This window comes from Streptomyces sp. NPDC006294 (assembly GCF_042870895.1).
GTDB lineage: Bacteria > Actinomycetota > Actinomycetes > Streptomycetales > Streptomycetaceae > Streptomyces.
The window spans coordinates 1-112,255 of the sequence record NZ_JBIAHV010000013.1 but is presented as its reverse complement, the minus strand read 5'-3'; the positions used below and the strand labels follow the sequence as shown (position 1 = coordinate 112,255).

Here is a 112,255-nt window from a genome sequence, read left to right as displayed (position 1 = left end):
CCGCGCGCGCTGCGCCGGACGGTGTCCGGGCCGTGGACGCTGCGGGTCCTGCTGATCCTCGGCGGAGTGCTGACGCTGGGTCTTCTCTTCGGCGCTCCCGCGTCCGCGGCCGAGACCGGGTCCGGCGCCGCCGCTCCGGCCCGGGCCGATGTCCGGCCGGAGGCCACCGCCGCCGCGTGGCGGAGTCCCGGCCGGCCGGAACGCAGGCACAGGCGCAGGCCCCGGTGTCCGCGGAGGCCGGGGTCTCCGGCTCCGCGGAGCCCGAGTCCGCCGGACCGGCCGCACGGCTCGGCACCGACGGGCCGACGGCCGCCGGGCACGCGGATGAACCGAGGCGCGTGGCCGACCGGTCCGCACCCGGCGCCGGCGCCGGCACCGCGACTGCAGCGACTGCAGCGACTGCCGCGGGCGTCGAGCCGACCGTGGAAGCGGTCCGCGCGCCGACGGCGCCTCGGCCGGTGTCCAGGTCGCCGACCAGGGCGTCGTCAGTGCCGAAGCGCGGCACGGTCTGCCCTCGACCGGCCTCGAGGGCCTGACGGCCGACGTCCAGGACCAGGCCCGCCAGTACGTCGAGGGCACCGTCCCCTCGTACGAGACCCCGTCCCTGCCGGACGCGCAGCTGCCCGACGCCCAGCTCCCGTCCGTCGGCACCCCGTCGGTCGAAGCTCCCTCCGTGGACGTCCCGTCCGTCGACCTCCCCTCCGTCGAGGCCCCGTCCGTCCCGGCCGCCCCCGCGGTCGACGCCGACATCGACTACCTCTTCGGTCCCCTCTCCGCCTTCGTGCAGGAGCTCGAGCAGGCCCCGGCCGGTGCCGGGGCCCGTACCCAGGGCGCGGTGGAGGCGTCCGCCCCGATCGTCGACGAGACCTCCGCTGCCGTGCTGCCGCCCATCCTCGCGACCGCCCTCGCCGGCGCCCAGCCGGTCGCCGCCCAGGCCGCCGGAGACGCGGGCTCCTTCGCCCAGGGCGTCGCCGCCGACGCGCAGCCGTTCGCGGAGGGTGTCGCCGGCCACGCCCAGCCGTTCGCCGGCGGGGTGGTCTCCCAGGTGCAGCCGTTCGCGACGGGAGTCGCCGACGAGGCGCAGCCCTTCGCGGCCCGTGTGGTCTCCGAGGTGCAGCCGCTCGTCGACACCGTGGCCGGCCACGTCACGCCGCTCGCCGAGGGGGTTGCCGGCAGCGCCACCGGGCTGGCCTACGGCACGACCGGCCAGGTGGACCCGTTCGCCGCCGGTGTGGTGTCCGAGGTCGAGCCGTTCACGCACGACTTTGCGACGAACGTCACGGGCGACGCCGCGCCGCTCGCCGGGAACGCGGTCCGCGGGGTGCGGGGCGTCGTGTCCGACGTGACCCCGAGCTACCTGCCGTACGGCATCTGAGCAACGACCCGGTCAGGCACCCGCCAGGTGCCTGACCAGCGGGCCGGCACACGGCCGGGACGTCCCCGAGGTTTCCGGGGGCGTCCCGGCCTTCTGTCGTCGCGGAGGCGCGCCGGACGCGGTACGGGCGCCACGCCGGGGCGGCCGTTGTGACCGTAATCACCGCTCAGGTGTGATCTGCGATTTAGGGGCGCGCGTCCGGCGGGGATAACCTGCCAGGCGGACATGCCGCGCCCACGGACACCGTGTGTGCCTCCCTTGTGACAAGAGCAGTCACGTTGCCCTTCGCGGCACGCCCACGCAGAAAACGAACCGCGATCATCAGAAAAGGGACGGACTGCGCGTGGACCTGTTCGAGTATCAGGCGAGGGATCTCTTCGCCAAGCACGGTGTACCGGTGCTGGCCGGTGAAGTCATCGACACGCCTGAGGCGGCGCGCGAGGCCACCCAGCGACTGGGCGGCAAGTCGGTCGTCAAGGCGCAGGTGAAGGTCGGCGGCCGCGGCAAGGCCGGCGGCGTCAAGCTGGCGGCCACCCCGGACGAGGCCGTCGCCCGTGCGACGGACATCCTCGGGATGGACATCAAGGGCCACACGGTCCACAAGGTGATGATCGCGGAGACCGCTCCGGAGATCGCCGAGGAGTACTACGTCTCGTACCTCCTGGACCGGACCAACCGCACCTTCCTGGCCATGGCCTCCGTCGCCGGCGGCATGGACATCGAGGAGGTCGCCGCGACGACCCCCGAGAAGCTGGCGAAGGTCCCGGTCGACGCCAACGAGGGTGTCTCCATCGAGAAGGCCCGGGAGATCGTCGCCCAGGCCCAGTTCCCGGCCGAGGTCGCCGAGAAGGTCGCCGAGGTCATGGTGACCTTGTGGAAGACCTTCATCGCCGAGGACGCGCTCCTCGTCGAGGTCAACCCGCTGGCCAAGGTCGTGAGCGGCGAGGTCCTCGCCCTCGACGGCAAGGTCTCGCTCGACGAGAACGCCGACTTCCGCCAGCCGGAGCACGAGGCCCTCGAGGACAAGGCCGCAGCCAACCCGCTCGAGGCTGCCGCCAAGGCCAAGAACCTCAACTACGTCAAGCTCGACGGCGAGGTCGGCATCATCGGCAACGGCGCGGGCCTGGTCATGTCGACCCTCGACGTCGTCGCCTACGCCGGTGAGGCCCACGGCAACGTGAAGCCCGCCAACTTCCTCGACATCGGCGGCGGCGCCTCCGCCGAGGTCATGGCGAACGGCCTCGAGATCATCCTCGGCGACCCCGACGTCAAGTCCGTGTTCGTCAACGTCTTCGGTGGCATCACCGCCTGCGACGAGGTCGCCAACGGCATCGTCCAGGCGCTGCAGCTGCTCGCCTCGAAGGGCGAAGAGGTCACCAAGCCGCTCGTCGTGCGCCTCGACGGCAACAACGCGGAGCTGGGTCGCAAGATCCTCTCCGACGCCAACCACCCGCTGGTGCAGCGCGTGGACACCATGGACGGAGCGGCCGACAAGGCCGCCGAGCTCGCCGCTGCGGCCAAGTAAGGGAAGAGGGACTGTAGAACCATGGCTATCTTCCTGACCAAGGACAGCAAGGTCATCGTCCAGGGCATGACCGGTGCCACGGGCATGAAGCACACCAAGCTCATGCTGGGTGACGGCACCAACATCGTCGGCGGCGTGAACCCGCGCAAGGCCGGCACGTCCGTCGACTTCGACGGCACCGAGGTACCGGTCTTCGGCTCCGTAGCCGAGGCGATGGAGAAGACGGGCGCCGACGTCTCCGTCCTCTTCGTGCCGCCGGCCTTCGCCAAGGCCGCCGTGGTCGAGGCCATCGACGCCGAGATCCCGCTCGCGGTCGTCATCACCGAGGGCATCGCGGTGCACGACTCCGCCGCCTTCTGGGCGTACGCGAAGTCCAAGGGCAACAAGACCCGCATCATCGGCCCGAACTGCCCCGGTCTCATCACCCCGGGCCAGTCGAACGCCGGCATCATCCCGGGCGACATCACCAAGCCCGGCCGCATCGGTCTGGTGTCGAAGTCCGGCACGCTGACCTACCAGATGATGTACGAGCTCCGGGACATCGGCTTCTCGTCCGCCGTCGGCATCGGTGGCGACCCGGTCATCGGCACGACGCACATCGACGCCCTCGCGGCGTTCGAGGCCGACCCCGACACCGACCTGATCGTCATGATCGGTGAGATCGGCGGCGACGCCGAGGAGCGTGCGGCCGACTACATCAAGGCCAACGTCACCAAGCCGGTCGTCGGCTACGTCGCGGGCTTCACCGCCCCCGAGGGCAAGACCATGGGCCACGCCGGCGCCATCGTCTCCGGCTCCTCCGGCACCGCGGCGGCCAAGAAGGAGGCCCTCGAGGCCGCGGGCGTCAAGGTCGGCAAGACGCCGACCGAGACGGCCAAGCTGGCGCGCGCGATTCTCGCCGGCTGACCTTTCGCAGCACATGTGCGGGCCCGCACCCGGATGACCGGGGGCGGGCCCGCACGCGTATCTCCGGGGCGGCCGCGCGTACCGGTGCCTGCGCTCAGCGCGCTCAGTCGGCCATCGGCGCCAGGCGCTCCGGTCCGGAGCCCGGCCCCTCGCGCAGCTTGTCGCGCAGCGACTTCTCCTCCGCCGTCAGTGTGTGCGGACCGTGCTGCGGTCCGGGCACGCCGTCGATCTGCCGGGTCGCCGACGCCGGCGGTTCGTACTGGCGCGGCGCGGTGGCCACGGTGAAGACGGTCGCCGCCGCCATCAGCGCGGTCGCCGTGGCGACGGTCCGCGTCCAGGCCCGGGCCCGGCGTTCGCAGCCGCCGCGCACTGCGGGCGCGGGGGCCGTGAGCGGCTCGGCCCCGGCATCGGCCAGGGCCGTCAACCGGTCCCGCAGCACGCTCGGGTCGGCCGGCTCGGGGAGCCGTTCGGCCAGGGCCTCGCGCGCGTGCAGCAGGCGGTTCGCGGTGGCCCGGGTGCTGGCCTCCGTCTCGGCCGCGGTCTCCGGCAGGCCGAGCCCCAGGCCGTCGTGGAGCAGCAGGACGCGGCGGTACGCCGGCGGCAGCTCCTGCAGTGCCTCGAACAGCGCGCCCAGGGGATGGCCCTGGGGCGGTTCGTCGGGGTACCGGTGGACGGCCCGCAGCCGGTTCCACGGGGACATGGCGTACTCGTGGGCGACGGCCCGCACCCAGCCCGCCGGATCCCGGTCCACGGCCACCTCCGGCCAGCGCTGCCAGGCGAGGTGGAACGCGTGCTCGACCGACTCGAGGGCGAGCCGGCGCCGGCCGCCGAGCAGATACGTCTGGCGTACGAGTCCCGGGGCGGCCGCCTCGTACAGCGCGTCGAACGCCTCCTCCGGTGCGGGCGCGGACCGCGGCGGGACGACGGGGACGGGGACGGGGACGGCGACCGCTTCGGGCGCGGATTCGGGCTCCGGCGCCGGGTCCGACGGCGGTGCCGGGTCGACCGGCGGCGCCGGCTCCGAGTCCGCGGGCGCGGGCGCCGGCTCCGGGCTCGCGGACGCCGGCTCGTGCTGCGCGGCGAACGACGCCAGCAGCCTGGCGTACGCCTGGCGCTTGCGTCCCCTGGGATTCGTCCGCCCGGTCTCCCAGGAGCGGACCGTCGCCCGGGTGACGCCGGCGGCCGCCGCGACGGCGGCCTCCGAGAGGGACGCCGCCTCCCGCAGCCTGCGCCGTTCCTTCGGAGGCGGCAGGGGGCTGCCGGAGGCGGAGCGGGTGGTGCTCTTGGTCATGAAGGGCCCCCAGCGGCACAGCACTCGACGAAAAAGCACATAAACGTATCTTGGGCGACACATCGGTCATTGGCCCGTTACATGGATAAAGCGCGTGTCGTTGGCAGCATGGCCGCGTGACCCACGTGACCGAACAGAGCCCCTCGATGCCGCACGCCCCGGTCGCCGTCCAGGGCGGCACATCGGTCGCCCTCGTCGCGTCGCTGGTGCGCGGCGCGACGGCCGCCGGACTGGGGCTCGGTCTGCTCACCGTGTTCGTGATGGTGATGTGGATCAGCTCGCCCTTCCCGGACAGCGACCCGGGCGACGCCCTGCACGTCGCGGCCGCGCTGTGGCTGCTCGCCCACGGCACCGAACTCGTCCGGGCGGACACCCTCACCGGAGCCCCCGCGCCGATGGGGGTCGTACCGCTGCTCCTCGTCGCCCTGCCGGTCTGGCTGGCGCACCGCGCGGCACGTGACGCGCTGGAACCGGACCCGGGCCGTCCGAGGCCGTCCGCGTGGAGCGCGCCGACGATGGTCGCCAGCGGGTACGTGCTGGTCGGAGCGCCGGTCGTGCTGTACGTCGCGGGCGGCTCGTTCGCCGCGGACCCGCTGAGCGCGCTGGTTCATCTGCCGCTCGTGGCGCTCCTGGCGGCGGCCTCCGGGGCCTGGAGCGCGAGCGGGCGTCCACTCGGCCCGCTGCCGTCACGGGTGCCGCAGCGGCTGCGGGTCGCCCTGGCCCGCAGCCGGGTGTCCGCCGCGCTGCGGGCCGCCCTCGCCGGGGTGCTCGCGCTGCTCTCCGGCGGCGCGGTCCTGGTCGTGATCTCGGCGGTCTGGCACGGGCGGGCGGCGCACGAGTCGTTCATGGCGCTGTCGGGGGAGTGGTCGGGCCGGGCGGCGATCGCGCTGCTGGCCCTGGCGCTGCTGCCCAACGCGGCGGTCTGGGGCGCGGCCTACGGCCTGGGGCCGGGCTTCGCCCTCGGCACGGGGGCGACGGCCACACCGCTCGCCGTGACCGGCACGCCCGCCCTCCCCGACTTCCCGCTGCTCGCGGCGGTGCCGGGCCAGGGTCCTGGGACCCCGCTGCACTGGGCGGCCGCAGCGGTGCCGGTCGTCGGGGCGGCGGTCGTCGCCTGGTTCACGGTGGGCGCGGCCGCCCCTCGGTACGGGGCGCGCGAAACGGCCTGGCGGCCGGGCGGGACGGCGCTCACGGCGCTGCTCGGCGCGGTCGGCTGCGCCGGGCTCACGGCCCTGCTCGCCGCGTCGTCCGGCGGCCCGCTTGGCACCGGCCGGCTCGCCGCGTTCGGGCCCGTGTGGTGGGCGGCGGGCCTCGCGGCGCTGGTGTGGACGGGCGCTCTGGGCGTCCCGCTGGCGCTGGCGCTGCGGGCCTGGCGGCTGCGGACGCCGTCGCCGGGGAGGTGGCGGGCGCTGTCGCGCCGCCGGCCCGCGGAGGCCGCCGTCGAGCCCCCGGCAACGGCACCGGAGCATGACCCCGGAACCGAGCACGATGAGACCGGCGGGGCCGGTGGGGCTGACAGGGCTGACGGGACGGATGAGAGTGACGACGATCTGTACGACTTCCTGCCGACGGAGACATGGGCCGAGCGCGCGCCCCGCCAGGACCGCTGGGCGGCACTGAAGGAGTCCTCCGGCGGCCTGATGCCGGACTTCCCGCCCGCCCCCGCCCCGCTGCCCGAGTCAGAGCCATCGCGGGAGTCCGAGCCGTCGCCCGAGTCAGAGCCGTCGCGGGAGTCCGCGGAGGACGACGGCGCTCGGTGACACGCCGCGACGGCTCGGGGGCAGAGCACACCCGGGCCGTCGCGAAAGGATTGTCACGCCTTGGAAGCTTGCTACTCCTTGACGCCCAGGATGTCCCGCAGCGGCTCCGGGAGTTCCTCGTTGCAGGCGAGCTGGCCCGACTTGGTCAGCGCGTCGTTCAGGCAGGTGTAGTAGTCGCGGTAGACGAGCTGCGCCGTGAACGACGCGGCCACGATCAGCAGCGCGAGGCTCGCCATCACCAGGCCGCTCACCGCCGACGTGATCTGCGGCCGGTTCGAGGCGGCGGGCGCGGTCCCGGGAGCCTGCGACGGCGGGGGCGGGGCGTTCGGCGGCGTGCCGCCGGTGGTCAGGGCGTCGGCGCTCGTCCGGCTCGCGGGCTTGGCGCGCAGGGAGCTGATGCTCCAGTACAGGGCGAGCGCGCCGAGCAGCAGGGCGATCTCGGGGAAGTCGAACAGCGCGAAGAAGAACGCCCACATACCCGACAGCAGGGCGTACCGGGCGCGGCGCTGAGCGGGGTCCGTCGGGTCCCAGCGCAGGCCGCCGGAGCCGCCCGGACCGCCCTTTTCGCCCGGGCCGTTCTGTCCGGAGCCCGGCCGGCTGCCGAAGCCGCCCGAGGAGCGGCCGGGCTGACGGCTGCTCCACCGGCCGCCCCGGCCCGGCCGGGAGCCGCGGTCGGAGTCGTCGGAGTCGGAACCGGACCCGGATCCGTCGGAGGACGACGAGTCGTCGTTCGACGCGGGCAGGCGCGGCTGCCACGGCTGTTCCGGGCTGCCCTCGGGCGGTGGCGCGAAGGGGTTGTTGTCGTCCGTGGACTGGCGCTCCCGCGGCAACAGGAGGTCCGTACGGCGGCGTCGGTCCGGCATCTGGTGAACGTCTTCCCCTCGTCATGCCCGTGATCGGGTCCGTCTGGGCGCGGTCCCGCCCCCAGACGCTACCTTCCGGCCGCGGCCCCGTCCCGTGGGGGCCGTTCTGTGTGCCGGTATCGTTGCTGACGGTCGAGCTCTTCGTAGAGTTCCCCGTATCAGGGGATGCGACTCGTTTGTACGACCGCACAAAGTCGCACCGTAAGCCGCACCGTAACGCGAAAAGAGTTCCTCCCGTGGCTCCCGCCCGCCTCGTCGTCCTGGTCTCCGGATCGGGGACGAATCTCCAGGCCCTGCTCGACGCGATCGCCGCCGATCCCGAAGGCTTCGGCGCGGAAGTCGTCGCCGTCGGCGCGGACCGCGGCCGGATCGCCGGTCTCGAACGCGCCGAACGCGCCGGGCTGCCGACCTTCGTCTGCCGGGTGAAGGACTTCGCCACCCGCGAGGAGTGGGACGCCGCCCTCACCGAGGCCACCGCCGCGTACGAGCCCGACCTCGTCGTCTCGGCCGGCTTCATGAAGATCGTGGGGAAGGAATTCCTCGCACGGTTCGGCGGACGCATCGTCAACACGCACCCCGCGCTGCTGCCCAGTTTCCCCGGTGCCCACGGAGTGCGGGACGCGCTCGCGTACGGCGCGAAGGTCACCGGATGCACCGTCCACTTCGTCGACGACGGGGTCGACACCGGACCGATCATCGCCCAGGGCGTGGTCGACGTACGGGACACGGACGACGAAGACGCTCTCCACGAGCGCATCAAGGAAGTCGAGCGCACGCTGCTCGTCGAGGTCGTGGGGCGTCTCGCCCGGCACGGCTACCGCATTGAGGGACGAAAGGTTCATGTCGGTGAATAAGTCGGGTACCAAGCCCATCCGTCGCGCACTGGTCAGCGTCTACGACAAGACGGGTCTTGAGGAGCTTGCCCGCGGGCTGCACGAGGCGGGGGTCGAGCTCGTGTCCACCGGTTCGACCGCCTCGAAGATCGCCGCCGCCGGGGTCCCCGTGACCAAGGTCGAGGAGCTGACCGGCTTCCCCGAGTGCCTGGACGGCCGCGTCAAGACGCTGCACCCCCGTGTGCACGCCGGCATCCTCGCCGATCTGCGGCTGGACGCCCACCGCGAGCAGCTCGCCGAACTGGGCGTGGAGCCGTTCGACCTGGTCGTGGTGAACCTGTACCCGTTCAAGGAGACCGTCGCCTCCGGCGCGAGCCCCGACGAGTGCGTCGAGCAGATCGACATCGGCGGTCCGTCCATGGTCCGCGCCGCCGCCAAGAACCACCCGTCCGTGGCCGTCGTCACCGACCCCGGCGCGTACGCCGCGGTCCTCCAGGCGGTCAAGGAGGGCGGCTTCACGCTCGAGCTGCGCAAGCGGTTCGCCGCCCAGGCGTTCCGGCACACCGCCGCGTACGACGTGGCCGTCGCCTCCTGGTTCGCGTCCTCGTACGCGCCCGCCGACGAAAGCGACTTCCCCGACTTCCTGGGCGCCACCTGGGAGCGCGAGAACGTGCTGCGCTACGGCGAGAACCCGCACCAGCCCGCCGCGCTCTACACCTCCGGGAGCGGCGGCCTCGCGCAGGCCGAGCAGCTGCACGGCAAGGAGATGTCCTACAACAACTACACGGACACCGACGCCGCGCGCCGGGCCGCGTACGACCACTCCGAGCCCTGCGTCGCGATCATCAAGCACGCCAACCCGTGCGGCATCGCGATCGGCGCGGACGTCGCGGAGGCCCACCGCAAGGCGCACGCCTGCGACCCGCTGTCCGCGTTCGGCGGCGTCATCGCCGTCAACCGCCCGGTGTCCGTGGCGATGGCCGAGCAGGTCGCCGAGATCTTCACCGAGGTCATCGTCGCGCCCGGTTACGAGGACGGCGCGGTCGAGGTGCTGGCCAAGAAGAAGAACATCCGCGTGCTGCGTGCCGAGGGCGCCCCGGCGAACCCGGTCGAGCTCAAGCCCATCGACGGCGGCGCGCTCCTCCAGGTCACCGACCGCCTCCAGGCCGAGGGCGACGACCCGGCCGGCTGGACGCTCGCGACCGGCGACGCGCTGTCCGCCGACGAGCTGGCCGAGCTGGCGTTCGCCTGGAAGGCGTGCCGCGCGGTCAAGTCCAACGCGATCCTGCTCGCCAAGGACGGCGCCTCCGTCGGCGTCGGCATGGGCCAGGTCAACCGGGTCGACTCCGCCAAGCTCGCGGTCGAGCGGGCCGGTGAGGAGCGGGCGCGGGGTGCGTACGCGGCGTCCGACGCGTTCTTCCCGTTCCCCGACGGTCTGGAGATCCTGACCGGGGCCGGCGTCAAGGCCGTGGTCCAGCCGGGCGGTTCGGTCCGTGACGAGCTGGTCGTCGAGGCGGCGAAGAAGGCCGGCGTGACGATGTACTTCACGGGGACGCGGCACTTCTTCCACTGACGCGCCCCGTCGGCCCGGCGCCTCGAGCGGCGGGCCGCTCCCGGTGGCCCGGCCCGTACCTGGGCCGGGCCACCGGCGCGTACGGGCCCGGGCGCCGCCTGCCGGCACTCGCGGGTCAGGTCCTCTTGCGCAGCGCGCCCCAGGTGTCGGGGCCGACCTCGCCGTCGACGAGGAGTCCCTTGTCGCTCTGGAAGCGCTTGACCGCGGCGGCGGTGTCCTCGCCGAACTCGCCGTCCACGCCCGCGCGGCCGACGCTGTAGCCCCGCTCGGAGAGCATGCACTGCACCTGCACGACGCGCTGCCCCTTGTCGCCGTAGCGCGTGATCGCGGTGCCGGAGTAGTAGGTGCACTGCGAGAGCCACGCCGGGGTGGCCGGCTCGGCCGTGGTCCTGGCCGGGCTCGGGGCCGGCGGCGCGCTGCTCGGGACGGTGCCGCCGCCGCTGTCGGGCGTGGTGGCCGCCGACGGAGCGGGCGCGTCCTCGGCGCCGCCCCGGTCGGTCCCCGCGGAGTCGTCCGGCTTGTCCCGCGCGTCCTCGTCCTTGTCCTTCTTGTCCTTGTCCTTCTCGTCGTCCCGGTCCTCGCCGGCCGACGGGGAGGCGTCGGTGACACCGGGCCTCGGTACGGCCGGGTCGCCGCCGGGGCCGGAGCTGTCCACGGCGGTCGGTGACAGGGCGGCGGAGTCGGTGCCGGCCGGGCGGGTGAGCAGGAAGACGCCCAGGGCGACGGCGCACACGGCGAGGCCCGAGCCGACCGCCAGATACAGCTTCCTGCCGCGGCGGCGGGCGGCCGGAACCACGCCGGGCACGGGCACGGGCGTACAGGGCGCAGATCTATAGGGCACAGGCGTGGGCGGGCCGTACGCGCCGGGCGGGGTCGGCGCGCCGAAGGCGGGACCGGCCGCGGGGGCGGCCACCTGCTGCGTGGGCGCGCGGAAGTGGCCGGTCTGCCGGGCGGGAGCGTGCTCCAGCACTGCGCAGCCCTGCTGCCGGGCGAGCAGCCGGGAGGCCAGCGGCTCCTCCCACGCCGGTGCGCAGGGGTGCCCGGCGGCCGCTTCGACCAGCTGCGGCGGGGTGGGCCGGCCGGCGGGGTCCTTCGAGAGGCAGGCCGTCAGCAGGGCGGCCAGCGCGGGGTCCGCGGCCCCGAGCGCGCCCATGACCTCCGCCCTGGGCTCCTCGAACGCGACCCGGTGCATGACGTCCACACCGGTGCCGTCCCCGAACGGGGCGTGCCCCGTGGCCGCGTAGACGATCGTGCCCGCCAGCGAGAAGACGTCGGACGCGGCGTCGCAGCGGCCGTCCCTGAGGTACTCGGGCGCCATGAAGGCGGGCGTGCCGACCCGGCTGCCCGTGGTGGTGATGGCGCTGCTGTCGGCGGCCTGCGAGATGCCGAAGTCGATCACGTGCGCGCCGCGCAGCGACAGGATCACGTTCGACGGCTTGAGGTCCCGGTGCACGACCCCGACGGCGGCCAGGGCCTCCAGCGCCCGCCCCAGCTCCGCGATCAGCCGCCAGACCGCGGCCGGTGTGAGGGCACCGCAGTCGCGGACCGCGTCGGCGAGATTGAGACCCGGCAGGTACTGCGTGCCCATCCACAGCAGCGTGTCCTGGAACGCGGTGCCCAGCAGGGCGGGCGCGTGCGGGGCGCCGACCCGGGCGTGCACGGCGGCCTCACGCTCGAACCGCCGCCGGAACTCGGCGTCCTCCGCGTACTCCGGCCGGATGACCTTGACCGCGGCGAGCCCGGGGCTGTCGTCGGCGGGGCGCGCGAGATAGACCCGGCCCATTCCGCCGCTGCCGAGCAGCCCCAGTGGTACGTACGGCCCGATGATCGCCGGGTCGGCGGGCCCGAGCGGGGTCGCGCCCGCCTGAGCCAGTGCGGCGTCGCCGGACGCCGGTGAGTACGGCGGCGCAGGCCGCTGGTCCGACATGAATCCCCCGTTGTACTGCTCTGCGTGGCGTACGCACCGCGACGCCTGCCGGCGAGGTTACCGAGCGGCGCCGGGCGCGTGGCCCGGCGGCGTCGGGAACGAGCCAGGGCCGCCGTACTGATGCGGGGCGGCCGGGGCGAGGGCCTGGAGCGCCGACGGGCGGCGGGCGGCGCCGATGGAGACGGCCGCCGCGCCGGTCATCAGCCCGACGCCGGCGAGGGCCGACACCATCACCTCGTCGGTGCCGCGCTGGGAGAACATCGCTCCCCGGTCCTCACAGGTCTCTTTCGGCCGCGGCCGCTCCTGGGTCCCCGTGTTCGTCGTGGTGCACTCGTAGCGGAAGTCGACCACGCTCCGCCAGGTGTTGTCGGGGGCGGCGACGAAGGCGGCGGCGAACATGCCGATCCCGCCGAGCAGGAACAGGATCTGGAAGACGCGGGCGACGGGATGCACGAGTGTGGACTCCACTGCTGGCAAGGCTTAGGCCCTGGGACGTTCGGTGGGCGCCGGGGCGAGCAGAGCCGGAACGGCGCCGGGAGAACCGGCCGCGGTGGCGTCACGCGCCACCGCGGCCGGACACGCGAGGCGTCCGAGCACGAGGCGCGGCCCCGTCGCGGCGATTCCCTCCGGTCGTGCCGACCCCCGTGGCGGCACGCAGACGACTGTGCCGCAGCGTGGCCGGAAGCGGTACCTGAAAAGTTTCAGGGTCCGCGGGCGTCCGGGCCGCCGGCCACCGGCTGTACGAACGACTCGGGTCCGAAGCGTCCCCACGCCATGAAACCGGCCAGGACGAGATGGACCAGGTCCGCCACCATGTACTTGGTCTCGTGACGCAGCAGGCGGGGATCAGCGCCGCGGCTCGGATAGCCTGCGGGACATCGCGCCCGAGCCCCTCGAACCGGAGGGCGGGCCGACGGAGCGGCCGGCAGGCGTGGTGCGCGAGGTGGAGAGGGCTCTGTGCCGGGATCGACGGGTGGGACGGACGCGGCCGGCTACCGGCCCCTGCTGTTCTCCGTCGCCTACGGGATGACCGGCTCCGTGGGCGACGGCGGCGGCGAGGTGCGGGTCTTCGGAACGCCGCTGGCCGGGCGGCCGCGCGTGGTGCGGCTGCTCCTCGGCGTCTTCCGCCGGGCCGGGAACCTGGGCGTCTCCCACCGGATGGCCCGCGTCAACGGCCGGCCGGGCGCCGTCAGGTACGACGCAGAGGGCCGCGTGGTCAGCGTGGTCGAGCTCGGCATCGCCGAGGGCGTGGTCCACACGATCCGCTCGGTGGCCGACCCCGACAAGCTCGGCCATCTCGGACCGCTGTCCGACGTGGCACGACGGCCGGAGGAGTGACCCGCCCCCACCGCACCGGCGCCGGTCACCAGATCGACGACAGGAACGCCCACAGCGTGGACCTGGACGAGCAGCTGTCGACCAGCCGGTGCGAGAGCGGCGCGTAGGTGCCCGCCAGGTTGCCCATGCTGTTCACGGTGCTGCACCCGGTGCGCTGGGCCATCCGACGGCGGTCGTTGCCCGCGGGGGTGAAGTCCGCGCCCCGGAAGTACTCCACGTCGCGGAGCCTGCGCCCGTCCGTGATGTTGTTGAACGCCGACCGCACCGGCCGGTCGGCGGCCCAGGCGCAGGTCTCCTCGCCCGCCAGCCAGTCGTCGTCGTCCTCCCGCCAACTGCACATCTCCCCGTTCCCGTTGTGCTCGCTGAAGAAGCACACGGAGCCCTCGGGGCAGCGGTGGTACCCGTAGACCACCTGACCGTCGGGCCCGGTCGGGAACGCCGCCTTCTTGTCCAGGGCCGCGTACACCGGCGACCCGTCGTCGTGCGTGACGTACGCGTACGTGGCGCCCGTCAGCCCCAGCGCCGCCAGGACCACGGTGGCGGCGATCGACGCCAGTACGGGGTGCCGGCGCCAGAAGCGGGGCCGCAGCCTCGGCAGCCGGGTCGAGGCGGTGACGCCCGCCGCCTTTTCGACGCGGCGCAGGAGCGCGGCCGTGTCGTGGGCGGCCCGCTCCTTGTGCGTGCGCCCCAGGCAGTCGGTGATGATCTCCCGCCATGCCGCAGGCAGTTCGGGGGAGAGCCGCAGTTCCTCCGTGCCCCGGGCGTAGCGGACGGCCGCGTCGCAGCGGGCGTCCGGCGAACCGCCGGGCAGCGGATGGCTGCCGGTGAGGGTGAGATGGGCGAGGACGCCGAAGGCCCAGATGTCGGCCGTGGGGCGCACCCGCGTGCCGCGCTCGTCGACCTCGGACCAGAGGAGTTCGGGCGGCGTGTGGTCGGGGGTGGCGAACGCGGGCGCGTAGGCGTGGGTGCCGTGCAGTTCGGCCGCCATGTTGAAGTCGGCGAGGCGGACCGAACCGTCCTTCATCAGCAGGATGTTGGCGGGCTTCAGATCGCCGTGCACCCAGCCGGCGTGGTGCAGCTGGTGCAGTCCCTCGCAGACGTGGGCCAGCAGCGCCGGATCGGGCCGGGGCGCGGACGAATCGGCCAGCACCTCTTCCAGGGAGGCGGCGGCCTGTTCCAGTACGAGCACGGTGGCGCCGTCGAGGTCGGGGCGCTCGGCGTCGTCGACGGTCAGCACCTCGTACATCCGGATCAGCCGGGGGGAGCTCATCCGGCTGAGCAACCCGATCTCGCGCTGCGCCAGTTCGCGCAGGTGCCGCAGCTGGCGGGGGGTCCGGGTGCCGGTGCAGAGGAACTTCAGCGCGGCGGACGCGGGCGGCCCGCCGTCCTTCTTCTCCGCCCCGTCTCCGGAGACGTTGCGGGCCGCGTAGACGGTGGAGAAGGCGCCGGACGCGATGGGCTCGCGCACCTCCCAGGCCCCGACACGGTAGCCGGCCGGGACGGGGACCACCGGGGTCTGCTCCGTCATCGCGTCACCTGGTGGCCGGCCGCGGTGAGCACGATCAGGTCGTCCTCGCGCACGAGGTCGAAACGCAGGGCGAGGGAGACCAGCGACTCCTTCTTGCCGTTGGCGCGCTGTCCCGCCTCCGCGCTCTCCGGGCCGGGGCGCAGCCGGAGTTTGACCGCGAGGTAGTCGATGTTCCAGTACACGGACGAGCGGTTGGCCGCCGGCCAGGTCGGCCGGAGCCGCTCCACCACCTGGTCGATGGTGGGGAGCGGGGCGTGCGGCGCGCCGCGCAGCCGGGGTTCGCACAGGGCGGCCAGTACGGCGAAGTAGCGCTTGGTGGGGTCGAGCGAGAACGCCGGGGCGGTGACGGCGGAGCCGGGGCCGCTCCCGTGGGCCGGCGGCTCGCCGTAGCGGTGGCGCGGCGCCCACACGTCGAAGCTCAGCAGATCGCCGGCGGCGGGCAGCACCACCCGCGAGAACTCGAAGGGGACGGGTGCGTCCAGCCGGCCCGGCGCGACCTTGAGGTGCTCTCCGGCGCCCTCCGGGTTCTCCACGACGTACGTCTGCCGCGCGCTGTGGTTGCTGAGGATCCAGAACGCGCCCTGCGCGGTGATCTCCCCGGCGTTCCGGGACACGCCGTCGTGGCTCAGTACGAGGCCGGAGGCGGGCGCCTCCCGGCCGAAGGCGATCCGCTCACCGGGTGCGATCCTGAGGTGTTCGCCCGGTCCTCCGCACTCCGGCGGCACGATGATGACGCTGTACATGACAGTCCCTCCCCCGGTCCGCGTGTCAGCGTATGCGGTACGGCCGACGGCGCCGAACCTTTGGGGAGCCGTGCGTGCCGTCTCGGCGCGGCGGGCGGCCCACCGGTCGTGAGGACCGGTGGGCCGCCCGGGCGTCCGGATCAGGTGAGGTACCTGGAGCAGCCGCCGCTCACCCACTTGTGGGAGCTGATCCAGTTGTTCGCCGTCGAGCCGTCGCTGAGCGTGTTGTCGCCCAGCTGGTCGGCGTACTTCTCGCCACGGGTCAGGCAGCCGTGGCCACCGCCGTACCCGGCGTGCCGGTAGAACTTGACGATGTCGTACGTGTCCGCCACGCCGGTGTTCATCACCGACGTCGCCCGGTCGTTGTCGCTGCTCCGGAAGCTCCCCGAACCGTCGGACCAGTTGCTGTCGTTGCCCTGGCTGTAGCCGAGCAGGCCGCTGCAGTAGGCACCGTCCCAGGCCCACATGTTGCCGTCGTTGACGTGGCTGTTGTACCAGGTGTCGCAGGCGCTCGCCCGAGTGCCCGCTTCTCCGGTGGACGCGGCCGACGCGGCCGTGCCGGTCATCATGGTGCCGATGGCGGCCAGGCCGACAGCGGCCGCTGCGATGCCCATTTTGCGCATGGTGATTTCTCCCCTTGTCGTCAGCTTTGTTCCTCCGCCCCGTACGGATGTGGGGGCGGGTTCTCCCGTCCGCGGCCGGTGCCGCGGAGGTCAGGGCCGTGAACCGGTGATCTGCCGGGCGCGTGCCAGTGCGGCACGTTCGATGCGGCTGTGGGCGTCGAGTTCCTCGCCGTACCGGTCACGGAGCTTGTCGCGGTACTCGTTCTCCAGGGCGCGGGCCGTCGTCCCGAACCGGGTGTCGTGGGCGCAGGTGGCGTCGGTGGTCGCGAGCCGTACCTCGACGCCGAACGCCTTCTTCTCCGGCAGTCCTTCGGTGAGCCGGGGCAGGGCCTCGCGGGCGGCCGGCGGATCGGGGTAGGGATGCCCGGCCCGGCTCATGCAGCGGGACCACTTCGAGAGCGCGCCGGCGAAGCGCTTGTCGCGCAGCAGGTCGGCCGCGTACAGCGGCGTGAGGTTGGAAACGGTCTTGTCGACGCGGAACCAGGTCTCGCGGTCGCCGTACAGCCGCTCCTTGGCCCCCGCCTCACAACCGCCGACGCTGCTGGTGATCGTGCCGCCGCCCGGGACGCGGACCGAGAGCTCGGGTGTGTCGGGGCCTCCGACGAGTGCGGCCAGATACCGGCTGCGCCGGTCCTCGGAAAGCTTCTCGCGATGCACGAGATTGGGGTCGGTCTTCCGTGCCGCCATGGCCTTCGCCTCCAGGCGGCTGCCGTAACCGTGCTCGGCGGCCCAGCCGGGATCGTCCAGCACATAGCCGACGCTGCGGCTCTCCTCGGCGGTCGGCGGCGCCGCGACCCAGTAGCGGAAGCCCTTGCGCTCCATGCACTCCTGGACGAGCAGTTGCTCGGCGTGCCGGATCACGATCCGGTCGGCGTCGGTGATGTCGCCGGCCGCTTCCTCCTGGCGGGCCGGCGCGGCGGCGGCCGTCGGCCCCGGCCCGGCGGTGTCCCGTGTGCACCCGGCCGCGGCGGCCGACAAGGCCGCCACTGCCGTCGCCACCGCACACGCGGCGATGAACCTGCGCTTCATGCCACTGCCCCCCGTTGCCGCGCCACCCCTCGGTGGCGCAGTAACACCATCCCGTCGGAGCCGGGCGGCGGGTACCTCGTATGTCATAGGGAGGTCAGGGTGAGCAGGTCTTGGCCCAGGTGTGGGACAGCACGTCCGACGTCAGGGCCAGGTCGTGACGCTGTCCCTTCTCGACGCAGCCGACGCGCTCCTGCAGTCCGGGCTCCGCGAAGTACGTGACGTGGACGTAGCCGTTGGGGTCCGGCATCCCGTTGTTGAAGATCGAGCGGGGGCGCTCGCCGCCCGCCCAGGAGCAGCCGACCGGGCCGCCGGTCCAGTCGGTGTCGTCACCGGTCCAGGCGCACATCCTGCCGCCGCCGTCCGCCTCCGAGAAGAAACACACGGCTCCCGGCATACAGCGGTCGTAGCCCGTGTCGGTCTGCGCCGGGCCGGTGCTTCCGCCCGGGCCCGGGCCGGTGCTCGCGCCCGCGGTGGACCGGGCGTTCGCCGTGGTGCCGGGCTTCGCGGCCGGGTCGTCGTCCAGCGCCGTCCACGCCCCGAGGCCCGCCACCGCCAGAGCCAGCACGCCGGCCGCCGCCGCGAGCACGGGGCGGCGCACGCGCCTGCGGCGCGGCAGCCGGCCCGCCGCCGCCTGAGACGTCCGCCGCAGCAGCGACGCCGCGTCGTGCGGGGCCCGCTCCTCATGCGTACGGGCGAGGCAGTCCCGCACGATCTCCCGCCAGGGCGTGGGAAGTTCGGGCGAGAGCCGCAGTTCCTCCTCCCCGCGGGCGTAGCGCACCATCGCGTCCCGCCGGGCCGTCGGAGTGCCGCCCGGCAGCGGGAACGAGCCGGTCAGGACCAGGTGCGCCAGCACCCCGAACGCCCAGATGTCCGCGGTCTGCCGGATCCGCATGCCCCGCTCGCCGATCTCGGACCACAGCAGCTCGGGCGGGGTGTAGTCGGCGGTCGCGAACGCGGGGGAGTACGCGTGCGTGCCCTCCATCTCGGCCGCCATGTTGAAGTCGCCCAGCCGCGCCGTGCCGTCCGCCATCAGCAGCACGTTGCCCGGCTTGAGGTCGCCGTGCACCCAGCCCGCGCCGTGCAGCTGGTGCAGGCCCTCGCAGATCTGCACGAGCAGGGCCGGCCCCTGCCGCGGCGGCGGGCCGCCGGTCAGCAGCGTGTCGAGGGAGCCCCGCGCCTCCTCCAGTACGAGGACGGTGGCCCCGTCGAGCTCCGGATGGGCGGGGTCGTCGACGGTCAGCGCGTCGTGCATCCGGATCAGCCGCGGCGAACGGAGCCGGCTCAGCAGCGCCACCTCCCGCTCGGCCAGCTCCCGGAGATGGCGGAGCTGGCGCGGGGTGTGCGTGCCGGGCCGCGTACACATTCCCGAACGCCCCCGCGCCCAGCGGCCCCTCGACGATCCACGGGCCGACGCGGTAGCCGCGCGGCACGGTGGCGACGGCGTACGGCTGCTCCCCGGTCACCGGACCGCGCCGCTCGCGCGGCGGCCGGCCGGGCCGCTCGCCGGGCGGCTCGCGGAGGGGGCCAGCACCGCGAGGTCGTCCTCGCGGACCAGGTCGAAGCGGAGCGCGAGGGAGACGAGCGTCTCCTTCTTGCCGTTCAGGCGCGGGCCGGGATCGCAGGATTCCGGGCCGGGCTTGAGCCGCAGCTTCACCGCCAGGTAGTCGATGTTCCACTGCACGGCGGCCCGGTTGGCGGCCGGCCACCGCGGGCGCAGCCGCTCGGCGATCTGCTCGACGGTGGGCAGCGGCGCGTACGGCTCGCCGCGCAGCCGTGGCTCGCACAGCGCCGCCAGGACCATGAAGTACCGCTTGGACCGGTCGAGCGGAAAGGCGAGCGCGGTCGACGCCCCGCCGCGGTGCTCCGCGTGCCCGTCCGGGCCGGCCCCGTCGGCCGGATCGGCGTAGTCGTGCCGCGGTGCCCATACGTCGAAACTGAGCAGCTCCGTGCCCGCGGGCAGCACGACCCTGGAGAACTCGAACGGCACGGGGGCGCCGAGCCGCCGTGGCGCGACCTTGATGTGCTCGCCGGCGCCTTCCGGGTTCTCGACCGCGTACGTCGCCGTGCGGCTGAAGTTGCTCAGCGACCAGTACGTGTCCGTCGCGGTGATCTGGCCCGCGGAACGGGACACGCCGTCGTGCGCGATGGCCAGCAGGGATCGTGTTCCGGTCGATGCGTCAGCGGACGTACGCGCGGGTGCTCCTCGGCCGAAGCGGAGGGTCTCGCCCGGCGCCAGTCGGAGTTTTTCGCACGGGGCCATACCCGGCCCCGGCACCACGATGATCGTGTACATGAGTCGTCCCCTTCCCCCAGGGTTCCGCCGTGAGGGTAGGGAACGCCGATAAACGTTCGCATGACGCGCAGACCGGGACGGAAAAGGCCGAAGGCCGTGAACCCCGCAGGTGCGGGGGCCACGGCCTTCGAAGCGGCAGCGGTGCGGGACTTACGCGCGCTGACGGTTGAACCAGGCCGCACCGTCGGCCTTGCCGACGAAGACGGCGATGAGGATCGCCAGCACGGTGTGCACCAGGCCGATGAGGATGAACGGGTAGACGCCGAGCACCGCGGTGATGATGCCGAACACCAGGGCGGTGACGCGGATGCCGTTGCCGCCGCTGCCGAACTTGGCGCCGAGGACGATGGCGAGCACGCCCCAGCCCAGGATGAGCAGCGTGATGAACCACACCGCGCCGACGGACATGTCGGCGATCTGCTGGAACTGGAGGTCGTCCTTGAGGGCCGGGTCGTTCTTGGCCTCGTTGAGGCCGATGGCGCCCATCGCGGCGAAGATCGCGCCGATCACCTGGAAGCCGCCGATGATGAACAGCATCACGCGGGCCGCCTTGACGCCGCCCGGCATCTCCTGCGGACCGGCCGGGTAGCCGCCGCCGGCGTAGGGCTGGACGGGCGGGGCCTGCGGGTAGCCGTAGCCGGGCTGACCACCCTGGGGCTGGCCGTAACCGGGCTGCTGGGGCTGGCCCTGCGGCTGGCCGTAGGGGTTGTTCTGGTCGCCGAAGCTCATGGCGGGTTTCCTCCGTTGAAATGCGGGGACGACGCGGCCCGAGCGGAGGAACTGCATGGTTTTTGCTGGTTTGCCCCCCGGCACTGCCCGCGGCACTGCGCGCCTCATCGTCGTCTGCGTACTGACTTCTTGTCCAGCCGGTATCCCCAGGTGTTGTGCAAGTGCAACCTGTCGGCCATCCGGCAGTCGAGACGCGGACCGGCCGGATTGGAACCGCGACGGGTGCATCCGTGAAGATGGGGGTATGACTGCCCAGATTCTCGATGGCAAGGCCACCGCAGCCGCGATCAAGTCCGATCTGACCGTCCGCGTGGCGGCCCTCAAGGAGCGGGGTGTCACACCTGGCCTCGGGACCCTCCTCGTCGGGGACGACCCGGGGAGCCGCTGGTACGTCAACGGCAAGCACCGCGACTGCGCGCAGGTCGGCATCTCGTCGATCCAGCGCGAACTGCCCGACACCGCCACCCAGGAGGAGATCGAGGCGGTCGTACGGGAGCTCAACGAGAACCCGGAGTGCACCGGCTACATCGTCCAACTGCCCCTGCCCAAGGGCATCGACGCCAACCGGGTGCTGGAGCTGATGGACCCGGCCAAGGACGCGGACGGGCTGCACCCGATGAGCCTCGGCCGGCTGGTGCTGGGCATCGAGGGGCCGCTGCCGTGCACCCCGTACGGCATCATCCAGCTGCTGCGCCACCACGGCGTGGAGATCAAGGGCGCGAACGTCGTCGTGGTCGGGCGCGGCATCACCATCGGGCGGCCGATGCCGCTGGTGCTGACCCGTAAGTCCGAGAACGCGACGGTGACGCAGTGCCACACCGGTACGCGTGACCTCTCCGCCCATCTGCGCCAGGCCGACATCATCGTCGCGGCCGCCGGTGTGCCGCACCTGATCCGGCCCGAGGACGTCAAGCCGGGCGCGGCCGTGCTCGACGTCGGCGTGAGCCGCGACGAGAACGGCAAGATCGTCGGCGACGTCCACCCGGACGTCGCGGAGGTGGCCGGCTGGGTCGCTCCGAACCCGGGCGGTGTCGGCCCGATGACGCGGGCGCAGCTGCTGGTGAACGTGGTGGAGGCGGCCGAGCGCGCGGCGTCGGCCGGGTCTGCGGTCTGACGGGTGGCTGATCCCATGGAGGCACGTGCGGACGACGGGGGCCGGGCCGGGGACGCCGACCCCGACAAGACGGCTGCCGGCGCGACCGGTGCCGACTCGGCCGGTGACCCGGCCGGGGACGAACCGCGTGAGGCGGACGGCGACTCTGCCGCCCGCCCCGCCGGGTCGCGGCGGCCGCCCGCCGTCACGCGTGACACCGCGCGCCCCGAGGGCGGCGGGCGCGCCGCGTCCGGGGACGCTCCCGCTCCCGCCCGCCAGTGGCCGCTGCTGAGCGTGCTGTCGCTGGTCGGAGTCGGTCTGGTGTCCATCGGCACCGACGCGTTCGCCGACGCGGTCCGGATCGGCACGATCCTGATCGGCGCCGGTCTGCTCCTCGGGGCCGTGCTGCGCCGTGTCACCCCGTCCGTGGGCATGCTCGCCGTACGCTCCCGGTTCACGGACATGATCACGTACGGCCTCCTCGGCACGGTGATCGTTCTGCTCGCGCTGGTGGCGCAGCCGAAGCCGTGGATCGATGTGCCGTTCCTGGAGAACGCGGTTCATTTCACGGTGCGTTAGCACCCCGGGCCATCGAGGGTCCCGTACGACGCCGACGGCGCCCGTCCTCTCCCCCGAGGGAGGACGGGCGCCGCCGTGGATTCAAGAGTCATGCACCCGCCAAGACGGTTCAAGGTGCGACTGTGGCCTGTGGCACGGAAGTGACCATTCCGCCACGGTGTGATCGTCGTGCTACGGATGCGAGACTGAGCCCCGCACCCCGCGGCCATCGGGTGCGCGGGGGTACATAAAGCTCATTCGGGGGACAAGGGGGAAGTACCGATGCCTCGTTGGAAGGACCTGCCCGAAGGGCTCGACCCGGAGGTGCGCGAGTTCATGGGCCAGCTGCGCGGGCTCGTGGACCGCAGCGGGCTGAGCATCTCGGCCGTCTCGGACCGCACCGGGTACAGCAAGACGTCCTGGGAGCGTTATCTCAACGGGCGGCTGCTCGCACCCAAGGGCGCGGTCGTCGCGCTCGCCGAGGTGACCGGCACGAACACCGTCCACGTGACGACCATGTGGGAGCTCGCGGAGCGCGCCTGGGGCCGCGCCGAGATGCGGCACGACATGACGATGGAAGCGATACGGATATCCCAGGCGCGGGAGGCCCTCGGCGGCGACGGCGCGCCGCCGGGAGCGCCCGCCGGCGGACGGCCCTCGACCGGCCCCGGCCCCGGCCCTGGCCCCGGCCCCGCGGGCGGCTCGGCCGGCCCCGGACCCGCCGCCGTGACCTGGCCGCGCGTCACCGAATCGCCGTACGGAGCGGGCGCGTACGCCCCCACGCCCGCCCCCGGCGCGTACGCCCCCGTGCCCACTCCGGCTCCGGACGCGGGCGCGCCCCGCCCGCCGCACCAGGGCAGCGGGCCGGGGCACCCCGGCACCCCCGCCGGCCCGGTCAGGCCCCGCCGCAGGACCCCGTTCGTCGCCGCCGCCGTGGTGAGCGTGCTCATCGTGGGCGCCGGCGGCTGGTTCCTCGTCAACGGCGGCGGCGGTGACGGCCGCCAGGACCGTGCCACGCCGACCCCGTCCGCCGCGCCGACCACCAGCAGCCCGCAGCTTCCCGCCGGGGTGAAGTGCCACGGCGACGCGTGCGACGGCAAGGACCCGGAGACCATGGGCTGCGGCGGCGAGTACGCCACCACGGTCTCCACGGCCACCGTGGGCAGCGCCGTGATCGAGGTCCGCCACAGCGAGGTGTGCGGCGCCGGGTGGGCCCGTATCACCCAGGCCGTGCCCGGTGACGAGGTCCGCATCGCCGTCGGCGGCAAGGCCCGGCAGTCGGCTCTGGTCAACGACGACGACGCGTACACCCCGATGGCGGCCGTACCGGACCCGGCCGACGCGAAAGCGTGCACCACGCTCAAGACCGGGGCGGAGGGCTGCACTTCCGGGCAGTGACGCGCCCCCGGGACACGCCGGGGTGAGACGCGCCACAAGGGGGTGAGGATTGGCCCGGTCGCGTGTCGGATAGCCTGACCGCTGGAAATCTCTTCACGTCAAGATTCAGCCCGGGCGTGGACGAGAGGTCCCGCACGAGGGGCAGTGCCCCCACCCGCCAGCTGTCTTACGGAGATCGCCATGACCCGCACTCCCGTCAACGTCACCGTGACCGGCGCGGCCGGCCAGATCGGCTACGCGCTGCTCTTCCGCATCGCATCCGGCCACCTGCTCGGCGCGGATGTGCCGGTCAAGCTGCGCCTGCTCGAGATTCCGCAGGGCCTCAAGGCCGCGGAGGGCACCGCCATGGAGCTCGACGACTGCGCCTTCCCGCTGCTCAAGGGCATCGAGATCACCGACGACCCGAACGTCGGCTTCGACGGCGCGAACGTCGCGCTGCTCGTCGGCGCCCGCCCCCGCACCAAGGGCATGGAGCGCGGCGACCTGCTCTCCGCCAACGGCGGCATCTTCAAGCCGCAGGGCAAGGCCATCAACGACAACGCCGCGGACGACATCCGCGTCCTGGTCGTCGGCAACCCGGCCAACACCAACGCCCTGATCGCCCAGGCCGCGGCCCCGGACGTACCGGCCGAGCGCTTCACCGCCATGACCCGCCTCGACCACAACCGCGCGATCTCGCAGCTGGCCGCCAGGACCGGCGCCGCCGTCTCCGACATCAAGCGCCTCACCATCTGGGGCAACCACTCGGCGACCCAGTACCCGGACATCTTCCACGCGGAGATCGCCGGCAAGAACGCCGCCGAGGTCGTGAACGACGAGGCGTGGCTGGCCGACACCTTCATTCCGACCGTCGCCAAGCGCGGCGCGGCGATCATCGAGGCCCGCGGCGCGTCCTCCGCGGCGTCCGCGGCCAACGCCGCGATCGACCACGTCCACACCTGGGTCAACGGCACCGCCGAGGGCGACTGGACCTCCATGGGCATCCCGTCGGACGGCTCCTACGGCGTCCCGGAGGGCCTGATCTCCTCCTTCCCGGTCACCTGCAAGGACGGCAAGTACGAGATCGTCCAGGGCCTGGACATCAACGAGTTCTCCCGCGCGCGCATCGACGCGTCGGTCCAGGAGCTCGCCGAGGAGCGCGCCGCGGTCCGCGAGCTCGGCCTCATCTGACCCGACCGCACCAGCGTTCCCCCCGCCCCCGGCGGCTTCGGCCACCGGGGGCGTTCGTGCGCCTTGGGCCTCTTTGCCCGTTCGGGTGATACCTCATCGACGGTGCTGCGCGCCGACAGCACATGCACTTCTGTGAGAGCAGCGAACGGGCTCATGAAGGGGCGGCTGTGCTGGAGCGAGGAGGCCTGATGAGCAGGGGATATCACACGAAGTGGAACGTCCCGTCCGAACACCGTGAGGACCCGGCCTATGTGGCCGCGGGGCGGCGTATGGACTTCGCACAGGCCGTGTACGAGCGGCGCTCGGCGCTCGGTTGGACCGCTGAGGAACTGGCAGGCCGCGCGGGGATGCGGGAAGCCGACATCGAGCAGATCGAGGAGAGCGGGACCGAGCCGACCCTTGAGCTCATCGAACGACTCGCCACGGCACTCGAGGCCGGGGATCGACCCCCGGGCGAACCCCGTGTTCGTCTTCGAGGGCCACGTCGCCTGACCGGATCGCCGACGCCCGGGCCCAGGGCGCGCCCAGCAGACCCCGCCCCCGGTGGCTTCGGCCGCCGGGGGCGGGCGCGTGTCGGGCGAGAGCCCGGCAATCCGCCCGGACCCGGAGCACGCGCCGCCGGGATCAGCACTTGCGGCGTGGGCGTGCGGACTTCAGCCCGCGATCGCGACCGTCGTCGCCACGGTGACCGCGACCATCGCCGCCTGCATGTTGCGGATCGCCTCACGGATGCTGTCGCCCGCCCACTGGCCGTCGGCGATCTCCGTCATCCGCGGCGCGAGCTGCTTGCGCGGTACGTCGGGGAAGGCGAGGCGGTGCAGTTTGGCCGAGTGGATCAGGGCGACCAGGCCCGCCGTACGGTCGTCCGGGGCGGCGTCGTGCAGGACGACGGCGGCCAGCCGTTCGCGCAGTTCGCGTTCGGTGGAGCCGTCCGCCTCCGGGTAGCGCTTCACCGGGAACAGGCCCAGCACCCTGCGCTGCTCCTCGGCCACGAGACCGCGCTCGCGCAGGCTGTCGATCGTGGCGCTGACGGCCTCGGAGTGGTCCTTCGTCAGCCAGTCGGTGACCTTCCGCGGCTTGCTGCCACGGGCCGCCCAGGCGGTGAGCTGCTCCAGGCGGCCGTCGAGGAGCGGGGGGCCGGTGGGCGTGCCGTCCGTGATCCTGATCCGGTCGCCGTTCACCGAGACGCGCCCGGCCATGACGAGATCGAGCAGAATCCCGCCCGCCACGGCCCAGCCCGCCGACTGCCGGTCCTTCGCCGCCCCGGACTCGTCGTCCAGCGACAGCAGCATGATTTCCTCGGCCAGCGTGACCGCCACGCGTCTTCCCCCTCGGTCGGTTGGTTCCTGATCAGTGGGACGAGCGGGCGGCATTCCCAGTTCCCTCGCGCGAGCCTCCCGCGGCCGAGGGGCGCGGCGGACCGGCTGCAGGCGCGGTCTCTTGGAGAGCCCGGGCGGCCTGGGACACACGACAGTCCCCGGTGGCCCGCATCGATTTCCGTACGCGCCAGTCGTCGCTGACCGCAGGTCTCTCGAGCGGCCCGCCGGGGGCCTGGCCAGAGCCGTGAGACTGGGTCACGCGGGTCGGTGGACGTCTCCTCCGACGGGTGCGGCTCTCTCCGGTCATCTGGTGTAAAGACCAGTCTCCTCCCGATATGTCCGGCGTCAAGGGGGTGGAGCGGCTGAAAATCCAGACCTGGGCGGAAGCGGTGCGGCGGCAGTCGTCAGGGCTTGCCGATGTCGACCACCCACACCCCGGTTCCGTCGTAGGCCTCGGGTGCCGCGCTGAGTACCTGGCCGTCGACGGCACCCGACACAGCGGCGTGCACCGCGTGGGCGTGGCGCCAGTCGATGCCCGAGGCCACGACCTGTTCGACGGCGGTGGACGCGGCGAAGTCCAGCGGGTCGAACTCGAGGCCGGGCAGCGCCCCGACGTGGGCCGCGACGCCGGGCAGTTCCAGGCTCGCCGAGACCAGGCAGAGCGCGGGGACATGGGCGCGCTGTGCGGGGTCGGGCGCTTCGACGACGGCGAGGCCCGAGAGGAAGCGGTGCCCTCTGCACAGGGCGAGAACCGCGGTGTGGTCAAGGATGATCACCTGCGCCTCCCGACGCGGCCGGCCGCGATGTCCGCCCGCCACAACTGGGCGCGCCGCACGTCGTCGTCGGTGAGATCCCGGCACAGGTTCGCGCGGACATAGGCCAGCCCCCGCGCGGTGCGTTCCGTGCGCTCGGCCTCCGTCGCCGTCTCGGCGGCCAGACGCTCGACAAGGTTGCGGACACTGGTGCCACGTTCTTCGGCCAGCGTCCGCAGTCGGTCGCGGACCTCGTCGGTAATCTTGATCGTCGTGTCTGCCATGACCTGAGAATACATTTGAATACCTCAGCTCGTGGCGGGGCGGCAGTCCCGGCAGTGCCCAGGCACCGTCGATCTGAACGGGCGGCCGCAGTCCTCGCACTCCTGGAGCGGGACGACGCCGACCGGTACGGCGGGCGGCGGCAGCTCGGGTGGCAGCCAGTGTGCGAGCCGGTACGCGAGCAGCCGGGACGGCCGGTGCAGGGTGCCCGCCGGCAGCGCGGCGGCGAGCGTACGGGCGACCTGCGGCCCGGGTACGTCGCGGTCCAGCCACCTCGTGACGGCCGGGACGAGGTCGGCGATGTCCCGTACGGAGAGCGTCAGGCGGGGATCGAGGGACCGCAGTCCGGCGAGGAGCCGGGCGGCGGGCCGGTGGAGCAGTTCGGAGAGGCCCGGCAGGTCGGGGCGGCGGCAGGTGCGCTCGGGCCGGGGGCGCTTGGTCAGGCTCACTCGCCGCAGCGGCGCCCGGGGTTCCGGTTCGGCGCCCGGGCACTCGTAGTACGTGGTCCGCGTGCCGATGCGCTGCCCGGGAGCGCGGTGCTTGAGGCGACGCAGATAGCCGGTGGCCTCCAGCTCGTTGAGCGCCTTCGCGAGGCGGTCCGGGCTGTCGGGGAACGCGTCGGCCAGGGCCTCGATGGAGACCTTCGCGCCGTCCTTGACGGACTGGATGTGAAGCGCGACGCCACGGGCGGCGGCGGACAGGGTCTTGTGCTGGGCGAGGTGGTTGCCGACCACCGTGAAGTTGTCCTTGTGGTGGTGCCGCACATGCAGCACGCCACGCGAAAGGGGCGCGATAGACTGCGCTGAGGTCATCGGGAAGCTCCAGTACTTCTCGGTGAACAGGCCCTCGGACCGGGATTGCAGTCCCGCCGGGGGCCGTTTCTGTGTGCTGTTGTCGCCGCGAACGTACCGCGCCGGTCCCGACATATGCCACTCCGTCACCGGATCGGGTGACGAGGGGAGTTGGAGGGGTGGTTGGGTTGTTTCTCTCTCCAGTCCTTTAAGGGGGCTGCGGGGTCCGAATCTTGCGGGGCACCGGATCCTGGAAACCCCGAATCCGGTGCGACCTGCGGGTTTTCAGCGTGAGCGCCGGTCGGCGGGCGGGGCGGCGATGGCGCAGGGCGGGGCGACGAGGGGCGGGGCGGCCGGGGTGGCGATGGCGGAGGATGGGGCGTATGTCCTCGACCGCCGCGATACGTGACACCGTCCACCTGGCCACCGACACCGGCCAGAACTCGGTGGCCCTCTTCGGGATCGTGATCCTGGGCGTGCTCGTCCTGATCACGCTGTGCGTGTACCTCTTCCCCGCGTTCGCCGCGCGCGGCCGCTTCTGCGCACCGGCCCTGGCGGGGACGCTGCGGGACGTGGCGGTGATGTGTGTGACGGTGGCGCTGGGCGTCTATCTGTTCGGCGTCATGTGCGTCATCCGTCTGGAGAACGAGTGGTACACGTGCGGGCCGCAGCGGTACGGGTACTCCTCGCCGGTGGACAGGCCGAACCTCGAGAACATGCGGGACAGCCTCTTCCCGGTGAGTTCGGTGTGCCGCTGGTCGGACGGGTACGCGTACGACTTCGTGCCGGCCTTCGTGAACCCCACGGTCTTCACGCTGCTGTCCCTCGCGGCGATCGCCGTCATCGCGGCGGGTGTGGCCGTCGGCCACGACCGGAGGGCACAGGCGTCGGCGCCGTAGGCGTCGGACCGGTCGAGTCCTGACCCGGCGTCCCCGTGTTGACGTGGACCGAGGCGATGCGGTCGAGGTCGTCGAAGAGGACCTCGACCGTGCCGCCGTACGGGAGGCGCGCGCTCATGCGGTCGCCGGCGGTGCGCCGCGGCAGGCCGTGGTGGTCGAAGTAGCCGGTGACGGTCCGGCGGGCAGAGCCGGTGATCAGGCTGGTGCCGGTGAGCAGGACGCGGGGCAGGGTGATGGCGTCCGGTTCGGCGCGGGGGACCCGCGGGTCCTCGGGGACCAGGTACGCGCGGCCGTCGGCGCTCGCCTGGACGCCGATGTAGCCGGGGGCGCCGAGCACGCCCATCGCCGTGAAGGGGAGGGTCTCGACGGCGCGGCGGGGGTCGTCGTGGCCGGCGAGGGGGACGAGTTCCTCGGTGAACTCGGTCAGGCCGTGGGCCTGGCCGTGTCCGGTCCCCCGGCGATGCCACGTCCGTGAGCCGGGTCACTTTCGGTTAATCGTTGCGCATGGTTCTGGCCATCGGGGGCAGGCGGCCAGATCGCTGGGTCGGACGACCGGTGGAACAAAGCGGAAGACGAAGGGCAAAAGGCGACGTGTCGGCAGTGCAAAGGACCATCCATGTGGGCGGAGAGTGGCGGACAGCCGCTTCCGGCGCCACGCGCGAGATCATCGACCCCGTCGACGCGACCGTATGCGCCGTCGTCGCGGAGGGTGGCCTCGCGGACACGGACGCCGCCGTCGCCGCCGCGCGTGACGCGTTCGACAACGGGCCGTGGCCGCGGACCCCGGTCGCCGAGCGTGCGGCACTGCTGCGCCGGGTCGCCGCGCTCCTCGAGCGGGACCGGGAGAAGATCGGCGCCCTGGAGAGCCAGGACGCGGGCAAGACCCTCGAAGAGGGCCGCGTGGACGTGGACTGCGTGCGCGACGCCTTCGTCTACTTCGCGGACCTCGTCATGAACGAGAGCGGCGGACGCGTCGTCGACGCCGGCTCCGACGACGTCCACAGCGTGGTGGTACACGAACCACTCGGTGTGTGCTCCCTCATCACGCCGTGGAACTACCCACTCCTCCAAGCGAGTTGGAAGATCGCCCCGGCCCTCGCCGCGGGCAATACTTTTGTGGTCAAGCCCAGCGAGATCACCCCGCTGACCACCGTCGCGCTGATCGGTCTGCTGGTCGAGGCCGGACTGCCCGCCGGTGTCGCCAACATCGTCACCGGCGCCGGCGACCCCGTCGGCGCCCGGCTGGCCGACCACCCCGACGTGGACATGGTGTCCTTCACCGGGGGGCTCGTCAGCGGTACGAAGGTCGCCCACGCCGCCGCGGAGGGCGTCAAGAAGGTCGCCCTGGAGCTCGGCGGCAAGAACCCGAACGTGGTCTTCGCCGACGCCTGCACCACCCCCGAGGGCTTCGACACCGCCGTCGACCAGGCGCTCAACGCCGCCTTCATCCACAGCGGGCAGGTCTGCTCCGCCGGTTCGCGGCTCATCGTCGAGGAGTCGCTGCGCGAGCGCTTCGTCGCCGAGATCGCCCGCAGGGCCGAGAAGATCCGGCTCGGCCGCGGCACCGACGAGGGCGTCGAGTGCGGTCCGCTCGTCTCCGCGCAGCAGCTCGCCAAGACCCAGGACTTCGTCGCCTCCGCCCTCGCGGAAGGCGCCGTCCTGCGGGCCGGCGGCGAAAAGCCCGACGGCCCCGGCTACTTCTACCGGCCGACCGTCCTCGACCACTGCCACCGCTCCATGCGTGTGATCCGCGAGGAGATCTTCGGGCCGATCCTGACCGTCGAGACCTTCCGTACCGAGGAAGAGGCCCTGGCGCTCGCCAACGACACCGAGTACGGCCTCGCCGGCGGCGTCTGGACGGCCGACGCCGGACGGGCCCGGCGGATGGCCCGCCTGATGCGGCACGGCACCGTCTGGATCAACGACTTCCACCCCTACCTGCCGCAGGCGGAGTGGGGCGGCTTCGGCAAGTCCGGCATCGGACGCGAGCTGGGGCCCACCGGACTCGCCGAGTACCGCGAGGCGAAGCACATCTATCAGAACCTCGCCCCGCGCCCCGTGCGCTGGTTCGCGGGCTGAGCCAAGGAAAAGCACACACCATGACCGACCACATCCACGAGTACGACTATGTCGTCGTCGGCGGCGGCACCGCCGGCTCGGTGATCGCCTCACGGCTCACCGAGGACCCCGGTGTCACCGTGGCCGTCATCGAGGGCGGCCCGAGCGACGTCGGCCGTGACGACGTGCTGACCCTGCGCCGCTGGATGGGCCTGCTCGGCGGGGAACTCGACTACGACTACCCGACCACCGAGCAGCCGCGCGGCAACTCGCACATCCGGCACAGCCGCGCCCGCGTGCTCGGCGGCTGCTCGTCGCACAACACCCTCATCGCGTTCAAGCCGCTGCCGTCCGACTGGGACGAGTGGGCCGAGGCCGGCGCCGACGGCTGGGACGCCGCGGCCATGGACCCGTACTTCCACAAGCTGCGCAACAACATCGTTCCCGTCGACGAGGCCGACCGGAACGCGATCGCCCGCGACTTCGTCGACGCCGCGCAGACCGCGCTCCAGGTGCCGCGCGTCGAGGGCTTCAACAAGAAGCCCTTCCACGAGGGCGTCGGCTTCTTCGACCTGGCGTACCACCCGGAGAACAACAAGCGTTCGTCGGCGTCGGTCGCCTATCTGCACCCGTTCCTCGACCGGCCGAACCTGCACATCGCCCTGGAGACCTGGGCGTACCGGCTGGAGCTGGACGGGACGCGGGCGACGGGCGTGCACGTCCGCGCCAAGGACGGCGAGGAGCGGGTCGTACGGGCACGGCGCGAGGTGCTGGTGTGCGCGGGCGCCGTCGACACGCCCCGGCTGCTGATGCACTCCGGCATCGGACCGCGCGCCGACCTGGAGAAGCTCGGCATACCCGTCGTGCACGACCTGCCGGGCGTCGGCGAGAACCTGCTCGACCACCCCGAGTCGGTCATCGTCTGGGAGACCCACGGGCCCATCCCGGAGAACTCCGCGATGGACAGCGACGCCGGCCTCTTCGTACGCCGCGACCCCGCGTCCGAGGGCCCCGACCTGATGTTCCACTTCTACCAGGTCCCGTTCACCGACAACCCGGAGCGGCTCGGCTACGAACGCCCCGCGCACGGCGTGTCGATGACCCCGAACATCCCCAAGCCCCGCAGCCGCGGCCGGCTCCACCTGACCAGCGCGGACCCCGAGGTCAAGCCGGCGCTGGACTTCCGGTACTTCACCGACGAGGACGACTACGACGGCCGCACCCTCGTCGACGGGATCAGGCTCGCCCGCGAGATCGCGGCGCGGGAGCCGCTCGCCGGGTGGCTGAAGCGCGAGGTCTGCCCGGGTCCGGAGGTCACCTCCGACGAGGACATCAGCGAGTACGCGCGCAAGGTCGCGCACACCGTCTACCACCCGGCCGGCACCTGCCGGATGGGCGCCGCCGACGACGAACTCGCGGTCGTGGCACCCGACTTGAAGATCCGGGGCCTTGACGGCGTCCGGATCGCCGACGCGTCCGTCTTCCCGACCATGACGGCCGTCAATCCGATGATCGGCGTCCTGATGGTCGGGGAGAAATGCGCTGACCTGCTGGGCGCGGAAGCCGACAAGAGGGGCGGGAACCGATGAAGTCAGATCCCACGAAAACCGATTCGACGGAGTCGGAGCCGGAGCTGAAGACCGCGGACGCGGGCGTGTCCGTCGCCAAGGCGTCGGACGCGCCCGGACCCGGCGGTGACGCCGCGTCCGGCGGGGAGCCGCCCGTCTTCTCCGTCCGCGACCTGTGGAAGGTCTTCGGCCCGAAGGCCGCCAAGGTCCCGGCCGACCCCGAGCTCGCCGCCCTGGCCCCCACCGAGCTGCGCGAACGCACCGGCTGCACCGCCGCCGTGCGCGACGTCTCCTTCGACGTCCGCAAGGGCGAGGTGTTCGTCGTCATGGGCCTCTCCGGCTCCGGAAAGTCCACGCTGGTGCGCTGCCTGACCCGGCTGATCGAGCCGACGTCCGGATCGATCGCCATCGACGGCGAGGACGTGCTCTCCATGGACACCACGCGGCTGCGCGAACTGCGCCGCCACCGTGCCTCCATGGTCTTCCAGCACTTCGGTCTGCTGCCGCACAAGTCGGTCCTCGACAACGTCGCCTACGGCCTGGAGATCCAGGGCATGGGCCGGGCCGCGCGCCGCTCGCGCGCCGCCGACGTCGTCGCGAAGGTCGGCCTGGAGGGCCTGGAGAACCGCAGGCCCGGCCAGCTGTCCGGCGGCCAGCAGCAGCGTGTCGGGCTGGCACGGGCCCTCGCCGTGGACCCCGAGGTGCTGCTCTTCGACGAGCCGTTCAGCGCACTCGACCCGCTGATCCGCCGCGACATGCAGGAAGAGGTCATCCGCCTGCACCGCGAGGAGGGCCGCACGATGGTCTTCATCACCCACGACCTGAGCGAGGCGCTCAAACTGGGCGACCGGATCGCGTTGATGCGCGACGGCCGGATCGTCCAGCTGGGCACCCCGGAGGAGATCGTGGGCGCCCCCGCCGACGAGTACGTACGGGACTTCGTCCGCGACGTGCCGCGTGAGCAGGTCATGACCGTGCGCACCGCCATGCGGCCCGCCGAGGGCGACGAGGGCGAGGGCGGCCCCGCGCTCGCCCCCGGCGCGACCGTCTTCGAGGCGATCGAGGCGGTGGCCCGCACCGGGCAGACCGCCCGCGTCGTCGAGGACGGCCGGTGCCTGGGCGTCGTCGGCCACGCGGACCTGCTGGGGGTCGTGGCGGGCATCACCGCCGCCCAGGAGGTCGCCGCGTGATCCGCACAACGCGTCCGGCACGCCGCCGGAACACCGACGGGCGGTGGCCGCGATGACCGCCGCCGTGTCCGCGCCCGCCGCGGAGAAGAAGAACATCACCGGCCCGTCGTTCCGCGCCGCGCTGCGCCACCCCGTGAAGGGCAAGCTGCTGGCGCTCGCCGCGCTCGCGGTCGTGCTCGTGCCCGCCGGGATCGCGCTGTGGGGCAGCGGCAGCTGGCCTGCGGCGCTCCACATCGACATCTCCGGGCCGCTCGACGACGCCAACCGGTGGGTGATCGACAACCGCGACTCCCACCCGCTCTTCCTCTACTTCCTGCTGCACCTGTCCAACAGCGCCACCGACGCGGTCGGCGGCGTGTACGACGTGCTGCACTCCATGGGCTGGCTCGGCGTCCTCGCCGTCGGCGTCCTCGCCGCCTGGCGCGCCGCCGGACTCGGCCGCGCCGGCGCCAAGGTCGCCGCGACGGCCTTCGGCGCGTTCGCCCTCTGCGGGCTCCTGGGCATGTGGGACGCCACGCTGCTGACCATCGCGCTGATGGTCGTCGCCGTGGCGCTGGCCGCACTGTTGGGCGTGCTGATCGGCCTGGCGGCCGGCCTGTCCGACCGGATCAACCGCGCGCTGCGGCCGGTGCTCGACACCATGCAGGTCCTGCCGGCCTTCGCGTACCTGCTGCCGTTCGTGCTGGTCTTCGGCACCGGCACACCGGCCGCGCTGTTCTGCACCGTCATCTACGCCGCCCCGCCCATGGCCCGGCTCACCGCGCTCGGACTGCGCGGCGCAGACCCCTCGGTGATCGAGGCGTCCGCGTCGCTCGGCGCGAGCCCGTGGCAGCGGCTGCGGACCGCGCGGGTGCCGCTCGCCCGCAAGCAGATGCTGCTCGGTCTCAACCAGACGATCATGATGGCGCTGTCGATGGTCGTCATCGCCGCCCTCGTCGGCGCGGGCGGCCTCGGTGAAGAGGTCTACTCGGCGCTCTCCACCGTCGACGTCGGCAAGGCGCTGACCGCCGGTATCCCGATCGTGCTGATCGCCATCTGGCTGGACCGCACGACGGCCGCGGCCGGCGACCGGATCGGCCAGAGCGCCCCCGGCGGCGGACTGCTGCACGGCCGCTCCGCCTGGGGCCTGGTCGCGGCGGGTGTCGCCGTGGCCGTCTCCGCCCGGTTCCTGATCGGCGGGGCGTGGCCCGAGGCGTGGACGTTCAACATCTCCACGCCCGTGAACAAGGCGCAGAGCTGGATCACCGAGCACGTCTCCTCCGGCATCCCGGTCCTCGGCGGCACCGAGGTCTGGTCGGAGCAGTTCACCGTGTGGATCCTCAACCCGCTGCGGGACGGCCTGCTCTGGCTGCCCTGGTGGTCGGTCCTGCTGATCGTCGCGGCCCTGGCCTGGATCGTCGGCACCTGGGCGACCGCCCTGACCGCCACGCTCGCCATGTCGGCGATCGGCGTCCTCGGCGTCTGGACCAAGTCCCTGAACACCCTCTCGCAGGTGCTGGCCGCGCTGGTCGTCACCCTGGTCGTCGGCGTGTTCGTGGGTGTCGTGTCCGCCCGCGCCGGGCGCCTGGAACGCATGCTGCGGCCGGTGCTCGACGCGATGCAGACGATGCCGCAGTTCGTGTACCTGATCCCGGTCGTGGCGCTCTTCGGCGTCACCAGGGCCTCGGCCATCATCGCCGCCGTCGTGTACGCGCTGCCCGCCGTCGTGCGTATCACCGCCCAGGGGCTGCGCGAGGTCGACCCCGCGGCCATGGAGGCGGCGCGCTCGCTCGGCGCGTCGACCAGGCAGCAGCTCTTCCAGGTCCAGCTGCCGCTCGCCCGCCCGGCCCTTCAGCTCGCCGTCAACCAGGGCGTCGTGCTGGTCCTGGCCGTGGTCGTCGTCGGCGCGCTCGTCGGCGGAGGGGCGCTCGGCTACGACGTGGTCAAGGGCCTGTCCCGCGGCGAGATGGGCCTCGGCATGACCGCCGGCCTGGCGATCGTCTGCCTCGGCCTCGTCCTCGACCGGGTCACCCAGCCCGCGACCCGGAAGCGCCCATGACCGGCGTGAACCACCACAGACCCACCACCGACGTCCCCGTCACCAACAGCAGGAGCACCATCATGCGAAACCGCACCAGAACCATCCGCACCGCCACCGCCCTCGTCGGCGCCCTGGGCATCCTCACCCTCAGTGCGTGCGGCGCCGCCGACACCGGCAAGAGCAAGGACGCGGCCGGCGGCGACAAGACCGTCAAGCTGACCGTTCCCTCCTGGGTCGGCGCGCAGGCCAACACGGCCGTCGCCGCGCACCTCCTGGAGAAGGAACTCGGCTACACCGTCAAGTCGCAGCAGATGGGCGAGGTCCTCGCCTGGGACGCGCTCTCCAAGGGCGACGTCGACGCGATCATGGAGGACTGGGGTCACCCCAAGGAAGAGAAGCGGTACATCGAGGACAAGAAGACCGTCGTCTCGGGCGGCGACCTCGGTGTCACCGGCCACATCGGCTGGTTCGTGCCCAAGTACTTCGCCGACGCGCACCCCGACGTGACGGACTGGAAGAACCTCAACAAGTACGCCAAGGAGTTCGCCACCGCCGAGAGCGGCGACAAGGGCGAGATCCTCGAGGGCTCCCCGGACTACGTCACCAACGACGACGCGATCATCAAGAACCTCGGCCTGAACCTCAAGACGAACTACGCGGGCTCAGAGGCCGCGCAGATCACGGCCATCAAGAAGTACGTCAAGGACGAGAAGCCCTTCCTGACGTACTGGTGGACGCCGCAGTGGCTGAACGCCGAGGTCGAGCTCGTCGAGGTCAAGCTCCCCGAGTACAAGGAGGGCTGCGACGCCGACCCGAAGAAGATCGCCTGCGCGTACCCGAACACCCCGCTGCAGAAGTTCCTCAACGCCGACTTCGCGAAGAACGGCGGGGACGCGGCGGAGTTCCTGAAGAACTTCAAGTGGTCGACCGAGCAGCAGAACGAGGTCGCGCAGATGATCGCCGGGGAGAAGATGTCCCCCGAGGCCGCGGCCGAGAAGTGGGTCAAGGCCAACGAGGCGACGTGGAAGACCTGGCTGCCGAAGAAGTAACGCCCCAGGTGAGACCGGGCCAGGGGCCGGGGTGGGCGCCGCGGGTGCCACGCCCCCGGCCCGGGCGGCCCACGGCGGCCTGACGCCCGCCGGTCCCGCAACCGGCACTGCGGCCCCGGACCCGACGGGTCCGGGGCTGCCGGCTTTCCGGGCCCGGTACGGGCCGGAGCGCGGGCCCGGTGCGGGCCCACCGGGCGTGGGCGTCCGCATCCCGCACCACGATCACCGACTGCTCCTGCTTGCCGATGTCGAACATACGGTGATCGTGTCCCGCGACCGGCCCGCGACCGGCCCGCGGCTCAACGCAGTCGAGCCACTTCAGAGCTTCGCGGCCCCAGGCCCCTGCCCGTACAGCTCGCGGGCGATGTCCGCCACCGCCGCCTGCGCCCGGCGCTGCAGCCCCGGGCCGAAGGTGATCCGCGTCGCGCCCAGTCGGCCGAGCTCGGCCACCGGCGGGTCGCCCGGGGACGCCGAGGCGAACACGTTGATCGGCACGGCCGTCGCGGCCCGCAGCAGCGGCAGCCGCCCGGCCGGGACGGTGATCGGATAGACGCAGTCCGCGCCCGCCTCCGCATACAGCCGGATGCGCTCGACGGCCTCGTCCGGGTCGTCCACGCCGCGCAGGAACGTGTCGACGCGGGCGTTCACGAAGAGGTCCTCGCCCGCCGCCGTACGGACCTCCGCCAGCCAGTCGGCGTGCCGGCGGGGGTCCTTGAGCGTCTTCGTCGCACGGTCGGTGTCCTCGAGGTTGCAGCCGACCGCGCCCGTGTCCAGGAGGCGGGCCACCAGTTCTCCCGGCGGCAGGCCGTAACCGTCCTCGACGTCCGCGCTCACGGGCACGTCGACGGCGCGTGCGATCCGGGCCACGGCCGCGAACATCTCCTCGGCCGGAGTGTCGCCGTCCGCGTACCCCAGCGACGCCGAGACCCCCGCGCTCGGCGTGGCGAGTGCGGGGAAACCGGCGTCGGCGAAGGCGCGGGCGCTCGCGGCGTCCCACGGTCCGGGCAGTACGAGCGGATCGCCGGCCTCACGGCCGTGGTGCAGGGCGCGGAACGCCTGTGCCTTCGTGGACATCGCGTCCCCTCGGTTCGGTGCTTCGGTGCTTCGGTGCTTCGGTTCAGTGGTTCGGTGGTTCGGCTCAGTGCTTCGGCGAGCCGGGCGTGTAGTGACCGGGGGTCAGCCGGGCCGTCACGCCGAAGCGGTTCCAGGCGTTGATGACCGTGATCGCCGAAATGAGATGGGCCAGTTCGGTCTCGTCGAAGTGCTTGGCGGCCTTCTCGAAGACCTCGTCGGGGACGAAACCGTCGGTGAGCACCGTCACCGCCTCGGTCAGCTCGAGCGCGGCGATCTCCTTCTCCGTGTAGAAGTGCCGGGACTCCTCCCAGGCGGCGAGCTGCACGATCCGCTCCACCGACTCGCCGGCCGCCAGCGCGTCCTTGCTGTGCATGTCGAGGCAGAAGGCACAGTGGTTGATCTGCGACGCGCGGATCTTCACCAGCTCCAGCAGCACCGGGTCGAGATGCTTACGGGACGCCTGGTCCAGCTTGACCATGGCCTTGTAGACGTCGGGGGCGTGCTCGGTCCAGCGGATGCGAGGGGCCTGCTCGGGGGCCTTGGGCTCGTTCGTGGTCGTCATGGGTACGACCGTAGGACGGCAGTGGCGCAGCGGTATGGTCCACTTCCATGACGGATTACCGGGCCACTTCCGCCTCCGACGGCACCCCGGCCGCCTCTGACGCCTTCCGGGCGGTCGGCGCGGACCTCCACCTCGAACTGCGCGGACCCGGGCTGCGGCAGGGACTGACCGAGGCCCTGCGGGAGGCGGTGCGCGGCGGGAGGCTCGCGCCGGGGGTCCGGCTGCCGTCGTCCCGTTCGCTCGCCGCCGACCTCGGGATCGCCCGCAACACCGTCGCCGACGCGTACGCGGAGCTGGTCGCGGAGGGTTGGCTCACGGCGCGGCAGGGGTCCGGTACGCGGGTGGCGCGCCGGTCCGCGCCGCGCAAGGCCGCCACCGGCGCGGTCAGGGCGCGCCCGGCGCGCGGCCGGCCCGCGTACAGCCTCCTCCCCGGCAGCCCCGACCTGGCCTCGTTCCCGCGCGCGGAGTGGCTCAAGGCGGCCCGCAGGGCGCTCACCGCCGCACCCCACGACGCCTTCGGCTACGGGGACCCGCGCGGCCGCGTCGAACTGCGGACCGTGCTCGCCGACTACCTGGCACGGGCACGCGGCGTGTACGCGGACCCCGAACGCATCGTGATCTGCGCGGGCTTCGTGCACGGCCTCGCACTGATGGGCAAGGTGCTGCGGCAGCGGCGGGTCAGGGACGTGGCCGTCGAGTCCTACGGACTCGACGTGCACCGCGACCTGCTGACCGAGGCCGGGCTGCGCACCCCGGTACTGCCCCTCGATGAACTGGGCACCGACACCGCCGGGTTGGGCGAGAACGAGCTGCGGGGCGCCGGAGCCGTCCTGATGACGCCCGCCCACCAGTTCCCCGTGGGGCTGCCGCTGCACCCCGACCGGCGGGCGGCGGCCGTCGACTGGGCGCGCCGGACGGGCGGCGTGATCCTGGAGGACGACTACGACGGGGAGTTCCGCTACGACCGCCAGCCCGTCGGCGCGCTCCAGGGCCTCGACCCGGAGCATGTGGTCTACCTGGGCACGGCGAGCAAGTCGCTGGCCCCCGGGCTGCGGCTGGCGTGGATGGTGCTGCCGCCGGACCTGGTCGACGAGGTGCTGGAGGCCAAGGGCGGCAACGCCTGGATGTCGAGCACCCCGGACCAGCTCACGCTCGCGGAGTTCATCACCTCCGGTGCGTACGACCGGCATGTACGGGGGATGCGGCTGCGCTACCGGCGCCGCCGCGACGAGCTGGTGCGGCAGCTCGCCGCCCACGCACCCGGTCTCCGGGTGAGCGGGATCGCCGCCGGGCTCCACGCGGTGCTCGAACTGCCGCCGGGGACCGAGCAGTCGGCCGTACGGGCGGCGGCGTGGCAGGGCCTGGCCGTCGAGCCGCTCGGCCACTTCCGGCACCCGGACACCGCGCCCGGCAGGGACGCCCTCGTCGTCGGCTACGCCACCCCGCCGGACAGCGCGTGGGCGGGCGCGCTGGACGCGCTGTGCCGGGCCCTGGGGTAGACCGGTCACACCGCCGGCCGGGCGCCGGGCCGCGCCGCACACGCACCCGTCAGCCGGTCAGCACGGCGCGGATCCGGTCCAGGCCCCAGTCCAGGTCCTCCTTGCTGATCACCAGCGGCGGGGCGATCCGGATCGTCGGCCCATGGGTGTCCTTCACCAGCACCCCGAGGTCGACCAGCCGCTCCGAGACCTCCCGGCCGGTGCCGTGCTCCGGCGCGATGTCCACACCCGCCCACAGACCGCGCCCCCGCACCGCCGTCACCGCGCCGGTGTCCATCAGCGGGCGCAGCTCGCGCTGGAGGTGGTCACCCAGTTCGGCGGCGCGCCGCTGGAACTCGCCGGTGCGCAGCATCGCGACCACCTCCAGGGCGACGGCGCAGGCCAGCGGATTCCCGCCGAACGTCGAACCGTGCTCGCCCGGCCGGTGGACGCCCAGCACCTCGGCCGAGGACACCACGGCGGACACCGGCACCACGCCGCCGCCGAGCGCCTTGCCGAGTACGTACATGTCCGGCACCACGCCCTCGTGTTCGCAGGCGAAGGTCGTTCCGGTCCGGCCCAGCCCCGACTGGATCTCGTCCGCGACGAACAGCACGTTCCGCTCGCGGGTGATCCTGCGGACGCCGGCGAGGTAGCCCGCCGGCGGGACCACCACACCCGCCTCGCCCTGGACGGGTTCCAGCAGCACGGCGACCGTGTTCTCCGTGACCGCCGACTCCAGCGCGGTCAGGTCCCCGTACGGGACGATCTCGAAACCAGGGGTGTACGGCCCGTAGTCCGCCCGTGCCTCCGGGTCGGTGGAGAAACTGATGAGCGTGGTCGTCCGGCCGTGGAAGTTGTCGGCCGCCACGACGATCTTCGCCATGTCGGCCGGTACCCCCTTGACCCGGTAGCCCCACTTGCGGGCGGTCTTGACGGCCGTCTCCACCGCCTCCGCGCCGGTGTTCATCGGCAGGACCATCTCCATGCCGCACAACTCGGCGAGCTGCGCGCAGAAGTCGCCGAACCGGTCGTGGTGGAACGCGCGGGAGGTCAGCGTGACCCGGTCGAGCTGCGCCTTGGCCGCCTCGATCAGCCGGCGGTTGCCATGCCCGAAATTGAGCGCCGAGTACCCGGCGAGCAGATCGAGGAAGCGGCGGCCCTCGACATCCGTCATCCAGGCGCCGTCCGCCGTGGCGACGACGACCGGCAACGGGTGGTAGTTGTGCGCGCTGTGCGCCTCGGCCGAGGCGAAGGCGGCTGTCGTGCTCGGCACGGGTCCTCCGATCGTCGTGGACGGCTCTCTCCCGCAAGGCGGGGCGGGACGGGCCGCGGGGTCTGCTTCGTCGTGCCCGGTCTCCTCTCCATCGTCCCGCTCCGTGCGCGGCTCGCAGTGTGGAACGCCCCGCGCGGCCCCCCGTCCGGCCGCTACTGTGGTGGCCACGCGCGGCGACTGGCGTACGGGGAAGCGACCCCGAGGGAGCCGCGCGGGCAGAGCACGTGGTGTCGACCGCCTGGGCACCCCGGGACCACGACCGTCACGGACCGTCCCGGAGGACACCCATGACCCTGCCCCTCTCCCATCCCGCGCTCTCGGCCACCGACCCCGAGCTCGCGTCGCTCGTCGGCGCGGAGGAGCGGCTCCAGGCCGACACGCTGCGGCTGATCCCGAGCGAGAACTACGTCTCGCAGGCCGTGCTGGAGGCGTCCGGCACCGTCCTGCAGAACAAGTACAGCGAGGGCTACGCCGGCCGCCGGTACTACGAGGGCCAGCAGAACATCGACCAGGTCGAGCTGCTCGCCGTCGCCCGCGCCAAGTCCCTCTTCGGCGTCGACCACGCCAACGTCCAGCCCTACTCCGGCTCCCCGGCCAACCTCGCCGTCTATCTCGCCTTCGCCGAGCCCGGCGACACCGTGATGGGCATGGCGCTGCCGATGGGCGGCCACCTCACCCACGGCTGGGGCGTCTCCGCCACCGGCAAGTGGTTCCGCGGCGTCCAGTACGGCGTACGCGAGGACACCGGCCTCATCGACTTCGACGAGGTGCGGGACCTGGCGCTCAAAGAACGGCCCAAGGTCATCTTCTGCGGCGGCACCGCGCTGCCGCGCACGATCGACTTCGCCGCCTTCGCGGAGATCGCGCGCGAGGCCGGGGCCGTGCTGGTCGCCGACGTCGCGCACATCGCGGGCCTGATCGCGGGCGGCGCCCATCCGTCGCCCGTGCCCCACGTCGACATCGTCTCCACCACCACCCACAAGACCCTCCGCGGGCCGCGCGGCGCGATGCTCATGGCCCGCGAGGAGCACGCCAAGGCCATCGACAAGGCCGTCTTCCCCGGCCTGCAGGGCGGCCCGCACAACCAGACCACCGCCGCGATCGCCGTCGCCCTCCACGAGGCGTCCCTGCCCTCCTTCCGCGACTACGCCGCGCAGGTCGTCGCCAACGCCAAGGCACTCGCCGGCGAGCTGCTCGCCCGTGGCTTCGACCTGGTCTCCGGCGGCACCGACAACCACCTGATCCTGATGGACCTCACCTCCAAGGACGTCCCCGGCAAGGTCGCGGCCAAGGCGCTGGACCGGGCGGGCGTCGTCGTCAACTACAACACCGTCCCGTACGACCCGAGGAAGCCCTTCGACCCCTCCGGCATCCGTCTCGGCACGCCGTCCCTCACCTCCCGTGGTCTCGGCACGGAGCACATGGCCGCGGTCGCCGCGTGGATCGAGCGGGGCGTCGTCGCGGCGGGCAAGGGGGACGAGGGCGAGCTGGCCGCGGTCCGCGCGGAGGTGGCGGACCTGATGAGCGCGTACCCGGCCCCCGGCCTGCCCACCTGACGACCCGCCCGCGCCCGGGGCGCCCCTCCGGTCCCTCCCGCGGTGTCGGAGCCGGGGCCCGGGTCCGCCCGGGCCCGGCCCGACGCCGCCGTCCGGTGGGACCTTTCGGTCCCGCCGGTGGGCGGGCGCGGGTGGAGGAGACGCCCCCCACCCCGCCCCTTCCCGAAACTGGGGCTCCGCCCCAGACCCCAAGGGCGCCCGGGGGCCGGCGCCCCGGCACCCGGGCCCAGCCGGTACGCACGAGCTCCGCGCCACCGGGCCGCGCCCGCCGGGCCGGTGGCGCAGATCCGTCTCGGTCCGGGCTCCGCGCGACCGGCCCCAGGCGGTCCGGCCGCGCGTCGCTCAGTTGTCCACGAGCTGTTGCCGTGGACCCGGGTCGTCCCGCCGGGGGCCCCTGAAGGGCAGTCGGGGGAGGCGGGTCGCCAAGGGGCGGAGGGTTATGGCAAGGGCCGCGCCCGCCGCAAGGCCCGGGAGGGACCACCACCAGCCCGTGGTGGTCGGCGGGTCAGCCGCGGTGGCCGCCGCCTCCGCCGGGTCCTCCGGCGCGCTTCCGTCCTGTTCCCACGCGGGCGGATAGCCCGCCCCGCCGCCGCCGGAGGGCGACTTCGCGCCCATCAGGCCCAGCTTCGTCAGCAGTCCGGTCAGTTCCTTCGGCTGCACGGACCGGTGCCACGTGCCCGTCTCGGCGCCCGGCTTCGACGAGGTGTGTATCCATACGGCGTCCGCGCCCTCGGCCGGATACACGCGGTCGACGCGCCACGGCTCCACGTCGTGGATCATCCACGTCACATTGATCAGCCGTGTCCCGACCGGCATGTCCAGCGACGGTGGCCGTTCCCGCTGGACGGCGGCGCCGGTGGAGCCCAGCAGGGCCGACAGCTCCTCGTACTGCGCGTCGGAGTAGTACAGCGCCGTCGTCTCGCCGCTCTCCGGTGAGGAGAGCAGAACGCTCGTCGGCCCCCCGGCCGCGGCGCCGGGCGCGAACGCCCACGTCAGGGCGAGCACCGCCATCAGTGCGGCAAGTCGTCGTACCAGTCGCATGTTTCCCCCAGCCGACGCCCGGCCCGGACCGTCCGGCCCCGCGTCATCTCTGGTACACCGCCCGAGCGCCCGAGGTTCCACCTTCCGCCGACTCGGCCACCGCCCTGGCCCGCTGCACCGATGCCACGCCCTCCAGCCGCAGCGTGGTCCGCCCGTCCCCGGTCGTCCACAGCAGCGTCGGGCCCGCGGTCCGCTCGGCCCGCACCCAGCCCTCGCCGCGTGCGTCGGTCATTCCGAAGCGCAGCTGATGGGGCTCCTCGAACCACAGCGCCGTGCCGTCGTCGGCGAGGGTCACCCACTGCGGCATCAGCCGGGACTGCTTCGCGAATCCCAGGTCCAGCCTGGCCGGGAACTCGTCCAGCCGGACCGTACGGCCGTCCTCGCGCCAGCACAGGCTCACCACCGACCGCCCGTGCGGCCCCACGGTCACCGACACGGCCTCCGGAGGGCCGAGTGCGCCCGGCACCCAGGGCGTGAAACCGGCCCGCCGGCCGGCCTCCGAGAGCGGGACCGGGTCGGTGCACCAGGGCACCGCCGGGGCCGCTCGCGGCGGGGCCGTCGGGTCGTGGCGCACCTCGACCCCGCCGAAGCCGAACCAGTCCGCGACCCCGGCCCGCACCGGCGGGGTGAGCACCAGGACCACCAGCACGCCGGACAGGCCCACGGTCAACGCACGCCACCGTCCGCGCAGCCACCGCACCGCCCGCCGCCGCACCGGCGGCGCGGGGGCCGGGGCCGACTCGGCGAGGAGCTGCGCCAGCACCCGCTCCGCCATCGTCTCGCCGTCCACGTCCGGGATCCGGATCCCGCGGCCCAGCCCGCGCAGCTCCTCCGCCAGCTCCTCGTGCCGGCCGGAGCCGCCGTCCCCGTCAGTCATGCCCCTCACCTCCCTCACCGTCCGTCCGCCGGGCCACGTCCATGCGCTGCGCCAGCCGCGCCAGCGCGCGGTTCAGCCGGGACTTCACCGTCCCCCGCGGGCAGCCGATCGCGTCGGCCGTCTCCGCCTCGTCCATCTCCAGCAGATACCGGTGGACCACGACCTGCCGCTGCTCCTGGCTCAGCTCCGCCAGCGCCGTCAGCAGGAGCCCCCGCCGCTCCCGCGCCACGGCGGCCAGCGCCGGGTCCGCCGACTCCGGTATCAGCGGCTCGGGCCCGAGCAGCAGCGCCTCCCGGTCGGCGACGGCGCGCCGCCGCGCCGCGGAACGCACCGTGTTCCTCGTCTCATTGGCCACGATCCGCAGCAGCCACGGCCGGAACGCCGCCCCGTCCCGGAAGCTCCCCAGCGCCTGATACGCCTTGAGGAAGGCGCTCTGCACCACGTCCTCCGCGTCCGGGCCCGCTCCGAACACCACCGCGGCACGCAGCGCGACCGCCGTGTGGGCGCGGACCAGCTCCGCGTACGCCTCCGGCTCCCCGGCGCGCACACGGGCGATCACCGCGCCCTCGGCATCGACGATGCGGCCCCCCTCCGGACCCCGCTCGAGGGTCCCCTCCCGCGTCCTCACACCTTTGATACACCGGCGGCCGGAGATCGGTTCCGCACCTGAGAGAATGGTGTGCATGGCCTCATCCCGACCCCGCGCGCTCTCCGGTATCCAGCCCACCGCCGGTTCGTTCCACCTCGGGAACTACCTCGGCGCCATCCGCCAGTACGTCGCGCTGCAAGACACCCACGACGCGTTCTACATGGTCGTGGACCTGCATGCGATCACCGTGCCGCAGGACCCGGCGGAGCTGCGTGCGAACACCCGACTCGCCGCGGCCCAGCTGCTCGCGGCCGGCCTCGACCCGGAGCGGTGCACGCTCTTCGTCCAGAGCCACGTCCCCGAACACGCCCAGCTCGGCTGGGTCATGAACTGCCTCACGGGCTTCGGCGAGGCCGCCCGCATGACCCAGTTCAAGGACAAGTCGGCCAGGCAGGGCGCCGACCGGGCCACCGTGGGCCTGTTCACGTACCCGATCCTCCAGGTCGCCGACATCCTGCTGTACCAGGCAGACGCGGTGCCGGTCGGCGAGGACCAGCGCCAGCACGTCGAGCTGACCCGCGACCTCGCGGAGCGCTTCAACGGCCGTTTCGGTCACACGTTCACGGTCCCGGCGCCGTACATCGTCAAGGAGGTCGCCAAGATCTACGACCTCCAGGACCCGTCGATCAAGATGAGCAAGTCGGCCTCCACGCCCAAGGGCCTGGTGAACCTGCTGGACGAGCCGAAGACCACCGCGAAGAAGGTCAAGAGCGCGGTCACCGACACCGACACGGTGATCCGCTTCGACGCCGAGGAGAAGCCGGGCGTCAGCAACCTGCTCACCATCTACTCCACCCTCACGGGTACGACGATCGCCGATCTGGAGCAGAAGTACGAGGGCAAGGGCTACGGTGCGCTCAAGACCGACCTCGCCGAGGTGATGGTCGACTTCGTCACACCCTTCCGCACCCGTACGCAGGAATACCTGGACGACACGGAGACGCTGGACTCGATCCTGGCCAAGGGCGCGGAGAAGGCGCGCGCGGTCGCGGCGGAGACGCTGGCGGACGCGTACGACAAGCTGGGATTCGTCCCCGCGAAGCACTGAGCCGCGGCACTGACGCCGCAGCACCGAGCCGCACAGAACCGGCAGAGTCCGAGGGCCTGTGTCCAAGGACTCTGGCCACACCGAGGGTGCAGCCGCCACACTGGCGGCTGCACACCCGCTCACCGATCCGTACCGACAGCTTCGGCACCGACACCTGAGGAGAACGACGTGGGGACCGTAACGCTCGGCGTTTCGATCGCGGTCCCGGAGCCCTACGGCAGCCTGCTCCAGGAGCGGCGCGCGGGCTTCGGTGATCCCGCCGCGCACGGCATTCCGACCCACGTCACCCTGCTGCCGCCCACCGAGGTCGACTCGTCCCTGCTGCCCGCCGTGGAGGCGCATCTGCAGGCCGTCGCGGCGGCCGGCAGGCCGTTCCCGATGCGGCTCTCCGGCACCGGGACCTTCCGACCGCTCTCGCCCGTCGTCTTCGTGCAGGTGGTCGAGGGCGGCGCCGCCTGCACCTGGCTGCAGAAGCGGGTGCGGGACGCGTCCGGGCCGCTGGTGCGCGAGCTGCAGTTCCCCTACCACCCGCATGTGACGGTGGCACACGGCATCTCCGAGGAGGCCATGGACCGCGCCTACGAGGAGCTGTCCGAGTACCGCGCGGAGTGGACCTGCGCCTCCTTCGCGCTCTACGAGCAGGGCGAGGACGCCGTGTGGCGCAAGCTCAGCACGTACGCCTTCGGGGGCGGCATCTCGAGCGTGCCCACCCAGGGCGCCCCGGTCGACGAGCACGCCACCAGCCTCTGACCGACCCCGTCACCCCGAGTAACGACTCGAGGGGACCGGCGTGCCGCCGGGCCTGCGGAGCGTGACGGCGGGTAGGCGTACTCGCATGGACTGGCTGATCAAGCTCCCCGTCGTCGGCCCGCTGGTGCGGCGGCTGATGCGCACCCATGCCTGGCGGTCGTACGAGACGCTCGACCGGGTCCACTGGACGCGTCTCGCGGCCGCCGTCACGTTCCTCAGTTTCCTGGCGCTCTTTCCGCTGATCACCGTCGCCGCGGCGATCGTCGCGGCCGCGCTCGACCAGCAGGCGCTGGAACGGCTCGACGACAAGCTGTCCGAGCAGGTGCCCGGCATCTCCGACCAGCTCGACATCGACGGCCTGGTCGCCAACGCGGGCACGGTCGGTGTCGTCGCCGGTGCGCTGCTGCTGCTCATGGGCGTCGGCTGGATCGGCTCGATGCGGGAGTGCCTGCGGGCCGTGTGGGAGCTCGACGACGAGGACGAGGGCAACCCGGTCGTCCGCAAGATCAAGGACGTGGGGGTGCTGGCCGGTCTCGGCGGCATCGGCCTGGCCTCGTTCGCGGCCTCCGCGCTCGGCTCCATGACCGTCGGCTGGACCGCCGACCGGCTGGGCCTGGCGGACGGCGGGATCGGCGGAGTGCTGCTCCAGCTCGCCGCCGTCGCCGTCGGCGTGCTCGCGACCTTCCTGATCCTGCTCTACGTCCTGACCATGCTGCCCGGGGTCCAGCCGCCGCGCCGCCGCCTGGTCGTGGCCGCGCTGATCGGCGCGGTCGGCTTCGAGCTGCTCAAGCTGCTGCTCGGCGGCTACATCAGCGGTGTCGCCTCCCGCAGCATGTACGGCGCCTTCGGCGTCCCGATGGCCCTGCTGCTGTGGATCAACTTCACGGCGAAACTGCTGCTGTTCTGCGCCGCGTGGACGGCGACGCCGAGCAGCGGCGAGGAGCAGGCCGCCGACGAGGAGCCCGCCGACGGCGAGGGCCCCGTCAGGGACGCGGCTCCCGGGAGGACCGGTCCGGCAGCGGCCACCGGCGCCTGAGCAGGAACATCGCGGCCCCCAGCCCTGCCAGCACGGCTCCGGCGATGCTCAGGGCGATGCCGATGCCGCTGGTGCCAGTCTGCGAGGCGGCGACCGGCTCTGCGGCCTTGTCCTTGCCCGCGTCGTCCTTGACGGGCTCCGGGTCGGGGGACTCGGGCCGCGCCGACGCCGGCGGGACGAGCTCACCGATCGGCGTCACCTTGCCGGCCGCCGCGAAGCCCCAGTCGAGCAGCCTGCCCGCCTCCTTGTAGACGGCCATGCTCTCGTCCGACTCGGGGTGCATCACGGTGACGAGCAGCACCTTGCCGTTGCGCTCCGCGACCCCGGTGAATGTCGAACCCGCCTGCGTGGTGGTGCCGTTCTTGACACCGGCGATGCCCTTGTACGGGGTCACGCCGTTCGCGCCCGTGAGCAGCCGGTTGGTGTTCTGGATCTTGAACGTCTCGCGCTTCTTGCCCTTCTTCGCCAGCCCCGGGAAGTCGGCGCTCACCGTCGAGCAGTACTCGCGGAAGTCCTTCTTCTGCATCCCGCTGCGCGCGATCAGCGTGAGGTCGTACGCGGACGAGACCTGGCCGGGGGCGTCGTAGCCGTCGGGGGAGACGACCTTGGTGTCCAGCGCCTGGAGCTCCGCCGCGTGCGCCTGCATGTCCGCGACGGACTTCTTCATGCCGCCGTTCATCGCCGCCAGGACATGGACGGCGTCGTTGCCGGACCGCAGGAAGACCCCGAGCCACAGGTCGTGGACCGTGTAGCTCTGGTTCTCCTTGACCCCCACCAGGCTGCTGCCCGCGCCGAGGTCGGCGAGCTCCTCGGGGGCGACCTTGTGGACGGTCGTCTTCGGCAGCCTGGGCAGCAGCGTGTCCGCGAAGAGCATCTTCATCGTCGACGCGGGGGGCAGCCGCCAGTGCGCGTTGTGGGAGGCGAGCACGTCTCCGCTCTCGGCGTCCGCCACTATCCACGACCGGCCGCTGACGCTCTTGGGCAGGACCGGTGCGCCGGGCCCCAGCAGGACCTGGGTGCCCGGCTTGGCGAGCTGGGCGCCGCCGACCGAGGACATGATCGCCGGAGGCTTCGCCTTCTTCCGGTCGGGATTGTCGTCGTGCGTGGCCGCGAAGGCCGGGGCGGCGGTCGTCGCGGGCAGCAGCGCGGCGGCGAGGACCGCCAGGGCGGCCCTTCGCGCGGTCGTTTTCAGAGCAGGCACGGACGAGAACGTACAGGGCCGCGTTGAAAATATGGAGATCGGCCCGCTGCTCGGCCGGAAGCGACGCCGGGACGGCCCACCCCGGAGAACCCGGACGGAGGACGGCCGCGATACTTGGTCCATGAAGCTCAGCCGCTCCGTCTCCTGGTTCCTGCTCGTGTTCGGGGTGTGGAGCTGGTTCATCTGGATCACTTTCGTCAAGAACCTGTGGCGGGACGCCGGCGGGCTCGCCTTCGACGACGCGGGTGACCCCACCGGCTACTTCTGGGTCCATCTGCTGCTCGCCGTCACGTCCTTTGTTCTGGGGACGGTCATCGGGGTCATCGGGTTGCGCGGGGTGCGCGCCCTGCGTCGCGGAAGCGGCGGGGGAACGGGTCCGGGGGCAGTGAACGGCCAGGAGACAGGGAGCCGGTCATGACGGCCGTCGTCGTACTCGTGATCATTCTGGTCTTCGCGCTGCTCGCCGCCGTCCACCGGTACGTGTGGCGCCGGCTGGTCCGCGACACGACCGTGCGGGGCACCGCCGCGCGCCGGATCGGTACGGCGGTGGTCTGGGCACTGCCCCTGCTGTCGCTCGCGGCCCTCACCTCCGGCCGGGCCGGAGCGCCCTTCTGGCTGCAGCGGATCGTGGCGTGGCCCGGCCAGTTCTGGCTCGCGGTGCTGCTCTACCTGGTCCTGGCACTGGTCGTGGGCGAGGCGGTCCGGCCCCTGCTCCGCAGGGCCCTGGAGCGCCGTGCCGCCGCGTCCGGCGATCACCCGGACGAGGCCGCCGCCTCCTCGGCGCAGGCCACGTCCGGGTCCGCCGCCGCCAAGGGCGCGGTCCTCGCCGGGTCCGCCGCCTCGCAGACCGCCGGGGCCTCCGGTGAAGGGACCCGTCCGGCGGAGGGCGCGGTCGCGGTCGACGGCGCGACGCCGACCGGGCCGGACGAGGACGTGACCGCCTCCGCCGACGAGCCGGATGCGGGCCGCGTCGACGACTCGGCCGCCGCCGGCGTGTCGCGGCGGCTGTTCGTGTCGCGGATCGTCGGCGGCGCGGCGGCCGCCGCCGCGCTGGGGACCGTCGGCTACGGCACGTACGGCGTGCTCCGCGGCCCCAGCGTCAAGCGGGTCACCGTTCCGCTCGCCAAACTGCCGCGCGCCGCCCACGGCTTCCGTATCGCCGTCGTCAGCGACATCCACCTCGGGCCGATCCTCGGCCGCTCCCACACGCAGCGCATCGTCGACTCGATCAACGCCACCCAGCCGGACCTCGTCGCCGTCGTCGGGGACCTCGTCGACGGCTCGGTCGCCGACCTCGGGTCCGCGGCGGAGCCGCTCGCGCAGCTCCGCGCCCGCCACGGCTCGTTCTTCGTGACCGGCAACCACGAGTACTTCTCCGGCGCCGACGAGTGGGTCGACCACGTCCGTGAGCTCGGGCTGCGCCCGCTGCGCAACGAGCGCGTCGAGATCGCACGCGGCTTCGACCTGGCCGGCGTCGACGACGTGGCCGGCGAGAGGGAGGGCCAGGGCCCCGACTTCGTACGGGCCCTCGGCGACCGGGACCGTTCCCGCGCCGCCGTGCTCCTCGCGCACCAGCCGGTCGTCATCCACGACGCCGTCGAGCACGCCGTCGACCTGCAGCTGTCCGGTCATACGCACGGCGGGCAGCTCTGGCCCGGCAACCTGCTGGCCGAGCTGGCCAATCCCACCGTCGCCGGCCTGGAGCGCTACGGCGACACACAGCTCTACGTGACCCGTGGCGCGGGCGCGTGGGGCCCGCCGGTGCGGGTGGGCGCGCCGTCCGACATCACCGTCGTGGAGCTCGCCTCGCGCCAGGCGTAGCCCTCGCGCCTCAGTCCTTCTTGCGGGCGGCCACGGTCTGGGCCATGCCCGGCAGGAAGTCCGTGAACAGCTCGTGCACTTCGTGGACGAGCGGGCGCAGCACCCGGAAGCGGGCGAGCGCCACGCCGCGGGCGGTGAGCCGGGCGCCGCGCTGGGCGAGGCGCCTGCTGCGTTCGCTGTTCTCGGAGCGGTCGAAGACCCAGTACAGGACGAGGCCCATCTGGGAGAGCCACATCAACTCCGGGAGGACCTCCCGCAGTTCCTCCGCCACCTTCGACTTCGACCCGGCCAGCACCTCCCGGTGGACGTCGATGGCGGCCTCGCGGGCGTGTTCCGACTCGGGGGAGAAGGGGCTGAGCGGGCTCTCCGGGTCGGCCGCGTTCTTGAAGAACTGGGCCGCGAACTCGTGGTACGGCGCGGCGATGTCGAGCCAGGCGGTGAGCACGCCCGCCAGCCGGGCCTCGAGGTCGGTCTCCTTGTCCAGTACGGGCCGCACCGCCGCCTGGTGCTCGGCGGCGATCCGGTCGTAGAAGCCCTGGACGAGGTGTTCCTTGGAGCCGAAGTAGTAGTAGGCGTTCCCCACCGAGACCCCGGCCTCTTTGGCGATGGCCCGCATCGTCGTCTTGTCGTAGCCGCGTTCCTGGAAGAGCCGGAGCGCGGTCTCGAGGATGAGCGTGCGGGTCTGTTCGCTCTTCGGAGCCTTCGCTCCGGCAGGGGCGTTCTCAGTCACGGTGCCCGAGCCTAGTCGGGTACCGAGCACCGGTCGTCGCAGGGAACGGCCCCCGCGGCCCCCGTGCTCCCCGCGGCCCCGGCGGCTCCGGAGCCCGTCGCCTCCCGGTACTTGGCCGCCGCGAGCATCGAGACGCGCACGAACGGGGCGCCGGCCGGGGTGGCGAGCCAGTGGGCCCTGGGCCGGTGTTCGGCCAGGGCCCAGAGGCAGACGATCCACGCGGCCTGGCCCGAGTAGACCTGGCCCCGGTCGCCGATGACGGTGATCTCGCGCATGGTCCTCGCGTGGTCGAGCCTCGGATATCTGCGCCGCGCCTCCGCCGACCCGGCGGGCACCAGGCGCAGCGGCACGAGCTGCGGCTGCCGCAGCAGCCAGCTCCGCAGACGCACGCACAGGGAGCAGTCGGCGTCGTAGAGGACGGTGAGCGACCGGACCGCGATGCCCATCGGGGTCACGCTCCGGCGGGGCCGCCGGCGGGGGCGGTCCACGGGCCCGCGGGGGCCTGCTGCGTCCAGCCCTGGGGGCCGACCGGCGGAGTCTGCTCACGTTCCATCACCCGGCGGCGGCGGATCTTGTTGAGCACGTAGACGTTGCCGAGGTGCATGACGCCGAGGACGAGCAGGACGACTCCGATCTTGACCGACAGGGCCTCGAAGAGGCCGCGGGTCTCGGTGATCTCGTCGGCCGACCTGAGATAGAGCGCGATGAAGCCGAGGTTGACGAGGTAGAAGCCGACCACCAGCAGGTGGTTCACGGCGTCCGCGAGCTTCTCGTCCCCCTTGAGCACGTCGGCGAGGAAGATCCGCCCGTTCTTGCTCAGGGTGCGGGCGACCCAGGCGGTGAGCCCGACGCTGATCAGCAGGTATGCGACGTACGCGACAACAGTGAGGTCCATGCCCCACCCTCCCTTGAACATGTTCAAAAGCTGGCGGTCCTGACTGTAGACCTGCCTTTGAACATGTTCAAGTCAGTGCCGCACCGGGCCGGCGGCGAGGAAGGGCGACGGAGGAAAGGCGGAGCGCCGGAGGCGGGCGTGGCCGTAACCTCGGCCCGATGACTCTTGCTTACGACGAGGCCGGCGAAGGCCCGCCCGTTCTTCTGCTCCACTCCTCCGTGTGCGACCGGCGGATGTGGGAGGCCCAGTTCCATGCGCTGGCGGACGCCGGGCACCGGGTGGTGCGCTGCGACTTCCGCGGCTACGGCACGACACCGGTGGCCGAAGGCCCCTATACGGACGCCGGCGACGTGCTCGCGCTGATGGACGCCCTCGGTCTCGAACGGGCCGCCCTGGTCGGGTCCTCGTTCGGCGGCCGGGTCGCCCTGCTGGCGGCCGCCGCCGCCCCGCGCCGGGTGAGCGCGCTGGCGCTGCTGTGCGCCGCCCCGCTGCCCGGACATGAGCCGAGCGCGGAACTGGCCGCTTTCGGCGCCCGTGAGGACGAGTTCTTCGAGGCGGAGGACCTGGCGGGCGCGGCCGCGCTGAACGTCGCCACCTGGGTCGGCCCGGACGCCGACGAGGCGGCCAGGGACGCCGTGTACGCGATGCAGCTCCACGCCTTCGAGGTCCAGACGGCCGCCGAGAAGGCCGTGGAGAGCGACGGCGCGCCCTACGTCCTGTCCGGCGGCAGGGTCACGGAGTTGCCCGACTTCTCGGCGTTCACCGGGCCCTGCCTCGCCGTGTCCGGCGGCCACGACCTGCCGGACTTCTCCCGGGCGGCCGCCCGCGTCCCGGAGCTGCTGCCGAACGCGCGCCATCTCGAACTGCCGTGGGCCGGCCATCTCCCCGGCCTGGAGCGGCCGGCCGAGACGAGCGCCCTGCTGACCGGCTTCCTGGCCGGAGCGGCCGGAGCGGCCGGAGCGGCCGGAGCGGCCGGAGCGGCCGGAGCGGCCGGAGCGTTCTGAGAGGGCCGAGAGGGCGGACAGGCCGGAGCGCTGAGCGGCCCTCCCGGCGGCCCCCAGGCGCCGCCTGAGCCGAAGTCCCGCCGGGCGGCCCCGGTGCGACCCCTCAGGCGCGGCGGATGCGCGGGGCGCCGGTCACGGAGACGACCAGGGAGTACAGCGAGGTCGTGGCCGTGATGAACATGCGGTTGTTCTTGGGGCCGCCGAAGGCGACGTTGGAGACGGCCTCCGGGACGCGGATACGGCCGATGAGGGTGCCGTCGGGGTCGTAGCAGTGGACGCCGTCGTGCATCGCCGCCACCCACAGCCGGCCCTCGTCGTCGAAGCGGATGTTGTCGAACCGGGCGTCGCCGCCCGTCGCCTCGGCGAACACCTCCCCGTCGTCCAGGGTGCCGTCGTCGCGGACGCCGAAGACGCGGATGTGGCCGGCGACGGTGTCGGACACGAACAGCCGCCGCTCGTCCGGCGAGAAGACGAGGCCGTTGGGTCCGCCGAAGCCGTCGGCGGCCCGCTGGACGGCACCGGTCGACGGGTCGATCCGGTAGACGTCGCAGCCGTCCATCTCCTGTTCGGCGCGGTGACCCTCGTAGTCGCTGGTGATGCCGAAGGTGGGGTCGGAGAACCAGACGGAGCCGTCGGAGCGCACCACCGCGTCGTTCGGGCTGTTGAACCGCCTGCCCTCGAAGCGGTCGGCGAGGACGGTGATCCGGCCGTCCGGTTCGGTGCGGGTGACCCGGCGGTTGCCCTGCTCGCACGAGATCAGCCGGCCCTCGCGGTCGAGCGTATTGCCGTTGCTGTGGCCGGTGGGGGAGCGGAACAGGCCGATCGCGCCGGTCTGTTCGTCCCAGCGCAGCATCCGGTCGTTCGGGATGTCGCTCCACACGAGCTGGCGCCAGGCCGGGAGGTAGACCGGCCCCTCGGCCCAGCGGCAGTCGCCGTGCAGCTGCTCGAGCCGTTCGTCGCCGTTGGCGCAGCGGCCGGTGCGGAAGCGGTCGTCCAGGATCTCGTATATCGACGGACGTGGGGTGGTGGACGTCATGCGGCCCTCCCGAAGTAAATCCGAATGTGGTTCGGCTCGTAATGCCTATCGCAGTATGAGGTATGGTCGCAACCATGGACGACATCGACCGTGAGCTCGTGGCACTGCTCCAGCGGGACGCCACCCAGCCCTACGCCGCGCTCGGCAGGGCGGTCGGCCTGTCGGCGGGCGCCGTGCACGAGCGGGTGCGCAAACTGCGCGAGCGCGGTGTCATCCGGCGCACCACCGTGGACGCCGATCCGGCCGCGCTGGGCCTCGGGGTGCTCGCCTTCGTCATGGTCGACTCGTCGGCCTGGATGGGGGATTCGGCGGAGGCTTTCGCCGCGATCCCGGAGATCCAGGAGGCGCACGTCATCGCCGGCAGCGCGTCCGTCATGGTGAAGGTGCGCACGTCCACCACCGAGCAGCTGCAGGACGTGCTGCGCCGGCTGTACACCGTCGAAGGGGTGAGCGGCACGCGGGCGACGGTCGTGCTGGAGACGTTCTTCGAGCGGCCCGTCCACCCGCCGGCCGCGCCCCCTCCGGCCTGAACGCCGGCGCCCCGCCCGGCGGGAGCTACATGCTGCTCAGCGACCGCGCGTAGTTGATCTGGCCCATCACCATCTGGAACGTCTCCGGGCGGTGCGCGGGGATCATCGTCGAGTGGTGCTTGCCGCCGTTGGTCACCGTCACCTGGATGTAGCCCGCGGTCGTCTTCTCCTTGATCAGCAGGAAGAACAGGCTCAGCAGACAGAAGACGGCGAAGACGATCGCGAGCACGATCGCGTACGTCGGGATCTTCTCCTCGGTGCGGGACAGGTCCGTGGCGTTCCACACGGCGGCCTTCAGCGGCAGCGTGCCGGCGGGGGTGACGATCGAGTCCTGCAGGACCATGATGTCGCCGATCGCGACCAGCGGCTGCCCGCCCATCGCCATCGGCGGCACCGGCACCGGGACGCCGGCGGGCTGCGTGTGCGCGTAGGCCGGGGTCTGGTCGTGGGGGTAGCCGTAGCCCGGCGCGGCGGCGGGGTAGCCGTAGGCCGGAGTACCGGGCGGCTGGGTCGGTCCCCACTCGTACTCGGGCTCGCCGTCCTGGTAAGGGTTGGGCGTCGTCATGTTCTCGTCCCCGCTTTCCCGCTGCCTCGGATGGGGCGCGTCCTCCGATCCTGCCAGGTGCGCCGGAGCAGGTGAAGCCCGATCCGGCATACGGGGGAGCCCCGGCTCCACCGTGGGAGCCGGGGCTCTTGACGCCGTGTCACATGAGGGGCGGCGGGGTCAGAAGCGACGCGTGATCAGGGCGCGCTTCACTTCCTGGATCGCCTTGGTGACCTCGATACCGCGCGGGCAGGCGTCCGTGCAGTTGAACGTGGTGCGGCAACGCCACACGCCGTCCTTGTCGTTGAGGATCTCCAGGCGCTGCTCCCCGGCCTCGTCGCGCGAGTCGAAGATGAAGCGGTGCGCGTTGACGATCGCCGCCGGGCCGAAGTACTGGCCGTCGTTCCAGAACACCGGGCACGAGGACGTGCACGCGGCGCACAGGATGCACTTGGTGGTGTCGTCGAAGCGCTCGCGGTCCTCGGCGGACTGCAGACGCTCACGCGTCGGCTCGTTGCCGTTCGTGATCAGGAAGGGCATCACGTCGCGGTACGCCTGGAAGAACGGCTCCATGTCCACGACCAGGTCCTTGAGGACCGTCAGGCCCTTGATGGCCTCGACCGTGATGGGCTTCTCCGGGTTGATGTCCTTGATCAGCGTCTTGCAGGCGAGCCTGTTCTTGCCGTTGATCCGCATCGCGTCGGAGCCGCAGATGCCGTGCGCGCACGAGCGGCGGAAGGTGAGCGAGCCGTCGACATCCCACTTGATCTTGTGGAGGGCGTCGAGGACGCGCTCCTTGGGGTCGATCTCGATCTGGAAGTCCTCCCAGACCGCGTGCTCCGACACCTCGGGGTTGAAGCGGCGGATCCGGAAGGTGGCGGTGATGTACGGGGAGTCGGCGAAGCCGGCTTCCCGCTTCTCCAGGGTCGGGGCAGTCATCAGTACTTACGCTCCATCGGCTGGTAGCGGGTCTGGACGACCGGCTTGTAGTCGAGACGGATCGACTGGGAGCCGTCGTCGCCCACCTCGCGGTACGCCATGGTGTGGCGCATGAAGTTGACGTCGTCGCGGTTCGGGAAGTCCTCGCGGTAGTGACCGCCGCGGGACTCCTTGCGGGCGAGCGCGGAGACGGCCATGACCTCCGCCAGGTCGAGCAGGTTGCCCAGCTCGATGGCCTCCAGCAGGTCCGTGTTGAACCGCTTGCCCTTGTCCTGGACGGACACGTTGAGGTAGCGCTCGCGCAGCTCGGCGATCTTCTCGACCGCGGTCTTGATCGTCTGCTCGGTGCGGAACACCATCACGTTGGCGTCCATCGTCTCCTGGAGCTCCTTGCGGAGGACGGAGACCCGCTCGGAGCCGGTGGAGCCCAGCAGCCGCTCGACCTGCTCGGCGACGAACGACGCCGGGTCCTCGGGCAGGTCGACGTAGTCGACGGTGGCCGAGTAGTCGGCGGCGGCGATGCCGGCGCGCTTGCCGAAGACGTTGATGTCCAGCAGCGAGTTGGTGCCGAGGCGGTTGGCGCCGTGCACCGAGACGCAGGCGACCTCGCCGGCGGCGTACAGGCCGGGCACGACCGTGGTGTTGTCCATGAGGACCTCACCCTGGACGTTGGTCGGGATGCCGCCCATGGCGTAGTGCGCGGTCGGCTGGATCGGGATCGGGTCCGTGTAGGGCTCGATGCCGAGGTACGTACGCGCGAACTCGGTGATGTCCGGGAGCTTGGCGTCCAGCTGCTCCGGCGGCAGGTGGGTCAGGTCCAGGAAGACGTGGTCACCCTCGGGGCCGCAGCCGCGGCCCTCGCGGATCTCCGTGTAGATGGAGCGGGAGACGACGTCACGGGACGCGAGGTCCTTCATGACCGGCGCGTACTTCTCCATGAAGCGCTCGCCGTCCTTGTTGCGGAGGATGCCGCCCTCGCCGCGGGCGCCCTCCGTCAGCAGGATGCCCATGCGCCAGATGCCCGTCGGGTGGAACTGGAAGAACTCCATGTCCTCCAGCGGCAGGCCGCGGCGGTAGCAGGCGGCCTGGCCGTCACCGGTCAGGGTGTGCGCGTTGGACGTCACCTTGAAGAACTTGCCGGTGCCCCCGGACGCGTAGATCACGGCCTTCGCCTGGAAGACGTGGATCTCGCCCGTGGCCAGCTCGTAGGCGACCACGCCGGACGACTTCTTGACGCCGTCGACCTCGGTGATCAGCTGGTCCAGGACGTAGAACTCGTTGAAGAACTCCACGCCCTCCTTGACGCAGTTCTGGTACAGCGTCTGGAGGATCATGTGGCCGGTGCGGTCCGCGGCATAGCAGGACCGGCGGACCGGCGCCTCGCCGTGGTTGCGGGAGTGGCCGCCGAAGCGGCGCTGGTCGATGGTGCCGCCCGGGGTCCGGTTGAACGGCAGGCCCATCTTCTCCAGGTCGAGGACGGCGTCGATGGCCTCCTTCGCCAGGATCTCGGCGGCGTCCTGGTCGACCAGGTAGTCACCGCCCTTGACCGTGTCGAAGGTGTGCCACTCCCAGTTGTCCTCCTCCACGTTGGCCAGCGCGGCGGCCATGCCGCCCTGCGCGGCGCCCGTGTGGGAGCGGGTCGGGTAGAGCTTCGTCAGCACGGCGGTGCGGCTGCGCTTCGTCGACTCGATGGCGGCGCGCATACCGGCGCCGCCGGCCCCGACGATGACGGTGTCGTACTTGTGGATCTTCATGGGTGGATTACCTCAGCCCCGTGCCTAGCGGATGTTCGGGTCGAAGGTGAAGATCACCAGCGTGCCCAGAAGGATGGTGAACACCGTGGCGGTGTACAGCAGGCCCTTGAGCCACAGACGCGTGTTCGGGCGCTCCGCGTAGTCGTTGATGACCGTGCGGAGGCCGTTGGCGCCGTGCAGCATGGCCAGCCACAGCATCAGCAGGTCCCAGGTCTGCCAGAACGGGGACGCCCAGCGGCCCGCCACGAAGGCGAAGCCGATCTTGGAGACGCCGCCGTCGAGCACCAGCTGGATCAGCAGGTGGCCGATGACCAGGACGACGAGGACCACGCCGGACAGGCGCATGAACAGCCATGCGGCCATCTCGAAGTTCCCGCGTGTCGACCGCGGGGTCTTCTTGGTGCGCTTGCGCGGGGCCTCGATGAGCGGGGCCGGGTTGTCCACATCGTAGAGGTGTGCACCCTCGACGGGACCGACGGCGGAAGTGGTGTCAGCGGACATTTCTGGCCTCAGCTCCCGAAGACTTCGCGGACGGCGTGGCCGAGCACGGGGTAAAGGGCGCCCACCATCAGTACGAACCAGACGGCCATCACGGACCAGAGCATCTGCTTCTGGTAGCGCGGGCCCTTGGACCAGAAGTCCACGGCGATGACGCGCAGGCCGTTGAGCGCGTGGAAGAGGATCGCGGCCACGAGGCCGTACTCCAGCAGCGCGACGATGGGCGTCTTGTAGGTGGCGACGACCTCGTCGTACGCCTCAGGAGAGACGCGGACGAGAGCGGTGTCCAGCACATGTACGAACAGGAAGAAGAAAATGAGGACGCCGGTGACTCGGTGAGCCACCCAGGACCACATTCCTTCCCGGCCGCGGTACAGCGTTCCAGCCGGCACGGAAGAACCCTCCGGGAGCGGGGATTGGGGCCATGCCGGCTTGTGGGTGTCGGTCTGGCCCGGCCGGGTACGGTCCACCGGCCCTGGCCATCGTAGCGACGTGTTGTCGGTTCGTTCGCGCGGGGTCCACAGGTGTGATCAAACAGGCAATCAATCAGCCTCGTACGGACCAGTCCCCGCGGCCCCGCCGGGGCGCGCCGGGCTACCGGCCGGCGGGGTCCGGGGTGTCGCTCTCCGACTGGTCGGCCATGGCGTGCGCCAGGCGGGAGCGGACCAGGGCCCGCAGTTCCTCGGCCGAAATCGCCCGCTCCTCGTCCGGCTCGTGGGAAAGTCTGCTCCGGATCCCGGCCAGTACCTGGTCCAGACACTCGTCGCGCCCGTACGCGTCGAGGCAGATGACGAACGCATGCCCGAATTTGGCCTCGTATGCCGTGTGCGCGGCGTCGAGCGCGGTGTGGGCGGCCTGCGGGGCGCTCGGCGGCAGTCCGGTGGACCGCTCGCCGGCCAGCACCGCGTGGACGTCGGCGGGGCTGAGGTCGTATCCGGCCTCGTCGCAGCCGGCGAGCAGGGACTCGAGGTCGGGGTAGGGCCGGTGCTCGACCACGCGGCGGGCCCAGCGGCGGCTGCCGCAGCAGGCGAGGACGATCGCCTCCGCGGCGTCGGCCGGAGCGCTGTTGAAGTGCTCGAGGCCCGGCTGCGCGCGACGCTGGGACGGTATGGCAGAAGGGGCGGCGGCGCTCCGGGTGTGGTGGAGTGTCGGCGGTCGCTGCGGGAGGCCGGCGTGGGATTCGCTGGTCAGCGGGGGCTCCTCGAAGGCAGCGGGGCGGTAGGGAAGGGAGAGAAGGGTGTGTCGTAACGCTATCGACCAGGACGCGAAGCTGTCCGACGGATGCGCGAATTTCACCCGAACGGGAGAGTTTGATCCGAGGTAGTGGACAAAGAAGGGGGAGCTTGTACGGGAATTCACCGCTTATGGGAGGTATCAGACCGATGTGGCTCTCTCGCAGGATTCGCCTGACCGGTGCGATAACCGCCACGGCCGCCGTCTTCTCCATGACGCTGGCCGGCTGCTCCGATGAAGGCGCCCCCGAACCGGGCAGCGCGCCACCGGACCGGGCGGGCACCACATCGGAGGCCGCCGCCCCGAGCCCGAGTCCCACCCGCACTTATCCGATGTCCGAGGAACCCGCGACCATCCCCTCGGTCCGCGCCCACCAGGCCGCCCGCGGCCCCGGCTGGAGCCGGACCGGCGACAGCGGCGTCGTCGTCGCCAAGGGCAGCGAGGCCCTGTCCGACGAGGGCAGGCTGCTCGCCCAGGAACTGAAGCTCACCTACCGCGGCACGGTCGCCGCCCGGGCCGGCGACGTGGAGCTGGCCCTCGCCGGTGACGGCGCCGCCGAGTCGTACACGCTGACCACCGGCGGCGGCCGGGTACGGATCACCGGCCCGGACGAGGCCGGCGTCTTCTACGGCACCCGCACCCTGAAGCAGGCGGTGCGCTCGGGCGGCTCGATGCCCGAGGGCGTCGTACGCGACCGGCCCGACCGCCCCCAGCGGGGACTGAACCTCGACATCGCGCGCAAGCACTTCACCGCCGGGTGGATCGAGGACCGGCTGCGCGAGATGGCCGACCTCAAACTCAACCAGCTCGGCCTGCACTTCTCCGACGACCAGGCCTTCCGCATCGAGTCCGACTCGCACCCCGAGGTCGTCTCCGAGCAGCACCTCACCAAGGACGAGGTCCGCCGGATCCTGGCGCTCGCCGAGCGTCTGCACATCACCGTCTTCGGCGAGATCGACTCCCCGGGACACCTGGGCGCCGTGCTGCGGGCTCATCCGCAGCTCCAGCTCCGCAACACCCAGGGAACGCCCAGGCGGGGCGCCATCGACATCTCCCGGCCCGACGCCGCCCGCATCGTCGACGACCTGCTGCGCGAGTACGCGGCGCTCTTCCCGGGCGCCTGGTTCCACGTCGGCGCCGACGAGTACCAGGCCCTGACGGTGAGCGACCCGGCCGCCTCCTACCCGCAGCTCGCCCGCGCCGCCGCGCAGAAGCACGGCGCCGGAGCCACCATCGAGGACCTGGCGGAGGGCTGGCTGAACGACCGCGCCGCCGTCGTCCGCGAGGCGAAGAAGACCCCCAAGGCGTGGAACGACGGCTTCTTCCGCGGCGGGAATGTCACCGTCGACAAGAGCGTCGAGGTCGAGTACTGGACCGGCAAGGAGATCGGGGCCCGTCCGCCGGTCGAGTACCTGGCCGAGGGCCGGCGGGTGGTGAACCTCAACGACGAGTTCCTCTACTACGTGCTCGGCGAGCCCAACCAGTTCACCTACCCGACGGGCCGCCGCATCTACGAGCAGTGGACCCCCCTGGTGCTGCGCGGCACCGAGGCGGTGCCGGAGAAGTACTCCGCCCAGATCCTGGGCGGCCGCTTCGCCGTCTGGTGCGACCTGGCGAACGCCCAGACCCAGGACCAGGTCGCGTCCGGCATCCGCCGCCCGCTGCAGGCGACGGCCCAGAAACTGTGGGACCCGCGGCAGCCGGAGCGGAGCTGGCAGTCGTTCGACGAACTGGCGCGAAAGCTGGGCTGACCCGGGTCGACATCGGGGTGGTCCTCTGCCGGAGCGGTTCAGCCGCTTCCGGCAGAGGGCAGGGTCTTCTCGTCGAACACCTCGACCGCGCACTTGGCCTGCCCCCGCGCCCCGTCCCTGAGGCGTCCGCCGCTGGTCACCAGCGGTACGTCGAAACCTTCGGCGAGTGCCGCGTACGTGGCGTCGTAGGCGGAGAGGTTGCTGGAGAGCTCCCGCACGCGGGGGAGCAGTGGCACATGCTCGAGCCTGCGCATCGGGAGAACGGCCAACGCGGCGAGCGCGTCGTCCAGTTCCGGGCCGGTCAGCTTCCCGCCGCGGTGTCGCCCGAGCAACGCCGAGGTCACCTCCACGTCGATCAGGCAGGGGCCGAGCAGTCGCTCGCCCTGCACCCGGTCGCGCAGGGCCTCGCCCACGGGGCCCGAGTCGGCCAGGAGCATCACGAGCGCTCCGGCGTCGATGACGATCACTCGTGGCGCCTTCCGCGGTCGATGTCGCCCAGCACCTCGTCGGTGGAGAGACGAGCACAGCCGGCATTCTGCTGGCAGATGGGCGCGGGCTGCTCGGCGCGCGACGAGTACGGCGACGAGAGGGGAAGGTCTCGGTGACGGTTGCCCGAGGACGGCGGCGGGCTGCACCGGGGGTGCCGAAACGGCGGGTGCGGTGTGCTGCGCGCCGACGGTCGCGGTGTGAGTCCGCCCGGGGGTGTGCGGGCTCACACCGCGGTCACGTCAGGACGGGCCAACAGCGCGCTCCGCGGGGCCAGTTCCTGTGAAGGGAACGTAACAGAGCGGTGGCGCGACCGTGTGCGAACGCTCGACGTCAACGGTAACGTTCCGGCCACGCTGTGACGCATTCGAGCCAACGAACGCAGTAGAGACAGGTACAAGGGCAAAGTACTGCGTCCGTGACGGAAGGCGTCCGTATGACCTCCAACAGCCTGACGGCCCTGATCGCACAAGCGGATGAGCGGGCACTGGCCGCGAGTGGGCTCGCGTGTCTGGACCGCTGTCTGCCGGTGCTCGCCGCGGAGGACGACACCCTGCGCTCGCTCTGGGCGGGACTCGCCGACGGCGAGGAGAGCTGGGCCGGCGAACTCGCGGCCGTGCGCCAGGCCATGGAGGCGATGCCCGCCGCCGACGAGGACGCCGCCCTGGTCCGCCGGATGCTCGGCGCCGCTCCCTCCGACTGGGCCGCGGGGCCCCTGCGCGAGTGGGCGGACGGCTGCTCCCTCGCCGCCCTCGAGGTGCACCGCCGACTCGACGCGGGCGGCTGCGGGCCCGACGCCCTGGAACGCTGCCGCGAGGGCGAAGCGGAGGGCGCCGGGCCGCTGCTGTCCGGGGAGTTGCGGCGGCAGGCGCAGATACTGGAGATGCTCGCGGAACCGGCCGGCGGCAACGGGCTGCGCCACGCGCTCGAGGTGTCGGTGGAGGGCCGCCGCGTGCTGCGCGCCGCGGTCTCGCGCCGGGCGCGCGTCACCGGCTGAGTCCCGCGCGCGTACGAGAGGGCGGCCGCCCCCACCGCGGGGGCGGGAGACGGCCGTCGGGGGTTCAGCGCGTCGCGTACACCGACGCGCCCGCCGTGCGGCGGATCTCCGGCAGGGCCGAGTAGAGCGTGGCGCCCGAGCAGAGCGTGGCGAAGCCGTCACGGTGCCCGGAAATGGTGTTGAGCGTGGCCTTCTCGCCGGTCCGGTAGACCCCGGTGTCGCCCGCCGCGGGTGCGTATCTGCGCGCTGCCCTCGAAGTCGTCGGCGCTGTCGTCCCAGGAGACGCCGACGAGGGAGAAGAGCTGCGTCTCGGTACGCGACAGCTCCCGCTTCCCGGTGTCCTTGCCGTCCGGTGCCAGCGTGTGGGCCTTCACCGGGCGGGAGTCGTCGCGGGCGCCGGCCTCCTCGGAGCCGGTGACGGCCACGGCCGTCACCCCGGAGGCCCCGAGGACCACGGCTCCCGTCGCCGGCCAGATGGCGCGATTCGTGTTGCTCGCCCGCCGTGCGCGGTCCCTCTCGGACTCATGCCATCGCTCGTGAACTTGTACGCGCGTGCCGTGCGCCTCGATCAGCCGATCAGTTGTCTGTGGCGGGCAGTTCGCCCGCGCAGGTGGCGCGGCCGAACTCGCCCGTGGCGGTGGCGCGCTGGACGTGTTCGCCGCGGATGGCGAGCGTGCAGGCGGCCCGGCCGCCCTTCTCGCCCAGGACGACGGCCACGGTCGGCGCCTCGCCCAGCGGCACCTGGACCGTCTTCTTCCAGGGGAGTTCGGCGTCCCGGACGACGGTCGCCGCACCGTCCTCGCCGCGGCCGAGGTACGAGATCTCGACCGGGCCCTCGCCGGTGACCTCGTACGTCACCTCGGCGGCCGGCGTGGCGGGGGAGGGCTTCGGCCCGTCCTGCGTGTTGAGCACGCCGTAGCCGACCAGGCCGCCACAGGCGAGCAGCAGGACGGCGGCGATCATCAAGCCCGCCCGGCCGCCGCCCTTCTCCGCGTTCTTGTTCGCCGCCTCTGCATCCTCGGTCTGCTCGTCCTTCATTTCCGCGACGGCCGTTTTCTGGCCGGTCTTCATCGTTTCTGTCACCTCCACTTCCGCGGTTTCCGTGTCCGGCGTTCCGGCGGACTCCGCCGTCGGCTCCGCGCTTTCCGTGGATTCCTTGGATGACATGAAAGGGGACCGGCTTTCGGTGAGTCGGATCAATGTCGAAGTGGTCGAACCGGGCGGTTATACACCACAGGGAGCGCACCGCGCGAGCGATCGGACAAAAGGGGTGGAGTGGGGGTGTTTCCCGGGTCGGGTTGCCCCTGAATGTCCGTGGGGTTGACGGTGCGTCACCCGCATGGTCAATAATCCGCTGCCGCTTCCATGAGCTGGGGTTTCTCTGCTCGCGGACGGCGGTGCAGTCATGCTCCAGGCCGGGCGGAATTCCTCGCTCCGGCTCGTTCGGCGTGCCCGCTTCCGCCTCTGCGCCGGCGGCCGCCGATGTCGAAAGGTAACGACGTGAAGGTGCCATACGGGAGATACATCTCCTGTCTGGTGGTCGCGGCGGTGGCAGGCACACTGCTTCCGCAGGTCGCATACGCGGCCCCGCCATCAGAGCCCGGCAAGGACGACGGCAAGGGAATTGTCGACACCGTCGCCGGGTGGTTCGAAGATGACGCAGAGGATAGCGAAAAGCCGCCCTCGTACGGTAATCGAGGAATAGCCGACCGGCAGAAGCTCGCCCCGGGAAAGAATGATCCGAAGGCGAAGCGGGTCAAGGAACTGACCTCCCGCCGGACGCCCTCCGCGCGCTTCTGGCAGCTCTCCGACGGCCGGGTCGAGGCCGAACTGTCGGCCGCGCCGACCTCGTACCAGGACCCGGCCTCCAAGTCGTGGAAGGCCATCGACCCCCAGGTCCGGGCGGTCAGGGCCAAGGGCTTCGACTTCGCCAACACGGCGAACACGGGCCGCAGCTGGTTCGGCTCCGACGCGGAGAGGCTGCTGCGTTTCGAGACGGCCGACGGCGACCGGTCGGTCACCCTCGGCCTTCAGGGCGCGGGCGGGAAGCTGAAGCCCGAGGCCAAGGGCGCCACCGTCACCTACAAGGGGGCGTCGAACGGCGCCGATCTCTCCTACCAGGTCGGTCCCGGCCGGGTGAAGGAGAACATCACCCTGGCGCAGCGCCCGGCCGGTCCGGTGAAGTTCACCTTCACCCTGGACACGCAGGGCCTGACGCCCAAGGCCCGCAAGGACGGGTCCATCGCCTTCTTCGGCGAACTGCCGAACACCCCGGTGCTGGTCATTCCGGCCCCGTACATGACCGACGCCAAGAAGTCGGCCTCCTCGCCGTACGGGTACGAGTACACCGCGTCCGTCACGCAGAAGCTCGCCCGTGACGGCGACGGCTGGAAGCTGACCGTCACTCCGGACGCGAAGTGGCTGGCGGCGAAGGAGCGCCAGTACCCGGTGGTGATCGATCCGACGATCACCATCGCGCCCTCGCCGTCCGGTTCGCAGGACACCATGGTCCTGTCCGACTCGGCCGCGACGAACTTCAACTCGTCGTGGAAGCTGTCGGTGGGCAAGACCTCCAGCAGCGCGCAGTCCCGTTCGCTGCTGAAGTTCCCGCTGGACGAGATCCCGGCCGGGGTGAAGGTCGACGGGGCGCGGCTCGGCGTCTACTTCGACCAGTCGCACACCACCAACGGCGACGACGTCCCCATCGCGGCGCACCGGGCGACCGGGGCGTGGGACGAGTCGACGGCGACCTGGGCCAACACCTCCGGACTGCTGGGCGAGCTGTCCGGCACCAGCGTGCAGGCCGACGACGGGGACGCGGGCACGACGGCCGCGACCGGCGCCTGGCCGGCGTCCGGCTCGACGCTGACCCAGTACGCGATCGGGCAGGACTACCACTACAACAAGGACTCGGTCGCCGGGGACACCTACACCTGGCAGCCGAAGGTCACCGACACCGCCACCTACCGGGTCGACGTCCACTACGTGGCGGCCACCGACCGGGCCACCAACGCCCCGTACACGGTGACCCACCGCGACGGCAGCCAGACGTTCACCGTCGACCAGACGGCCGGCACCAACGGCGTGTGGACCTCGCTGAACGGCGGCAAGCAGCTGCCGTTCACCAAGGGCACCGTCGGCAAGGTCGTCCTCGGCGACGGGCCCGCCTCCACCTCGACCGCCGTCATCGCGGACGCGGTGCGCCTGGTGAACCCCGCCCAGATCGTCAAGAACAAGGGCGAGTACAACCAGTGGCACGAGTTCCCGGTCGCCGACACCGTGCAGAAGTGGGTGAACGGCACCGCGAACCACGGCTTCATCCTCAAGGCCGCGGACGAGTCGTCGACCGGTCCGCTCGGCGGCCCCCGCTACGAGTCCGGTGACGGCTACTACGGCGGCGAGACCGCGAGCATCCCGCGCCTGACCGTGACCTGGGGCCGCGTCGGCACCGCACTCGACTCGCCGACCGTGGTGCACTCCACCGGTCCCGAGCTGCACTGGCCGGCGTACAAGAACACCGGCGGCGCCGCGGGCGCGGACATCGTCGAGTACCAGCTGCACCGCTCGACGCGGCAGGACTTCACGCCGTCCGCGGCGACTCTGATCGCGCCGATCGACAAGAGCGTCACCGCGTACACCGACACCACCGCGGTCCCCACCCCCGACTCGAGCTCCAGCGAGATCGGAAAGTCGTACTACTACCAGATCGCGGTCAAGACCGAGGACGGCGACCTGCTCGGGTCCCCGACCCGGGTCGTGGGCATCCCCAAGGCCGGCCGCACGATGAAGATCATCCAGGGCAGCCAGGGCGGCGTCACCGACACCACCCTCTCCTCCGCCCAGCCGACCACCAACCAGGACACCATCCAGTCCTGGGGCGTCGGCCAGAAGTGGCTGAGCGTCGGCAACAACTCCGGCACCTACGGCAAGACCCGCGCCGTGCTGAAGTTCCCCACCAGCGACATCCCGGCCACCGCCACGGTGCTCGACAACCGGATGTACATGTGGGGCGCCGAGACCACCACGGACAGCAGCGGAGCGATCTACGAACTCCACGCCCTGACCCGCGACTTCTCCGAGACCCAGGCCACCTGGAACAACGCCACCTCCACCACCGCCTGGACCAGCCCCGGCGGTGACATGTCCGCCGCCGTCTCCGACACCGTGGCCAACATGTCCGACGTCGGCCGCCACTGGTGGGACGCCACCAGCCTGATGCAGAGCTGGGTGAAGACCCCGGCCGGCAACAAGGGCGTCGCGGTCAAGCTGAAGGACGAGTCCTCCACCGGACCGCAGGAACGCTCCCTGTTCCTGTCCGCGGAGGCCGCCGACCCGCAGCTGCGCCCGTACATGCAGGTCATCTACGTCGACTCGACCACCCAGTCGACGTACTACGCGCCCACCACCCCGTCCCGGATGACCCCGAACACCACCTACACGGTGGACTTCACGGTCACCAACACCACGTCCTCGGCGTGGGCTGCGGGTGAGCGGGAGCTGTCCTACACCTGGAAGCTCCCCGACGGCACGGACGTGACGACGGGCGGCAACCAGCTCGCCACCCCGATCCCGGCCCTGCTTCCGGGCAAGTCGGCCACCATCCAGGCCCAGGTCTCGACCCCGATCAACTCGGACTCCGGCAACAAGCGGAACGAGTACGTCCTCGGCTGGGACGTCCGCAAGGTCGCGGACGGCACCTGGCTGTCGGCGGGCACGGGCGGCATCCCGGCGCTGAAGCAGAACGTGGCGGTCGAGGACCCGACGTCGAACCAGCTCGGCCTGGAGAAGTTCTACTCCTACACGGGCAAGAACACCGGCGCCGGCTCGACGGTGATGAACAACCTGGCATCGGGCAACAGCGTCTGGTCGTACAACGCGTTCACGAACCCGGGCCGTGGCCTGAGCACCTTCGCCCGGTTCGCGTACAACTCGCAGGACACCTCGGACACGGTCGCCGGTCACGGCTGGTCGTTCCAGGCGGCCGGGCCGATCCGGCTCGGGGCGCCGCTGGACTTCCACCCCAACCCGAATCCGACGGAGATCCGTCTCCCAGACGGGGACGGCACGTCGCATGTCTTCCGCAAGCGGGAGGACGGCACCTGGAAGGCCCCGGCGGGCGTCCACTACAAGGTCGAGATGAAGCCGGGCCTGGACTGCAAGCCGTCCGCCGACCCGGTCCCGGACGCCTGGACGCTCACCCGCCCGGACGGGACGCGTTTCCTTTTCGGCTGCGACGGCTACATGACGTCCACGGTCGACAAGAACGGCAACACGCAGACGTTCACCTACGAGGAGCGCAGGTCCAACAACAAGCCGACCAAGTTCCTGAAGTACATCACGGACCCGGCCGGCCGTCAGTCGCTCACCGTCGACTACTACAACAGGCATGACGCGTCCTACGAGTACATCGACGACACGGGCGCGAAGGTCTCCGGCTCGAACCTGACCAACTCCAAGATCTACGACCACGTGAAGTCCATGACGGACATCTCGGGCCGCAAGATCGCCTTCTACTACACGGAGAAGGGTCTGCTGGGTCAGTTCACCGACGGTGCGGGCTCCGGCCAGCCGAAGGACTTCACGTTCACCTACGACGCCACGCAGGGGAACAAGAACGTCAAGCTGGTCAAGGCAACCGACCCGCGCGGGAACGGTACGTCGCTGGCGTACTACTACCCGAAGGAGGGTGACGACCCGAAGTACCACTGGTGGACGCAAGAGATTACCGACCGTCTGCAGGGCGCCACGGGCTTCGCCTACGCCGCGAACGCCACGAACCCCAAGTTCACGGACGCCAGGGTCACCGACGCCGAGAACCACGCCACGGCCTATGTGACGGATGACTTCGGCCGCCCGGTGCAGACCACCAACGCCAAGTCCGAGACGACGAAGATGTCGTGGGACGCGGACAACAACGTCACGTACCTGGAGGAAGCCAACGGCGCCAAGACCGCGTACTGCTACGACCAGAAGACGGGCTACCCGCTCTGGCAGCGCGACGCGGAGAACAACAAGGCCGGCGTCCCGCCGTCCTCGGACTGCGCGCCGGGCACCTACCCGGCCAATGCGTCCAAGTACGAGTACCAGACGCGTCTGGACGGCTACTCGGCGGACCTGCTTCGGAAGACCTCTCCGGAGGGCCGTGCCTGGGAGTTCGGCTATGACTCGTTCGGCAACCTGAAGACGGTCACTGACCCGAAGGGTGTGGCCACGACCACGGTCGCCGGTGACTATACGACGTCGTACGAGTACGACGCCTACGGTCAGATGACCAAGGCGACCGACGCCAACGGCAACCCGACGACGAACAGCGGTTTCGGGCCGACCGGATACCCGGCGACCATCACGGACGCGCTGAACAAGTCCACGGCCTTCGTCTACGACGAGCGGGGCCAGGTCACCGAGGTCACCGACGCCCTGGGCAAGAAGACCACGCAGACGTACGACACGTTCGGCCGCCTGCTGGTCAACACCGTGCCCAAGGACCAGGCAGCCGGTGAGCTGATCACGACGCCGGCGCCTGAGTACGACGCCAACGACAACGTCACCACGTCCACGGCGCCCAACGGCGCGGTGTCCACGGCTGTGTACGACGCCACCGACCAGATTGTCTCGGCAACGGCGCCCAAGGACACTGCCACGTCGGACGAGCGCAAGTCGACGTACACATACGACAAGGTCGGCAACGTCATATCGACCACCGAGCCCAAGGGAACGCTGACCACAACCGACCCGAACGACTACATCACCACCCACCACTACGATGAGATCTACCAGCTCGCCTCGGTCGTCAACGCGGCCGGTGACATGCTCTCGTACGAGTACGACAACGTCGGCAACGTCACCACGGTCATCGATCCGAAAAAGAACGCGACCGCTGACACCACCGACTACACCACCAAGACCGCCTACGACCTGAACCACCGGGTTACCACGGTCACAGACGCGGCTGGCAAGACCACGTCGCGGGCGTACGACAAGGACTCGCTCGTCGTCTCGACGACGGATGGGGAGAACAACACCACGACCGTCACTTACGACGAGCGCGGCAAGCAGACCGAGGTCAAGGTCCCGCACTCCGGCACCACCTCGATCACATACCGCACGACGAAGTACGAGTATGACCAGGTCGGCAACGCCACACGGGTGATCAGCCCGCGAGGTGTGGGGACGGCCAACGCGGATGACTTCGCTTCCCGGACCGAGTACGACGCGTTGAACCGTCCGGTCAAGCAGTTCCAGCCGTACGACCCGAACGACACCCGCTACAACAGCCCGAATGTCTATACCGAGACGGTGTACGACGCGGTGGGCCGGGTGGCGAAGTCCTCGCTGCCGCCGTCGGAGGGCCAGACGGTCCGCAACGACACGACCTTCAGCTACTTCGACAACGGCTGGGTGAAGTCGTCCACGGACCCGTGGGACATCTCCACCACGTACGACTACAACGACCTGGGCCAGCAGACCGCCCGGACGCTCACCTCGGCCGGCGGTTCCTCGAACCGCACCATGAGCTGGTCGTACTTCCCGGACGGCAAGCTCAAGTCGAAGTCCGACGACGGTGTACCGGTCGGCAAGAACGTCGTCCTGGTCGACAACTCCGACACCCAGAACACCGCATCGACCGGCACCTGGACGAAGGGAGACGCCGAAGGCCAGCAGAACTACGACCACGCCACCCACGCAGCAGGCACCGGTACGGATGCCTTCACTTGGACGCTGAACATCCCGGCGGACGGCACGTACGACGTGTACGTGAAGTACCCGCAGGTCAGCGGTGCCGCCACGGCGGCGAAGTACACCCTCACCCATTCCACGGGCACGGTCGACAAGACGGTCGACCAGACGGCCTCCGCAGGGGCCTGGGTCCCGCTGGGGTCGTACGCCTTCACACAGGGGAACGCGGCCAAGCTGGCGCTGTTCGAGAACGGTGACGGGAAGGTGGTCGCCGACGGTGTGAAGCTGGTACGGGACAACTCGGCCGACATCGACACCGAGAAGAACACCTTCACCTACGCCTACGACGCCAACGGCAACCTGACGTCGATCGACGACTCCTCCGCGGGCTCCGACACCGACGCGTACACGGTCGCCTACACGGGCCTCAACCAGGTTCAGAAGGTGATCGAGGCGCTGGCCGGCCAGGAACAGAAGGCCACGTCGTACACGTACGACGCCAACGGCCGGCCGGAAACGGTCACCCACCCCGACCAGTTCTCGAAGTACACGTACGACCTGCGTGAACTGGTCAAGACGGTCTCGGTCGGCAAGACCGCGACGGACACGGACCCGAAGGTGACGTCGTACACCTACACCGCCCGTGGTCAGACGCTGAAGGAGACCAAGGACAACGGCAACATCGTCGACTACACCTATTACCTCGACGGTGCCTTGAAGACCGCGGTGGAGAACAAGGGCAACGGCACCCTCGTCGCCTCGCACACCTACGCCTACGACCCCAACGGGAACAAGGCGCAGGACGTGGCGAAGAAGATGAACGCCGACGACCACGCGGCGTACCTCGAGTCCACCACCGACTACACCTACGATCCGGTCGATCGGCTCGCCAAGTCGGCGAAGACCGGCAACGGTGTGGGCACGGACACCTACGTCCACGACGACAACGCCAACGTCATCAGCCAGACGGTAAAGGGCACGTCCACCACCTACACCTATGACCGTAACCGGCTGCTGACGGCGACTACGTCGGGCGTCACGGCGAACCACAACTACGACCCGTTCGGCCGCCAGGAGTCCGTCACTTCCGGTGGCGAGGTGATGTCGCGGAGCGTGTACGACGGCTTCGACCATGTCGTAGAGTCCCAGAAGTTGGACGACACGGGGGCGATCAAGTCCACGACGTACACCTTCGACCCGCTCGACCGCACATCGTCGAAGACGGCGGACGGAAAGACGACCGACTTCACCTACCTGGGACTGTCCGGCGAGGTGCTGAGCGAAGAGGTCGCCGGCCAGCTCACCAAGTCCTACCAGTACAGCCCGTGGGGCCAGCGCCTCTCCCAGGTTAAGCACAACACCGACGGGACGACGGAGGACGGCTACTACAGCTACAACAGCCACACAGACGTCGAAACCCTCACCGGAAACACGGGTGACACCAAGGCCACCTACGGCTACACCGCCTACGGCAAGGACGACCAGTCCGAGTTCACCGGTCTCGACAAGCCCGACGCCGCCGACCCGACGAAGGAGGCATACAACCCCTATCGCTTCAACGCCAAGCGTTGGGACGCCCAGTCCGGCACCTACGACATGGGCTTCCGCGACTACAACCCGGGTCTGAACCGCTTCACCACCCGGGACATGTACAACGGTGCACTCGCAGACATGGGACTCGGCGCGGACCCCTACACGAGTAACCGGTACGCCTTCACGGGTGGCAACCCCACCAGCTTCATCGAACGCGATGGGCATCTGCCGTGCGCGGACGGCATAAAGGACGTCTGCGGTGGGACCACAGCGTCCGGGATTCCTCTCATCGCCGGGGCCACTCAGAGTTCCGGGGCCACCACGCAGCGGGAGGGTCGTTCGGGTGAGGACATGGCGGCGGACCGGATCCGGCACAACGCCGCGGTCGAAGCCATGGCGGCCTTTCTGCGGGCCCAGTGGTCGCAGAACCCCAATGTGCAGGTGCTCACCGAGTACTACATACCCGGCGCGCAGCGCAAGAACGGCTATGGCGGCCGAGCCGACATCGTCATGATCTTCGAGGACGACATCTACGTATGGGAGATGAAGTCCGCCAAGACGGCCGAGGCGGACGGTCCCGCGACGCTGGACCGCTACATCAACGCGATGAACAAGATCGAGCGCAAGAAGCCGTTTGGCCGGGTCGTGCAGCGGGGGTGGGAGCTTCCGCAGGTAGCGACCATTGATCCGTTGAACCCCAAGCAGCAACTGGTGGCGCAGTCGACCCGGACGCGAACGGGTTCCAAGCGCACAGGAGAGGAGTACAAGGGGGTGGTCGGCTGGTGGACACGTAAGCAGCAGCCCAGGGGCAAGTCCCCGCGGGGAATGGAACCTGTAACCGTGCCAGCGCCGTTGACGGTTCAGGCCTGGCAGCCAACGCCGGAGCAGCAAAGGAATATCCAGTGGGGCGCCATTCTGGCGGGGACGCTCTATGTGTTCGGGAAGATGCTGACCGACCCCACCGGGCTCTCAGGATGAGCCAGGACCTGACATTGCCCTGTCCTGGCGGACAGGGCAGTGCCCGGCCCCAATAGAGTCGGGTAGAGTGCGCGTTGGGGTGCCAGGGTGAATGCTCTGGCACCCCAACGCCTTATCAAGTGAGATACTGGAGTGGCAAAATGGATGTCTTCTCCTCGGTGAATGCCGACCTCAGCCATGGCCTTGTGGCAGAAATCACCGTCCATGAGAAAGACCGGGAAAGGTTGACCGCGGCGGCATTCGAATGGCTCACCGAGGGGGTTGGTGTCGCTGCTGTGCGAGGCGAGATCGAACGCCTGCCGAACGAGCTTCCGGTATCCCGGAGCGGATACTTGCGTGTGGAGGAGAGCGTCCCGCGCGTGCGAAAGGAGGGGTGGTGGGGATACTTCTCCGTCTCTCCGGAAGGCACGTTCGATGTGCTGCACAACCCGTACGTCGAGGAAGCACTTCCCTGGCTGAAGGATCGCATCGCAGCGCGCCCGGAATCGGCTTCCGTGAAGATCGGAGAGTTCGCAGAGGGTGGAGAGATCGGAAACTCGAGCCTTCGGCTCTCCGTATCCTTCGACGAGGAACTGGCGGATTACGTGAAGCTCACGTACCACATCGACGAGTCGGTGCTCGTCAGTCCGGGACGCACACTGGCTGAACATGCCCGTTTGCTCAACGTGGTCAACTGGGCATGCCATCGGTACAACGTGGTGTTCGGTCATTTCTCGTATGTGCACTCCGGCGGGGCCACTGAACTTGAGCGCTATTTGCGCGGACCGGCTCGCGTTCCAGTGCTGAACACACCGGCGTGGCGCGAGCGGCTCCGGGGCTATTCATGGCTGATGGTTGCCTCCGCCGACATCGTGCGCAGCATCGGAGGTGCGGACGCATTGAGTGAATCAGGCGCTTTCTGTTCAGTGTCATCGCTGCCAAACGGTTCAGTACTCCTCCAGGCCACTCCGTTGTTCCAGGAATACCGTGGTGAGTCCGTGAGGGCTGTTCATCATGTGCTGCGAGGCGTGCTTGTCAAAGGTGACTTCCGGCGCCCTGCCCCCGTTCCTGGCCAGCCCCCCACGCACATGGTGCTCTTCGATGCTTGACCTCGATAAGGTCCCCAGCCAAGTATTCGTGTTGGCCCGCTTGCCCGCAGTTCCCGACGTGTACGTGTCCCGGCCAACCCCCATCCGGTTCTTCTGGCTCGCCGGCGGCCAGGATCCGGGAGGACGCCGACCGCCCGTCCCCCGGGGAGAACCCGGCACGCCCGTTTCGGGAGTGACGTTATTAGAGCGCACCGGGCCAGGCGTCCCCGAGGACGACATGAACGACGGTCAGCCGGGTGCCGTCAGCGTGCGGACCAGGTCGTGGGGACATGGAGTCGCGGACGGGGATGATGCCCGCGCAGCTGTAGACGACCTTGACGCAGTACCCGCCGGTGCCGTTGCTGCGGCTGCTCTTGCGTCAGCCCAGTGCCGTCTTCTTCCTGAGTATTCGTATCCGCGCGGGCGTCTGCATGGTCGCATCTGGGAGTCAGCCCGGATCTCTATAGCTGGGCTCATTCCTCCTTGCGAGGCCGGACGCACTGCTTCTCAGTGTGGAGCCGCAGGGCGGCGTCGAGGATTTCCAGTGCGTCTTGGGCCGGCGGGTAATGAGGTGCGCTGGGACAGGCGTAGACGTTCCAGCCGGGGCCGCTGGCGCTGTGGACTTCGTGGACCAGTACCGGGGTGTCGGTGATGTGCTGGCAGCGGGCGCACATGCGGACCGGGTCGGGCATCACGCGACCTCCGCGCCGTGGATCCAGTACGGACCAGGGGCGTCGATGCCGAGGGTGGCAAGCAGCAGAGCGGCGCGGCGCTCGCCTTGTTCGTGGGCGGTGAGGTAAGGGCGAACGAGCGCGGAGGCGTTGCCGTCGAGCGGGCTGTCCATGCTGTACGGGCTTCTGCGGCAAGGGAGTTGCGGGGGCAGTGCAGGGGGCGCGGCGGGTGCTTGGCGCGGCTTGGAGCGCGAGCGGGTGAAAGTGGTGGCCAGCCATCTGGCGAAGCGGTGGATAAGGTCATGCATGTCGACGCTCCTGTGGTGGGCGTGGGCCGTGCCCCGGGACGGTTGCTGCCGTCGCCGGGGCTCTTCTGTGCGCTATGCACCACACAAGCTCGCTATAGCTCTGTATAGCTCTCTGGTGGTTTCTGCAGGTCACCGGTGCTTACGTTGGAAGGGTGAGTGAGCCGCGCGAGATTCCGGAGTTCGACCCCCACGGGCGCAGCTGGTGTACGTCGCTGTGGCGGACCACATTGCGGCCCGGATAATCGCGGGGGAGTTGCGTCCGGGGATGCGCCTGCCGGCGGAACGGGCCCTCGCTGACGAGTATGGCGTCGCGTACATGACGGTCCGCCGCGCGGCCGAAGAACTCCGGAGCCGTGCCGGTCCTGGTGCACAATGCCAAGAAGAAGGACCGGAGCGATCCCGAAGAGGTCTGCCCGATCGGCCCTTATGCGGCCGAATCGATCCCGGCGCGGAGTAAGGCCCAGAAGTTCGATGAGTCTCCGGGCGGGGAGAGGGACCAGATCAACGAAATCGGAAGCCGATTCGGATGCCACACCTGTGGAATCATCTTCCCCTTCGGTTCGAAGAAGGGGTATGTTCCCGATCACCAGCCCATCAGCTCGTGGGTGCCGGACGGGTTTCCGCAGCGGCTCTATCCGCAATGCCTTGAATGCAGCCGGAAGCAAGCCGGATGGGCCAGGCAGTTGGCACCCGTCATGAAGCCGATATATGAGCGGATCGCCAAGGAACTCGGATACTAGGAAGGCTGAGAGTCATGGATCTCACATGGGTTGAGTCGGAGGGCGGTCCTATGATTGTCGTGGAGGAATCGCTGCGGCACCTCTGGGGCGGCTACACCAACTCCGACTACGAGAACGCGTGTGAGGTCGAAGGGTACGCCGGGCTGGTGACGTTCGGAGAGCCGTCGGTTCTCCGAACGGGGCTGGCGATCAATGACATCCCCGCCCCAACTGCATTCATGGAGGAATTCGGTTCCATTGTTCAATGGATCGCGTCCTCCAGTGATGCTCGATTCGTTGAGGTTGTGCGCGAAGGTATCGAATTCGTGGACACCTGGGTGGACGGGCCGGTCATGCAAGTGAACGGCCCGGTCGCTGTCTTCGATGCTGCTTTGCCTGGAACGGAGGCTCGTGCAGACGAACTTCTGCTCGTGGAAATCGAGCCGGCAGTCTACCGGCTGCGAACGGCGGACATCGAGTCGGACACCGGCACGTGCGCGCGGGTCCATAAGCTGGATCGGATGATCCGGTGAACCGTGTGGATTCGCTGAATTACACATGACTGCCGGTCGGCATCGCCAGTGAAGACGGGCGGTCGAACGGGAAGCCCCGCCGGTTTCCGGCGGGGCTTTTCGGCTACAGCTGTGGCGTGACCGCAGCGGCAGCGGGTGGAGTTTCCGGCTCGTCCTCTCGGTGACCTCTCGCTCTGGGGAGCGATCCTGTGCTCTTCCTGAGTGGACGGCACACTGCTGCCGATCGACCGCATCGCAGCGGACCGGCCGTACTACTCCGGCAAACACAAGAAGCACGGGATGAACGTGCAGGTCATCGCGGATCCCGTCGGCCGGCTGTTGTGGGCCTCACCGGCCCTGCCCGGCGCCGTCCGGCCGTGGTCGCGGGCCGCTCGGACGCGGCGGGGACCACCTGCTGGTGTTCCATTGCGGCGCGCACAACGAGGCGTCGTACCCGGTGATGGACGACGGTCGGCTCGTGGCGCGGTACTGGGAGGCTCCGCAGCCGCCCTGGCCGGGCACGTTCTGGCGTGTGCTGCTCCAGCGCGACGCCGTACGGCCCACGGCGGACGTCGAACCGGCGGTACGCGCCCTGCCACTGACCCTGCGGCCCTTCGTGGACACACCGGACCGGGAGCGCGGTGCCCAGGGTTTCAAGGTGGGCGGCGTCCCGTCCTGGGCCCAGTTCTCCGAGTACTACCGGTGCGCGTGCGGCACGGAGATGGCGTTCGTCTGCCAGGTGCCGGAGGGCTGGGTGTTCGACGTCCACCCCGGACTTCCGGAACAGCCCTACAGCGTCGGCATCGACACCTACGGGCTGTTCCTCGGCAACGAGGTCTACCTCCTGGGCTGCCCGGCGCACTGCGATCCGGCGGCGGTCTGGCCGGTCAACCGGAACTGACCGTGACGCCCGGGGGACCGCGCGTCCCGTTGACAGATTCAGAACCTATTTGTACGAATCCTTACTCTTGTTGGCTCTTGCTTGTCCATTGCTTGTCTCCGTGCTGGTCGAACAGGTCGAACAGTGGAAGTCGGCACCCAGGGGTGTCCGAACCCGAAGACCGGTCGACCTTCACGAGGTGGAAACAAGCATGTCCTTACGTGGCATACGCATGGCTGGGGCTGCCGGAGTCGCCGCTCTCGCGATCTTCGCGGCCACGTCCTGCTCAAGTGGAGACGGCGGTACGGACGCGAGGGTGACACCGGCCGCGGCCGCATCGCCCCACTCGGACGGAAAGGGCGGGCAGGGGGAGAAGAAGGAAGGGGCCCACTGGGGATACCAGGGAGCGGACGGTCCGGCGAAGTGGGCGACCCTCGCCGAGGACTTCGAGGCGTGTGAGGCCGGGCGCAAGCAGTCCCCGATCGATCTCGACGACAAGGCGGTTCCCGCGCCGGTCGACGAGGCCGTCACGGTCGACTACAGACCCGCCACGGCGGAGCTGGTGAACAACGGCCACACGGTCCAGGCCGACGTCCCGGCGGGCAGCAGGATCGTCATCGACGGCATCGCCTACCAGCTCAAGCAGTTCCACTTCCACCTCCCCAGCGAGCACACGGAGGAAGGCGAGCACACCGCGATGGAGCTGCACTTCGTGCACGCGGCCGAGAACGGCAAGCTCGCCGTCCTGGCCGTACTGATGGACGAGCAGTCCGGCACGTCGGCCTTCGCGGACCTCTTCAAGGAACTGCCGACCAGGGAAGGCGCCACGGCGACGATCACCCGGGCCTTCGACCTGACCGCCTTCCTGCCCGGCGACCGGGACCAGTACCGGTACGAGGGGTCATTGACGACCCCGCCCTGCACCGAGGGCGTCAAGTGGACCGTCCTGAAGGACCCGGTCACGGTCGCTCCGGACGAGGTGGCCACGTACAAGGAGCTGTTCCCGAAGAGCAACCGGCCGACCCAGCCGCTGAACGACCGCAAGCTCGCCGAGGTGCACAAGTAGCCCCGCACGCCGACCGGGACCGGGCAGGAGTCCTACGCGGTCGCCTTGAGGGACGTCACGAACGCGGTCCACGCCGGGGCCGGGACGGTGAGTCCGCGATGTTCGTCACGGGCGACATCATGCTGCTTCGACGCCCACTGGTTCGAGAGCTACGAGAGCGAGTCGCCGACGTGACGCCCTTGTGGTCCGAAGCAAAACTGGAGTATCCGATCGGAGCCGAGATCCGGGGCACCGTCGAGAAGACCGCTGCCTTCGGCATCTTCGTCTCCGTCGAAGGGGCGCGGGTTGGCGGGGGTACGGACGGCGTCCCTCGTCACGACGCGCGTCGGCGGTGACGACGACGCCCGGTTCCTGCGCGCGGCAGGCGCGGTCGGCGTACGGCGCGTGGTGAAGTCTCCGCGGCGACCGTGCTCGCCCCGGACGCCGACGACGCCAGCACCCGGTGGCAACCCGCCGCCGAGGCCCGGCCGCATGCGGATACGGCCGGTCAGGCCGGGCCGGGGGCGGGGGTTGGTCAGGCTTCGGGGCAGAGGGTCTTGCGCAGACCGATGTTGATGTGGCGTGCGTCGTCCTCGGTCGGCGTGACACCGTCGTAGGAGAACAGTTCCCTTGCGCTGTTGACCGTGTCCGGGACATCGCCGTCGAGGTTCACGCACTGGTAGCGCGCCTTTTCGATGGCCTTGTCCTCGTCCTGGACCAGCTTGGGGTTGACGTCTCTGATGGCCGCGATGACGGCGGTTCTCTTGTCGCCGGTCGGCGCGGGCGGGGCGACCTTGTCGGCCTCGGTGGTGTCACCGCCGGCCTCGGTCTCCGGAGCCGTCGGTTCGCTGCTCGGAGTCGACGGCTCGCTGCTCGTGGCCGCAGGCGTGCTGCTCTTGGCGGCGTCGGCCTTGCTGTCGGCGTCGTTGTCGCTGCCGCTGCTGCAGCCGACGAGGCTGACGGCGAGTGCGGCGGCGACGGCCGCGGTGGTGATACGGATACGCATGATTCCCCCCTGGATGTTGTACGTCTGTGAGACATCATGCGTAGCCGAGGTACTGGGGACCAGGGCGGTCACACGTCTGTTACATGACAAAGCCAGGGTCGGGACGTCGCCCCGGCTCCCGCGTCACAAGACCACCATGAATCGGACATCCGGACGTTCAGAGGGAGAACGCCTCGACCCCGGTGCCCACGGTCGCGGCGGCCCGGCGCCGGCGGCGGCTTCTGGTGCCGCATCAGGCGACGTCCGCCCTGTGAAGCCCGGCTGGTTCCGCTACCGACGGGCGGTCTCCTGTAGGCCGAGCAGCAACCCGCCCCCCATTACGGCAGTGACCACCCGCACGTCAACGACGGAGCCGTCGAAGGACGACGCCGGGCGGCCGCGTCACGCGGTGGCGGCCGACTTGAGGGACGTGACGAACGACGTCCACGCCGGGGCCGCGACCGTCAGGACCGGGCCGCTCGGAACCTTGGAGTCGCGGACGGGTACGACGCCGGTGTGGGCGTCGCACACCTCGACGCAGTCGCCGCCGTCGCCGTTGCTGTAGGTGCTCTTGCGCCACGCGGCCGCGCTGGGAAAAGCCTCGGCGACTTCCACGCAGTTGCCGCCCGTGCCGTTGCTGTAGCTGCTCTTGCGCCAGACAGCCGTGCTCAAGTCAATCCCGTTGCTTGCCATTTCCGTCATCCTCAGCCGCTTGCTCGATCAGGGCGAGGGACGCCTCCGGCGGCAGTGCGGCGGCCCTGAGCCGATCGTATGCCTTGCGGTACTGCTTCACGGGGGCAGGATCGTCAAGGGTGTCCCCGCTGTACTGGGACTCCAAATAGACCATCGGCGGGGCATCGGGGAAGGTCATGACCTTGGCCATGCCCATCATGAGGGGATGCGCCCCGCAGTTCCACGGAAGGATCTGTGGAACGATCCGCCGACGGCGCGCCAACGCCGCGATGTGCTCCAGTTGTTCGGCAGCCAGTCCCGGCGGCAGGATCGGCTGACGCAACAGCGACTCAGGCAGGATCGCCCAGTACTCCGGGATCTTGTGGTTGTCCTCGAAGAGACGGGCCCGTGCCAGCCGGGCGGTGACCTTCTCCTCCACCTCGTCGTCCGGTGCCAGCGGGTGCGCCGACCGCACCACCGCCCGCGCGTACGCGTCCGTCTGCAGGAGCCCCGGGACCAGGGTCGGGCACCACTCCTCGATGGTCTCCGCGTGCTTCTCCGCCTCCAGAGCGCGCTCGAAGTAACTGGCGTGGCCTCGCCGCTTCGCCCTGCGTACGTCCTCGCAGCGCCGCCCGAAGAAGCCGTCCGTGCCGAGCACGCGGTCCACGTGCTCGGCCAGTTCCGCCGGCATCCGGCGTGTGCCGCGTTCGATCTCGCTGAGGTGGCTGGGGCCGTAGAAGCTGCCCTCGACCAGTTGCGTGAGCGTCAGCCCGGCCTCCTCGCGTTTCCACCGCAACTCGCTGCCGTAGAAGGTCGGTACGCCCGCCGACCCGTCGATGTCCTTGCGCTGCCCCATCGTCCCCACCGTCCTTGGTGCCCTGCTGTGCCGCTACTGCCACTTCCCGTCGTTTCCCCGGCCCGTACCAACTCCATATGGCATCCGTGCAGTTCAGGGCCGGGAAGCCGAACCTCTTTCACGCTACGCGGCTCGGCGGCAGGGTGTGAGCAGTTCGTCACACAGCGCACTGGAAGGTGTGAACCCCCATGCAGGACACGCAGGACACGCAGGACACGCAGGACTCGCAGAACCCGCAGAACCACCACGGCTCGTCGGCCGACGACTGCGCCGAGGAGCTGCGGGCCGCGCTCGCCGCCCACGGCATCACGCTGCCGTCGCTCGGCGTCGACCTGCCGACCTTCGCCGCCCGCTACCCGACCCGGCCGCTGATCGCGCTGGGCAACTGCAACGTCCTGACCGCGCGGGCCCTGACCGCCGCGCTGCGCAAGGGGGCGGCGTGACGCGACCACCGCTGACGCTGGAGCTGCTGGCCACCCCGGCGGCCGTACCCGAGCTGCGCCGCGCGCTGCGGGACCACGGAGTGGACCTCCAGCTCTGCGCCACCGAGCTCATCACGAACGTGATCCGCCACCTCGGCGAGGGCGTCCCCGTCACCGTCCACGTGTCCTGCGCGGACGGCCGTACGCGCCTGGAGGTCACCGACCCCGACCCGCGTGCCCTGCCCGTCCTGTGCGAGTCGGCCACCGCCGACGACGAGTCCGGCCGGGGCCTGGAGCTGCTCGACGCGCTGACCCTGCGGTGGGGCGTGGGCCAGGGGCCCAGCACCAAGACGGTGTGGTGCGAGCTGGCGTCGCGGCCGCCGGACGAGCCGGGCACCGCCCCGGAGCGGCCCGGCGGCCGACAGGCTTGCGCTGTCCGCCACGGGTGACGCCTCGCAGGTCGGGGCGCGTGCCGGGAATGTCCGCCGGGGTGATCGCCGGCCGGGTGCTGTTGTACAGTCCGCGCCCCGTCGTGACGTAAGGAACAGGTCCATGCGAACTCGCCCCAGACGCACCGCCGTGCTCGTCCTCCCGCTCGCGCTCACGCTGGCCGCGTGCGGCGCGGAGTCGGACGAGCCGGCCGGGCCCGCGAGCCCGGCCACGGCGGCGGCTTCCTCCGCGACGCCCGAGCCGACCAAGGCCCCCGAGTCCGCGGAGGACTTCCTCGACCTCGCGCAGAAGGCGATGACGCAGGAGTCCGCGTGGACCTTCTCCGTGCGGGGCGAGGAGGGCCTGACGCTTCAGGGGCAGCGGAGCGCCGCGACGTACGCGGGCACGGTCCGGCGCGGCATGGGGTCGGCGACGCTGCACTCGCAGGGCGTCAGTACCAGCAGCAAGGGCAAGAAGAAGACGGAAGAGCTCTACGTCCTCGGCGACGAGGGGTATCTGAAGGAGGGCGACGCGGCCTGGAAGGCCGTGTCCCCGGCCGACCCCGAGATGCGGAACAAGGCCGAGGACCCGATCGGGGTCGTCGACGAGTTCCGGATCTACGCGCAGACGCCGGGCGGCGACGTGAAGGTGACCGAGTCGGAGGCTGACGGCGGCGGCACGGTCGAACTCCGCGTCGTGAGCGGCAAGCAGAAGCTGAGCGCGGTCCAGGACCGGGCCTGGGCGAAGAAGGCGAAGCGCGAGTTCGACTCGACGGCCGTGCAGCTCCGCAAGGCCGGCATCCCGGTGGGCGACGCGCAGTTGACGCTCTCCGGCCTGGAGGAGGTGCTGGTCCTGGACGCCAGGACGTACCGGATCAGGAGCCACCGCCTCGAATTCGGTTTCCTGATCCCGTACAACGGCCAGGACATCAGCTTCGAACAGCAGGTCGGCGAGGAGAACGCGGGCCCGTACGCCGGAAAGATCGAACTCCCGGCGGGCGTGCGCTAGCCGTTCACCCAGTCGCCGTCGAGCGCGGCCCGCAGGCTGTCGAGCGCCTCCTCCGGGAACGATCCTGCCGGGGCTGTCACGTTTCCGCGCCGCCGCGGGTCATACGGGGGACGGAGCAAATGACCCCCGCCCGATGGGAGCACCTCTCATGTCCACCGCCTACGTCGTCGTCACCCTCATTGCCGCCGCCATGGTCGGCTTCTCCGCCGTCTCGGTCTTTCTGCGCACGCAGTGGGTCGTGCAGCCGATGGCCGACTACGGGGTGCCCATGTCCTGGCTTCCCTGGCTCGGCACGGCGAAGGCCGCGGGCGCGGCCGGCCTGGTGGTCGGCCTGTTCCTCCCGGTCATCGGCGTCGCGGCCGGCATCGGCCTGGTGCTGTACTTCACCGGGGCCGTGGCCACCGTGATTCGCGCCCGCTGGTACGCGCACATCCCGTTCCCGCTGCTGTACGCGGCCCCGGTCGTCGCGGCCCTGGTCCTGGCGGCCACCGACTGAACTCCTGCCCGGCCGGTTCGCGCCGCCCCCGGTCAGTACCAGAACGCCTTCACCACGGCCTGGCCGGACCCGGCGGCGCGTGCGTAGAGGTTCCGTAGGCCGACGTACAACCGGCCGTAGTACTGGCGGATGTCCGCGGCGTCATGGCCGGGCCCCCAGTTGGAGAGCTTCGGGCCGGCGGTCTTCCAGAGCGTGCCGAACGGCACGGCCGTGAGGAAGGCGGCCGCCCGCGCGGTCCCGGCCGGGTCCAGCACGGCGAACGGAGCCTCCTGGCTCGACGGGTCCTGGAAGACACGGCCACCGAAGACTGGCAGTTCCCACCCGCCGTCCTGCCCCTCGGGGAGTGCCGAGCCCGCCTCGCAGAGTTCGTTCACCTCGCTGAAGGTCTTCTCGATGGAGTACGCGACGCCCGAGGCGTGCTCGGCCCGCCTGACGTCCCGCTCCCAGGCCGCGTCCATGAACTCCACAAGCCGGGCATGGTCGAACCCCTCGATCTCGGACGGCCGCACGGCGCGCAGGTGCATATGGAAGCTCATGGCCGGAGACCGTATCGAGCACGACTGACATCGCGGTCGCGCTCGCGCCCGGAATGTCCTTCCCCTGGATTTCGGCCGTGGGCGCGATGTATAACCGGCCCGCCTCGAAGCGCGGCCCCGTCCCGCCGCGCCGTTCCGACGAGCCCAAGGATCTTCCTGTGCTGCGCTCCTCCCGAAAGTTCCCGTCCGTGCTGGCCGTGGTCGGTGCGATGACGCTCGTGTCGGCCTGTGGAAGCGGCGGTGAGGAACCGGCCGGTGCCGCCGCGGCCGTCTCGCCAGAAGCTGAGGGGGCCGGGGACGCGGCCGGCTCTTCCGTGTCGCCGAGCGCCTCGGCCTCCCCGTCCGCGTCCGCCTCGCCCTCCCCGTCCGCCTCAGTGTCAGCGTCCTCCTCCGCCTCCGCCTCCGCCTCCGCGAAGGCGTCCGGCGGGGCGTCCCCCGAGGCGGCCGCCACCGGCTCGGGCGGCGGCAGTGGGAGCGGGGGCGCAGGCGGCGGCTCGGAGCCGGGCAGCGCGCCCGCCGCGCCCGACTTCCCCGTGCCCGTCGAGGTCGGCAACGCCACCCAGATCATCACGGTCAAGGCCAGCGGCTCGTACGCCACCGTCACGGCCTGGCAGAAGGGTTCCGCCGGCTGGAAGGCGCAGTTCTCGACGAGCGCCGGCCGGGTCGGCTCGAACGGCGTCGTCCCCGGTTCGACGCGCAAGCAGAGCACCTACACCACGCCGTCCGGCACGTACACGATCACCGAGGGCTTCGGCGTGGAGTCCAGCGGCACCGCCGTGCCGTACACGAAGGTCAACGACAGCCACTGGTGGGTCCAGGACCCCGAATCGAAGTTCTACAACCAGATGCACACCGAGGAGGGCGCGGACTTCCCGCTCACCGAGTCCGGCGAGCGCGGCAGCGAGCACCTGATCAACTACCCGACGCAGTACGCCAAGGCGCTCGTCATCAACTTCAACCGCTGGCCCGCCGTGCCCGGCCGCGGCGCGGGCATCTTCCTGCACGTCAACGGCAGCGGCGCGACCGCGGGCTGCGTCTCGGTGCCGCGCGCGACGATGGAGCGCTTCATGGGCTGGGTCCGGCCCTCCGCGAACCCGCGCATCGCGATCGGCTGACGATCCCGCGCGACTCGCGCCCGGTTGTCGGGGGCGTATCTCTCTGGAGGTGCGTCTCCGACCGGTGCCCGCGGCAGCGGGGGCGCACGGCCCGGACATGAAGGACGACCGGGGCCGCCACCCCCCACAGGAGAGGCCCCGGTCGTCGTTCGTACGGGGTCGCAGTGGCACCCCGTACTACCCTCAGCGCCGAGAGTGCTGTTTCTGTCACACCCCGCTGAGCCCTGAAGTTGTTGCATGTTGTACTAGGCGTGGACGCGGGACCGTAAGACCACGTAGCGTGCTGCTTCGCGCAGTGTGGCGCGGCAGTGGTGACCAGCTGCGGATCAGAACGACAGGTTGAGGTAGTGCTGGGGGACGACGCGGAGCTGACCGCCGCCGTGCTCGCGGCTCAGGACGGGGACGAGAACGCCTTCCGGACTGTGTACCGCGCCGTGCATCCGCGGTTGATCGGCTATGTGCGCACGCTGGTCGGCGAGGCCGACGCCGAGGACGTCACCTCGGAGGCGTGGCTCCAGATCGCCCGCGATCTCGACCGGTTCAGCGGGGACGCCGACCGGTTCCGCGGCTGGGCCGCCCGGATCGCCCGCAACCGTGCGCTGGACCACATCAGGATGCGTGGCCGCCGGCCGGCCGTCGGCGGTGACGAGACGGAGCTGACCGGCAGGGCCGCCGACTCCGACACGGTCGACGAGGCCATGGAGTCCATCTCCACCAGCAGCACCATGGCGCTCATCGCCCAACTGCCGCAGGATCAGGCGGAGGCCGTCGTGCTGCGGGTCGTGGTCGGCCTCGACGCGAAGAGCGCGGCGCAGACGCTCGGCAAGCGGCCCGGGGCCGTGCGCACCGCGGCGCACCGTGGCTTGAAACGACTGGCGGAACTGCTGGGCGCGGAGGGCGCGATCGCCCTCGACGGCGGCATCGACGGCGGCGCCGGAGGCGGCCTCGATTCCGTGGAGCGGGCCAGGGAGGGCCCCGCGGAGGCCGCCCCGGAACTCGGTGGACTGCCCTCCCAGCGCGACTCGCGCCCCGGTGCGGCGACACCCGCCGGTGTGACGCATTCACGTCTGCGGACGCAGAAGGACATGTGATGGCCGACGAGCGGTACGAGTGGCTTGACAGGGACGCGGCGGAGCGACTGCTGCGCGGTGTGCCTGTCGAGGCCGTGGGCGAACCTGCCCGCACGGACGCCGCTCGGCTCGCCGCCGCCCTGGAGCACGCGGCGGATCCCGGCTACCGGTACGACGACGGTGAACTGCCCGGCGAGGCGGCCGCGATGGCCGCGTACCGCAAGGCCAGGGCCGACGCGGCGGTGTCCGGCGTCGCAGCCGGTTCCTCGGCCGGCGCCTCGCTCGGCACCGTACGGGTCGCCGGAGCCGCCCGCCCCGCCCGCTCAGGACCCCTGGGCCGGCTGCGCCGGGGCCCGGGCCTCGCGCGTCCCTTCCGGTTCGGCATCGCGACCGCGCTCGCGGGCTGCGCCATCGGCGGCGTGGCCGTCGCGGCCGGCACCGGTGTCCTCCCCACCTTCGGCGACGACCGCCCGACGCCCGCGTCCTCCGTCTCCGCCGCGGCGACGCCCGGTCCGGTCACGCCGCCGACGCAGGGCGGAGCCGCAACGGGCGGGCCCTCGGGGTCCCCCGACGAGGCGGGCACACCGCCGGTCGTGCCGCCCGCCCCCGACACCAGCACGAGCCCGCCCCCCGGCGGCACGGGCGGGTCCACCGCCGGCCTGCCCGCCGAGGACGGCGGGACGACGGCGGGCCCCGGTGACTCCGCAGGGGGCGCCGGGACCGGCGAGGTCTACCGCAAGACCGTCGAGGCCTGCCGTGACTACCGCAGCGGCCGGATCGCCCCGGACACCAAGCGCCGGCTGGAAGAGGCCGCCAAGGGTTCCGCACGCGTGGAGCGGTTCTGCGACGAGCTGCTGGACGGCGGCTCCGGCGACGGCTCCACCGGCTCCGGTGACTCGAGCGGCGCGGGCGGCACCGGCTCCGGAGGCTCGGACGGTGCGGGCGGCACCGGCTCCGGAGGCCGGAACTCGGGCGGCTCGACCGGCTCCACCGACCGCTCGGGTCACGGTGACGGCGACAGCGGCGGCGACGCGGACAGCAGCGAACTCCGACGTGCCGACGAGAACCCGTCCGTCTCCTGGACGCTCACCCCCGAGCCGACGGCCGCCGTGCCGCAGCCGGCCCCGACTCTCTCCGTACAACCCTCCTGACCTGCTTCTTCGCGGTCCGGAACGCAGGGTGTGACGTTTTTTCGAAGTACGGCGCAGTAGATAGTGAGCCGACTGGTCATCGGCGGCGCAACGAGCCGGGGTTCCCCCCGTACCTACGGCTCAGCGCAAATGGCGCGGGCGGGACACGTTCCCCCGGTCCCGCCCGCGCCCTCTCTCTTCTCCCGGCCTCCGCCGCACGTCACCAGTAGACGACGACCTTGTCGCCGGTCCGGACCTGGTCGAACAGCGCCGCGATCGCGCCCTTGTCCCTGACGTTGACGCAGCCGTGCGAGGCCCCGTTGTAGCCCCGGGCGGCGAAGTCGGACGAGTAGTGCACGGCCTGGCCGCCGCTGAAGAACATCGCGTACGGCATCGGCGTGTCGTAGATCGTCGAGACGTGGTCACGGGACTTCCAGCCCACGTTGAACACGCCCTCGCGGGTCGGGGTGTACTGGGACCCGAAGCGGACGTCCATCGTCGACAGCACCTTGCCGTCGATCATCCACGACAGGGTGCGCGTGGTCTTGCTGATGCACATCACCCGGCCGTTCATACAGCGCGGGTCCAGCTTCGTCTTCGGCTTGTTGACGTCCTTGCCGTCCAGCTCGGCGCGCGTCGGCTTCGTCGTCATGCCGAGCAGCCGCTGCCAGGTGACGGTGTCCGTGCTGCCCGTCACGGGCAGGCCGCGCTTGCCCTGGAAGCCCTTGACGGAGGTGGTGGTCACCGGTCCGTACGTGCCGGTCGGCTTGTCGTCGAACCAGCCGATCTGGGCCAGCCGGGCCTGCAGTTCGCGCACCTGCTCGCCCTTGGCGCCCGGGGCCATCAGCACCTTCGGCGCCGGCGTCTGAGTGGACGGCGACGGCGAGGGCTTCTCGGACGGCTTCTCCGACTCGGACTCCGACGCGGACGGCGTCGGCGTCGGAGACTGCGGCGCGGACGGTGTCGGCGGCGCCGAGGACGTCGGCGCCGCGCTCGGCGTGCCGCCGGCGGCCGGCCCGTCCGTGGCCGCCTCCGCCTTGCAGCCGGCCGTCACCGTCGCCACGAGCATCGCGGCCACCGCGGCCGTCGTTCTCGTCCTGGCGTTCTTCCCTGGCATGTCGCCCCCCACGGGTCTGTCGTGTACTGGTGAGACAGATTCCCGTCCGGCCTGGTTGCGCAATCGCGCGCATCATGGGGGTAACAGTTGGGGGACGGGCGGGACACAGGCCGCCTCGGCGGTGTGCGGCGACCGGCGCGCGGCGGCCTGTGAGCAAGGTCCCAGCGCGTGGCACTCCATCGGCCGGGCGCCCGCCGATACAGTCCGTCGCAGAAGTTGTTACCTGTCAGTAGGCCCAGCGGGAGGCACAGTCACATGGCGCGCGAGTCCGAGTCGGGACTGCCCATCGAGCCGGTGTACGGACCGGCGGACCTGGAGGGCTGGGACCCGGCGCAGAAGCTGGGCGAGCCCGGTGAGTACCCCTTCACCCGCGGCGTGTACCCGTCGATGTACACCGGCCGGCCCTGGACGATGCGCCAGTACGCCGGCTTCGGCACGGCCGTCGAGTCCAACGCCCGCTACAAGCAGCTCATCGCCAACGGCACGATGGGCCTGTCCGTCGCCTTCGACCTGCCGACCCAGATGGGCCACGACTCCGACGCCCCCATCGCGCACGGCGAGGTCGGCAAGGTCGGCGTCGCCATCGACTCGATCGACGACATGCGGGTGCTGTTCGGCGGGATCCCGCTGGACAGGGTCTCCACGTCCATGACGATCAACGCGCCCGCCGCGCTGCTGCTCCTCCTCTACCAACTCGTCGGTGAGGAGCAGGGCGTGCCCGCGGACAAGCTCACCGGCACCATCCAGAACGACGTGCTCAAGGAGTACATCGCCCGCGGCACGTACATCTTCCCGCCCAAGCCGTCACTGCGGCTGATCGCGGACATCTTCAAGTACTGCAAGGCCGAGATCCCGAAGTGGAACACGATCTCGATCTCCGGCTACCACATGGCGGAGGCCGGCGCCTCGCCCGCGCAGGAGATCGCCTTCACCCTCGCCGACGGCATCGAGTACGTCCGCACCGCCGTCGCCGCCGGGATGGACGTCGACGACTTCGCGCCCCGGCTGTCCTTCTTCTTCGTGTCCCGGACGACCATCCTCGAGGAGGTCGCCAAGTTCCGCGCCGCCCGCCGCATCTGGGCGCGGGTGATGAAGGAGGAGTTCGGCGCGAAGAACCCGAAGTCCCTGATGCTGCGCTTCCACACGCAGACCGCGGGCGTGCAGCTCACCGCCCAGCAGCCCGAGGTCAACCTGGTGCGCGTCGCCGTGCAGGGCCTCGCGGCGGTGCTCGGCGGCACGCAGTCGCTGCACACCAACTCCTTCGACGAGGCCATCGCCCTGCCGACGGACAAGTCCGCCCGCCTGGCGCTGCGCACGCAGCAGGTGCTGGCGTACGAGACGGACGTCACCGCGACCGTCGACCCCTTCGCGGGCTCGTACGTCGTGGAGAAGATGACCGACGACGTCGAAGCGGCCGCCCTCGCGCTGATGGAACGCGTCGAGGACCTCGGCGGCGCGGTCAACGCCATCGAGCACGGCTTCCAGAAGAACGAGATCGAGCGCAGCGCCTACCGCATCGCGCAGGAGACCGACGCGGGCGAGCGCGTCGTCGTCGGCGTCAACCGCTACACGCTCGACACGGAGGAGCCGTACGAGCCGCTGCGCGTCGACCCCGCGATCGAGGCGCAGCAGGCCGAGCGCCTGGCGAAGCTGCGCGCCGAACGCGACCAGGCCGCGGTGGACGCGGCGCTGGCCGAGCTCAAGAAGGCGGCGGAGGGCACGGACAACGTGCTGTACCCGATGAAGGACGCGCTGAAGGCGCGCGCCACGGTCGGCGAGGTGTGCAACGCGCTGCGCGAGGTGTGGGGGATGTACGTCCCGACCGACGCGTTCTGAGACGAATGGGCGGAGTGTCGCACCCGTGTGCGAGACTCCGCCCATGCTGGGTGTCACCGATCTGCCGACCTACGTCGCCGGCCTCGTCCTGATCGTTCTGCTGCCGGGTCCGAACTCGCTGTACGTGCTGTCCGTGGCCGCCCGCCGAGGCGTGCGCCCGGGCTACCGGGCCGCCGCGGGCGTGTGGTGCGGCGACACCGTCCTCATGGTGCTCTCCGCCGCGGGCGTGGCCTCGCTGCTCCAGGCGAACGCGCTGCTGTTCGGCATCGTGAAGTACGCGGGCGCCGGCTATCTGACCTGGCTGGCGATCGGGATGCTGCGCGCCGCGTGGGAGATGTGGCGCACGCGGCGGGAGCGGATGACGGAGGCGGTCGGCGACGCGGCGGCACCGGCGGCGGAAGAGCGGCCGTTCCGGCGAGCGTTCGTGATCAGCCTGCTCAACCCGAAGGCGATCCTGTTCTTCATCGCCTTCTTCGTCCAGTTCGTCGACCCGGCGTACGCGTACCCCGCCCTGTCCTTCACGGTCCTCGGCTCACTGGCCCAGCTCGCGAGCTTCCTGTACCTGACCCTGCTGATCTTCACAGGTACCCACCTGGCAGCCGCGTTCCGCCGCCGAAGGCGCCTGTCGGCGGGCGCGACGTCGGCGGCGGGAGCGCTGTTCCTGGGCTTCGCGGTGAAGCTCTCGCTGAGCGGCTCGTAAGGCGCCGGCCGGTCTTGTCGGGGCTCCGCCCCGAACCCCGCGCCTCAATCGCCGGCGGGCTGGAGTTGCCGGGGCACAGGCTCCCGCGCCTCGAACTCCTCCAACGGCCTGGCGGCCGTGGGCGGTGCCCCCAGTGAGGCCGGCAGTGCCCGGCCGGGCTGGTTGCCGCGCAGCGGCACATCAGGCCCGGCCGGCGTTTGGGGCCACCGCGCGGAGCGCGGTACCGGGGGTCCCGGGGCGGAGCCCCAGGTTCGGGAAGAAGGCGGGCAGGGGACCGGCCCGCGCAGCGGCGCACCGTCAGCCGCGGGTCGTCACCCGGCCCAGCGCTCGCTTCAGACGGCGTCCACGCCGTACCACCCGCCGCGCCACCCGGCCCCGCGGCACCGGGACGCCGCCCGGCAGCCCCAGGACCGTCAGGCCGCGGCGCTTGAAGTAGCGCGTGGTGCGGTCGTTCAGGCCGGTGCGCAGGAAGTGTTCGGCCGCCGGGCGCAGGTCCGGACGGAGTTGCGCCTGCATCGCGAAGCCCACCGCGGAGAGCAGCCCGGCGAGCTCCTCCCCGGCGTCGGCCGACAGCGTGCCGGACTCGCCCGCCGCCAGGTCCGGCAGCAGCGCGTCGGCGATCGTCAGCGGCACGCGGTTGCTGTTCTGGTACGGCGTGAGCCGGTCCAGCAGCGGTTCCGTGCCCATCCGGGCGACCGGGATGCCGTAGGAGACCCCTGCGGTGAACAGCGCCGTGGAGAAGCATCCCACCACCAGCGCCGGGCGTAGCCGCTCGAACAGCACCTCGGCGAGCAGCGGCCGGTCCAGGACGGTCAGTTCGACGCCGAGGGACTCGGCCCGGTGCTCCAGGGTCCGCGTCCAGGCGGCCGGCGCCGTGGGGTGGGGCTTGAACACGATGCGGCGGTGACCGAGGCCGGCCGCGCCCAGCAGCATGCGGACGTGCAGGTCCTCCTCCTCCGCCGGCGTCAGGATGTCCAGCGCCGCCAGGTACTGGCCCAGCAGCAGCGCCGGGCCCTCGGCGACGTCCCCGCAGGCGTCCGGCACGGCGTCGGAGAGTTCGCCGACGACCTTGACGAAGGTCTCCATCGGCACCAGCTCCGGCTCGACCCCGAACTCGCCCAGCAACAAGGGCTTCAGACCCGGCACCAGGTCCAGGTGCAGCAGCCTCCGCACCCGTTCCCCGACCAGCGGGTCGATCTTGTTGCGGGTGGGGCCGTAGCTCATCAGCCCGTCCGCGTAGACGTCGAGCGCCGCGTCCGGGAAGAGCTGGGCGATCGCCAGGGCGGGGTTGACCTGGATGGACTCGACGGCCAGTTCGATCCGGTCGTCGCCCAGGTCCCACAGCCGGCGCAGATACCGCTCCCACAGCGGCACGTCGTTGCCGCGGGGGGCCCAGCCGCCGGGATGGAAGGGGGAGACGGCCTCGTTCCAGGAGAGCAGGCCGTCGAAGCGGTCGCGCAGCCGCTCGAAGCCGGCCATCTCGTCGAGGGCCGGTGTGGTCTCGGGGGCCGCCGCGTTGTTGGAGACGAGCAGCAGCCGGCGGTCGGCGTCGGCGAAGGCGCCGCTGTCGATCGCCGCGGCCAGCGTGGCGGCGCCGAAGAGCGAGGAGGCGAAGAAGATCTGTGTCGTGGCCATCAGGCTGCCGCCTCCGCCGTGAGGTTCACGGGACGCCGGCGGACCCTGCGCAGCCGTGAGGCACGCGCGGAGTCCATGGAGTCGAGCGCTTCCTTCAGCACGTCCTGCGGCATGCGCTTCAGTGCGGCCGCGCTCATCGCGCGCAATTTCCGTGCCACGGCGGGCTCGTACCTTTCGACGGACCCCAGATGGTGGGAAATGACGGCGCAATAGGTGCGGACCGCCTTCGGCAAGAGTCGGTCCGCTTCCGGATCCTCCGCCGTTTCCTCGATCACCTGGTCGAACGCCTTGATGAAATCGAGCTGTCTGATGTCGCCGATCTGAGTGAGCGACGACGCGATACCGCGCCGGTAGAAGATTCCCAAGTGGCTGATCACGGCGAAGGAATCCGCCTCGCGGTGCAGCCGCCATATCCACGGCCGGTCCTCCGCGGTGCGCAGCCCGTGCGTGAAATGCAGCAGCCCGCGGTCCACGAGCCGCCGGTGGTACATCCCGGCCCAGGCGTACGGGTAGTCGACCGCGGTCGAGCGGTCGGAGGGCAGGATCGCCTCACGCGGCCGCAGCACCTCGCCGCGCCGGCCGACCGGCGCCCGGTGGACCGAGCGGGACCGGCCGGTGCACTGCACATGGTCCGTGCGGACGAAGTCGCACCCCAGGTCCTCCATGGCGGCCAGCAGGTGCGCGAAGTGTCCGGGCGCCAGCCAGTCGTCGCCGTCGAGGAAGGTGAGGTACTCGCCGCTCGCGGCGTCCAGACCGGTGTTGCGGGCCGTGGCCAGACCGCCGTTCCGCTCGTGTCCGATCAGAACGGCGCCCGGGAGCTCGCGTTCCGCACGCTGCAGGATCTCCGGCGTCCCGTCGGTCGAACAGTCGTCGACGAGCACGAACTCGAAGTCGTCCCGGGCGTTGGCCCTGAGGCTTCGCAGTGTGTCTGGGGCGTATGTCTGCACGTTGTAGAACGGCACGATGACGGAGAGCTTGACCACCCGCCCGACGTTAGGCGGGACCTCGTCGTTTACGTCGACGCTTACAAAGATCACGGATGAACGCCGGGCGACGAGTCCGTTAACCCATTCGTCTCCCGGGCCGTACCGCCGTTCGTAGACCCGCTGTTAACCCTTTGTTGCAGTCGAGTTGGGCCGTGCCACGAAATGGCTTCCTAACGTCCTCGACGTGCCAACAAGTACCAGCGAGGCCGTACGGGTCGCCGTACTCGCCGACTCCGACACCCGGTGGAAATGGGGTGCGCTCACCGCGCGCCGCATCGCACCGAGCACCTCCGTAGAGCTGAGCGGCTTTCTGCTGCGCGGCCGGGCCACACCCACGGCCCGACAGCTCGCGGAAGTCGGCGTGCGCGCCGACGACCTGCGCGAGGTGACGGGGAACGAGTTCCTGCGCGGGATGAAGGAGGGGGCGTACGACGTCGTCGTGCTCGCCCTCGTCGGCGGCGGTGTCCAGGCCATGCTGCACGGGCTCGCCGCGCTCGGCCTCGAGCGCCGGCCCGTGGTCGTCACCGGCTATGTCGGCGTCGTCTACGAGAAGCTGTCCGACGGGCTCCTGCTGCGCCACGGCGCCGATATCGTCCTCGCCAACTCGCGCCACGACGCGGAGCGTTTTCGCGCCGTGTACGAGGGAGTGGGCGCCGACGCCTCCTGCGTCACCGAGGCCGCGCTGCCCTTCCTCGGCGGCGCCCCGTACCAGGCGGAGGACGGCCGCGACACCGTCGTCTTCGCCGTACAGCCGTCCGTGCCCGAGTCCCGCGCCGACCGTACGTACCTGCTGCGCAGGCTCGTCGAACACGCCCGGCTGCACCCGAATCGGGAGGTGCTGCTGAAGCTCCGCTCCAAGCCGGGCGAGCACACCACCCACCTCGAAGAACTCCCGTACCAGAAACTCGCGGAGAAGCTGCCCGGCGGACCGCCGCCCAACTTCCGCCTGGTGTACGGGCACATGGGCGAGGTGCTGGACCGCACCGACCTGCTGGTCACCGTGTCGTCCACGGCCGCGCTCGAAGCGCTGCACCGCCGCATCCCGACCGCCGTGCTCACCGACCTCGGCGTGCGCGAGGCCCTCGGCAACCACCACTTCCTCGGCTCCGGCCTGCTCGCCTCCTGGGACCGGCTCGACGGCGGCCACCGCCCCGTCCCCGACGCCGACTGGCTCTCCCGCCAGGGCGTCGCGGCCGACGGCGCGTACGACAGCGCCTTCGACGAGGCCCGCAAGCGGGTCGCCGAACTGCTGCTGGTCCCCGTGCTGCCCGCGCCCGCGCCGTACTACACGCCGACCACCGCGCCCGGCTACCTGCCGGCCCTGCTCGCCCGCCACCACCTCGCCCCGGACGGCACGCCGCTGGCCGGCGCCGCGCCGAAGGCCGAGGTCACCGGCGTACGGCGAGTGGTGCGCGACGCCGTACGCGAAGTGGCGCGCGGCGCGTACCGCCACGGCGTGCAGCGCGTCGCCCCCGTGATCCGCCGGATGGGAGAGCTGTGACCCCCGGCAGCCACGTTTCCGAGAAGCCCCGCCAGCACAGCCAAGAGCGTCAAGAGCGTCTGGAGCCACCGATGACCGTTCTCGCCGTGATCCCCGCCCGAGGCGGATCCAAGGGCGTCCCGGCCAAGAACCTGGCCGCGGTCGGCGGCGTACCGCTCGTCGCGCGGGCCGTCCGCGCCTGTCTCGACGCCCCGCTCGTCACCCATGTCGCGGTCTCCACCGACGACCCGCAGATCGCGGCCGTCGCCCGCGGCGCCGGAGCCGAGGTCGTCCTGCGGCCCGAGTCCATCGCCGGGGACACCGCCACCAGTGAGTCGGCCGTCCTGCACGCGATGGACGCCCACGAGGCCGAGCACGGCGCACCCGTCGACGTCGTCCTCCTCGTCCAGTGCACCAGCCCCTTCGTCTCCCGGGAGGACATCGAGGGCGTCGCCCGCGCCGTCGTCCTGGACGGCGCCGACAGCGCCGTGACCGTCGCGCCCTTCCACGGCTTCGTCTGGCGCGAGGCCGACGAACCGGCGGGCGCCCAGAAGGAGAGCGCGGAGCGCGCCGCCGGCGGGGCCGCCGTCCTGGTCGACACCGCCACGAAGACGGCCACCGGCACCGGCTACGGCGTCAACCACGACGCGTCGTTCCGGCCCCGCCGGCAGGACCGCCCGCAGGACTTCCTGGAGACCGGGGCCGCGTACGCCATGTCGGCGCCCGGTTTCCGCGAGGCCGGGCACCGGTTCTTCGGCCGCACCGCGCTGGTACGGACCGACCCGGCGCGCGTCCTCGAGGTCGACGACCCGCACGACCTGGCCCGCGCCCGCGCGCTCGCGCCGCTGCTCGACACCACCGTGCTGCCCGGCCGCGCCGACGTCGACGCCGTCGTCCTCGACTTCGACGGGACACAGACCGACGACCGGGTGCTCATCGACGCCGACGGACGCGAGATCGTCGCCGTCCACCGCGGCGACGGCCTGGGCGTCGCCCACCTGCGCAGGGCCGGCCTGGAACTGCTGATCCTCTCCACCGAGCAGAACCCGGTCGTCGCCGCCCGCGCCCACAAGCTCAGGATCCCCGTCCTCCACGGCATCGACCGCAAGGACCTCGCGCTCAAGCAGTGGTGCGAGGAGCGGGGCCTCGCCCCCGAACGGGTGCTCTACGTCGGCAACGACGTCAACGACCTTCCGTGCTTCCACCTCGTCGGCTGGCCCGTGGCCGTCGCGAGTGCGCACGACTCCGTACGCGCCGCGGCCCGTGCCGTCACCGCCACACCCGGCGGCGAGGGCGCGGTCCGCGAGATCGCCTCATGGCTCCTCGGCCCGACGCTCAACACCCCTGAATCCACCCTCATGTCCTCCAAGAAGTAAGGAACCACCCCCATGAGCACGTCCCGTCTGCGCACCCTCGGCACCAGGACCGCCGGCCCCGGCCACCCGGTCTACGTCACCGGTGAGATCGGCATCAACCACAACGGTGACCTGGGCAACGCCTTCGCCCTGATCGACGCCGCCGCCGAAGCCGGCTGCGACGCCGTCAAGTTCCAGAAGCGCACCCCGGAGATCTGCACCCCGCGCGACCAGTGGGACATCGAGCGCGACACGCCCTGGGGCCGGATGACGTACATCGACTACCGCCACCGCGTCGAGTTCGGCGAGGACGAGTACCGCCGGATCGACGAGCACTGCAAGAAGCGCGGCATCGACTGGTTCGCCTCCCCGTGGGACACCGAGGCCGTCGCCTTCCTGGAGAAGTTCGACGTCCCCGCCCACAAGGTGGCCTCCGCGTCGCTCACCGACGACGAGCTGCTGCGCGCCCTGCGCGCCACCGGCAAGACGGTCATCCTGTCCACCGGCATGTCGACCCCGAAGCAGATCCGCCACGCGGTCGAGGTCCTCGGCAGCGACAACATCCTGCTCTGCCACGCCACCTCGACGTACCCGGCCAAGGCCGAGGAGCTCAACCTGCGGGTCATCAACAGCCTGAAGGAGGAGTACCCGAACGTCCCGATCGGCTACTCCGGCCACGAGACCGGTCTGCAGACCACCCTCGCCGCCGTCGCCCTCGGCGCCGCGTTCGTCGAGCGCCACATCACCCTCGACCGCGCGATGTGGGGCTCCGACCAGGCCGCCTCCGTCGAGCCGCAGGGCCTCACCCGCCTGGTGCGCGACATCCGCACCATCGAGGAGGCGCTCGGCGACGGCGTCAAGAAGGTCTACGACTCGGAGCTCGCCCCCATGAAGAAGCTGCGCCGCGTCACGGGCGTCGTGGCCGAGGCGGGCGACCGTGAGCCGGCCACGGTCTGACGACCGCGGGGGTGCGCCTTGCGCACCCGCCGCCGGGCCCGGGGGCCGGGCACCTCTGCCTGCCCGGGACCACCGGCGCAGTCCGGCCGCGCCGGACCCGGCGCCGGGTCGCTGCCCGGTCCGGCCCCCGGACCGCTGCTCCGGGTCCGGCTCCGGGTCCGGCCCGGCCGTGGCGGGTGCCGCCGGCCGGCCGGCGGGCGTACCGGGCCAAGGGTCTCCTACGCCGTCAGGCGTAGGAGACCCTTGGCCCGGTACGCCGCCCGCAGGGCGGTACCGGGGTCCGGGGGCGGAGCCCCCGGACCGGAACGGGCGGGGTGGGGAACAGGGCCCGCCGCAAGGTGCTGCCCAGCACTCGCCCCAGGGACCGCACGCACCGGATGCGGCCCCTGTCCGCAAGGCCGCGCCGCAGGCACGGCGGCCGCGGACCGCAATCAGCCAGCGCCCCGAGGGGCGGCCAGCCACGGACCCGGCCGCAGGCCGGCCCGGCATCACGAGGTGACAACAGTGAATCTCGCCTTCGTCGAGAGTCCGGTCCAGCTCCTGAACGTCCTGGAGTGGGCCCATGCCGCGCCGACCGCGCCCGGGCCCGAGGGCCTCACCGTGGTGGTGCTGTCGCCCACCGACCCCATGTCGCGCGGCCAGCTGCGCCGGATGGCGGAGCTGGCCCGTGACGCCGGGTGCACCGTCCGCTGGCAGGAGGCGCGCGGCGGCGCGGGGGCCCCGCTGCGCACCGTGCGCGAGCTCGGCCCCGTACTGCGCGGCGCCGAGCGCATCGTCATCGGAGACCCGTTCTCCCGTTACGTACAGCTCCTGCTGACCCTGGTCGGCAGGAAGGACGTGACCGTCGTCGACGACGGCACCGCGACCATGGAGTTCGTCGCCCGGGTCGCCCGCGGCGAGCAGCTGGTGCGCTGGCACCGGCGCGGCGGCCGCCGGGGGCCGCGCGAGCTGGTGCTCGCACCGGTGACGTTCCTGGCGCGGCGGCGGCTGAGCCCGTCGAAGGACCGGTCGGTCGAGGTCTTCACCTCGATGCCGGTCGAACCGCAGCCCGGGATCACCGTCACCCGCAACGACTTCGCCTGGACGCGGGCACGGTTCGGCCCGCCGAGGATCACCCGCGGCGCGGACCTGGTCGGCACCTCCCTGGTGGAGACGGGTGTGGTCGATGTCGGCCCGTACCTGGAGGCGGTGGCCGCCCTCGCCCGTACGCACGGCGCGACCCGCTACTTCGCGCACCGCAGGGAGAGCGCCGACAAGCTCCACCGGCTCGCCGTGGAGACCGGCCTCGAAGTGGTCCGCCCCGAGCTGCCGCTCGAGCTGATCGCCCGGCGCGGCCCGATCGGAGCAACGGTCCTGAGCTTTCCCTCCACCGTCGTCCACACCCTCCCGCTGGCCCTGGCGGACACGGGCATCAAGGTGGCGGTCTGCGACATCGCACCCGAATGGCTCAGGAAGAACGCCTCGCCGCGCGCCCAGGGCTTCCTGGCGGGGGTCACCGGCACGGCCCGCGATGTGCAGCGGCTGCCCGCGCCGGCTTGAAGAGCCGGGAAGCGGCGGCAGTGAGCGGGCGGACACCGTCCGGAAAGGGAAGATCCACTCAAGAGCGAGCCGGGTGAGTTTACCCACCGCCAAATGCGACCAATCACCGTGCGCCCAAAAATCTGTCCCCTGAGAGGCTGATGTTTTGTTGATCGCACGGTAGTTGAGGCCCGAAGGGGCATACCCTTCACTGGGTGAACCAGTTGATGTCCCGCGAGTCAGAAGATGTCGAACGGCCCGGCGCAGTCGCACTGCCCGGCACGCTGCCAACGGCGCTGCGTGCCGAACTGATCGCGTTCCGGCGCGACTTGCACATGCACCCGGAGCTCGGCAACCAGGAGTTCCGCACCACCGCCGCGATCAAGGCGCGCCTCGAGCAGGCCGGGCTCCAGCCCCGCGTCCTCGCCGCGGGCACCGGCCTGATCTGCGACATCGGTACGCCGGCTCCGGGCGCCGTACGGCCCTTCTTCGCGATCCGCGCCGACATCGACGCGCTGCCCATCCCCGACACCAAGACCGGCGTCCCCTACCGGTCCACCGTGCCCGACCGCGCTCACGCCTGCGGCCACGACGTGCACACCACCGTCGCGCTCGGCGCGGGGCTCGTCCTCGCCGACCTCGACCGGCAGGGGCTCCTGCCGCAGCCGGTCCGGCTGATCTTCCAGCCCGCGGAGGAAGTGCTGCCGGGCGGTGCGGCCGACGCGATCGCGTCCGGCGTACTCGAAGGCGTCAACAAGATCATCGCGGTGCACTGCGACCCCAAGGTCGACGCCGGCCTCATCGGGCTGCGGCCCGGCCCCATCACCTCCGCCTGCGACCGCCTCGAAGTCGCCCTCGACGGCCCCGGCGGTCACACCGCCCGGCCGCACCTGACCACCGACCTGGTCACCGCGGCGGCGAAGATCGTCACCGAGGTCCCCGCGCTCCTCGCCCGCCGCGTCGACGCGCGCTCCGGCCTCGCGGTCACCTGGGGGCGCATCGAGGCCGGCCACACCTGCAACGTCATCCCGCAGCACGCGGAGCTCTCCGGCACCGTCCGCTGCCTCGACCTGCCGGGATGGCGCGACGCGCCGGACCTCGTGCACGCGGCGATCGACGAGATCGCGACGCTGCACCGGGCCAAGTCCGAGATCAACTACATCCGCGGCGTCCCGCCGGTCGTCAACGACCCCGCCGTCACCGACCTGCTCCGCGACGCGCAGACGGCGCGGCGCGGATCGTATGCGATCGAGGACACCGAGCAGAGCCTGGGCGGCGAGGACTTCTCCTGGTACCTGGAGCACGTCCCGGGCGCGATGGCCCGCCTGGGCGTACGCGTCCCGGGCGACACGGTCCGCAGGGACCTGCACCGGGGCGACTTCGACGTCGACGAGTCGTCGATCACGGCGGGCGTGGAACTCTTCACCGCGGCGGCCCTCCTGGATGCGCGCCTGCCGCTCTGACCTGAGCGGGTCGCGCTGCCCGGGAGTGGTTCCGGTCGTCGGGCGCGGCGTCTCCGGGGGCCGCGCTGCCCGGTGGGCGCCCGGACGTAAACGACCCGGATCCGGCCAGGTCCGGGCACGCGACCCGGACTCACCGGGCCGCGCCCGGGCGTCAGCACGGAGGACCGGCCGAGATCGGGCGCGTGACCGGGGCGGGCCGCGCCCGGGGGCGTAATCCGGACGGACCGGGCCGGGGGCGGGCGACACGCCGGGGCGCGGTGCGGTCGGGCGGGGCGTAACGTGGTTGCCGCCCGCCCAAGGGCTTCGCGACGATCCGATAACGACTGATGAACGGGTCTTTAACTGACATCTACGCGCGTTACGATCGCCGCGAACCCAGCGCCGGAAGTGGCGCTTTCGGTCAGGTTAAGGAGCCCCCCAGTGCGCCGGATCACCAGGATCGCCACCGTGGGCATCGCGTCCGCGGCTCTCGCGCTGTCTGCCACCGCGTGTGGCAGCGAGTCGTCGTCCGGTTCGAGCAGCTCGGACGACAAGGGCGGCAAGGCCGCCATCGCGTACGACATCGGTGGCCGCGGCGACCAGTCGTTCAACGACGCCGCCTTCGCGGGCCTGGAAAAGGCCGAGAAGGAACTCGACATCGAGGGCAACGACGCCGAGCCCAGCGAGGGGGAGGGCGACCCGGACAAGATCCAGCGCCTGACCGCGCTGGCCCGCGCCGGCAACAACCCGGTGATCGGTGTCGGTTTCGCCTACGCGCCCGCCATCGCGGAGGTCGCCCCGAAGTTCCCGAAGACGACCTTCGGTCTCATCGACGACACCTCGAAGACCGGCCCGAACATCGCCAACCTGGTGTTCAACGAGGAGCAGGGCTCCTACCTGGCCGGTGTCGCCGCCGCCAAGGTGACGAAGACGAACACCGTCGGCTTCATCGGCGGCGTCGAGACCCCGCTGATCAAGAAGTTCGAGGCGGGCTTCGTCCAGGGCGTCAAGGACACCAAGCAGGGCGTCAACGTCAAGGTCCAGTACCTGACGCAGCCGCCGGACTTCGGTGGCTTCTCGAAGCCGGACCTCGGCAAGGCCGCCGCGCAGGGCCAGCTCGACGCGGGCGCGGACGTGATCTACGCGGCCGCCGGTCTCGCGGGCTCCGGTTCGATCGAGGCGACCGCCAAGGCCGGCAAGTGGGCCATCGGCGTCGACTCGGACCAGTACAACCAGAAGGGTCTGGCCGCCTACAAGGACCAGATCCTGACCTCGGTCACCAAGAACGTCTCAGGTGCCGTGTTCAACCTGATCAAGTCGGTCCAGGACGGCAAGCCGCAGAACGGTGAGGTCCGCTACGGCCTCGACGACGACGGCGTCGCCCTCTCCACGTCGAACCCGGCCTTCACCAAGATGACGGACGTCATCGCCGCGGTCGACAAGGCCAAGGCCGACATCGCCGCCGGCACGATCGAGGTCAAGACCGCTCCGTAACCGAGCGGCCGGTACCGCAGGTCCGCGGGCCCCGGGGCGTCAGCCCCCATGGCCCGCGGACCGGTTTCCGGCCTCCGGGTTTTGGTTTTCGGGAGCGCTACGCGCGTAGAGGGCGTTCCGGCGCGATAACTTCGCCACGCCCTCATGACCACCACAGCCCGCCCTTTCCGCCTGCCCTCCCGCTCCTTTCCGCCAAGGAGAGTGCGTCATCAACGCGTCCAGCCCTCCTGCCGCCGTAGAACTGCGCGGCATCACCAAGCGCTTCCCCGGCGTCGTCGCCAACCACGACATCGACATCACGATCCACCAGGGCACCGTGCACGCCCTGGTGGGTGAGAACGGTGCCGGCAAGTCGACCCTGATGAAGATCCTCTACGGCATGCAGAAGCCGGACGAGGGGACCATCACCGTCGGCGGCGACCAGGTCACCTTCTCGAGCCCCGCCGACGCCATCGCGCGCGGCATCGGCATGGTGCACCAGCACTTCATGCTGGCCGACAACCTCACCGTCCTGGAGAACGTCGTTCTCGGCGGCGAGAAGCTGTACGGCATCGGCGCCAAGGCCCGGAAGAAGATCGAGGAGATCTCCGACGCGTACGGCCTCGGCGTGCGCCCGGACGTCCTCGTCGAGCAGCTCGGTGTCGCCGACCGCCAGCGTGTCGAGATCCTGAAGGTCCTCTACCGCGGCGCCCGCACCCTGATCCTCGACGAGCCGACCGCCGTGCTCGTCCCGCAGGAGGTCGACGCCCTCTTCGCCAACCTGCGCGAGCTCAAGGCCGAGGGCCTGACCGTCATCTTCATCTCGCACAAGCTGGGCGAGGTGCTGTCGGTCGCCGACGAGATCACGGTCATCCGCCGCGGCACGACCGTCGGCACCGCCGACCCGCGCAGCACCACGACCAAGCAGCTCGCCGAGCTGATGGTCGGCACCGAACTGCCGTCGCCGGAGACCCGCGAGTCGACGGTCACCGATGTGGAGATGCTCAAGGTCGACGACCTGCGCCTCACGGCCACCGACCCGGAGGGCGTGGTGCGCGAGGTCCTCGACCGGATCGGCTTCACCATCCACAAGGGCGAGGTCATGGGCATCGCCGGTGTCGAGGGCAACGGCCAGACCGAGCTCATCGAGGCCCTGATCGGCCTGCGGGCCCCGGATGCCGGCGTCATCACGCTCGACGGCGTCGACATCTCCCACGCGGCCACCCGCAAGCGCCGGGAGGCCGGCGTCGGATACATCCCGGAGGACCGGCACCGGCACGGCCTGCTGCTGGAGTCCCCGCTGTGGGAGAACCGCATCCTCGGCCATGTGACGGAGCCGCCCAACAGCAAGAAGGGCCTGCTCGACCTCAAGGCCGCCCGCCAGGACACCGAGCGCATCGTGCGCGAGTACGACGTCCGCACGCCCGGCATCGAGGTCACCGCCGCCTCGCTGTCCGGCGGCAACCAGCAGAAGCTGATCGTCGGCCGCGAGATGAGCCACACGCCCAAGCTGCTGATCGCCGCACACCCCACCCGCGGTGTCGACGTCGGCGCGCAGGCGCAGATCTGGGACCAGATCCGTGAGGCACGCCGCGAGGGCCTCGCGGTGCTGCTGATCTCCGCCGACCTGGACGAGCTCATCGGGCTCTCCGACACCCTGCGGGTGATGTACCGGGGCCGGCTGGTCGCGGACGCCGACCCCGCCACGATCACCCCCGAGGAACTGGGCACGGCCATGACCGGCGCCGCGTCCGGCCACCTCGAGCACCACGAGAACGGTGAGAGCCGATGAAGAAGTTCGACAAGGACCGGCTGATCCTGGGCCTCGCGGGCCCGGCGCTCGCCCTGGTCGTGGCCTTCCTGCTCACCTCCGTGGTGCTGCTCGTCTCGGACCTCAGTCCGGTCGAGCCGTACCGGCTGATGGTCGAGCAGATCGAGTTCACGGACGTCCAGGTCAATATCCTCAATCAGACCGGCATCTACTATCTGGCAGCCCTGGCCGTCGCCATCGGCTTCCGGATGAACCTCTTCAACATCGGCGTCGACGGCCAGTACCGCCTCGCGGTCATGCTCGCCGCCGTCGTCGGCGCCGCGGTGGAGCTGCCCGGCCCGCTGCACATCCTGCTGATCGTGCTCGTCGCCATGGCCGTCGGCGCCTTCTGGGCGGGTATCGCGGGCATCCTCAAGAGCACCCGCGGGGTGAGCGAGGTCGTCTCCACGATCATGCTCAACGCCATCGCGACCAGCCTGATCGCCTGGATGATCCTGCCGGCGAACCTGGGTGTGCAGCCGAAGGGCTCCAACGACCTGAACACCGGCATCATCGCCGAGTCCGGCTGGTTCCCGGGCCTGGAGCTGGACGGCGGCACCATCTACGGCTTCACCTTCGTCGCCTTCGCACTCGGCCTCGTCTACTGGTTCGTGCTGAACCGCACCCGGTTCGGCTTCGACCTGCGCGCCACCGGCGCCAGCGAGTCCGCCGCCCAGGCGAGCGGTGTCGACGCCAAGAAGATGGTCCTCACGGCCATGCTCATCTCCGGAGCCATGGCCGGTCTCGCCGGTATGCCGATGCTGCTCGGCCAGACCCACACGTACAGCCTGAGCTTCCCGGTCGGTGTCGGCTTCACCGCCATCGGCATCGCCCTGCTCGGCCGCAACAACCCGATCGGCATCCTCTTCGCCTCGCTGCTCTTCGCCTTCCTGGACAAGACGGCGGAGGGCATCGGCCTGGAGGGTTACCCGAAGGAGATCGCGGTGATCATGCAGGGCCTGATCGTGATCGCGGTCGTCGTGTCCTACGAACTGGTCCGTCAGTACGGGCTCCGCCGTCAGCAGCAGAAGGTCGGCGAGGAGCTTGCCGCGCAGGCCCGTAAGAACAAGGAGGTGGCAGCGGCATGAGCGAGTCGACGAGCACCGTCTCCGTGGCCAGTACCGCGCCCAAGAAGGGCGGCGGCCGCCGCAAGCTGTCCCTGCCCGTCGTCCTGCTGATCATCGCGGGCGGACTGGCCCTGTTCTCGCTGGTGCGGGTCATCAGCGGCGCGAACGACCTCACCTCCGTCGGCCAGGTCTCCGGCGCGCTCCAGCTCGCCGTGCCGATCGGTCTCGCCGGCCTCGGCGGACTGTGGGCCGAGCGGGCCGGTGTCATCAACATCGGTCTCGAGGGCATGATGATCCTCGGCACCTGGTTCGGCGCCTGGGCGGGCTACCAGTGGGGGCCGTGGACCGGTGTGCTGCTCGGCATCGTCGGCGGTGCGCTCGGCGGTCTGCTGCACGCGGTGATGACGGTGACCTTCAAGGTCAACCACATCGTCTCCGGTGTCGCCATCACCATCCTGGCCACCGGCCTCACCCGGTACATGTCCAACTTCACCTTCGCCGAGACCGAGGGCGGCTCCTCCAAGCAGTCCCCGCGCATCGACGCCATCGACCGCATCACGATCCCGGGGATCTCCGACGGGTTGGGCGATCTCCAGGCCAAGCACTGGTTCTTCGTCTCCGACCTGGCCGGCGTCCTCGGCGGCCTGGTGACCAACCTGTCGCTGCTGACCGTCGTCGCGCTGCTGCTCGTGCCGGGCAGCTGGTGGGTGCTGTGGCGTACGGGCTTCGGCCTGCGGCTGCGCTCCTGCGGTGAGAACCCGATCGCCGCCGAGTCGCTCGGCGTCAACGTCTACAAGTACAAGTACATCGCCGTGATCGTCTCCGGCGGGCTGGCCGGCCTCGGCGGCGCGTTCCTCGCGATCATCACCGGCATCTACCAGGAGGGCCAGACCGGCGGCCGCGGCTACATCGGTCTCGCCGCCATGATCTTCGGCAACTGGATGCCGGGCGGCATGGCGCTGGGCGCGGGCCTGTTCGGCTTCACCGACAGCCTCAAGCTGCGCGGCGGAGCGGTGAACGTCCACGCGATGCTGCTGCTGCTCGCCATCCTGCTGCTGCTCGCGGTGGTCTGGATGCTGTACCGGAAGAAGTACGTGCAGGCCGTGATCTCGGCGGTGTTCTCCGCGCTGCTGTTCACCTGGTACGCGCTCACCGACGAGCTGCCCAGCCAGTTCGTCGACGCCGCGCCGTACGTCGCCACGCTGCTGGTGCTCGCGGTGTCCGCACAGCGGCTCCGTATGCCGAAGGCCAACGGCCGGCCGTACTTCAAGGGCCAGGGCAAATGACGGAGACCGCCGGCTCCGCCGTCGACTGGGACGCCCTGCGGGCACGGGCGCGTGCGGCGATGTCGCACGCGTACGCCCCGTACTCGGGCTACCCGGTCGGCGTCGCCGCCCTCGTCGACGACGGCCGTACGGTCACCGGGTGCAACGTCGAGAACGCCTCGTATGGGCTCGGGCTGTGCGCGGAATGCGGCCTCGTCTCGCAACTCCAGGCCACCGGCGGCGGCCGACTGACCCACTTCACGTGCGTCGACGGCCGGGGCGAGCTGCTGGTGCCGTGCGGCCGCTGCCGGCAGCTGCTGTACGAGTTCGGCGGGCCCGGACTGCTGCTGGACACCCCGGGCGGCATCCTGCCGCTCTCGGAGATGCTGCCGCAGGCCTTCGGGCCCGGCCATCTCGACTGAAACACCCCACGGCCCTTCCGCTCCTGGCGGGAGGGCCGCTCCCCTACCCTCTCTCTATGCGCGTAGAGCGCCGCCCGGAACAACCTGGAGGAATGCCATGGACGTCATCTCCGTCATCCGCACCAAGCGGGACCGCGGCGAGCTGAGCCCGGAGCAGATCGACTGGGTGATCGACGCCTACACCCGTGGCGAGGTCGCCGACGAGCAGATGTCGGCGCTGGCCATGGCCATCCTCATCAACGGCATGAACCGGACCGAGATCGCCCGCTGGACCGCCGCGATGATCGCCTCCGGCGAGCGGATGAACTTCGACGCGCTCTCCCGCCCCACCGCGGACAAGCACTCCACCGGCGGCGTCGGCGACAAGATCACGCTGCCGCTCGCGCCGCTCGTCGCCGCCTGCGGCGCGGCCGTGCCGCAGCTCAGCGGCCGCGGTCTCGGCCACACCGGCGGCACGCTCGACAAGCTGGAGTCGATCCCCGGCTGGCGCGCGCTGCTCTCGAACGAGGAGATGCTGCACGTCCTCGACACCACCGGCGCGGTCATCTGCGCGGCCGGCGACGGTCTCGCCCCCGCCGACAAGAAGCTCTACGCCCTGCGGGACGTCACCGGCACCGTCGAGGCCATCCCGCTGATCGCCTCCTCGATCATGTCGAAGAAGATCGCCGAGGGCACCGGCTCGCTCGTCCTCGACGTCAAGGTCGGCACCGGCGCCTTCATGAAGAACCTCGAGGACGCCCGCGAACTGGCCTCCACCATGGTCGCGCTGGGCACCGACAGCGGCGTGAAGACGGTCGCCCTGCTCACCGACATGTCCACCCCGCTCGGCCTGACCGCGGGCAACGCCCTCGAGGTCCGCGAGTCCGTCGAGGTCCTGGCGGGCGGCGGCCCGGCCGACGTCGTCGAGCTGACCCTCGCGCTCGCCCGCGAGATGCTGGACGCCGCCGGCATCAAGGACGCCGACCCGGCCAAGGCCCTCGCCGACGGCTCCGCGATGGACGTGTGGCGCCGCATGATCGCCGCGCAGGGCGGCGACCCCGACGCCACACTGCCCGTCGCCCGCGAGCAGCACGTCGTCACCGCCCCGTCCTCCGGCGTCCTGACCCGCCTCGACGCCTACGACATCGGCATCGCCGCCTGGCGCCTCGGGGCCGGCCGCGCCCGCAAGGAGGACCCGGTCCAGGCGGGCGCGGGCGTCGAGGTGCACGCCAAGCCCGGCGACACCGTGACCGCCGGCCAGCCGCTGCTGACCCTCCACACGGACACGCCGGAGAAGTTCGACTACGCGCTGAAGTCCCTGGGCGCGGCCTTCGACATCGCGGAGCCGGGCGCGGCGTTCACCGCCGACCCGATCGTGCTGGACCGCATCGCCTGACCTGGTAGGCGTGAGCGGGAACCGGCGGTCCACAGCCGGTCCCGCGCAGGCGTCGCCGCCGCCGCGATGAGTTACCGTCGCGGCGGCGGTCATCCCCTCGTGGAAGCCATCCAGCCTGCTGTCATGTGCATCACCGGGAGGATCACCCCCGGCGATGTGCCGCGCCTCTGCGAGGAGCTCCGCCGCCTGCTCCATGAGCACGGGGGAGCGGGCGGCGACCCTCCCGGCGAGGTGTACTGCGACATCGGCGCACTCACGCAGGTGAACCTGGCCACCGTCGACGCCCTGGCCCGCCTGCACCTCGTCGCACGCCGGCAGCGCAGCCGGCTCCGGCTGCGGAGCGCCGGACCCGAACTGCTCGCGCTGCTGGAGCTGGTGGGCCTGCCGGAACTGGCCGACGCGGCCCAGCCCCAGTCCTAGCCCTGGTCCTGGCCCTAGCCCTGGTCCTAGCCCTGGTCCTGGCCCTGGGGTGCCTCTGCCACCGGCTCGCCCTGCTTGTCGAGGCGGGCCGGCAGGTCGAAGAGCGGGAACCAGCGCTTGGTGTCCAGGAAGAAGTCCATCCCGCCGACCTTGCCGTCGGAGAGCTCAAGCACGATGAGCGCCCACGGCTCGTACCCCTCGCCGTCCGCCGACGGGTGGTAGTGGGCGAAGGCCGGGACGCCGTTCGCCACGGTCGGGACCAGCTTCGAACCCCGGCAGGCGTCGCCGACGCCGAGCATCCAGGCCACGATGTCGTCGTGCCCGCGCAGCCACAGGTCGTACGGCGGCATGGTCATCGTCGCGTCCTCGTGGAGGAGCGCCGTCAGCGCCTTCATGTCGTAGCCCTCGAAGGCGGCGACATAGCGGTTCAGCAGATCCTGCTGCTCCTCGTCGAGCGGGTCCACCGCGTCCGACGCGGCGGGCTGCTGCTCGGCGAGGGTCGCCCTGGCCCGCTGGAGCGCGCTGTTGACCGAGGCGACCGTGGTGTCGAGGAGCTCCGCCACCTCGCTCGCCTTCCAGGCCAGCACCTCGCGGAGGATCAGCACCGCCCGCTGCTTGGGCGGCAGATGCTGCAGCGCGGCGAGGAAGGCCAACCGGATCGTCTCCCGCTCCACCGCGGCCTCCGCCGGGTCCACCACCGACGGCAGCACCCGTCCGTCCGGCACCGGCTCCAGCCAGGTGATCTCCGGACGGGCGTTGAGCTGGGCCTGGGCGACCGGCGTCGGACCGGACAGATCCATCGGCCGGGCGCGGCGGTTGCCCGCGTTCAGCATGTCCAGGCACACGTTCGTCGCGATCCGGTACAGCCAGGAGCGCAGCGAGGACCTGCCCTCGAACTTGTCGAAGCTGCGCCACGCCCGGACCATCGTGTCCTGGACCGCGTCCTCCGCCTCGAAGGACGAGCCGAGCATCCGATAGCAGTAGCCGGTCAGCTCTCTTCGGTGCTGCTCCAGCCGCGAATCCAGGTCCTGCGTCGTCGCGAGGTCACTCATGCGGGTCCACCCCTGTCACCCATCGGTACCACCGCTTCGAAAGCTACCGCAGGGCACTGACACTCACCGCCCGACAGGAAAATCCGGTCGGCAACCGCCACGGTCCGGTTCCGTTCGGGCATTTCCGTGCACGCGGCGCCGCGGTGCCGGGCGCCCGTGTCCGGTGTGCTCAGCGCGCCCCGCCCGCCGGTACCAGCCGGGCCTGCGTCCGGGCCGCGTGCGTCCCGTAGAGCGTGATCGACACGACGCCCAGGACCGCCAGCAGACCCAGCAGCACCGTGCCGCCCCAGCCCCCGGAGTGGAAGGCGACCGCGCCGAGCGTGCCGCCCGCGCTGCTGCCCAGGTAGTACGCGGACTGGTAGAGCGCGGACGCCTGGGCGCGGCCCGTCGTCGCCGTGCGGCTCACCGAGGAGGAGGCCACCGCGTGGCCCGCGAAGAAGCCGGCGGTGATCAGGACGAGGCCGAGCAGCACCGCCGTCAGCGTGTCGGCGAGCGACAGCAGCAGCCCCGCGGCGGTCGTCGTCACCGCCAGATAGAGCGCGCCCCGGCGGCCCGTGCGGGCGACCAGGCCGCCGGCCGCCGCGGAGGAGACCGTACCGACCAGATACACCAGGAAGATGGAGCCGATCACTCCCTGGGGAAGGCTGAACGGCGCCTCGATCAAGCGGTATCCGATCACCGTGTAGACGGCGCCGAAGACGGTCATGAACAGTGCGCCGATCGCGTACAGCCGCATCAGCAGCGGGTCGGCGAGATGGCCGCGGACCGTGCGCGCCAGGGTGCGCGGGTTCAGCGTGCCCGGCGTGAAGTGCCGTGCCCTCGGCAGCAGCGCGCGGAAGACCAGTGCGCAGAGCAGCGCCATCACGCCGACCGCGGCGAGCCCGGCCCGCCAGCCGAACGCCTGCGCCACCCAGCCGGTGACGATCCGGCCGCTCATGCCTCCGATGCTGTTGCCCGCCACGAACAGGCCGATCGCGCCGACCAGCGCCTTCGGCCGGACCTCCTCCGCGAGGAACGCCATCGCCGACGCCGGCAGCCCGGCCAGCGCCGCGCCCTGCACGGCGCGCAGCGCCACCAGCGACTCGACGTTCGGCGCGAACGGCACCAGCAGGCCCACCACGACCGCGACCACGAGGGACACGTTCATGACCGTCGTCCGCCCGTAGCGCTCGGACAGCGCGCTCAACGGCAGTACGCACAGGGCCAGCGCGCCCGTCGCGGCGGAGACCGTCCAGCTCGCGGTGCCCGCGGTGACGCCGAAGTCGGCGGAGACGGCGGGCAGCAGGGCCTGCGTGGAGTAGAGGAGGGCGAAGGTCGCCATGCCGGCGGCGAAGAGCGCGAAGCTCATGCGGCGGTAGCCGGGCGCGCCGGGGGCGAGAAGTTCGGGAGACGACGGGGCGGCGCCCACGGTGGTGGGCGCCTTGGTACTGGCAGGAGGCATACGTCGAAGGTAGGACGCCGTTTTTCATGCGTCCAATGCATGAAACAGCGACAATCGTTCCCATGGTGCATGAATACAGCTCAGCGCGTCGCCTGTCACCAGGCAGTTACGAAGGATACGAAGCAGACACAGCGCGGGAGCTTGCTCCCCGCCTCGCGTACTTCGCCGGAGTCGCCCGCCACGAGCACGTGACGCGCGCAGCGCAGGACATGGGTGTCCCCCAGTCGACGCTGTCGCGGGCGATCGTCCGCCTCGAAGCGGACCTGGGCGTCACGCTGTTCGCCCGCAAGGGCCGCACCGTCGCGCTCACCCCCGCCGGCCGGACCTTCCTCGCCTCGGTGGAGCGGGCGCTGGCGGAGGTGGAGCGGGCCGCCGAGTCCGTACGCGCCGACACCGACCCCCGCTCGGGCAGGATCGCCTTCGGCTTCCTGCACACCATGGGCTCGGAGACGGTGCCCGGTCTCATCCGCGCCTTCCGCGCGGACCACCCGCGCATCCGCTTCACCCTCGTCCAGAACTACGGCGAGGCGATGATCGAACGGCTCCGGGCGGGCGAGCTGGACCTGTGCCTCACCTCGCCCGTCCCCGACGCCCCCGACCTGGTCGCCCGCCGCCTCGACGAACAGCGGCTGCGGCTCGTCGTCCCCGACGACCACCGGCTCGCGGGCCGCAAGCGCGTCCGCCTCGCCGAGGCCGCCGACGAGACCTTCGTGACCCTCGAACCCGGCTACGGGCTCCGGCGCATCACCGACGACCTGTGCGCCCAGGCGGGCTTCGTCCCGCGCGTCGCCTTCGAGGGGGAGGAGGCGGAGACCCTGCGCGGACTGGTCGCGGCGGGCCTGGGCGTGGCCCTGCTGCCACCGCCCGCCGTCCCCCGCCCGGGCGTCGTGGAACTGACGGTGACGGCGCCCAGGGCCGCCCGCGAGATCGGCGTCGCCTGGCTCGACGGCCATCCGGACACCCCGCCGGTCGCGGAGTTCAAACGCTTTCTCCTGTCCCGGCGCGGCCGCCTCCTGCCGGACTGACCACCCGGCCCGGCGGCCCGTCAGTGCATCCCGGTCGAGCCGGGCCCGCTGGCCGGCCGTCAGTTCCAGGTCCACCGCTGCCAGGTTCTCGTCCAGCCGCGCCACCGACGACGCGCCCGCCAGCGGGATCACCGGGAACGGGCCGCAGATCTGCCAGGCCGGCACCACCTGGTTCACGCTCGCCCCGGTCTCCTTCGCGACCTCGCGCAGCACCGCGAGCCGGGCGGGCGTACCGCGCTCCGCCCGGGCCCGGTACCGGGCTTCGCGCGGTGGCCTCGATCTCCCTCTACGGCCTGGCGGCCGTGGGAGGCGTCCCCAGGCCGGGCTGGAGAATCCGGCCCCGCCGGCGTTTGAGGCGCGGGTCCGGGCAGAGCCCGGTTGCGGGGAGGTGGGGGCCCTGCGGCCGCCAGGCCGCAGGGGGAGGGTGGGGGGTGCCTCTATGTCTTTCGTCAAGGCATCTCTGTCGGGTTTGGGGTGGTTCGGGGTTGCTGGTGCTATGCGGCGAGTTCGACGTCCGCGGG

101 protein-coding genes, 5 pseudogenes and 1 riboswitch are annotated in these 112,255 nt (G+C 71.3%); of the genes and pseudogenes, 58 read left to right on the top strand and 48 right to left on the bottom strand.

Annotated elements, in window-relative coordinates:
- Window positions 1-673 precede the first annotated feature (673 nt).
- From ACFYOP_RS23560 to sucD, 3 genes are all read left to right on the top strand, one after another.
- The gene (locus tag ACFYOP_RS23560) at window positions 674-1,375 is read left to right on the top strand and encodes a hypothetical protein (protein WP_356895338.1); all 702 of its coding nucleotides are present in this window, start codon (window positions 674-676) and stop codon (window positions 1,373-1,375) included.
- 343 nt (window positions 1,376-1,718) lie between these two features.
- Window positions 1,719-2,900 (top strand): ADP-forming succinate--CoA ligase subunit beta, encoded by a 1,182-nt coding sequence (sucC, locus tag ACFYOP_RS23555; protein WP_356895340.1) that lies wholly within the window; start codon window positions 1,719-1,721, stop codon window positions 2,898-2,900.
- 21 nt (window positions 2,901-2,921) lie between these two features.
- Window positions 2,922-3,806: a succinate--CoA ligase subunit alpha gene (gene sucD, locus ACFYOP_RS23550; protein WP_356895342.1), complete on the top strand. Its 885-nt coding sequence runs from the start codon at window positions 2,922-2,924 to the stop codon at window positions 3,804-3,806.
- 103 nt (window positions 3,807-3,909) lie between these two features.
- On the opposite strand, the gene ACFYOP_RS23545 is transcribed toward sucD, so the two are convergent.
- Entirely contained in the window at window positions 3,910-5,097 is a 1,188-nt protein-coding gene (locus ACFYOP_RS23545) for a sigma factor-like helix-turn-helix DNA-binding protein (protein WP_356895344.1), read from the bottom strand.
- A 116-nt stretch (window positions 5,098-5,213) separates the two neighbouring features.
- On the opposite strand from ACFYOP_RS23545, the gene ACFYOP_RS23540 reads away from it, so the two are divergent.
- A complete protein-coding gene (locus ACFYOP_RS23540; RefSeq protein ID WP_356895346.1) occupies window positions 5,214-6,857 on the top strand; it encodes a DUF6350 family protein in 1,644 nt (547 codons plus the stop codon).
- A 71-nt stretch (window positions 6,858-6,928) separates the two neighbouring features.
- On the opposite strand, the gene ACFYOP_RS23535 is transcribed toward ACFYOP_RS23540, so the two are convergent.
- Complete coding sequence (locus ACFYOP_RS23535; protein ID WP_356895348.1) at window positions 6,929-7,720, bottom strand: hypothetical protein; 792 nt, start codon at window positions 7,718-7,720, stop codon at window positions 6,929-6,931.
- A gap of 236 nt (window positions 7,721-7,956) precedes the next feature.
- On the opposite strand from ACFYOP_RS23535, the gene purN reads away from it, so the two are divergent.
- Window positions 7,957-8,574, top strand: a complete 618-nt coding sequence (gene purN / locus ACFYOP_RS23530) for a phosphoribosylglycinamide formyltransferase (protein ID WP_356895350.1) — start codon at window positions 7,957-7,959, stop codon at window positions 8,572-8,574.
- Window positions 8,561-10,126 carry a bifunctional phosphoribosylaminoimidazolecarboxamide formyltransferase/IMP cyclohydrolase gene (purH, locus tag ACFYOP_RS23525; protein ID WP_356895352.1) on the top strand — a complete coding sequence of 522 codons (1,566 nt, stop codon included), beginning with the start codon at window positions 8,561-8,563 and terminating at the stop codon, window positions 10,124-10,126. Before purN ends, purH begins: the two co-directional genes overlap by 14 nt.
- Window positions 10,127-10,241: 115 nt before the next feature.
- Here purH and ACFYOP_RS23520 read toward each other — a convergent pair whose 3' ends face one another.
- Both ACFYOP_RS23520 and ACFYOP_RS23515 read right to left on the bottom strand, forming a co-directional pair.
- Window positions 10,242-12,053 (bottom strand): serine/threonine-protein kinase, encoded by a 1,812-nt coding sequence (locus ACFYOP_RS23520; RefSeq protein ID WP_356895354.1) that lies wholly within the window; start codon window positions 12,051-12,053, stop codon window positions 10,242-10,244.
- A gap of 57 nt (window positions 12,054-12,110) precedes the next feature.
- On the bottom strand, window positions 12,111-12,521 hold the full coding sequence (locus ACFYOP_RS23515) for a hypothetical protein (protein WP_356895356.1): 411 nt from the start codon (window positions 12,519-12,521) through the stop codon (window positions 12,111-12,113).
- Window positions 12,522-13,010: 489 nt separating this feature from the next.
- On the opposite strand from ACFYOP_RS23515, the gene ACFYOP_RS23510 reads away from it, so the two are divergent.
- Window positions 13,011-13,391, top strand: a complete 381-nt coding sequence (locus tag ACFYOP_RS23510) for a hypothetical protein (protein ID WP_356895358.1) — start codon at window positions 13,011-13,013, stop codon at window positions 13,389-13,391.
- A gap of 25 nt (window positions 13,392-13,416) precedes the next feature.
- Here the strand turns inward: ACFYOP_RS23510 and ACFYOP_RS23505 are convergent, their stop codons facing one another.
- From ACFYOP_RS23505 to ACFYOP_RS23475, 7 genes and pseudogenes are all read right to left on the bottom strand, one after another.
- Window positions 13,417-14,919, bottom strand: a complete 1,503-nt coding sequence (locus ACFYOP_RS23505) for a protein kinase (protein WP_356895360.1) — start codon at window positions 14,917-14,919, stop codon at window positions 13,417-13,419.
- Window positions 14,916-15,662, bottom strand: a complete 747-nt coding sequence (locus tag ACFYOP_RS23500; protein WP_356895362.1) for an FHA domain-containing protein — start codon at window positions 15,660-15,662, stop codon at window positions 14,916-14,918. The genes ACFYOP_RS23505 and ACFYOP_RS23500 overlap by 4 nt, the downstream gene beginning before the upstream one ends.
- A 140-nt stretch (window positions 15,663-15,802) precedes the next feature.
- A complete protein-coding gene (locus ACFYOP_RS23495) occupies window positions 15,803-16,276 on the bottom strand; it encodes a hypothetical protein (protein ID WP_356895364.1) in 474 nt (157 codons plus the stop codon).
- A gap of 99 nt (window positions 16,277-16,375) precedes the next feature.
- Window positions 16,376-17,314 (bottom strand): hypothetical protein, encoded by a 939-nt coding sequence (locus ACFYOP_RS23490; protein ID WP_356895366.1) that lies wholly within the window; start codon window positions 17,312-17,314, stop codon window positions 16,376-16,378.
- Window positions 17,315-17,408: 94 nt separating this feature from the next.
- Window positions 17,409-18,777, bottom strand: a pseudogene (locus ACFYOP_RS23485) (serine/threonine-protein kinase).
- On the bottom strand, window positions 18,774-19,607 hold the full coding sequence (locus ACFYOP_RS23480; protein WP_356895368.1) for an FHA domain-containing protein: 834 nt from the start codon (window positions 19,605-19,607) through the stop codon (window positions 18,774-18,776). Before ACFYOP_RS23480 ends, ACFYOP_RS23485 begins: the two are co-directional and overlap by 4 nt.
- A gap of 150 nt (window positions 19,608-19,757) precedes the next feature.
- A complete protein-coding gene (locus ACFYOP_RS23475; protein ID WP_356895370.1) occupies window positions 19,758-20,336 on the bottom strand; it encodes a hypothetical protein in 579 nt (192 codons plus the stop codon).
- A gap of 244 nt (window positions 20,337-20,580) precedes the next feature.
- On the opposite strand from ACFYOP_RS23475, the gene ACFYOP_RS23470 reads away from it, so the two are divergent.
- From ACFYOP_RS23470 to ACFYOP_RS23450, 5 genes and pseudogenes are all read left to right on the top strand, one after another.
- Window positions 20,581-21,450 (top strand): bifunctional methylenetetrahydrofolate dehydrogenase/methenyltetrahydrofolate cyclohydrolase, encoded by an 870-nt coding sequence (locus tag ACFYOP_RS23470; RefSeq protein WP_356895372.1) that lies wholly within the window; start codon window positions 20,581-20,583, stop codon window positions 21,448-21,450.
- Window positions 21,451-21,453: 3 nt separating this feature from the next.
- Window positions 21,454-22,008: a DUF3017 domain-containing protein gene (locus ACFYOP_RS23465; protein WP_356895374.1), complete on the top strand. Its 555-nt coding sequence runs from the start codon at window positions 21,454-21,456 to the stop codon at window positions 22,006-22,008.
- A 261-nt stretch (window positions 22,009-22,269) separates the two neighbouring features.
- A complete protein-coding gene (locus tag ACFYOP_RS23460) occupies window positions 22,270-23,385 on the top strand; it encodes a DUF2690 domain-containing protein (protein WP_356895376.1) in 1,116 nt (371 codons plus the stop codon).
- 180 nt (window positions 23,386-23,565) lie between these two features.
- A complete protein-coding gene (locus ACFYOP_RS23455; RefSeq protein WP_356895378.1) occupies window positions 23,566-24,555 on the top strand; it encodes a malate dehydrogenase in 990 nt (329 codons plus the stop codon).
- Window positions 24,556-24,677: 122 nt separating this feature from the next.
- A pseudogene (locus ACFYOP_RS23450) lies at window positions 24,678-24,986 on the top strand (helix-turn-helix domain-containing protein); the annotation flags it as partial.
- Window positions 24,987-25,208: 222 nt separating this feature from the next.
- Here the strand turns inward: ACFYOP_RS23450 and ACFYOP_RS23445 are convergent.
- The 4 genes from ACFYOP_RS23445 to ACFYOP_RS23430 form a co-directional block, all read right to left on the bottom strand.
- Entirely contained in the window at window positions 25,209-25,874 is a 666-nt protein-coding gene (locus ACFYOP_RS23445) for a GPP34 family phosphoprotein (protein WP_356895380.1), read from the bottom strand.
- Window positions 25,875-26,278: 404 nt separating this feature from the next.
- Complete coding sequence (locus ACFYOP_RS23440) at window positions 26,279-26,650, bottom strand: hypothetical protein (protein WP_356895382.1); 372 nt, start codon at window positions 26,648-26,650, stop codon at window positions 26,279-26,281.
- Window positions 26,647-26,910, bottom strand: coding sequence for a hypothetical protein (locus tag ACFYOP_RS23435; protein WP_356895384.1), 264 nt, complete (start codon window positions 26,908-26,910; stop codon window positions 26,647-26,649). The genes ACFYOP_RS23440 and ACFYOP_RS23435 overlap by 4 nt, the downstream gene beginning before the upstream one ends.
- A gap of 24 nt (window positions 26,911-26,934) precedes the next feature.
- The gene (locus ACFYOP_RS23430; RefSeq protein WP_356895386.1) at window positions 26,935-27,720 is read right to left on the bottom strand and encodes a helix-turn-helix domain-containing protein; all 786 of its coding nucleotides are present in this window, start codon (window positions 27,718-27,720) and stop codon (window positions 26,935-26,937) included.
- A gap of 362 nt (window positions 27,721-28,082) precedes the next feature.
- Between ACFYOP_RS23430 and ACFYOP_RS23425 the strand changes: the two genes are divergently transcribed.
- Entirely contained in the window at window positions 28,083-28,598 is a 516-nt protein-coding gene (locus ACFYOP_RS23425; protein WP_356895388.1) for a hypothetical protein, read from the top strand.
- Here ACFYOP_RS23425 and ACFYOP_RS23420 read toward each other — a convergent pair.
- Complete coding sequence (locus ACFYOP_RS23420; protein WP_356895390.1) at window positions 28,540-28,941, bottom strand: hypothetical protein; 402 nt, start codon at window positions 28,939-28,941, stop codon at window positions 28,540-28,542. The two genes, ACFYOP_RS23425 and ACFYOP_RS23420, sit on opposite strands and share 59 nt — an antisense overlap.
- Before the next feature lie 248 nt (window positions 28,942-29,189).
- Here ACFYOP_RS23420 and ACFYOP_RS23415 point away from each other — a divergent pair, with 248 nt between their 5' ends.
- From ACFYOP_RS23415 to ACFYOP_RS23395, 5 genes are all read left to right on the top strand, one after another.
- Entirely contained in the window at window positions 29,190-30,677 is a 1,488-nt protein-coding gene (locus tag ACFYOP_RS23415; RefSeq protein WP_356895392.1) for an aldehyde dehydrogenase family protein, read from the top strand.
- A 20-nt stretch (window positions 30,678-30,697) separates the two neighbouring features.
- Window positions 30,698-32,245, top strand: a complete 1,548-nt coding sequence (locus ACFYOP_RS23410) for a GMC oxidoreductase (RefSeq protein WP_356895394.1) — start codon at window positions 30,698-30,700, stop codon at window positions 32,243-32,245.
- Window positions 32,242-33,414: a glycine betaine/L-proline ABC transporter ATP-binding protein gene (locus ACFYOP_RS23405; RefSeq protein WP_356895396.1), complete on the top strand. Its 1,173-nt coding sequence runs from the start codon at window positions 32,242-32,244 to the stop codon at window positions 33,412-33,414. Before ACFYOP_RS23410 ends, ACFYOP_RS23405 begins: the two co-directional genes overlap by 4 nt.
- A gap of 52 nt (window positions 33,415-33,466) precedes the next feature.
- A complete protein-coding gene (locus ACFYOP_RS23400; protein ID WP_356895398.1) occupies window positions 33,467-35,452 on the top strand; it encodes an ABC transporter permease subunit in 1,986 nt (661 codons plus the stop codon).
- 62 nt (window positions 35,453-35,514) lie between these two features.
- On the top strand, window positions 35,515-36,483 hold the full coding sequence (locus ACFYOP_RS23395; RefSeq protein WP_356895400.1) for an ABC transporter substrate-binding protein: 969 nt from the start codon (window positions 35,515-35,517) through the stop codon (window positions 36,481-36,483).
- A gap of 318 nt (window positions 36,484-36,801) precedes the next feature.
- Here the strand turns inward: ACFYOP_RS23395 and ACFYOP_RS23390 are convergent, their stop codons facing one another.
- Together ACFYOP_RS23390 and ACFYOP_RS23385 are read right to left on the bottom strand one after the other, a co-directional pair.
- Window positions 36,802-37,557, bottom strand: a complete 756-nt coding sequence (locus ACFYOP_RS23390; RefSeq protein ID WP_356895402.1) for an isocitrate lyase/phosphoenolpyruvate mutase family protein — start codon at window positions 37,555-37,557, stop codon at window positions 36,802-36,804.
- A gap of 64 nt (window positions 37,558-37,621) precedes the next feature.
- Window positions 37,622-38,119: a carboxymuconolactone decarboxylase family protein gene (locus tag ACFYOP_RS23385; RefSeq protein ID WP_356895404.1), complete on the bottom strand. Its 498-nt coding sequence runs from the start codon at window positions 38,117-38,119 to the stop codon at window positions 37,622-37,624.
- Between the two features lie 47 nt (window positions 38,120-38,166).
- Between ACFYOP_RS23385 and ACFYOP_RS23380 the strand changes: the two genes are divergently transcribed.
- Window positions 38,167-39,618 (top strand): PLP-dependent aminotransferase family protein, encoded by a 1,452-nt coding sequence (locus tag ACFYOP_RS23380; protein ID WP_356895406.1) that lies wholly within the window; start codon window positions 38,167-38,169, stop codon window positions 39,616-39,618.
- 49 nt (window positions 39,619-39,667) lie between these two features.
- Here the strand turns inward: ACFYOP_RS23380 and rocD are convergent, their stop codons facing one another.
- On the bottom strand, window positions 39,668-40,873 hold the full coding sequence (gene rocD / locus ACFYOP_RS23375; RefSeq protein ID WP_356895408.1) for an ornithine--oxo-acid transaminase: 1,206 nt from the start codon (window positions 40,871-40,873) through the stop codon (window positions 39,668-39,670).
- Window positions 40,874-41,036: 163 nt separating this feature from the next.
- Window positions 41,037-41,124: riboswitch (ZMP/ZTP riboswitch) on the top strand.
- A 36-nt stretch (window positions 41,125-41,160) separates the two neighbouring features.
- On the opposite strand from rocD, the gene glyA reads away from it, so the two are divergent.
- Window positions 41,161-42,429 (top strand): serine hydroxymethyltransferase, encoded by a 1,269-nt coding sequence (gene glyA / locus ACFYOP_RS23370; RefSeq protein WP_356895410.1) that lies wholly within the window; start codon window positions 41,161-41,163, stop codon window positions 42,427-42,429.
- Between the two features lie 342 nt (window positions 42,430-42,771).
- Here the strand turns inward: glyA and ACFYOP_RS23365 are convergent, their stop codons facing one another.
- From ACFYOP_RS23365 to ACFYOP_RS23355, 3 genes are read right to left on the bottom strand one after another with little or no spacing between them, the layout of a single operon-like run.
- Window positions 42,772-43,470 carry a hypothetical protein gene (locus ACFYOP_RS23365; protein WP_356895412.1) on the bottom strand — a complete coding sequence of 233 codons (699 nt, stop codon included), beginning with the start codon at window positions 43,468-43,470 and terminating at the stop codon, window positions 42,772-42,774.
- Between the two features lie 43 nt (window positions 43,471-43,513).
- A complete protein-coding gene (locus tag ACFYOP_RS23360; RefSeq protein WP_356895414.1) occupies window positions 43,514-44,347 on the bottom strand; it encodes a hypothetical protein in 834 nt (277 codons plus the stop codon).
- Window positions 44,340-44,975, bottom strand: coding sequence for an RNA polymerase sigma factor (locus tag ACFYOP_RS23355; protein WP_388452631.1), 636 nt, complete (start codon window positions 44,973-44,975; stop codon window positions 44,340-44,342). The genes ACFYOP_RS23360 and ACFYOP_RS23355 overlap by 8 nt, the downstream gene beginning before the upstream one ends.
- A 55-nt stretch (window positions 44,976-45,030) precedes the next feature.
- On the opposite strand from ACFYOP_RS23355, the gene trpS reads away from it, so the two are divergent.
- The 3 genes from trpS (at window position 45,031) to ACFYOP_RS23340 (ending at window position 47,830) form a co-directional block, all read left to right on the top strand.
- Entirely contained in the window at window positions 45,031-46,044 is a 1,014-nt protein-coding gene (trpS, locus tag ACFYOP_RS23350) for a tryptophan--tRNA ligase (RefSeq protein ID WP_356895418.1), read from the top strand.
- 168 nt (window positions 46,045-46,212) lie between these two features.
- Window positions 46,213-46,794, top strand: a complete 582-nt coding sequence (locus ACFYOP_RS23345) for a 2'-5' RNA ligase family protein (protein WP_356895420.1) — start codon at window positions 46,213-46,215, stop codon at window positions 46,792-46,794.
- Between the two features lie 85 nt (window positions 46,795-46,879).
- On the top strand, window positions 46,880-47,830 hold the full coding sequence (locus tag ACFYOP_RS23340; protein ID WP_356895422.1) for a YihY/virulence factor BrkB family protein: 951 nt from the start codon (window positions 46,880-46,882) through the stop codon (window positions 47,828-47,830).
- Here ACFYOP_RS23340 and ACFYOP_RS23335 read toward each other — a convergent pair.
- A complete protein-coding gene (locus ACFYOP_RS23335) occupies window positions 47,778-49,031 on the bottom strand; it encodes a D-alanyl-D-alanine carboxypeptidase (RefSeq protein WP_356895424.1) in 1,254 nt (417 codons plus the stop codon). The two genes, ACFYOP_RS23340 and ACFYOP_RS23335, sit on opposite strands and share 53 nt — an antisense overlap.
- Before the next feature lie 121 nt (window positions 49,032-49,152).
- Here ACFYOP_RS23335 and ACFYOP_RS23330 point away from each other — a divergent pair, with 121 nt between their 5' ends.
- Window positions 49,153-49,449 (top strand): SCO4848 family membrane protein, encoded by a 297-nt coding sequence (locus tag ACFYOP_RS23330; protein ID WP_356895426.1) that lies wholly within the window; start codon window positions 49,153-49,155, stop codon window positions 49,447-49,449.
- Window positions 49,446-50,852 carry a metallophosphoesterase gene (locus tag ACFYOP_RS23325; protein ID WP_356895428.1) on the top strand — a complete coding sequence of 469 codons (1,407 nt, stop codon included), beginning with the start codon at window positions 49,446-49,448 and terminating at the stop codon, window positions 50,850-50,852. The genes ACFYOP_RS23330 and ACFYOP_RS23325 overlap by 4 nt, the downstream gene beginning before the upstream one ends.
- Window positions 50,853-50,862: 10 nt before the next feature.
- Here the strand turns inward: ACFYOP_RS23325 and ACFYOP_RS23320 are convergent, their stop codons facing one another.
- Genes ACFYOP_RS23320 through ACFYOP_RS23310 form a run of 3 tightly spaced genes read right to left on the bottom strand, consistent with a single transcriptional unit; the run spans window position 50,863 to window position 52,477 of the window.
- On the bottom strand, window positions 50,863-51,582 hold the full coding sequence (locus tag ACFYOP_RS23320; protein ID WP_356895430.1) for a TetR family transcriptional regulator: 720 nt from the start codon (window positions 51,580-51,582) through the stop codon (window positions 50,863-50,865).
- Window positions 51,583-51,593: 11 nt separating this feature from the next.
- Window positions 51,594-52,028 (bottom strand): DCC1-like thiol-disulfide oxidoreductase family protein, encoded by a 435-nt coding sequence (locus ACFYOP_RS23315; RefSeq protein ID WP_356895432.1) that lies wholly within the window; start codon window positions 52,026-52,028, stop codon window positions 51,594-51,596.
- 5 nt (window positions 52,029-52,033) lie between these two features.
- Window positions 52,034-52,477 (bottom strand): hypothetical protein, encoded by a 444-nt coding sequence (locus ACFYOP_RS23310; protein WP_356895434.1) that lies wholly within the window; start codon window positions 52,475-52,477, stop codon window positions 52,034-52,036.
- A 158-nt stretch (window positions 52,478-52,635) separates the two neighbouring features.
- Here ACFYOP_RS23310 and ACFYOP_RS23305 point away from each other — a divergent pair, with 158 nt between their 5' ends.
- Entirely contained in the window at window positions 52,636-53,481 is an 846-nt protein-coding gene (locus ACFYOP_RS23305) for an alpha/beta hydrolase (RefSeq protein WP_356895436.1), read from the top strand.
- Window positions 53,482-53,584: 103 nt separating this feature from the next.
- Here the strand turns inward: ACFYOP_RS23305 and ACFYOP_RS23300 are convergent, their stop codons facing one another.
- A complete protein-coding gene (locus ACFYOP_RS23300; RefSeq protein WP_356895438.1) occupies window positions 53,585-54,517 on the bottom strand; it encodes an SMP-30/gluconolactonase/LRE family protein in 933 nt (310 codons plus the stop codon).
- Window positions 54,518-54,591: 74 nt separating this feature from the next.
- Here ACFYOP_RS23300 and ACFYOP_RS23295 point away from each other — a divergent pair, with 74 nt between their 5' ends.
- The gene (locus tag ACFYOP_RS23295) at window positions 54,592-55,047 is read left to right on the top strand and encodes an Lrp/AsnC family transcriptional regulator (protein ID WP_356895440.1); all 456 of its coding nucleotides are present in this window, start codon (window positions 54,592-54,594) and stop codon (window positions 55,045-55,047) included.
- Between the two features lie 25 nt (window positions 55,048-55,072).
- Here ACFYOP_RS23295 and ACFYOP_RS23290 read toward each other — a convergent pair whose 3' ends face one another.
- The 6 genes from ACFYOP_RS23290 to ACFYOP_RS23265 form a co-directional block, all read right to left on the bottom strand.
- Window positions 55,073-55,612 carry a hypothetical protein gene (locus tag ACFYOP_RS23290; protein WP_356895442.1) on the bottom strand — a complete coding sequence of 180 codons (540 nt, stop codon included), beginning with the start codon at window positions 55,610-55,612 and terminating at the stop codon, window positions 55,073-55,075.
- 159 nt (window positions 55,613-55,771) lie between these two features.
- Window positions 55,772-56,530 carry a succinate dehydrogenase iron-sulfur subunit gene (locus ACFYOP_RS23285; RefSeq protein ID WP_356895444.1) on the bottom strand — a complete coding sequence of 253 codons (759 nt, stop codon included), beginning with the start codon at window positions 56,528-56,530 and terminating at the stop codon, window positions 55,772-55,774.
- Window positions 56,530-58,284: a succinate dehydrogenase flavoprotein subunit gene (sdhA, locus tag ACFYOP_RS23280; protein ID WP_356895446.1), complete on the bottom strand. Its 1,755-nt coding sequence runs from the start codon at window positions 58,282-58,284 to the stop codon at window positions 56,530-56,532. The genes ACFYOP_RS23285 and sdhA overlap by 1 nt, the downstream gene beginning before the upstream one ends.
- Window positions 58,285-58,308: 24 nt before the next feature.
- Window positions 58,309-58,785: a succinate dehydrogenase hydrophobic membrane anchor subunit gene (locus ACFYOP_RS23275; RefSeq protein ID WP_005313119.1), complete on the bottom strand. Its 477-nt coding sequence runs from the start codon at window positions 58,783-58,785 to the stop codon at window positions 58,309-58,311.
- Between the two features lie 8 nt (window positions 58,786-58,793).
- Window positions 58,794-59,174 (bottom strand): succinate dehydrogenase, cytochrome b556 subunit, encoded by a 381-nt coding sequence (gene sdhC, locus ACFYOP_RS23270; protein WP_264246720.1) that lies wholly within the window; start codon window positions 59,172-59,174, stop codon window positions 58,794-58,796.
- Between the two features lie 202 nt (window positions 59,175-59,376).
- A complete protein-coding gene (locus ACFYOP_RS23265; protein WP_388452735.1) occupies window positions 59,377-59,973 on the bottom strand; it encodes a 2-oxo-4-hydroxy-4-carboxy-5-ureidoimidazoline decarboxylase in 597 nt (198 codons plus the stop codon).
- Window positions 59,974-60,164: 191 nt separating this feature from the next.
- On the opposite strand from ACFYOP_RS23265, the gene ACFYOP_RS23260 reads away from it, so the two are divergent.
- A complete protein-coding gene (locus ACFYOP_RS23260) occupies window positions 60,165-61,766 on the top strand; it encodes a glycoside hydrolase family 20 protein (RefSeq protein WP_356895449.1) in 1,602 nt (533 codons plus the stop codon).
- Window positions 61,767-61,804: 38 nt separating this feature from the next.
- Here the strand turns inward: ACFYOP_RS23260 and ACFYOP_RS23255 are convergent, their stop codons facing one another.
- Window positions 61,805-62,233 (bottom strand): type II toxin-antitoxin system VapC family toxin, encoded by a 429-nt coding sequence (locus ACFYOP_RS23255; protein WP_356895451.1) that lies wholly within the window; start codon window positions 62,231-62,233, stop codon window positions 61,805-61,807.
- A gap of 455 nt (window positions 62,234-62,688) precedes the next feature.
- Here ACFYOP_RS23255 and ACFYOP_RS23250 point away from each other — a divergent pair, with 455 nt between their 5' ends.
- Entirely contained in the window at window positions 62,689-63,249 is a 561-nt protein-coding gene (locus ACFYOP_RS23250; RefSeq protein WP_356895453.1) for a hypothetical protein, read from the top strand.
- A gap of 158 nt (window positions 63,250-63,407) precedes the next feature.
- Here ACFYOP_RS23250 and ACFYOP_RS23245 read toward each other — a convergent pair whose 3' ends face one another.
- Both ACFYOP_RS23245 and ACFYOP_RS23240 read right to left on the bottom strand, forming a co-directional pair.
- Window positions 63,408-63,704 carry a hypothetical protein gene (locus tag ACFYOP_RS23245; RefSeq protein WP_356895455.1) on the bottom strand — a complete coding sequence of 99 codons (297 nt, stop codon included), beginning with the start codon at window positions 63,702-63,704 and terminating at the stop codon, window positions 63,408-63,410.
- A gap of 121 nt (window positions 63,705-63,825) precedes the next feature.
- A complete protein-coding gene (locus ACFYOP_RS23240; protein ID WP_356895457.1) occupies window positions 63,826-64,320 on the bottom strand; it encodes a hypothetical protein in 495 nt (164 codons plus the stop codon).
- Window positions 64,321-64,731: 411 nt separating this feature from the next.
- Between ACFYOP_RS23240 and ACFYOP_RS23235 the strand changes: the two genes are divergently transcribed.
- The gene (locus tag ACFYOP_RS23235) at window positions 64,732-73,437 is read left to right on the top strand and encodes a DNRLRE domain-containing protein (RefSeq protein ID WP_356895459.1); all 8,706 of its coding nucleotides are present in this window, start codon (window positions 64,732-64,734) and stop codon (window positions 73,435-73,437) included.
- A 140-nt stretch (window positions 73,438-73,577) separates the two neighbouring features.
- On the top strand, window positions 73,578-74,525 hold the full coding sequence (locus ACFYOP_RS23230; protein ID WP_356895461.1) for a hypothetical protein: 948 nt from the start codon (window positions 73,578-73,580) through the stop codon (window positions 74,523-74,525).
- Between the two features lie 181 nt (window positions 74,526-74,706).
- Here ACFYOP_RS23230 and ACFYOP_RS23225 read toward each other — a convergent pair.
- A pseudogene (locus ACFYOP_RS23225) lies at window positions 74,707-74,871 on the bottom strand (DUF397 domain-containing protein); the annotation flags it as partial.
- Window positions 74,872-75,195: 324 nt separating this feature from the next.
- Window positions 75,196-75,348, bottom strand: a complete 153-nt coding sequence (locus tag ACFYOP_RS23220) for a hypothetical protein (protein WP_356895463.1) — start codon at window positions 75,346-75,348, stop codon at window positions 75,196-75,198.
- A gap of 488 nt (window positions 75,349-75,836) precedes the next feature.
- On the opposite strand from ACFYOP_RS23220, the gene ACFYOP_RS23215 reads away from it, so the two are divergent.
- The 5 genes and pseudogenes from ACFYOP_RS23215 (at window position 75,837) to ACFYOP_RS23195 (ending at window position 78,660) form a co-directional block, all read left to right on the top strand.
- Window positions 75,837-76,223, top strand: coding sequence for a hypothetical protein (locus ACFYOP_RS23215; protein ID WP_356895520.1), 387 nt, complete (start codon window positions 75,837-75,839; stop codon window positions 76,221-76,223).
- Between the two features lie 14 nt (window positions 76,224-76,237).
- Window positions 76,238-76,735 (top strand): Imm21 family immunity protein, encoded by a 498-nt coding sequence (locus ACFYOP_RS23210; protein ID WP_356895465.1) that lies wholly within the window; start codon window positions 76,238-76,240, stop codon window positions 76,733-76,735.
- A gap of 201 nt (window positions 76,736-76,936) precedes the next feature.
- Window positions 76,937-77,110, top strand: a pseudogene (locus tag ACFYOP_RS23205) (transposase family protein); the annotation flags it as partial.
- A 22-nt stretch (window positions 77,111-77,132) separates the two neighbouring features.
- Window positions 77,133-77,615 (top strand): hypothetical protein, encoded by a 483-nt coding sequence (locus ACFYOP_RS23200; RefSeq protein WP_356895467.1) that lies wholly within the window; start codon window positions 77,133-77,135, stop codon window positions 77,613-77,615.
- 211 nt (window positions 77,616-77,826) lie between these two features.
- The gene (locus ACFYOP_RS23195; RefSeq protein ID WP_356895469.1) at window positions 77,827-78,660 is read left to right on the top strand and encodes a carbonic anhydrase family protein; all 834 of its coding nucleotides are present in this window, start codon (window positions 77,827-77,829) and stop codon (window positions 78,658-78,660) included.
- Window positions 78,661-79,174: 514 nt separating this feature from the next.
- On the opposite strand, the gene ACFYOP_RS23190 is transcribed toward ACFYOP_RS23195, so the two are convergent.
- The 3 genes from ACFYOP_RS23190 to ACFYOP_RS23180 form a co-directional block, all read right to left on the bottom strand.
- Window positions 79,175-79,645, bottom strand: a complete 471-nt coding sequence (locus ACFYOP_RS23190) for a hypothetical protein (RefSeq protein WP_356895471.1) — start codon at window positions 79,643-79,645, stop codon at window positions 79,175-79,177.
- 381 nt (window positions 79,646-80,026) lie between these two features.
- Window positions 80,027-80,317 (bottom strand): DUF397 domain-containing protein, encoded by a 291-nt coding sequence (locus tag ACFYOP_RS23185; RefSeq protein ID WP_356895473.1) that lies wholly within the window; start codon window positions 80,315-80,317, stop codon window positions 80,027-80,029.
- A complete protein-coding gene (locus ACFYOP_RS23180; protein WP_356895475.1) occupies window positions 80,298-81,152 on the bottom strand; it encodes a helix-turn-helix transcriptional regulator in 855 nt (284 codons plus the stop codon). The genes ACFYOP_RS23185 and ACFYOP_RS23180 overlap by 20 nt, the downstream gene beginning before the upstream one ends.
- 188 nt (window positions 81,153-81,340) lie before the next feature.
- On the opposite strand from ACFYOP_RS23180, the gene ACFYOP_RS23175 reads away from it, so the two are divergent.
- From ACFYOP_RS23175 to ACFYOP_RS23160, 4 genes are all read left to right on the top strand, one after another.
- Window positions 81,341-81,595 carry a hypothetical protein gene (locus tag ACFYOP_RS23175; protein ID WP_356895477.1) on the top strand — a complete coding sequence of 85 codons (255 nt, stop codon included), beginning with the start codon at window positions 81,341-81,343 and terminating at the stop codon, window positions 81,593-81,595.
- A complete protein-coding gene (locus ACFYOP_RS23170; RefSeq protein ID WP_356895479.1) occupies window positions 81,592-82,023 on the top strand; it encodes an ATP-binding protein in 432 nt (143 codons plus the stop codon). Before ACFYOP_RS23175 ends, ACFYOP_RS23170 begins: the two co-directional genes overlap by 4 nt.
- Window positions 82,024-82,126: 103 nt before the next feature.
- On the top strand, window positions 82,127-83,011 hold the full coding sequence (locus ACFYOP_RS23165; protein WP_356895481.1) for a hypothetical protein: 885 nt from the start codon (window positions 82,127-82,129) through the stop codon (window positions 83,009-83,011).
- A gap of 148 nt (window positions 83,012-83,159) precedes the next feature.
- The gene (locus ACFYOP_RS23160; RefSeq protein ID WP_356895483.1) at window positions 83,160-83,507 is read left to right on the top strand and encodes a DoxX family protein; all 348 of its coding nucleotides are present in this window, start codon (window positions 83,160-83,162) and stop codon (window positions 83,505-83,507) included.
- Window positions 83,508-83,539: 32 nt separating this feature from the next.
- Here the strand turns inward: ACFYOP_RS23160 and ACFYOP_RS23155 are convergent, their stop codons facing one another.
- Window positions 83,540-84,043, bottom strand: a complete 504-nt coding sequence (locus tag ACFYOP_RS23155; RefSeq protein ID WP_356895485.1) for a DUF1877 family protein — start codon at window positions 84,041-84,043, stop codon at window positions 83,540-83,542.
- Between the two features lie 374 nt (window positions 84,044-84,417).
- On the opposite strand from ACFYOP_RS23155, the gene ACFYOP_RS23150 reads away from it, so the two are divergent.
- The 3 genes from ACFYOP_RS23150 to ACFYOP_RS23140 all read left to right on the top strand — a co-directional run bounded on the left by ACFYOP_RS23150 (window position 84,418) and on the right by ACFYOP_RS23140 (window position 87,379).
- A complete protein-coding gene (locus ACFYOP_RS23150) occupies window positions 84,418-85,158 on the top strand; it encodes a L,D-transpeptidase family protein (RefSeq protein ID WP_356895487.1) in 741 nt (246 codons plus the stop codon).
- 347 nt (window positions 85,159-85,505) lie between these two features.
- Window positions 85,506-86,249 carry an RNA polymerase sigma factor gene (locus ACFYOP_RS23145; protein ID WP_356895489.1) on the top strand — a complete coding sequence of 248 codons (744 nt, stop codon included), beginning with the start codon at window positions 85,506-85,508 and terminating at the stop codon, window positions 86,247-86,249.
- Window positions 86,249-87,379 carry a hypothetical protein gene (locus tag ACFYOP_RS23140; protein WP_356895491.1) on the top strand — a complete coding sequence of 377 codons (1,131 nt, stop codon included), beginning with the start codon at window positions 86,249-86,251 and terminating at the stop codon, window positions 87,377-87,379. Before ACFYOP_RS23145 ends, ACFYOP_RS23140 begins: the two co-directional genes overlap by 1 nt.
- A 199-nt stretch (window positions 87,380-87,578) precedes the next feature.
- On the opposite strand, the gene ACFYOP_RS23135 is transcribed toward ACFYOP_RS23140, so the two are convergent.
- Window positions 87,579-88,475, bottom strand: coding sequence for a L,D-transpeptidase family protein (locus ACFYOP_RS23135; protein ID WP_356895493.1), 897 nt, complete (start codon window positions 88,473-88,475; stop codon window positions 87,579-87,581).
- Window positions 88,476-88,730: 255 nt separating this feature from the next.
- Between ACFYOP_RS23135 and ACFYOP_RS23130 the strand changes: the two genes are divergently transcribed.
- Together ACFYOP_RS23130 and leuE are read left to right on the top strand one after the other, a co-directional pair.
- A complete protein-coding gene (locus tag ACFYOP_RS23130) occupies window positions 88,731-90,311 on the top strand; it encodes a methylmalonyl-CoA mutase family protein (RefSeq protein ID WP_356895495.1) in 1,581 nt (526 codons plus the stop codon).
- 43 nt (window positions 90,312-90,354) lie between these two features.
- Complete coding sequence (gene leuE, locus ACFYOP_RS23125; RefSeq protein ID WP_356895497.1) at window positions 90,355-91,011, top strand: leucine efflux protein LeuE; 657 nt, start codon at window positions 90,355-90,357, stop codon at window positions 91,009-91,011.
- A 297-nt stretch (window positions 91,012-91,308) separates the two neighbouring features.
- On the opposite strand, the gene ACFYOP_RS23120 is transcribed toward leuE, so the two are convergent.
- Both ACFYOP_RS23120 and ACFYOP_RS23115 read right to left on the bottom strand, forming a co-directional pair.
- Complete coding sequence (locus ACFYOP_RS23120) at window positions 91,309-92,646, bottom strand: polysialyltransferase family glycosyltransferase (RefSeq protein ID WP_356895499.1); 1,338 nt, start codon at window positions 92,644-92,646, stop codon at window positions 91,309-91,311.
- Window positions 92,646-93,629, bottom strand: coding sequence for a glycosyltransferase family 2 protein (locus ACFYOP_RS23115; protein ID WP_356895501.1), 984 nt, complete (start codon window positions 93,627-93,629; stop codon window positions 92,646-92,648). The genes ACFYOP_RS23120 and ACFYOP_RS23115 overlap by 1 nt, the downstream gene beginning before the upstream one ends.
- Window positions 93,630-93,816: 187 nt before the next feature.
- Here ACFYOP_RS23115 and ACFYOP_RS23110 point away from each other — a divergent pair, with 187 nt between their 5' ends.
- The 12 genes from ACFYOP_RS23110 to ACFYOP_RS23055 all read left to right on the top strand — a co-directional run bounded on the left by ACFYOP_RS23110 (window position 93,817) and on the right by ACFYOP_RS23055 (window position 108,216).
- Window positions 93,817-95,133, top strand: coding sequence for a DUF6716 putative glycosyltransferase (locus ACFYOP_RS23110; protein ID WP_356895503.1), 1,317 nt, complete (start codon window positions 93,817-93,819; stop codon window positions 95,131-95,133).
- 71 nt (window positions 95,134-95,204) lie between these two features.
- Window positions 95,205-96,488 (top strand): acylneuraminate cytidylyltransferase, encoded by a 1,284-nt coding sequence (locus ACFYOP_RS23105; RefSeq protein ID WP_356895505.1) that lies wholly within the window; start codon window positions 95,205-95,207, stop codon window positions 96,486-96,488.
- Window positions 96,489-96,500: 12 nt separating this feature from the next.
- Window positions 96,501-97,424: an N-acetylneuraminate synthase family protein gene (locus tag ACFYOP_RS23100; protein WP_356895507.1), complete on the top strand. Its 924-nt coding sequence runs from the start codon at window positions 96,501-96,503 to the stop codon at window positions 97,422-97,424.
- A gap of 504 nt (window positions 97,425-97,928) precedes the next feature.
- Window positions 97,929-98,963 carry a hypothetical protein gene (locus tag ACFYOP_RS23095; protein WP_356899606.1) on the top strand — a complete coding sequence of 345 codons (1,035 nt, stop codon included), beginning with the start codon at window positions 97,929-97,931 and terminating at the stop codon, window positions 98,961-98,963.
- A gap of 206 nt (window positions 98,964-99,169) precedes the next feature.
- Window positions 99,170-100,405, top strand: coding sequence for an amidohydrolase (locus tag ACFYOP_RS23090; RefSeq protein WP_356899608.1), 1,236 nt, complete (start codon window positions 99,170-99,172; stop codon window positions 100,403-100,405).
- A 420-nt stretch (window positions 100,406-100,825) separates the two neighbouring features.
- The gene (locus tag ACFYOP_RS23085; protein WP_356899605.1) at window positions 100,826-101,878 is read left to right on the top strand and encodes a BMP family ABC transporter substrate-binding protein; all 1,053 of its coding nucleotides are present in this window, start codon (window positions 100,826-100,828) and stop codon (window positions 101,876-101,878) included.
- A gap of 208 nt (window positions 101,879-102,086) precedes the next feature.
- Window positions 102,087-103,649 (top strand): ABC transporter ATP-binding protein, encoded by a 1,563-nt coding sequence (locus tag ACFYOP_RS23080; RefSeq protein WP_356899607.1) that lies wholly within the window; start codon window positions 102,087-102,089, stop codon window positions 103,647-103,649.
- Window positions 103,646-104,755 carry an ABC transporter permease gene (locus ACFYOP_RS23075; protein ID WP_356899604.1) on the top strand — a complete coding sequence of 370 codons (1,110 nt, stop codon included), beginning with the start codon at window positions 103,646-103,648 and terminating at the stop codon, window positions 104,753-104,755. Before ACFYOP_RS23080 ends, ACFYOP_RS23075 begins: the two co-directional genes overlap by 4 nt.
- Window positions 104,752-106,020, top strand: coding sequence for an ABC transporter permease (locus tag ACFYOP_RS23070; RefSeq protein WP_356899603.1), 1,269 nt, complete (start codon window positions 104,752-104,754; stop codon window positions 106,018-106,020). Before ACFYOP_RS23075 ends, ACFYOP_RS23070 begins: the two co-directional genes overlap by 4 nt.
- A complete protein-coding gene (locus ACFYOP_RS23065) occupies window positions 106,017-106,421 on the top strand; it encodes a cytidine deaminase (RefSeq protein ID WP_356899602.1) in 405 nt (134 codons plus the stop codon). The genes ACFYOP_RS23070 and ACFYOP_RS23065 overlap by 4 nt, the downstream gene beginning before the upstream one ends.
- A 97-nt stretch (window positions 106,422-106,518) precedes the next feature.
- A complete protein-coding gene (locus ACFYOP_RS23060) occupies window positions 106,519-107,796 on the top strand; it encodes a thymidine phosphorylase (RefSeq protein ID WP_356899601.1) in 1,278 nt (425 codons plus the stop codon).
- Between the two features lie 123 nt (window positions 107,797-107,919).
- On the top strand, window positions 107,920-108,216 hold the full coding sequence (locus ACFYOP_RS23055) for an STAS domain-containing protein (RefSeq protein WP_356899600.1): 297 nt from the start codon (window positions 107,920-107,922) through the stop codon (window positions 108,214-108,216).
- Window positions 108,217-108,242: 26 nt separating this feature from the next.
- On the opposite strand, the gene ACFYOP_RS23050 is transcribed toward ACFYOP_RS23055, so the two are convergent.
- A complete protein-coding gene (locus tag ACFYOP_RS23050) occupies window positions 108,243-109,268 on the bottom strand; it encodes a sigma-70 family RNA polymerase sigma factor (protein WP_356899599.1) in 1,026 nt (341 codons plus the stop codon).
- Between the two features lie 169 nt (window positions 109,269-109,437).
- Window positions 109,438-110,709 (bottom strand): MFS transporter, encoded by a 1,272-nt coding sequence (locus ACFYOP_RS23045; RefSeq protein WP_356899598.1) that lies wholly within the window; start codon window positions 110,707-110,709, stop codon window positions 109,438-109,440.
- A gap of 62 nt (window positions 110,710-110,771) precedes the next feature.
- Between ACFYOP_RS23045 and ACFYOP_RS23040 the strand changes: the two genes are divergently transcribed.
- Window positions 110,772-111,734, top strand: a complete 963-nt coding sequence (locus ACFYOP_RS23040) for a LysR family transcriptional regulator (RefSeq protein WP_356899597.1) — start codon at window positions 110,772-110,774, stop codon at window positions 111,732-111,734.
- A gap of 33 nt (window positions 111,735-111,767) precedes the next feature.
- On the opposite strand, the pseudogene ACFYOP_RS23035 reads toward ACFYOP_RS23040, so the two are convergent.
- Window positions 111,768-111,968: pseudogene (locus tag ACFYOP_RS23035) on the bottom strand (aldo/keto reductase); the annotation flags it as partial.
- Between the last annotated feature and the right edge of the window lie 287 nt (window positions 111,969-112,255).

Excerpts from the sequence above, each read along its gene's own strand:
- sucD (WP_356895342.1), top strand. The coding sequence starts at position 2,922 with ATGGCTATCTTCCTGACCAAGGACAGCAAGGTCATCGTCCAGGGCATG.
- ACFYOP_RS23545 (WP_356895344.1), bottom strand. The coding sequence starts at position 5,097 with ATGACCAAGAGCACCACCCGCTCCGCCTCCGGCAGCCCCCTGCCGCCT.
- ACFYOP_RS23535 (WP_356895348.1), bottom strand. The coding sequence starts at position 7,720 with ATGCCGGACCGACGCCGCCGTACGGACCTCCTGTTGCCGCGGGAGCGC.
- purH (WP_356895352.1), top strand. The coding sequence starts at position 8,561 with ATGTCGGTGAATAAGTCGGGTACCAAGCCCATCCGTCGCGCACTGGTC.
- ACFYOP_RS23520 (WP_356895354.1), bottom strand. The coding sequence starts at position 12,053 with ATGTCGGACCAGCGGCCTGCGCCGCCGTACTCACCGGCGTCCGGCGAC.
- ACFYOP_RS23505 (WP_356895360.1), bottom strand. The coding sequence starts at position 14,919 with ATGACGGAGCAGACCCCGGTGGTCCCCGTCCCGGCCGGCTACCGTGTC.
- ACFYOP_RS23500 (WP_356895362.1), bottom strand. The coding sequence starts at position 15,662 with ATGTACAGCGTCATCATCGTGCCGCCGGAGTGCGGAGGACCGGGCGAA.
- ACFYOP_RS23495 (WP_356895364.1), bottom strand. The coding sequence starts at position 16,276 with ATGGGCATCGCAGCGGCCGCTGTCGGCCTGGCCGCCATCGGCACCATG.
- ACFYOP_RS23490 (WP_356895366.1), bottom strand. The coding sequence starts at position 17,314 with ATGAAGCGCAGGTTCATCGCCGCGTGTGCGGTGGCGACGGCAGTGGCG.
- ACFYOP_RS23480 (WP_356895368.1), bottom strand. The coding sequence starts at position 19,607 with ATGTACACGATCATCGTGGTGCCGGGGCCGGGTATGGCCCCGTGCGAA.
- ACFYOP_RS23475 (WP_356895370.1), bottom strand. The coding sequence starts at position 20,336 with ATGAGCTTCGGCGACCAGAACAACCCCTACGGCCAGCCGCAGGGCCAG.
- ACFYOP_RS23470 (WP_356895372.1), top strand. The coding sequence starts at position 20,581 with ATGACTGCCCAGATTCTCGATGGCAAGGCCACCGCAGCCGCGATCAAG.
- ACFYOP_RS23460 (WP_356895376.1), top strand. The coding sequence starts at position 22,270 with ATGCCTCGTTGGAAGGACCTGCCCGAAGGGCTCGACCCGGAGGTGCGC.
- ACFYOP_RS23455 (WP_356895378.1), top strand. The coding sequence starts at position 23,566 with ATGACCCGCACTCCCGTCAACGTCACCGTGACCGGCGCGGCCGGCCAG.
- ACFYOP_RS23435 (WP_356895384.1), bottom strand. The coding sequence starts at position 26,910 with ATGGCAGACACGACGATCAAGATTACCGACGAGGTCCGCGACCGACTG.
- ACFYOP_RS23430 (WP_356895386.1), bottom strand. The coding sequence starts at position 27,720 with ATGACCTCAGCGCAGTCTATCGCGCCCCTTTCGCGTGGCGTGCTGCAT.
- ACFYOP_RS23425 (WP_356895388.1), top strand. The coding sequence starts at position 28,083 with ATGTCCTCGACCGCCGCGATACGTGACACCGTCCACCTGGCCACCGAC.
- ACFYOP_RS23420 (WP_356895390.1), bottom strand. The coding sequence starts at position 28,941 with ATGGGCGTGCTCGGCGCCCCCGGCTACATCGGCGTCCAGGCGAGCGCC.
- ACFYOP_RS23410 (WP_356895394.1), top strand. The coding sequence starts at position 30,698 with ATGACCGACCACATCCACGAGTACGACTATGTCGTCGTCGGCGGCGGC.
- ACFYOP_RS23405 (WP_356895396.1), top strand. The coding sequence starts at position 32,242 with ATGAAGTCAGATCCCACGAAAACCGATTCGACGGAGTCGGAGCCGGAG.
- ACFYOP_RS23400 (WP_356895398.1), top strand. The coding sequence starts at position 33,467 with ATGACCGCCGCCGTGTCCGCGCCCGCCGCGGAGAAGAAGAACATCACC.
- ACFYOP_RS23395 (WP_356895400.1), top strand. The coding sequence starts at position 35,515 with ATGCGAAACCGCACCAGAACCATCCGCACCGCCACCGCCCTCGTCGGC.
- ACFYOP_RS23390 (WP_356895402.1), bottom strand. The coding sequence starts at position 37,557 with ATGTCCACGAAGGCACAGGCGTTCCGCGCCCTGCACCACGGCCGTGAG.
- ACFYOP_RS23385 (WP_356895404.1), bottom strand. The coding sequence starts at position 38,119 with ATGACGACCACGAACGAGCCCAAGGCCCCCGAGCAGGCCCCTCGCATC.
- ACFYOP_RS23380 (WP_356895406.1), top strand. The coding sequence starts at position 38,167 with ATGACGGATTACCGGGCCACTTCCGCCTCCGACGGCACCCCGGCCGCC.
- glyA (WP_356895410.1), top strand. The coding sequence starts at position 41,161 with ATGACCCTGCCCCTCTCCCATCCCGCGCTCTCGGCCACCGACCCCGAG.
- ACFYOP_RS23365 (WP_356895412.1), bottom strand. The coding sequence starts at position 43,470 with ATGCGACTGGTACGACGACTTGCCGCACTGATGGCGGTGCTCGCCCTG.
- ACFYOP_RS23360 (WP_356895414.1), bottom strand. The coding sequence starts at position 44,347 with ATGACTGACGGGGACGGCGGCTCCGGCCGGCACGAGGAGCTGGCGGAG.
- trpS (WP_356895418.1), top strand. The coding sequence starts at position 45,031 with ATGGCCTCATCCCGACCCCGCGCGCTCTCCGGTATCCAGCCCACCGCC.
- ACFYOP_RS23340 (WP_356895422.1), top strand. The coding sequence starts at position 46,880 with ATGGACTGGCTGATCAAGCTCCCCGTCGTCGGCCCGCTGGTGCGGCGG.
- ACFYOP_RS23330 (WP_356895426.1), top strand. The coding sequence starts at position 49,153 with ATGAAGCTCAGCCGCTCCGTCTCCTGGTTCCTGCTCGTGTTCGGGGTG.
- ACFYOP_RS23325 (WP_356895428.1), top strand. The coding sequence starts at position 49,446 with ATGACGGCCGTCGTCGTACTCGTGATCATTCTGGTCTTCGCGCTGCTC.
- ACFYOP_RS23315 (WP_356895432.1), bottom strand. The coding sequence starts at position 52,028 with ATGGGCATCGCGGTCCGGTCGCTCACCGTCCTCTACGACGCCGACTGC.
- ACFYOP_RS23310 (WP_356895434.1), bottom strand. The coding sequence starts at position 52,477 with ATGGACCTCACTGTTGTCGCGTACGTCGCATACCTGCTGATCAGCGTC.
- ACFYOP_RS23305 (WP_356895436.1), top strand. The coding sequence starts at position 52,636 with ATGACTCTTGCTTACGACGAGGCCGGCGAAGGCCCGCCCGTTCTTCTG.
- ACFYOP_RS23300 (WP_356895438.1), bottom strand. The coding sequence starts at position 54,517 with ATGACGTCCACCACCCCACGTCCGTCGATATACGAGATCCTGGACGAC.
- ACFYOP_RS23295 (WP_356895440.1), top strand. The coding sequence starts at position 54,592 with ATGGACGACATCGACCGTGAGCTCGTGGCACTGCTCCAGCGGGACGCC.
- ACFYOP_RS23290 (WP_356895442.1), bottom strand. The coding sequence starts at position 55,612 with ATGACGACGCCCAACCCTTACCAGGACGGCGAGCCCGAGTACGAGTGG.
- ACFYOP_RS23285 (WP_356895444.1), bottom strand. The coding sequence starts at position 56,530 with ATGACTGCCCCGACCCTGGAGAAGCGGGAAGCCGGCTTCGCCGACTCC.
- sdhA (WP_356895446.1), bottom strand. The coding sequence starts at position 58,284 with ATGAAGATCCACAAGTACGACACCGTCATCGTCGGGGCCGGCGGCGCC.
- ACFYOP_RS23275 (WP_005313119.1), bottom strand. The coding sequence starts at position 58,785 with ATGTCCGCTGACACCACTTCCGCCGTCGGTCCCGTCGAGGGTGCACAC.
- ACFYOP_RS23260 (WP_356895449.1), top strand. The coding sequence starts at position 60,165 with ATGTGGCTCTCTCGCAGGATTCGCCTGACCGGTGCGATAACCGCCACG.
- ACFYOP_RS23250 (WP_356895453.1), top strand. The coding sequence starts at position 62,689 with ATGACCTCCAACAGCCTGACGGCCCTGATCGCACAAGCGGATGAGCGG.
- ACFYOP_RS23240 (WP_356895457.1), bottom strand. The coding sequence starts at position 64,320 with ATGAAGACCGGCCAGAAAACGGCCGTCGCGGAAATGAAGGACGAGCAG.
- ACFYOP_RS23235 (WP_356895459.1), top strand. The coding sequence starts at position 64,732 with ATGTCGAAAGGTAACGACGTGAAGGTGCCATACGGGAGATACATCTCC.
- ACFYOP_RS23230 (WP_356895461.1), top strand. The coding sequence starts at position 73,578 with ATGGATGTCTTCTCCTCGGTGAATGCCGACCTCAGCCATGGCCTTGTG.
- ACFYOP_RS23220 (WP_356895463.1), bottom strand. The coding sequence starts at position 75,348 with ATGGACAGCCCGCTCGACGGCAACGCCTCCGCGCTCGTTCGCCCTTAC.
- ACFYOP_RS23210 (WP_356895465.1), top strand. The coding sequence starts at position 76,238 with ATGGATCTCACATGGGTTGAGTCGGAGGGCGGTCCTATGATTGTCGTG.
- ACFYOP_RS23195 (WP_356895469.1), top strand. The coding sequence starts at position 77,827 with ATGGCTGGGGCTGCCGGAGTCGCCGCTCTCGCGATCTTCGCGGCCACG.
- ACFYOP_RS23190 (WP_356895471.1), bottom strand. The coding sequence starts at position 79,645 with ATGCGTATCCGTATCACCACCGCGGCCGTCGCCGCCGCACTCGCCGTC.
- ACFYOP_RS23185 (WP_356895473.1), bottom strand. The coding sequence starts at position 80,317 with ATGGCAAGCAACGGGATTGACTTGAGCACGGCTGTCTGGCGCAAGAGC.
- ACFYOP_RS23180 (WP_356895475.1), bottom strand. The coding sequence starts at position 81,152 with ATGGGGCAGCGCAAGGACATCGACGGGTCGGCGGGCGTACCGACCTTC.
- ACFYOP_RS23175 (WP_356895477.1), top strand. The coding sequence starts at position 81,341 with ATGCAGGACACGCAGGACACGCAGGACACGCAGGACTCGCAGAACCCG.
- ACFYOP_RS23165 (WP_356895481.1), top strand. The coding sequence starts at position 82,127 with ATGCGAACTCGCCCCAGACGCACCGCCGTGCTCGTCCTCCCGCTCGCG.
- ACFYOP_RS23160 (WP_356895483.1), top strand. The coding sequence starts at position 83,160 with ATGTCCACCGCCTACGTCGTCGTCACCCTCATTGCCGCCGCCATGGTC.
- ACFYOP_RS23155 (WP_356895485.1), bottom strand. The coding sequence starts at position 84,043 with ATGAGCTTCCATATGCACCTGCGCGCCGTGCGGCCGTCCGAGATCGAG.
- ACFYOP_RS23140 (WP_356895491.1), top strand. The coding sequence starts at position 86,249 with ATGGCCGACGAGCGGTACGAGTGGCTTGACAGGGACGCGGCGGAGCGA.
- ACFYOP_RS23135 (WP_356895493.1), bottom strand. The coding sequence starts at position 88,475 with ATGCCAGGGAAGAACGCCAGGACGAGAACGACGGCCGCGGTGGCCGCG.
- ACFYOP_RS23130 (WP_356895495.1), top strand. The coding sequence starts at position 88,731 with ATGGCGCGCGAGTCCGAGTCGGGACTGCCCATCGAGCCGGTGTACGGA.
- leuE (WP_356895497.1), top strand. The coding sequence starts at position 90,355 with ATGCTGGGTGTCACCGATCTGCCGACCTACGTCGCCGGCCTCGTCCTG.
- ACFYOP_RS23120 (WP_356895499.1), bottom strand. The coding sequence starts at position 92,646 with ATGGCCACGACACAGATCTTCTTCGCCTCCTCGCTCTTCGGCGCCGCC.
- ACFYOP_RS23105 (WP_356895505.1), top strand. The coding sequence starts at position 95,205 with ATGACCGTTCTCGCCGTGATCCCCGCCCGAGGCGGATCCAAGGGCGTC.
- ACFYOP_RS23100 (WP_356895507.1), top strand. The coding sequence starts at position 96,501 with ATGAGCACGTCCCGTCTGCGCACCCTCGGCACCAGGACCGCCGGCCCC.
- ACFYOP_RS23090 (WP_356899608.1), top strand. The coding sequence starts at position 99,170 with ATGTCCCGCGAGTCAGAAGATGTCGAACGGCCCGGCGCAGTCGCACTG.
- ACFYOP_RS23075 (WP_356899604.1), top strand. The coding sequence starts at position 103,646 with ATGAAGAAGTTCGACAAGGACCGGCTGATCCTGGGCCTCGCGGGCCCG.
- ACFYOP_RS23070 (WP_356899603.1), top strand. The coding sequence starts at position 104,752 with ATGAGCGAGTCGACGAGCACCGTCTCCGTGGCCAGTACCGCGCCCAAG.
- ACFYOP_RS23065 (WP_356899602.1), top strand. The coding sequence starts at position 106,017 with ATGACGGAGACCGCCGGCTCCGCCGTCGACTGGGACGCCCTGCGGGCA.
- ACFYOP_RS23060 (WP_356899601.1), top strand. The coding sequence starts at position 106,519 with ATGGACGTCATCTCCGTCATCCGCACCAAGCGGGACCGCGGCGAGCTG.
- ACFYOP_RS23055 (WP_356899600.1), top strand. The coding sequence starts at position 107,920 with ATGTGCATCACCGGGAGGATCACCCCCGGCGATGTGCCGCGCCTCTGC.
- ACFYOP_RS23050 (WP_356899599.1), bottom strand. The coding sequence starts at position 109,268 with ATGAGTGACCTCGCGACGACGCAGGACCTGGATTCGCGGCTGGAGCAG.
- ACFYOP_RS23045 (WP_356899598.1), bottom strand. The coding sequence starts at position 110,709 with ATGCCTCCTGCCAGTACCAAGGCGCCCACCACCGTGGGCGCCGCCCCG.
- ACFYOP_RS23040 (WP_356899597.1), top strand. The coding sequence starts at position 110,772 with ATGGTGCATGAATACAGCTCAGCGCGTCGCCTGTCACCAGGCAGTTAC.